The 115,343-nt window shown below is 44.8% G+C and carries 88 protein-coding genes (1 of these 88 running past the window's edge); 48 read left to right on the plus strand and 40 right to left on the minus strand.

Annotated features, from left to right (window positions below):
* Nucleotides 1–370, minus strand: the start of a protein-coding gene (locus HRU80_03335) for an STAS domain-containing protein (GenBank protein QOJ27955.1). 560 nt of this gene lie to the left of the window's left edge; only the first 370 of its 930 coding nucleotides appear in the window; its start codon is at nucleotides 368–370; its stop codon lies beyond the left edge, outside the window.
* A 206-nt stretch (nucleotides 371–576) separates the two neighbouring features.
* On the opposite strand from HRU80_03335, the gene HRU80_03340 reads away from it, so the two are divergent.
* From HRU80_03340 to HRU80_03350, 3 genes are all read left to right on the plus strand, one after another.
* Nucleotides 577–999: a hypothetical protein gene (locus HRU80_03340; protein QOJ27956.1), complete on the plus strand. Its 423-nt coding sequence runs from the start codon at nucleotides 577–579 to the stop codon at nucleotides 997–999.
* A 98-nt stretch (nucleotides 1,000–1,097) separates the two neighbouring features.
* On the plus strand, nucleotides 1,098–3,230 hold the full coding sequence (locus HRU80_03345; protein ID QOJ27957.1) for a S9 family peptidase: 2,133 nt from the start codon (nucleotides 1,098–1,100) through the stop codon (nucleotides 3,228–3,230).
* Nucleotides 3,231–3,383: 153 nt separating this feature from the next.
* Nucleotides 3,384–4,892 (plus strand): T9SS type A sorting domain-containing protein, encoded by a 1,509-nt coding sequence (locus HRU80_03350; protein ID QOJ27958.1) that lies wholly within the window; start codon nucleotides 3,384–3,386, stop codon nucleotides 4,890–4,892.
* Nucleotides 4,893–5,223: 331 nt separating this feature from the next.
* Here the strand turns inward: HRU80_03350 and HRU80_03355 are convergent, their stop codons facing one another.
* The 3 genes from HRU80_03355 to HRU80_03365 form a co-directional block, all read right to left on the minus strand.
* The gene (locus tag HRU80_03355; protein ID QOJ27959.1) at nucleotides 5,224–8,181 is read right to left on the minus strand and encodes a T9SS type A sorting domain-containing protein; all 2,958 of its coding nucleotides are present in this window, start codon (nucleotides 8,179–8,181) and stop codon (nucleotides 5,224–5,226) included.
* Nucleotides 8,182–8,518: 337 nt separating this feature from the next.
* A complete protein-coding gene (locus HRU80_03360; GenBank protein ID QOJ27960.1) occupies nucleotides 8,519–11,500 on the minus strand; it encodes a T9SS type A sorting domain-containing protein in 2,982 nt (993 codons plus the stop codon).
* Nucleotides 11,501–12,065: 565 nt separating this feature from the next.
* The gene (locus HRU80_03365; protein QOJ27961.1) at nucleotides 12,066–12,572 is read right to left on the minus strand and encodes a GNAT family N-acetyltransferase; all 507 of its coding nucleotides are present in this window, start codon (nucleotides 12,570–12,572) and stop codon (nucleotides 12,066–12,068) included.
* 135 nt (nucleotides 12,573–12,707) lie between these two features.
* Between HRU80_03365 and HRU80_03370 the strand changes: the two genes are divergently transcribed.
* A complete protein-coding gene (locus tag HRU80_03370) occupies nucleotides 12,708–13,334 on the plus strand; it encodes a YceH family protein (GenBank protein QOJ27962.1) in 627 nt (208 codons plus the stop codon).
* A gap of 28 nt (nucleotides 13,335–13,362) precedes the next feature.
* Here the strand turns inward: HRU80_03370 and HRU80_03375 are convergent, their stop codons facing one another.
* Complete coding sequence (locus HRU80_03375; protein QOJ27963.1) at nucleotides 13,363–14,838, minus strand: radical SAM protein; 1,476 nt, start codon at nucleotides 14,836–14,838, stop codon at nucleotides 13,363–13,365.
* A 132-nt stretch (nucleotides 14,839–14,970) separates the two neighbouring features.
* On the opposite strand from HRU80_03375, the gene tsaA reads away from it, so the two are divergent.
* Complete coding sequence (gene tsaA, locus HRU80_03380) at nucleotides 14,971–15,669, plus strand: tRNA (N6-threonylcarbamoyladenosine(37)-N6)-methyltransferase TrmO (protein ID QOJ27964.1); 699 nt, start codon at nucleotides 14,971–14,973, stop codon at nucleotides 15,667–15,669.
* Between the two features lie 187 nt (nucleotides 15,670–15,856).
* Here the strand turns inward: tsaA and HRU80_03385 are convergent, their stop codons facing one another.
* Nucleotides 15,857–17,692 carry a T9SS type A sorting domain-containing protein gene (locus HRU80_03385; protein QOJ27965.1) on the minus strand — a complete coding sequence of 612 codons (1,836 nt, stop codon included), beginning with the start codon at nucleotides 17,690–17,692 and terminating at the stop codon, nucleotides 15,857–15,859.
* 141 nt (nucleotides 17,693–17,833) lie between these two features.
* Here HRU80_03385 and HRU80_03390 point away from each other — a divergent pair, with 141 nt between their 5' ends.
* Complete coding sequence (locus HRU80_03390) at nucleotides 17,834–19,315, plus strand: hypothetical protein (protein QOJ27966.1); 1,482 nt, start codon at nucleotides 17,834–17,836, stop codon at nucleotides 19,313–19,315.
* A gap of 133 nt (nucleotides 19,316–19,448) precedes the next feature.
* Here the strand turns inward: HRU80_03390 and HRU80_03395 are convergent, their stop codons facing one another.
* From HRU80_03395 to HRU80_03415, 5 genes are all read right to left on the minus strand, one after another.
* Nucleotides 19,449–21,140 carry an amidohydrolase gene (locus HRU80_03395; GenBank protein QOJ27967.1) on the minus strand — a complete coding sequence of 564 codons (1,692 nt, stop codon included), beginning with the start codon at nucleotides 21,138–21,140 and terminating at the stop codon, nucleotides 19,449–19,451.
* Nucleotides 21,141–21,275: 135 nt separating this feature from the next.
* Nucleotides 21,276–22,679, minus strand: a complete 1,404-nt coding sequence (locus tag HRU80_03400) for an MATE family efflux transporter (protein ID QOJ27968.1) — start codon at nucleotides 22,677–22,679, stop codon at nucleotides 21,276–21,278.
* Nucleotides 22,680–22,815: 136 nt separating this feature from the next.
* Nucleotides 22,816–23,241 carry a VOC family protein gene (locus HRU80_03405; GenBank protein QOJ27969.1) on the minus strand — a complete coding sequence of 142 codons (426 nt, stop codon included), beginning with the start codon at nucleotides 23,239–23,241 and terminating at the stop codon, nucleotides 22,816–22,818.
* Between the two features lie 51 nt (nucleotides 23,242–23,292).
* Entirely contained in the window at nucleotides 23,293–23,733 is a 441-nt protein-coding gene (locus tag HRU80_03410; protein ID QOJ27970.1) for an SRPBCC domain-containing protein, read from the minus strand.
* Complete coding sequence (locus HRU80_03415; GenBank protein ID QOJ27971.1) at nucleotides 23,730–24,275, minus strand: SRPBCC family protein; 546 nt, start codon at nucleotides 24,273–24,275, stop codon at nucleotides 23,730–23,732. Before HRU80_03415 ends, HRU80_03410 begins: the two co-directional genes overlap by 4 nt.
* A 136-nt stretch (nucleotides 24,276–24,411) precedes the next feature.
* Between HRU80_03415 and HRU80_03420 the strand changes: the two genes are divergently transcribed.
* The 3 genes from HRU80_03420 (at nucleotide 24,412) to HRU80_03430 (ending at nucleotide 27,019) form a co-directional block, all read left to right on the plus strand.
* Nucleotides 24,412–24,759: a nucleotidyltransferase domain-containing protein gene (locus tag HRU80_03420; protein ID QOJ27972.1), complete on the plus strand. Its 348-nt coding sequence runs from the start codon at nucleotides 24,412–24,414 to the stop codon at nucleotides 24,757–24,759.
* A 293-nt stretch (nucleotides 24,760–25,052) separates the two neighbouring features.
* On the plus strand, nucleotides 25,053–26,165 hold the full coding sequence (locus HRU80_03425) for a hypothetical protein (GenBank protein QOJ27973.1): 1,113 nt from the start codon (nucleotides 25,053–25,055) through the stop codon (nucleotides 26,163–26,165).
* A complete protein-coding gene (locus HRU80_03430; GenBank protein QOJ27974.1) occupies nucleotides 26,153–27,019 on the plus strand; it encodes an HIT domain-containing protein in 867 nt (288 codons plus the stop codon). The genes HRU80_03425 and HRU80_03430 overlap by 13 nt, the downstream gene beginning before the upstream one ends.
* 509 nt (nucleotides 27,020–27,528) lie before the next feature.
* Here HRU80_03430 and HRU80_03435 read toward each other — a convergent pair.
* A complete protein-coding gene (locus HRU80_03435) occupies nucleotides 27,529–28,731 on the minus strand; it encodes a membrane dipeptidase (GenBank protein QOJ27975.1) in 1,203 nt (400 codons plus the stop codon).
* A gap of 235 nt (nucleotides 28,732–28,966) precedes the next feature.
* On the opposite strand from HRU80_03435, the gene HRU80_03440 reads away from it, so the two are divergent.
* From HRU80_03440 to HRU80_03455, 4 genes are all read left to right on the plus strand, one after another.
* Nucleotides 28,967–29,548, plus strand: a complete 582-nt coding sequence (locus HRU80_03440) for a helix-turn-helix transcriptional regulator (GenBank protein ID QOJ27976.1) — start codon at nucleotides 28,967–28,969, stop codon at nucleotides 29,546–29,548.
* A gap of 52 nt (nucleotides 29,549–29,600) precedes the next feature.
* On the plus strand, nucleotides 29,601–30,272 hold the full coding sequence (locus HRU80_03445; protein ID QOJ27977.1) for an epimerase: 672 nt from the start codon (nucleotides 29,601–29,603) through the stop codon (nucleotides 30,270–30,272).
* 31 nt (nucleotides 30,273–30,303) lie between these two features.
* The gene (locus HRU80_03450) at nucleotides 30,304–31,419 is read left to right on the plus strand and encodes an MBL fold metallo-hydrolase (protein QOJ30440.1); all 1,116 of its coding nucleotides are present in this window, start codon (nucleotides 30,304–30,306) and stop codon (nucleotides 31,417–31,419) included.
* A 525-nt stretch (nucleotides 31,420–31,944) separates the two neighbouring features.
* Nucleotides 31,945–32,868, plus strand: a complete 924-nt coding sequence (locus HRU80_03455) for a glutaminase (protein ID QOJ27978.1) — start codon at nucleotides 31,945–31,947, stop codon at nucleotides 32,866–32,868.
* Here the strand turns inward: HRU80_03455 and HRU80_03460 are convergent.
* The gene (locus HRU80_03460; protein QOJ27979.1) at nucleotides 32,865–33,989 is read right to left on the minus strand and encodes a 4-phosphoerythronate dehydrogenase; all 1,125 of its coding nucleotides are present in this window, start codon (nucleotides 33,987–33,989) and stop codon (nucleotides 32,865–32,867) included. The genes HRU80_03455 and HRU80_03460 overlap by 4 nt on opposite strands.
* 128 nt (nucleotides 33,990–34,117) lie before the next feature.
* On the opposite strand from HRU80_03460, the gene HRU80_03465 reads away from it, so the two are divergent.
* Nucleotides 34,118–35,344 (plus strand): serine hydrolase, encoded by a 1,227-nt coding sequence (locus HRU80_03465; GenBank protein QOJ27980.1) that lies wholly within the window; start codon nucleotides 34,118–34,120, stop codon nucleotides 35,342–35,344.
* Nucleotides 35,345–35,571: 227 nt separating this feature from the next.
* On the opposite strand, the gene HRU80_03470 is transcribed toward HRU80_03465, so the two are convergent.
* Nucleotides 35,572–37,104, minus strand: a complete 1,533-nt coding sequence (locus HRU80_03470; protein ID QOJ27981.1) for an AbgT family transporter — start codon at nucleotides 37,102–37,104, stop codon at nucleotides 35,572–35,574.
* Nucleotides 37,105–37,229: 125 nt separating this feature from the next.
* Between HRU80_03470 and HRU80_03475 the strand changes: the two genes are divergently transcribed.
* Together HRU80_03475 and HRU80_03480 are read left to right on the plus strand one after the other, a co-directional pair.
* Nucleotides 37,230–37,631: a hypothetical protein gene (locus HRU80_03475; protein ID QOJ27982.1), complete on the plus strand. Its 402-nt coding sequence runs from the start codon at nucleotides 37,230–37,232 to the stop codon at nucleotides 37,629–37,631.
* A 56-nt stretch (nucleotides 37,632–37,687) separates the two neighbouring features.
* Nucleotides 37,688–38,029 (plus strand): PIN domain-containing protein, encoded by a 342-nt coding sequence (locus HRU80_03480; protein QOJ27983.1) that lies wholly within the window; start codon nucleotides 37,688–37,690, stop codon nucleotides 38,027–38,029.
* A gap of 233 nt (nucleotides 38,030–38,262) precedes the next feature.
* Here the strand turns inward: HRU80_03480 and HRU80_03485 are convergent, their stop codons facing one another.
* Nucleotides 38,263–38,442: a hypothetical protein gene (locus HRU80_03485; GenBank protein QOJ27984.1), complete on the minus strand. Its 180-nt coding sequence runs from the start codon at nucleotides 38,440–38,442 to the stop codon at nucleotides 38,263–38,265.
* A 95-nt stretch (nucleotides 38,443–38,537) separates the two neighbouring features.
* Here HRU80_03485 and HRU80_03490 point away from each other — a divergent pair, with 95 nt between their 5' ends.
* The 8 genes from HRU80_03490 to HRU80_03525 all read left to right on the plus strand — a co-directional run bounded on the left by HRU80_03490 (nucleotide 38,538) and on the right by HRU80_03525 (nucleotide 45,245).
* Complete coding sequence (locus HRU80_03490) at nucleotides 38,538–39,407, plus strand: ATP phosphoribosyltransferase (protein QOJ27985.1); 870 nt, start codon at nucleotides 38,538–38,540, stop codon at nucleotides 39,405–39,407.
* A complete protein-coding gene (gene hisD / locus HRU80_03495; GenBank protein QOJ27986.1) occupies nucleotides 39,404–40,690 on the plus strand; it encodes a histidinol dehydrogenase in 1,287 nt (428 codons plus the stop codon). The genes HRU80_03490 and hisD overlap by 4 nt, the downstream gene beginning before the upstream one ends.
* The gene (gene hisC / locus HRU80_03500; protein QOJ27987.1) at nucleotides 40,687–41,745 is read left to right on the plus strand and encodes a histidinol-phosphate transaminase; all 1,059 of its coding nucleotides are present in this window, start codon (nucleotides 40,687–40,689) and stop codon (nucleotides 41,743–41,745) included. The genes hisD and hisC overlap by 4 nt, the downstream gene beginning before the upstream one ends.
* Nucleotides 41,746–41,929: 184 nt before the next feature.
* Nucleotides 41,930–42,595 carry an imidazoleglycerol-phosphate dehydratase HisB gene (gene hisB, locus HRU80_03505; protein ID QOJ30442.1) on the plus strand — a complete coding sequence of 222 codons (666 nt, stop codon included), beginning with the start codon at nucleotides 41,930–41,932 and terminating at the stop codon, nucleotides 42,593–42,595.
* On the plus strand, nucleotides 42,589–43,179 hold the full coding sequence (gene hisH / locus HRU80_03510; protein ID QOJ30441.1) for an imidazole glycerol phosphate synthase subunit HisH: 591 nt from the start codon (nucleotides 42,589–42,591) through the stop codon (nucleotides 43,177–43,179). Before hisB ends, hisH begins: the two co-directional genes overlap by 7 nt.
* The gene (locus HRU80_03515; protein QOJ27988.1) at nucleotides 43,173–43,892 is read left to right on the plus strand and encodes a 1-(5-phosphoribosyl)-5-[(5-phosphoribosylamino)methylideneamino] imidazole-4-carboxamide isomerase; all 720 of its coding nucleotides are present in this window, start codon (nucleotides 43,173–43,175) and stop codon (nucleotides 43,890–43,892) included. Before hisH ends, HRU80_03515 begins: the two co-directional genes overlap by 7 nt.
* Nucleotides 43,882–44,637 carry an imidazole glycerol phosphate synthase subunit HisF gene (gene hisF / locus HRU80_03520; protein QOJ27989.1) on the plus strand — a complete coding sequence of 252 codons (756 nt, stop codon included), beginning with the start codon at nucleotides 43,882–43,884 and terminating at the stop codon, nucleotides 44,635–44,637. The genes HRU80_03515 and hisF overlap by 11 nt, the downstream gene beginning before the upstream one ends.
* Nucleotides 44,634–45,245 (plus strand): bifunctional phosphoribosyl-AMP cyclohydrolase/phosphoribosyl-ATP diphosphatase HisIE, encoded by a 612-nt coding sequence (locus HRU80_03525; GenBank protein QOJ27990.1) that lies wholly within the window; start codon nucleotides 44,634–44,636, stop codon nucleotides 45,243–45,245. Before hisF ends, HRU80_03525 begins: the two co-directional genes overlap by 4 nt.
* A 74-nt stretch (nucleotides 45,246–45,319) precedes the next feature.
* Here the strand turns inward: HRU80_03525 and HRU80_03530 are convergent, their stop codons facing one another.
* The 7 genes from HRU80_03530 to HRU80_03560 form a co-directional block, all read right to left on the minus strand.
* A complete protein-coding gene (locus tag HRU80_03530; GenBank protein ID QOJ27991.1) occupies nucleotides 45,320–45,709 on the minus strand; it encodes a DUF1801 domain-containing protein in 390 nt (129 codons plus the stop codon).
* Between the two features lie 151 nt (nucleotides 45,710–45,860).
* Nucleotides 45,861–46,811, minus strand: coding sequence for a toll/interleukin-1 receptor domain-containing protein (locus HRU80_03535; protein QOJ27992.1), 951 nt, complete (start codon nucleotides 46,809–46,811; stop codon nucleotides 45,861–45,863).
* 357 nt (nucleotides 46,812–47,168) lie between these two features.
* Nucleotides 47,169–47,720, minus strand: a complete 552-nt coding sequence (locus HRU80_03540) for a DUF4287 domain-containing protein (GenBank protein QOJ27993.1) — start codon at nucleotides 47,718–47,720, stop codon at nucleotides 47,169–47,171.
* Between the two features lie 131 nt (nucleotides 47,721–47,851).
* The gene (locus HRU80_03545) at nucleotides 47,852–48,640 is read right to left on the minus strand and encodes a hypothetical protein (protein QOJ27994.1); all 789 of its coding nucleotides are present in this window, start codon (nucleotides 48,638–48,640) and stop codon (nucleotides 47,852–47,854) included.
* Between the two features lie 27 nt (nucleotides 48,641–48,667).
* Entirely contained in the window at nucleotides 48,668–49,312 is a 645-nt protein-coding gene (locus tag HRU80_03550; protein QOJ27995.1) for a hypothetical protein, read from the minus strand.
* 1,084 nt (nucleotides 49,313–50,396) lie between these two features.
* The gene (locus tag HRU80_03555) at nucleotides 50,397–51,308 is read right to left on the minus strand and encodes an EamA family transporter (protein ID QOJ27996.1); all 912 of its coding nucleotides are present in this window, start codon (nucleotides 51,306–51,308) and stop codon (nucleotides 50,397–50,399) included.
* 133 nt (nucleotides 51,309–51,441) lie between these two features.
* Complete coding sequence (locus HRU80_03560) at nucleotides 51,442–52,152, minus strand: class I SAM-dependent methyltransferase (protein QOJ27997.1); 711 nt, start codon at nucleotides 52,150–52,152, stop codon at nucleotides 51,442–51,444.
* A gap of 106 nt (nucleotides 52,153–52,258) precedes the next feature.
* On the opposite strand from HRU80_03560, the gene HRU80_03565 reads away from it, so the two are divergent.
* The 5 genes from HRU80_03565 (at nucleotide 52,259) to HRU80_03585 (ending at nucleotide 60,108) form a co-directional block, all read left to right on the plus strand.
* A complete protein-coding gene (locus HRU80_03565; GenBank protein ID QOJ27998.1) occupies nucleotides 52,259–54,274 on the plus strand; it encodes a hypothetical protein in 2,016 nt (671 codons plus the stop codon).
* 46 nt (nucleotides 54,275–54,320) lie between these two features.
* A complete protein-coding gene (gene rpiB / locus HRU80_03570) occupies nucleotides 54,321–54,767 on the plus strand; it encodes a ribose 5-phosphate isomerase B (GenBank protein QOJ27999.1) in 447 nt (148 codons plus the stop codon).
* 273 nt (nucleotides 54,768–55,040) lie between these two features.
* Nucleotides 55,041–58,778, plus strand: coding sequence for a DUF3857 domain-containing protein (locus HRU80_03575; protein QOJ28000.1), 3,738 nt, complete (start codon nucleotides 55,041–55,043; stop codon nucleotides 58,776–58,778).
* A 119-nt stretch (nucleotides 58,779–58,897) separates the two neighbouring features.
* Nucleotides 58,898–59,512: a hypothetical protein gene (locus HRU80_03580; protein ID QOJ28001.1), complete on the plus strand. Its 615-nt coding sequence runs from the start codon at nucleotides 58,898–58,900 to the stop codon at nucleotides 59,510–59,512.
* A 5-nt stretch (nucleotides 59,513–59,517) separates the two neighbouring features.
* Nucleotides 59,518–60,108: a DUF1643 domain-containing protein gene (locus tag HRU80_03585; GenBank protein ID QOJ28002.1), complete on the plus strand. Its 591-nt coding sequence runs from the start codon at nucleotides 59,518–59,520 to the stop codon at nucleotides 60,106–60,108.
* Between the two features lie 345 nt (nucleotides 60,109–60,453).
* Here HRU80_03585 and HRU80_03590 read toward each other — a convergent pair whose 3' ends face one another.
* The gene (locus HRU80_03590) at nucleotides 60,454–60,771 is read right to left on the minus strand and encodes a cupin domain-containing protein (protein ID QOJ30443.1); all 318 of its coding nucleotides are present in this window, start codon (nucleotides 60,769–60,771) and stop codon (nucleotides 60,454–60,456) included.
* A 232-nt stretch (nucleotides 60,772–61,003) separates the two neighbouring features.
* Between HRU80_03590 and HRU80_03595 the strand changes: the two genes are divergently transcribed.
* Together HRU80_03595 and HRU80_03600 are read left to right on the plus strand one after the other, a co-directional pair.
* Nucleotides 61,004–62,242, plus strand: a complete 1,239-nt coding sequence (locus tag HRU80_03595) for a hypothetical protein (GenBank protein QOJ28003.1) — start codon at nucleotides 61,004–61,006, stop codon at nucleotides 62,240–62,242.
* Between the two features lie 184 nt (nucleotides 62,243–62,426).
* Nucleotides 62,427–63,002, plus strand: coding sequence for an NAD(P)H-dependent oxidoreductase (locus HRU80_03600; GenBank protein ID QOJ28004.1), 576 nt, complete (start codon nucleotides 62,427–62,429; stop codon nucleotides 63,000–63,002).
* A 297-nt stretch (nucleotides 63,003–63,299) separates the two neighbouring features.
* On the opposite strand, the gene HRU80_03605 is transcribed toward HRU80_03600, so the two are convergent.
* Entirely contained in the window at nucleotides 63,300–63,731 is a 432-nt protein-coding gene (locus tag HRU80_03605; protein ID QOJ28005.1) for a heme-binding domain-containing protein, read from the minus strand.
* 177 nt (nucleotides 63,732–63,908) lie between these two features.
* Nucleotides 63,909–64,610 (minus strand): gamma-glutamylcyclotransferase, encoded by a 702-nt coding sequence (locus HRU80_03610; GenBank protein QOJ28006.1) that lies wholly within the window; start codon nucleotides 64,608–64,610, stop codon nucleotides 63,909–63,911.
* A gap of 295 nt (nucleotides 64,611–64,905) precedes the next feature.
* Here HRU80_03610 and HRU80_03615 point away from each other — a divergent pair, with 295 nt between their 5' ends.
* From HRU80_03615 to HRU80_03625, 3 genes are all read left to right on the plus strand, one after another.
* Nucleotides 64,906–65,781 (plus strand): SPFH domain-containing protein, encoded by an 876-nt coding sequence (locus HRU80_03615; protein QOJ28007.1) that lies wholly within the window; start codon nucleotides 64,906–64,908, stop codon nucleotides 65,779–65,781.
* Nucleotides 65,781–65,981 (plus strand): hypothetical protein, encoded by a 201-nt coding sequence (locus tag HRU80_03620; GenBank protein QOJ28008.1) that lies wholly within the window; start codon nucleotides 65,781–65,783, stop codon nucleotides 65,979–65,981. Before HRU80_03615 ends, HRU80_03620 begins: the two co-directional genes overlap by 1 nt.
* Nucleotides 65,982–66,116: 135 nt before the next feature.
* A complete protein-coding gene (locus HRU80_03625; GenBank protein ID QOJ28009.1) occupies nucleotides 66,117–67,250 on the plus strand; it encodes an ATP-binding protein in 1,134 nt (377 codons plus the stop codon).
* A gap of 102 nt (nucleotides 67,251–67,352) precedes the next feature.
* On the opposite strand, the gene HRU80_03630 is transcribed toward HRU80_03625, so the two are convergent.
* Both HRU80_03630 and HRU80_03635 read right to left on the minus strand, forming a co-directional pair.
* A complete protein-coding gene (locus tag HRU80_03630; GenBank protein ID QOJ28010.1) occupies nucleotides 67,353–69,617 on the minus strand; it encodes an NADP-dependent malic enzyme in 2,265 nt (754 codons plus the stop codon).
* Nucleotides 69,618–70,584: 967 nt separating this feature from the next.
* The gene (locus tag HRU80_03635; GenBank protein ID QOJ28011.1) at nucleotides 70,585–72,585 is read right to left on the minus strand and encodes a DUF3857 domain-containing protein; all 2,001 of its coding nucleotides are present in this window, start codon (nucleotides 72,583–72,585) and stop codon (nucleotides 70,585–70,587) included.
* 391 nt (nucleotides 72,586–72,976) lie between these two features.
* Between HRU80_03635 and HRU80_03640 the strand changes: the two genes are divergently transcribed.
* From HRU80_03640 to HRU80_03650, 3 genes are all read left to right on the plus strand, one after another.
* On the plus strand, nucleotides 72,977–73,648 hold the full coding sequence (locus HRU80_03640) for a DNA alkylation repair protein (protein QOJ28012.1): 672 nt from the start codon (nucleotides 72,977–72,979) through the stop codon (nucleotides 73,646–73,648).
* A gap of 184 nt (nucleotides 73,649–73,832) precedes the next feature.
* Entirely contained in the window at nucleotides 73,833–74,303 is a 471-nt protein-coding gene (locus HRU80_03645) for a DUF1203 domain-containing protein (GenBank protein QOJ28013.1), read from the plus strand.
* Between the two features lie 29 nt (nucleotides 74,304–74,332).
* Nucleotides 74,333–74,803, plus strand: a complete 471-nt coding sequence (locus HRU80_03650; GenBank protein ID QOJ28014.1) for a GNAT family N-acetyltransferase — start codon at nucleotides 74,333–74,335, stop codon at nucleotides 74,801–74,803.
* Nucleotides 74,804–74,982: 179 nt separating this feature from the next.
* Here HRU80_03650 and HRU80_03655 read toward each other — a convergent pair whose 3' ends face one another.
* On the minus strand, nucleotides 74,983–75,525 hold the full coding sequence (locus HRU80_03655) for a hypothetical protein (GenBank protein QOJ28015.1): 543 nt from the start codon (nucleotides 75,523–75,525) through the stop codon (nucleotides 74,983–74,985).
* 571 nt (nucleotides 75,526–76,096) lie between these two features.
* Here HRU80_03655 and HRU80_03660 point away from each other — a divergent pair.
* Both HRU80_03660 and HRU80_03665 read left to right on the plus strand, forming a co-directional pair.
* On the plus strand, nucleotides 76,097–76,600 hold the full coding sequence (locus HRU80_03660) for a hypothetical protein (protein QOJ28016.1): 504 nt from the start codon (nucleotides 76,097–76,099) through the stop codon (nucleotides 76,598–76,600).
* 308 nt (nucleotides 76,601–76,908) lie between these two features.
* Complete coding sequence (locus HRU80_03665; protein ID QOJ28017.1) at nucleotides 76,909–77,400, plus strand: hypothetical protein; 492 nt, start codon at nucleotides 76,909–76,911, stop codon at nucleotides 77,398–77,400.
* A 384-nt stretch (nucleotides 77,401–77,784) separates the two neighbouring features.
* Here HRU80_03665 and HRU80_03670 read toward each other — a convergent pair whose 3' ends face one another.
* The gene (locus tag HRU80_03670) at nucleotides 77,785–80,187 is read right to left on the minus strand and encodes a T9SS type A sorting domain-containing protein (protein QOJ28018.1); all 2,403 of its coding nucleotides are present in this window, start codon (nucleotides 80,185–80,187) and stop codon (nucleotides 77,785–77,787) included.
* A 257-nt stretch (nucleotides 80,188–80,444) separates the two neighbouring features.
* Nucleotides 80,445–80,642, minus strand: coding sequence for a DUF2892 domain-containing protein (locus HRU80_03675; GenBank protein ID QOJ28019.1), 198 nt, complete (start codon nucleotides 80,640–80,642; stop codon nucleotides 80,445–80,447).
* A gap of 880 nt (nucleotides 80,643–81,522) precedes the next feature.
* On the opposite strand from HRU80_03675, the gene HRU80_03680 reads away from it, so the two are divergent.
* Entirely contained in the window at nucleotides 81,523–81,906 is a 384-nt protein-coding gene (locus tag HRU80_03680) for a hypothetical protein (protein ID QOJ28020.1), read from the plus strand.
* Between the two features lie 27 nt (nucleotides 81,907–81,933).
* Here the strand turns inward: HRU80_03680 and rfaD are convergent, their stop codons facing one another.
* Entirely contained in the window at nucleotides 81,934–82,908 is a 975-nt protein-coding gene (gene rfaD, locus HRU80_03685; protein ID QOJ28021.1) for an ADP-glyceromanno-heptose 6-epimerase, read from the minus strand.
* A 139-nt stretch (nucleotides 82,909–83,047) separates the two neighbouring features.
* On the opposite strand from rfaD, the gene metH reads away from it, so the two are divergent.
* From metH to HRU80_03700, 3 genes are all read left to right on the plus strand, one after another.
* Nucleotides 83,048–86,746: a methionine synthase gene (metH, locus tag HRU80_03690; protein ID QOJ28022.1), complete on the plus strand. Its 3,699-nt coding sequence runs from the start codon at nucleotides 83,048–83,050 to the stop codon at nucleotides 86,744–86,746.
* A gap of 202 nt (nucleotides 86,747–86,948) precedes the next feature.
* Nucleotides 86,949–88,394, plus strand: coding sequence for a 23S rRNA (uracil(1939)-C(5))-methyltransferase RlmD (gene rlmD, locus HRU80_03695; GenBank protein ID QOJ28023.1), 1,446 nt, complete (start codon nucleotides 86,949–86,951; stop codon nucleotides 88,392–88,394).
* A gap of 289 nt (nucleotides 88,395–88,683) precedes the next feature.
* The gene (locus tag HRU80_03700; GenBank protein QOJ30444.1) at nucleotides 88,684–89,487 is read left to right on the plus strand and encodes a dienelactone hydrolase family protein; all 804 of its coding nucleotides are present in this window, start codon (nucleotides 88,684–88,686) and stop codon (nucleotides 89,485–89,487) included.
* A 65-nt stretch (nucleotides 89,488–89,552) separates the two neighbouring features.
* On the opposite strand, the gene HRU80_03705 is transcribed toward HRU80_03700, so the two are convergent.
* The 4 genes from HRU80_03705 to HRU80_03720 are packed head-to-tail and all read right to left on the minus strand — an operon-like array spanning nucleotide 89,553 to nucleotide 93,955.
* Complete coding sequence (locus HRU80_03705; protein QOJ28024.1) at nucleotides 89,553–90,551, minus strand: YhdH/YhfP family quinone oxidoreductase; 999 nt, start codon at nucleotides 90,549–90,551, stop codon at nucleotides 89,553–89,555.
* Between the two features lie 12 nt (nucleotides 90,552–90,563).
* Nucleotides 90,564–91,520, minus strand: coding sequence for a hydroxymethylbilane synthase (gene hemC, locus HRU80_03710; protein QOJ28025.1), 957 nt, complete (start codon nucleotides 91,518–91,520; stop codon nucleotides 90,564–90,566).
* Nucleotides 91,521–91,538: 18 nt separating this feature from the next.
* Nucleotides 91,539–92,675 carry a hypothetical protein gene (locus tag HRU80_03715; GenBank protein QOJ28026.1) on the minus strand — a complete coding sequence of 379 codons (1,137 nt, stop codon included), beginning with the start codon at nucleotides 92,673–92,675 and terminating at the stop codon, nucleotides 91,539–91,541.
* 2 nt (nucleotides 92,676–92,677) lie between these two features.
* A complete protein-coding gene (locus HRU80_03720; protein QOJ30445.1) occupies nucleotides 92,678–93,955 on the minus strand; it encodes a hypothetical protein in 1,278 nt (425 codons plus the stop codon).
* A 204-nt stretch (nucleotides 93,956–94,159) separates the two neighbouring features.
* On the opposite strand from HRU80_03720, the gene HRU80_03725 reads away from it, so the two are divergent.
* The 4 genes from HRU80_03725 to HRU80_03740 all read left to right on the plus strand — a co-directional run bounded on the left by HRU80_03725 (nucleotide 94,160) and on the right by HRU80_03740 (nucleotide 102,035).
* Nucleotides 94,160–95,023, plus strand: coding sequence for a M28 family peptidase (locus tag HRU80_03725; GenBank protein QOJ28027.1), 864 nt, complete (start codon nucleotides 94,160–94,162; stop codon nucleotides 95,021–95,023).
* Between the two features lie 82 nt (nucleotides 95,024–95,105).
* Nucleotides 95,106–98,210, plus strand: coding sequence for a caspase family protein (locus HRU80_03730; protein QOJ28028.1), 3,105 nt, complete (start codon nucleotides 95,106–95,108; stop codon nucleotides 98,208–98,210).
* Nucleotides 98,207–101,407, plus strand: coding sequence for a caspase family protein (locus HRU80_03735; protein QOJ28029.1), 3,201 nt, complete (start codon nucleotides 98,207–98,209; stop codon nucleotides 101,405–101,407). Before HRU80_03730 ends, HRU80_03735 begins: the two co-directional genes overlap by 4 nt.
* Before the next feature lie 7 nt (nucleotides 101,408–101,414).
* Nucleotides 101,415–102,035: a hypothetical protein gene (locus tag HRU80_03740; GenBank protein QOJ28030.1), complete on the plus strand. Its 621-nt coding sequence runs from the start codon at nucleotides 101,415–101,417 to the stop codon at nucleotides 102,033–102,035.
* Nucleotides 102,036–102,477: 442 nt separating this feature from the next.
* Here HRU80_03740 and HRU80_03745 read toward each other — a convergent pair whose 3' ends face one another.
* The 5 genes from HRU80_03745 to HRU80_03765 all read right to left on the minus strand — a co-directional run bounded on the left by HRU80_03745 (nucleotide 102,478) and on the right by HRU80_03765 (nucleotide 113,102).
* Entirely contained in the window at nucleotides 102,478–103,110 is a 633-nt protein-coding gene (locus HRU80_03745) for a hypothetical protein (protein QOJ28031.1), read from the minus strand.
* Nucleotides 103,111–103,648: 538 nt separating this feature from the next.
* Nucleotides 103,649–103,852, minus strand: coding sequence for a hypothetical protein (locus HRU80_03750; GenBank protein ID QOJ28032.1), 204 nt, complete (start codon nucleotides 103,850–103,852; stop codon nucleotides 103,649–103,651).
* A 36-nt stretch (nucleotides 103,853–103,888) separates the two neighbouring features.
* Nucleotides 103,889–108,313 carry an FG-GAP repeat protein gene (locus HRU80_03755; GenBank protein ID QOJ28033.1) on the minus strand — a complete coding sequence of 1,475 codons (4,425 nt, stop codon included), beginning with the start codon at nucleotides 108,311–108,313 and terminating at the stop codon, nucleotides 103,889–103,891.
* 29 nt (nucleotides 108,314–108,342) lie between these two features.
* On the minus strand, nucleotides 108,343–108,699 hold the full coding sequence (locus HRU80_03760) for a response regulator transcription factor (GenBank protein QOJ28034.1): 357 nt from the start codon (nucleotides 108,697–108,699) through the stop codon (nucleotides 108,343–108,345).
* A 632-nt stretch (nucleotides 108,700–109,331) separates the two neighbouring features.
* On the minus strand, nucleotides 109,332–113,102 hold the full coding sequence (locus HRU80_03765) for an FG-GAP repeat protein (protein QOJ28035.1): 3,771 nt from the start codon (nucleotides 113,100–113,102) through the stop codon (nucleotides 109,332–109,334).
* A 242-nt stretch (nucleotides 113,103–113,344) separates the two neighbouring features.
* Between HRU80_03765 and HRU80_03770 the strand changes: the two genes are divergently transcribed.
* Nucleotides 113,345–115,042: a tetratricopeptide repeat protein gene (locus tag HRU80_03770; protein ID QOJ28036.1), complete on the plus strand. Its 1,698-nt coding sequence runs from the start codon at nucleotides 113,345–113,347 to the stop codon at nucleotides 115,040–115,042.
* Nucleotides 115,043–115,343 lie beyond the last annotated feature (301 nt).

The following is a 115,343-nucleotide window of genomic DNA, read 5'->3' on the forward strand; positions in this document are numbered from 1 at the left end:
TAATCTTGTTGTTTACGGAGCGGTTATTGGTCATAAAGTGATACACTGCGCGGTTTACTGAACTGTATATCTGGAAGACCCCGTCCAGACGGAGCATTTTGATAAGCGAACGGATATTTTTATCCAGGCAGGCAAGTTTAATAAACCCTTCCGTGCCGGAAAGCTGCTTCCGGGCGGTAACCATTGCGGCGAGAAAAGAACTGTCTGCAAATTCAACGGAGCTGAAATCAACGACAATTTTAACTCCGGCATCATTACGGATCAGATTCATGATCTCACTCAAGAATTTTTCCGTGTGCTCATTAGTGGCCCGGGGTATTTGCAGTTTCAGGACGTGAACTCCTGAAATTTCTTCTATGCTTGTAATCATCCTGGATGGGAATATGAATAAATAATTACTGCCGTAGCAGGAGGCAAAATAATGAATAAAACCATAACGGAGAAACCGGTAAAAAACTATCTTCTGCTGAAAACCGAATGAATTTTACCCCGGAAAGAGGAAAAAATGGTTAAAATTGCGTATTTGTATGCTATTGCTGAAGGTTGTAATTTTACCTATTATTGAAAATGATTTTTATGAAAAAACTGGTACTTCTCCTTCTCCCGGTGTTCTTTCTGCTGCTGCAGAGCTGCGGAGGCACGCTTACCAACAGCATCACGGTGAAGAACTCCGCCACGAATAATGTGTATCTGAATATCTTTGGCCAGCTGATTACCGTTGCCCCGGGTCAGACTCAGGTGATCAAAAATGTGCAGAAAGGGGATTACGACTATCAGACATCGTTTGACGTCCCCTCCGGCGTATCAGGGTCATCAGTTGAAGGCAACGGCACCGGAACCCTCACAATGGCGCCATCAACCAAAATCACCATATTTTTTACCAGCCGGATACAATCTCAGCAAGGGGGCGGCGGAGCAGGCGGTGAGCAGTCGAACTACATCCTGATTATAACGATATCCAGTTCCGATAAATCCTCCGGAGAATCTACCTCTCCCTGACGGGATGGGGAAGCTCACCGGAAATCCTCAACTAAAAAAGACCGGAACGGGCATTCTGTCAGATCCGGTTTATGATAAACCACATACATCCAATACAAATGACAGAAGCGTTTACTACCCGGATTTGGCAGACAGTTATTCTGCTGCTCGTGTTATTTTCTCATTCCTATTCCCAGAAAAAGGAGACCGACCTGACAAAACCCCCTTCCGCTAAAAAAACAGCCAAAGAGCTGACCGCCCACGGAGATACCCGCATTGACCACTATTACTGGCTGAACAATCGGGAAGATCCGGAGGTTATCAGTTATCTTGACGCGGAAAACGCATATACTGCACGGATGCTGCAGCATACGGAAAAGCAGCAGGAGGAGCTTTTTGAGGAGATGAAGGGGAGAATAAGACAGAACGATAAATCAGTGCCCTACAAACTGAACGGATTTATCTATTACACCCGCTATGAGGAGGGGAAGGAGTACCCGTTTTATTGCCGGAGAGCGCTGCATGAAGGGGCTCCGGAAGTTATCATGCTTGATGTGAATGCCCTTTCAGAGGGGTACAGTTATTATCAGATCGGCTCGGTGCAGATCAGTCCGGATAACAGTATTGCCGCTTATGGCGTGGATACACTCAGCCGCCGTATATACAGCATCAAATTTAAGAATCTGGCAACGGGGGAGTATTACAAGGATGAAATTCCGAATACCACCGGGTCGGTTGCCTGGGCTGATGATAATAAAACCGTCTATTATACGGTAAAGGATAATACCCTGAGGCCGTACCGTATATACCGCCACCGGCTTGGCGATGATCCGGCCAATGATGTGCTGATGTATGAAGAGAGCGATGCTACATTCAACTCCTGGGTTTACCGCGCGGCATCAGGCAGATTTATTATTATCGCCTCAAGCAGCACGGTTTCAAATGAATACCGGATTCTTCCGGCGGATAATCCCGGAGGAGAGTTTGCGGTATTTGAGCCGCGTCAGCGCGGGCACGAGTATTCCATCGCAAGCGTGGGGGATAAGTTCTACATCATTACCAATCTTGACGCAAAGAATTTCCGTCTGATGGAAACAACGGCTGATAAAACGGAAAAGAAGCACTGGAAGGAAAAAGTTGCTCACCGCAGTGATGTTTTTCTTGAGGGCATGACACCGTTTAACGATTATCTGGTGCTTGAAGAAAGAAAGAACGGACTGATTGGTATCCGCGTGATGAATCTGAAGGAAAATAAGGAACACTATATCAATTTTGGCGAGGAAACGTATGTAGCGTGGAGTTCAACCAATCCGGAACCGCAAAGCGAACTTTTCCGCTACGGATACTCATCGCTCACAACGCCAAACTCTGTATATGATTATAATATGAAGACAGGAGAGAAAATTCTCCTGAAGCAGGATGAGGTTGTAGGTGATTTCTCGGCGGAGAATTACCATGCTGAGCGTATATATGCAAAAGCAAAAGACGGGAAATCCGTTCCCATTTCACTTGTTTACCGGAAGGGAACCAAAAAAGACGGCACCGCCCCGCTGCTGCTCTACGGATATGGTTCTTACGGCATCAGCTCCGATCCTTATTTTAACGCGGCACGGTTAAGCCTGCTTGACCGGGGATTTATTTATGCCATAGCACATATCCGCGGCGGACAGGAGCTTGGCAGAGAGTGGTACGAGGATGGCAAACTGCTGAAAAAAATTAACACCTTTACTGATTTTATTGCCTCGGGTGAATACCTGGTACAGCAGAAATATACATCAAACAGCAAAATGTTTGCCATGGGAGGAAGCGCCGGCGGGCTGCTGATTGGCGCAGTGGTGAATATGGCCCCGGATCTTTTTCACGGTGTGATTGCATCCGTTCCGTTTGTGGATGTGGTAACGACCATGCTTGATGCCTCCATTCCCCTTACCACGGGTGAATATGATGAGTGGGGAAATCCGGAAGTGAAGGAGTACTATGAGTATATGCTCTCGTATTCACCGTATGATCAGGTGGAAGCAAAAAAATATCCTCATATGCTGGTACTCACCGGACTGCATGACTCGCAGGTGCAATACTGGGAGCCGGCCAAGTGGGTTGCAAAACTTCGCGACATGAAAACCGATACGAATCTGCTGCTTCTTGATACCGATATGGAAGCAGGCCACTCAGGCACTTCAGGAAGATTCAAGAGATTTAAAAAGACCGCGCTGCAGTATGCTTTTTTGCTTGAACTGGCAGGCGTAAAATAATTTCAGGACGCAAACAACAAAAGGAGACTGCTTATAACACCAAAAAGATCAGCCCGGGCATCTTTATGGATTGAACAACTTTTTTTTATTGTATTATTTTTCGCAGGCATTACGCACACAGAAGCGCAGGTTATCAGGAGCGGTGATATACGGGTGTTTCTGGACAGTCTTGCCGCAGCCATTCCCGCTGATACCGGTACGGATGCATATACCGAACCGGCCGCGGAAGATGAGGTTAACTGGAAACTTGCGGTAAAGCGGGTTCTGGAAAGTGACTTTAGCAGCGCGCATACCAGCGCCGGATCATTCGGTTATGGTATATATCAGTTTACTGATACCGAAAGCCAGAAGATTTATTACATTCTGGCTAAAACCTCAGGGGGTATAAACTACTGGGGGTACTTCGCTTTTAATGGTTCTGCTTCCCGGCAGAAGCTGATTATTCAGGCGCCTCACTCACGCTACGATTTCAAAACCGAGCTCCAGAGCAATTATGTATTCTGGAAATCAGGAGCCAGGGCACTCTTTGTTGCAGGGATTCACCGGTGCAATGCAACGGGGTATTCCTCCTGCGCGGGTACAACCACGGTCTGCCAGACCTCCGGATTATCTGAGAAATTCAGAAAATCAGATCCTGCTCATAACGTAAACAGTACTTTTCAGTTCACCACGTATATAGTTGATTCCGCCCTTACAAACTCCATATTCGTGCAATTACACGGATTTGCTTATACACCGACCGACCCGGATCTGATTATGAGCAACGGAGTAACCGCGGATCCCGTGACGGATTATCTCTCCACGCTTAAATCCGAACTGCTCGAACTGAATGACACGCTTGATTTTAAGATACTCCATATAGATACCACCTGGAATAAACTGACGGGAACAACCAATGTGCAGGGGAGGATGATTAACGGCTCACTGAATCCCTGCGGAAGCTCCGCCTCTGTTAACTCCGGCAGATTTCTGCATATTGAACAGGTATATACGAATCTGCGGGACAATGAAACAAGCTGGGATGTAATGGCAACGGCTATAATTAACACGTTTCCTGAAGACCCGCTGCCGGTTGAGCTTTCACAGTTTCAGGCCGCAGTATCAGGGTTTAACGCGAATCTCTACTGGCGCACGGAAACCGAGGTAAACAATTACGGATTTGAGATTGAACGGCTGCAGCAGGAGAGAAACGATAATGGTAACGCTGCAGATGATTGGCGAACCATAGCTTTTGTACCGGGGTATGGCAATTCGAACTCTGCCAGGGAATACAATTTTACCGATAAAGAACTTACCGCAGGAACATATCTGTACCGTCTGAAGCAGATTGATACCGACGGCGCGTATGAGTATTCCCATTCGCTGAGTGTAACAATCAGGGAATCAGGATTTGTGCTGTATGGCAGTTATCCTAATCCGTTTAATGCATCAGCGGTTATCTCCTACTATCTGCCGGAAGAGGAGCATCTGAGGATTGAGATATTTGATGTGCTGGGGAGAAAACAGCGTGATCTTGTAAATGCTGCAAGGGGGGCAGGACTTCACAAAGAAAGCTGGGACGGCACTGACAACAGCGGAGGCCTTCTGCCGTCAGGAGTGTATATATACCGGCTGAGGACGGGAGAAATCAGTGTCTCGGGAAAATTACTTATGCAGAAATAGATGTATAGAATTATGAAGTATGAATTATGAAGTATGAATGGTGAATTGTGAATGGTGAATGGTGAATGGTGAATGGTGAATTATGAAGTATGAACTTCGCTCTTCACAAATTCGTACAGACAGAGAACAATCCGTCTAAGCAATGTACAATTAACATTAAATAATGTACATTTTTTGAAAATTGATTAATCTTCGTACAGACAGATGACAATCTGTCTCCAACAAGGCGGATTGAGTTTTAGCGCAGAGTCCGCAAAGCTATGCGCCAAGTAACGCAGAGGTTAATAAAAAACTCACATTATTTTGGCGCTAAACAATTTTCAACTCTCAACTATTTCAGCAATGTCATCTTTCTGGTAATACTGGTTCCGTTCCACTCTGCGCGATAGAAGTAGATGCCCGATGAAAATTCAGCGGCATTTAAGGTAATGGTGTGCTCTCCGGCCTGCAGTACCTCGTTTGTTAATGATCTTACTTTCTGACCGAGGATGTTATATATATTCAGTTTAACCAGACCCGCAGCCGGTATTGCAAATCGAATGGAGGTTTCCGGATTAAACGGATTCGGGTAATTCTGTGATAGTGAAAACTCTGCCGGAATAATCGCGGTGTTTTCTACTATGGAAGTTGTATAATCAGTAAAGTTGCTGTTGTAAATCTGATGGGCAAAATCTGTGACATCCTGCACTTTTTTAATTGAGTTTAAAGCAGTATTACTTCGTCCTATTGCCAAAGAAACTAAAATAGAAACCGGTTTGTTTTTTTCCATCCTGAAAGGCCCGGCAGTGAGCAGAAAACGCTGATCAATGTAAGTGTTATTGAGCCACCCCGTACCAGAAACCGGGTTACCGCTATACATAAAATGAGGATTAATATTATCGCAGTCTGAAAGTGCAGGACCATTCCCAAAGCTCCACTCGCAAACATCAATCGGCTGCCCCCAATTATCATTTCCAAGTTGTATATTACGAAGCATTGCAGTTAAAGTTTGTGATCCAACCTGCGGATGTGACTGCATTGTTTGCATAAATGAAGAGACAGGAACAAAACGGGCACCGGAAATAGTACGCTGTCCTATAGCAGGGCCTAAATTCACTGATACTGAATCCAGCGGAGTATCAGTACCCTCATCATAGAGACCGTTGCTGTTACTATCAATATAAGTGACACCAGGAATATATGTATAAGGAAGCTGAGTAAAACTCTGCATGAACGCAGGCGGATTTTCACCAAATTCAGTATCACCGCCGTCATTGTAAGCATAACCTCCGTTACGTGTTGAGTCAGACCCGATTAAATCATCTGAGTAATCTCCAAGATCAGGGTCAGAATAGACAGAAAAGTAAACATCATCCAGAACATCATGCGTGCCCTTGTTAGTAATAGTATAGCCAATGAAAGCCGTTTCATTAAAACCACTCGTTGAAAGGGATTTAACAAAAACCGATTGAGCTACCTGAATTCCAAGGGGGTGCTGATCTCGAAATAAGCGTTTTAGACTTGGCACTGCATCGTTATAAACCGTATATGATGTGTAGTCTCCAATCAACAATGGAGCATCTTCATTTTGATCCCATTGGTTATTACCATTCAGGTCAGTTGGTTCATATATGCCATCATTGTTGCCATCATAAAACTCAGCACCTGTTTGAACTGCATAGCGATACTTTTGCCATGCTTCACCAAAGGGTGCGTCTGATGAACGGACAACAAAAATTGAACTTCTTGGGTCTGCCGTATCTCCCCCGACAGTGCCGGGGAGGTAATCGAACAGACGAATGGCCAAAGAATTTCCATTAGCCCAGAGAGAATTACCGGCAAGACCTGACAGGGTGAAGCCGGACGTAAAAAGGAAATCCTTATTGTCATATTTACCTGAAGTAAATCCACCCGCATTGTTATAAGGAATGCTCATAAGACCTGCCTGTAGTGTATCGATTAACTTGACATCGCCTATTGAGAAAAACGAGTTATTGAAAGGAGTTGTGGTCTGTATTCCCGAACCGCCAGTTACTATAGCTTTCCAACGAACGAAATCCCCGGTAGCAAAATCACCAATTGCGTGTGAGTAGATATGATCTCCTGCTATTGAGTCGCTGAACATTCCCTGATCATTAAGAGAAATAAGTTCAACCGCACCATTATTTTTGCTTATTAATAACTGGACAGATGCAAGAGGTGAATTTTCAGTTTTTACTCTGACTCTAAACTCATCATGCCCGGAACCCGCATCAGTAATTGCATAATAACCGTATATGGCCGGAGGTACCGGTTCATCAATAGTTCCGTATGTTGAACCAGTATAAATTGCCATGCCTGAGGAGTCACGATTGCTGAGAAAGCAAAACATATTACCAGTAAAAGAAACAAAAGAATAAAAGTCGTCCCCCCTATAATTAGTAATTTTATGGGGATTGCTGAAAGGAGGGTATCCGGTTCCACTGGTGACTTTGAAAATGTCATTTTGCATTAATGGCGGATGTGGGGTTGCAACAGCGTTTTCAAAATAGATGCTGATCGTGTCTCCGCCCTCTTTGTTGACCTTAATATGTCTGGGTGTTAGCATATTAGCAGCTATAAGGAGAGGGCTCGTCCAGTCAGAGCCCCCGTTTGTTGAAGATATAGAATATATACCGGTTTGGTTGGTATAAGAATACACGCACCACAATTCGCCATTTGGAGTTTCAGTGACAACACCGGAAGACACCCCGGTTAGTGCGGGGCTCCCTACTTCCAGGGGAATGGACCAGGTTAAACCACTGTCGCTGCTGACCGACCTGTAAAGTTTACCAGATCTGCTATGAGAATAGAATATTTTTCCATTAGGTGATTGAGTAAAAAAACCGCTGCGAGCTGCTCTTTTCGCTAGCGCGGTTATACCATTTAAAAGTTCAGCCGGAGCTGACCAGGATTCTCCATTATCATCTGAATAGATAAAAAAGTGCACTACTGCTTTACAGCCAAGGAGGATTCGTCCGCTGGGTAATTTGATAACGGTTATCGTATGGGTCGAGTCAGCAGTGGGCGGGAAGTCAGGGAAAATAATTTCATTACTATTGGATTGCCAGACACCGTTAATCTGCTTTTTGTGCCAGAGTTTTTTTCCTGCAATTGGGTTGTTTTCAACCCAGAATAAATGAACAACTCCATCATCGCTTTGTATTAAGGCAGGTGAGAAGAGTTGGCTAATTGAATTGTCGATGGGAACTTTTTGCATCTGTGGGTAAAGAGATGCTGAGAGAATGTAGAAAAAGATTATTCCGAAAAAGATGAATTTGCCAGCGAACATTTAAGGACCCTTTAAATATTTCACGAAACTTAGTAAAAATTGATAAAACCACCAAATCTTGAATTCTGAAGTCTCAATTATGAAGTATAGATGTCTTTTTCTCCTACTTCGTACAGACAGAGAACAATCTGTCTTAGAATTATGAAGTATAAATTATGAAGTATGAATTTCGTTCTTCACAAACCCGTACAGACAGATGACAATCTGTCTCCAACAAGGCGGATTGAGTTTTAACGCAGAGTCCGCAAAGCTATGCGCCAAGTAACGCAGAGGTTAATAAAAAACTCACATTATTTTGGCGCTAAACAATTTTCAACTTTCAATTTTCAACTCTCAACTATTTCAGCAATGTCATCTTTCTGGTAATGCTGGTTCCGTTCCACTCTGCGCGATAGAAGTAGATGCCCGATGAAAATTCAGCGGCATTAAAGGTAATGGTATGTTCTCCGGCCTGCAGTACCTCATTTGTTAATGATCTTACTTTCTGTCCGAGGATGTTGTATATATTCAGTTTAACCAGACCCGCAGCCGGTATTGCAAATCGAATGGAAGTCTCCGGATTAAACGGATTCGGGTAATTCTGTGATAGTGAAAACTCTGCCGGAATAATTGCGGTGTTTTCTTCTATGGAAGTTGTATAATCAGTAAAGTTGCTGTTGTATATATGATAAGCGAAATCAGTTACTTCTTTTACTTTGCCAACTGAGGCGACAGGAGTATTCCCCCGCCCGATGACATAGGAAACAAGCAGTGTGACCGGCTTATTCTTTTCCATCCGGAATGGACCTGCTGTAAGCATATAACGCTGATCAAGCGGAGTAGTATTAAGCCAGCCGGTATTTAGATCCGGACTTCCGCTGTACATAAATTGGGGATTTATACTGCCGCAATCAGGCAGGGAACTCCCGTTGCCAAAATTCCAGGTACAGACATTTATCGGGTCGCCGTATTTATTCAGGCCGAGCTGATAATTCCGAAGCTGCTCAGGGGTATCAAATCCGCCTATTGTAGGATGAGAGCTGATTGACTGCATGAAAGAGCGTACCGGAGCGAAACCAGCTCCGCGATATGATTTCCTTCCTATAACCGAACCGTAGTTTACGATAAGTGAATCAAGAGGAGTATCCGTACCCTCATCATACATACCATTGCTGTTGACGTCTGTATAGGTAACACCGGGAACATAGGTAAACGGCCACTGCACAAAACTCTGCATAAATGCAGGAGGATTTGCACCGTATTGTGTATCTGATCCGTCATTGTAAACATAACCTCCGTCACGGGTTGGATCAGAGCCGATCAGGTCATCCTGATAGTCACCCAGATCAGGGTCAGTCATTACGGAAAAATATACATCATCAAGTGCATCATATGGTGATTTGTTGGTAATCGTGTACCTGACAAATGCAACCTCATTAAATCCATTTGTAGAAAGAGACTTCGAAAACACTGTCTGCGCAATCTGAATGCCAAGAGGGTTCTGACTGCTGAACAGACGCTGGGCTGCCGGTCTACCGTCATTAAATACTGCGAATGCGGTGTAGTCCCCGATAATCATCGGAGCATCCTCATTAGCATCCCACTGATTATTGCTGTTCAGATCAACGGGGTTATATATACCGTCATTGTCGCCGTCATAAAACTGGGCTCCGTTGGGTACTGCGAAACGGTAGCGCTGCCAGGCCTCACCAAACGGCTGGTCAGATGAACGGATGATAAAGATAGAGTTGCGGGGATCGGCCGGATCGCTGCCGACGATTCCGGACTGATAATCCTCAAGACGGCTGGCGGTAAACTCCCCGTTCGCCCAAACCTGTCCGGAAGCTTTACCGCTGAGGGCAAATCCTGCACTGAAAAGAAATGATTTACCGTCATACCATCCCGCGCGGGGGTTTGTGTTCCCTGCATCAGCGATGGAGCCGGTGTTATCAAAAGGAATAGTCATAAGACCCGCTTTGAGGGTATCAAAACGGATAAAATCGCCAATGGCAAAATATGCTGTTTTAACCGGTGAGGAAACCTGAAGGTCCGTGCTGTCGTTAACAATTATCTGCCAGGTAATGAGATCACCCGGAACAAAGCCGGGTATTGTATGGGAGTATATATAGTCACCTGCGATGGAATCGCTGAAAAGACCGAGATCATTTAGCGTCATTATCTCAAAAGCGCCGCCGTTTTTGTTTGCGCGGAGCTGAACTGATTTAAGGTTAGAATCGTCCGCTTTAACTCTTACGCGGAATTCATTTTGTGCCGCTCCCCCCTCGGTATAGGCAAAGTAGTTGTATAACACCGGCGGGGCGGGTTCATCATTGCCTTTTACCGGACCAATGTAGATGGCTTTTCCTGAACTGTCGCGGTTGCTCAGGAATGAAAAGTGACTGCCGTTGTATGACAGGTTAAAATAGCGGTCATCACTTTTGTACCGGGTTACCGGAACGGGGCTGCTGAACACAATACCTCCGTTTGCCGAGACGATTTTATATATATCGCGCTGATAGATGCCGGGATAGGGAGTTGCCGAAAGCGTCTCATAAAACAGGGAGAGGGTATCACCCCCTCCTTTATGATACTTCGGGCGAGCGGCAAACGGGAACCCGCTTACGTACGATACAGGATCTGACCAGCTCATGCCGCCATTAGTGCTGCGTATTCTGTACATGCCGGGATTAGCGGCACTGCTATAAGTGAGCGCGCAGATAAGTGTTCCGGCCGGATATTCAGCAACCACAGCGGAAGCTACACCCGCAAGTGAAACGTTGCCCACGGGGAACTCAGCCGACCAGGTGCCGCCGCTGTCTGAACTGATAATCATATATATCAGGCCGCTGCGGACGTAACTGTACAGAGCATTTCCGCCGGGGGTAATGGTAAAGGTGCCTTGCAGTGAGCTTCTTTTCTGCAATGTGGAGCTGCCGCAGGGGATCTGAGCGGGTTCAGACCAGGTCTGGCCGTTGTTGTCGGAATATGCGTAATAGTGGTAGTCGGTCCGCCATCCCACCATGATGCGCCCGCCGGGGAATTTTATTGCGGTTATGCCGTAAACCGTATCTAACGCGACCACTTCTTTGGTCTGCAGATACTCTGCGCCAGTCTGCCAGACGCCGTTTACCATTTTCTTATGGCCAATGGAACGTACACTCCCGGCCACATCATCGCTGAAGAAAAAATGTACTGTGCCGTCATTGCTTGTGATAACTGCCGAAGAAGAGATGAGATTGGCAATTTCAAGCCCTGGGACTTTGGTGATCTGCGGAAATGCGCATACTGAGAGGAAGAGGAACAGCATTATTCCCCTGAAAACAGGAATTTTGCTCATCATGGCGGTACCCTTTAAATAAGAACTTAAAAATTAAGGGAAAATAATGATAGATGCAACTGAATTCAGATCAGGAGAGGTTTCTCACGGTGCCTGTATAAAAGCCTCGATGAGCAGGGAAAATTTTTTCCCGCAAATGGCATGAGGCGAGGCTTTTTATGTCGCTCCTCCGGAGCTTTAATTGCAGGAGACGGTGCGGTGTTATTAATATTTCGTCCCTACGGGACCTTTCATACTGACAGATGACAATCTGTTTAACAATTATGAAGTATGAAGTATGAAGTATGAATTGTGAATGGTGAATTGTGAATGGTGAATTGTGAATGGTGAATTTTATCTTCTCTGATTTTGTACAGACAGACAGTTAATAATGTGTTTTCTCTAGTGAACAATTTCTATTTACAGAGTGGTTAATCCTGCATATCCTGTTCATCCTTTAATCGTGTTCCGCATCCTGATTGCACGCGGATTTTACGGATGCAGGCAGCGCGGATTTAAACGGATTGGAATGCGAGATGCAGTGAAAAATTTCTAACCACTTCCCCAATTGTACTTTGTACATTGTACATTAGTTCGTTACTTGTTTCGTTCCGATCAGGTGCATCACTTCTGTTTTTCCTATGGTGAAGGGTTCTTCGGCGGTGAAGCGGAAACCCTGCCGCTGATACCAGGTTTTGGATTTGTGATTATCCGACATCACGCCGAGCGAAAGATATATATATCCCCGCTTATGCGCGATATCATCAGCCATGGCAAGAAAGCGGCTTCCGATGCCGTTACCCTGAAACTGCGGAAGAATATAAAGGGAGACGATGTTAAGGCAGTCCGGCGGAAATCTGACGCGCATCCATCCGGCGGGAATCTGATTAGCCAGAACTAGACAGGACTGTGAATCAGGATCGAGCAGAATCTGCTGATACTTTTCCCTGCTGTATTCCTTTTCAAGATACCAGAGCAGATCCTCTTCCGGGACGAAATCACGGTAGGTATCCAGCCAGGTTACGCGCAGTATCTCATGGACCGCATCATAATCCGACATCAGCGAGGGACGGAACAGCAGATTTTCCTGTTTCACGCTCAATTACCTTTTAATGAAAAATACAAGATCGTAAAAAAATCCGGTTTTTTCTGTGAGTGATTCGACAAGCCGGAAAAAACTGGAAATCTCATTAAATTGGATTATGATAAATGAAATTCCCGGAAGAGAAATATGCATCTGCTGACAGAAGAACAGGTGAGGGTAATAGGAGCCCTTATTGAGAAAGAAAAAACCACCCCTGAGTATTATCCGCTATCAGTCAACTCGCTGACCAATGCCTGCAACCAGAAGAGCAGCCGTGAACCGGTGGTCAATTATACCGAGGAGCAGGTTCAGAAGGTTCTGCTTGAACTGCTGGATATTCCATTTGTCTGCAAGGTAACCTCAGCCGATCAGCGGGTGCCAAAGTATAAGCAGCTGTTTACCACGGCATTGGGTCTGACCACGGCGGAGAGTGCCATTATGGGGGTACTGATGCTCAGAGGGGCGCAGACCCCGGGGGAGATACGCTCGCGCAGCGGCAGATTGTATGAATTTTCATCCCTTGAGGAGGTTGAGTCGGTGATACATCAGCTTATCTCACGGGTGGAGCCACTGGCTGTAAAACTTCCCCGGCAGCCGGGCCGTGATGCACGCTATGCGCATCTGCTCAGCGGGATGCCGGAGATAAAGGAAACACCGCCTGCTGAAAAAGAGGACTCACAGCCGGATCTTATCCGTCAGATTGAGCAGCTCCGGCATGAACTGGATGAACTGAAAGAGCAGTTTGCCGAATTCAGGAAACAATTTGAATCCTGAATCCGGTAAGTCTGCTTTAGTCTTTAATTTAATTTGACTTGAAATTTTTCTTTGAGAAGGTAGTTTCAAGTTCTTTCCGGTTAAACACATTATAAGAACAGAAGGGCACCGTTTTACCGTCTGGGGTGGAGTAATGAATGCAGCAGCGGTCAATTTTTTCGCAGTCGTAGTTATACGGGTCGGAGGAATGCTCAAAACCTACCAGCAGAACATTGTCTTCATGGAAATTGATAATTGCTTTTTCAGATCCTTCAAGAAAAATCTCTGACATAATTTTTATCAGTTTAGAACTCATCTTGTAAGTATCTTTTCTGATAATCTTTGGCAGGGACTTAAAAAGTTCGGCTGCAATCTCAGTTTTTGAACCGGTCTTCAGATTATTAACAAAATTGCGCAGTTCTTCTAAATTGAGCAGACGGTTAAGCGAGATAAGCTGGTCATTGTGTTTTACGAAATAGGAAACTGTAAAACAGGCCGGATGAACTTTCAGGTCAACAATATCAGTACGCTTATGAATCCGCTTGAATGCCTCAAGAAAATCACGAATCCAGACGAGGGGATAAAAATCATCCTTGCTGATGGAGTTATTAAAACTGACTGAAAGCGATTGTATAGCATCTGCATTAGTAATGCGTTTTGCCAGTATGTCTTTATTCTTGATGTGACCAACAAAGCCGACCGGCTGGAAGAGAACACCTTTAATGATGTTAATGTTATTTGAAGCAAAACGGACGATATCACCAATCTGATGATCGTTTATGCCCTTTGCAATAGTCGGCACAAGAACAGTTACCGGATAGTCCACGGGTGAGTTGGAAATATTGTCCAGGGCCTGAAGTTTGGTTGCGAGCAGGTCAATGCCCCGAAGCGCTATATACGGCTCAGAGGTTACACCGTCAAACTGCAGATATATAATATCCACTTCAGCTTCAGCCAGTTGACGGTGATAATCCGGTTCGGCTGCAAGTCTTTTACCGTTTGTAGCAACGATGATAAATTTAAACCCCTTCTTTTTGGCCATACGGCAGAGGTCAAGAAAGTCTTTTCTGATAGTTGGTTCACCGCCGCTAAAAAGAATGATGGGGCAGGGGTTGTCACCTTGGAGGAGAGTATCCATCATGGCGTAAATGGTTTCAGCCGGTGGCTCATAAACATCTCTGGCTGAGTTGCAAGAGGCGAAACAAACTGTGCAGTCAAGATTGCACCTGTTTGTTACATCTATTATACCAATGCCCGGAGTACCGAAAGGGTTTTTTACCGGAGCGCTCTGTCGGGTAGTCTCCCCCAAATCTACTGCAAGCGGCTGGTTAATTTCTTCACCTCCCGTAAGCTCTTTCATCAGACGCTGATAGAGGGCTGCGTCGCCGTAATAGAGATCTTCAAAAGGTCCATGGTCAGGACATGTCTTAACCATAAACATCTTATCATCACGGCTGACAAGGTCAGCGGAAATCTGTTTTAAACAGACAGGGCAAAGCGAACGGGTCGTTCGTATAACGGACATTTCAACTCCTTAAGGTTTTAGAATGGAAATCCAGGTATTCCTTCTCAAACACACGCGGTGCAAACTTAACAAATATCCTATTAAAAAAAAATGATCTGGGTATCTTTGCACAGAAAAAAATGAAATAATATAATGGAAAAGAGCGTTATTATTAAACCGGTCGGATACGTCCGGTCGGATCTGAAAGAACGGTACGAAGCCCCAAGACAGGGGACAATGACCGCCGCAACCGGAGCGGTTATTGAACTTGAGCCCGGGTGCAATTTTGAGCAGGCGCTTACCGGTCTGGAGGGATTCAGTCATCTCTGGATTATCTATATTTTCCATAAAAACGACAGCTGGAAACCGATGGTCACACCCCCGCGCAACGGAGGTAAGAAGGTCGGGGTATTTGCTTCGCGTTCTCCTCACCGGCCAAACCGCACGGGGCTGAGCTGTGTGAAATATATAAAACATGAGGGGCTGAATATATATATCAGCGGATCGGATATGCTGGACGGGACACCTGTCTTGGATATTAAGCCGTATCTGCCTTACAGCGACTCATTCCCTGAAGCGGCAACGGGATGGGCGGGGGAACGGGTGCAGGTGAGTTATGAGATACGTGTTGCTCCCGGGGCAGCGGAACAGGCTGCGGTGATTAAAGAGAAAGAAGGACAGAATCTGCTCAATTACGCCCGCGTACAGCTTTCAGTTAATCCGGATGATGTGTCAAGAAAAAGGGTTTCTATTGTGGAGGGGAATCGGTATTGTTTGTCCTACCGCAAGTGGAGGATATATTATGAAGTGGATATCAATTCAGGAACAGTGCATGTATCTGAAATCAGGTAGCGTTGCCTTTCCGGAATTATTTAACGCAAAGTAAATAAAGTTTCCCCAAAGTCCCGCAGAGTTTTAATGATAAGCATAGCGGCAATTTCCCCTTTAGCAATCATCCTTAAAGTCTAATGCCAAGTATTCTTTAAACTCGTAGAGACACGCCGCGGCGTGTCTCTACAAAGCTTTGTTATGCTGCTGTTTACTTTAACAGCACCATTGCTTTTGTTACTGATTTGCCTGCAAAGCTGAGGCGGATATAATATACTCCGGAGGAGAGGCTGCGGCCTTCAAACGGTACTTCATAGGTGCCGGTGGTCTGAGAATCATTTACCAGCTGTATAACTTCACGCCCCACTGCATCGTAGACAGTGAGCCGGACCTGTCCGCTTTCCTGAAGATGGTAGCGGATAATGGTCTGTGAGTTAAACGGATTCGGGTAGTTCTGTTCAAGAGAAAAACTCAGAGGCAGATCTGTGTGCCTGATGGAAGTCGGCTCACCCCTATATATAATCCGGAACGCATCAGCGGCAACCAGGCCGTTGCCGGTATCGCTCACGGTTATGGAAACCGGCCCGCTGCCTGACTGTGATATATTCGTAAGAAAGCGCCATTCACCGTTTCCAATTTTCTGATTCACGGCTTTCTGCACGGTCTGTCCCCCTGCCGTGATGGTAAAGCGGGCATCAGATGCAAAAACAGAGCCCGTCGGCCACCAGCCGTATATATCGTAACTTCCTGCTTCAAGATTTTCAGTTGCAAAGGTAACCGGCCCGCTTCCGGTACCGGGCGATGCGTAAAGATAATCAGCCCCGAAGTAATTGGTACCTGCCGTATCACTTCCCCAGAAGGAGGGAACTCCGGCGTTGTCAAGTATAAGATGTCTCGGATGAGAAAGTTCCAGATATTCAGCCAGTGCGTAAACAGAACGCTCTCCAAGATACTCCAGATTCTCATCGGTGACCACGGCTCCTGATGAATAGTAATCATATGGAGTTTCGTACGTAAGCGCCATGGTTTTATCACCCCAGTTGCGCCACTGCCATCCTTCAGGAAAAGTCATGGAAAGATTGGAGAAACGGTAGTCACTGTAAACAAAATAAGGATTGTCTGATATATTCAGATTGGAAAACTGCATCTCCCTCTTAAAGAAGTAGGGAGAAGTTGAAACCGCGGTATGTATCCAGAAGGTGCAGTATGGTGATGCCTGTGAGTGCAGGTTCAGAAATACTTTAAGGACATTGACCTGATTAACCGACTGCATATATTGTTTCAGAATTCTCACCTCTTTGCTTGTGAGGGAATCAACGCGGTTCCAGTCTGACTCAACATCAACGCCGTCAAAGTTTGTGCGGGAGCGGCCGTAATATACTCCGTCCGGATTGGTGAACGGAATCATGTGGAAAATCAGATTCTTCAGGTAATGCTTTGTTACATCATTTCCGCTCAGGAGAGTTTTCATCATTCCTTCAAAATGCACCGAAGTAGGAGTTTCACTCGGATGAGTGCGGGCGTGAACCCAGACAGTCTGTTTGAGTGAGTCGGGCACTGAAGGGTCGGTAACAACCATAACATACATCGGAAGGCCGCGCAGGGTGTGGCCAAGTGTATCGAGTGTTACTGCGGGATGTGATGCCCATTCGGCAACCCGGCTCCGGAGATGAGTGAGTGTGTAAGGCGTATAGTATGATACATATACAGTATCGTAGGGAAATGTCTTCTGAAATGAACTGCTTCCGGGGCTTTCAGCCAGGGTGAATCGCTGCCAGGTCTGATTGTCGTAGGAGTACATCGCCCGCTTAACATCACTGTTGGAAACCCGTACTTTAATGAATTTATCCTTGATTCCGGTAATCCGGAAATAAAACCATCTGCCGCCAATATCCTGCTTTGTAGTGACTGTCCAGTTAACTGAATCAGTGGTGGAAACAGTATTGATATTTCCGCTTTCGAAGTTTGCGTCAAAGCGGATCTGGGCGAATATTGATGATGATAAAAGAATAACGGCGAAAGCCAGAATGTGCCGGTGAGAGGTCATGGATAAGAGCCAGAAGAAAAATGAAACATTATGCTAAAATAGCCAAAAAAGAGTGAAATTTGTGTAATTTTCGGCAGTAAATGTGCCATATCCCTCACTCCGGGAACGCGGCTTTTCCTTACAGTAACAATCATAAGTCCAATGAAATATCTGATTCTTATTCTCCTTGCAGCTGCCTCTGTTTATCCGCAGCGTCTGCTGACCCCGTTTGAAAAATCGGGTTTTTCAAAAAGCACCTCGCATGAAGAGATGCTGCAGTTTATCAGCGAAGTATCCCTGCAGAAAAGAACCATAAGAACGGATTATATAGCAGAATCTGTGCAGGGAAGAAAAATTCCGGTGGTGAAATTTTCTGCGGCTGAATTCGGCACTGATAATAGCAAACTGAAGATACTGATTTTTTCTCAGCAGCACGGGAATGAACCTTCCGGAAAAGAAGGAATGCTGATGCTGCTTGCCGATATGGCGGAAGGGAAGCTTGATTATATACTCCCACAAGCCGATCTTGCGGTTATTCCGATGATGAATCCCGACGGCAATGAAGCATACACTCGCCGCAACGGGAACAATGCCGATCTGAACCGCGATCATCTGATTATGATGCAGCCGGAAACACAAGGACTGCATCAGTTTTATAATAAGCACCAGTTTGAGGTGAATATGGATGTGCATGAATACTCCCCCTATTCACAGAGCTGGACGGAATTCGGCTATCTGAAAAACTCCGAGGTAACCGTGGGCACACTTACCAACATGAATATACCAGAGGAAATGAGAGCTTATCAGTTAACGGTATATATGCCGTATATTAAACAGTATATATCAGCGCAGGGATTTTCATTTGAGGAGTATCTGCCGGGAGGTCCGCCAGAAAAGGAGCTAATTCGCCGCAGCACGTACGACATTAACGATGGTCGTCAGAGTATTGGCTCTCTTGGTGCGTTTTCTTTTATTCAGGAAGGGATGAACGGACGTGATCAACTTGATAATCTTGAAAGAAGAGCAAATGGTCAGCATGCGGGGGTGAGAGGATTTCTTATGTTCGCCATTAAAAATAAAAATCAGATAAAAAATCTTGTTGAGAATGGAAGAAAATCTTTAATCGCCGGCAAGCCCGATTCAGTTGCCGTGCAAATGACCCATGCCCTTACGGGGGAAACAAGAACCATGGCTCTGCTTTCAGTTTCAACCGGAGCTGATACGCAGGTAACGGTTACGAATTACCGCCCGGTGGTGCAGTCACGCCATAGTGTTGCAAAACCAAAAGGATATCTTATTCCCGCAGATGATGAGAAACTGGTATCGTGGACGGAGCGTCACGGTTTTACAAAAGAGAAGTATGTACCGAGGAAGGCAGATATCATCAGTGCTTATACAATAACCGGAATTGATTCGATTGATTTTGAGGGAGATATAGTAGCTGATGCAGTAACGAAGAGCAATGAGGTGAAGTCCGCGGATCTAAAAAAAGAATACTGGCTGCTGACAACAAATCAGCTTGCGGGGAATGTGATAGCGCAGGCGCTTGAGCCAAAATCAGAAATAGGGCTGGTGACCTATAAGGCGTTTGAGTATTTGCTGGTGAAGGGTGAAGAATATCCTGTTCTGAGATTAGAGCGGTAAACAGTTACTAATCTTTTATTTTGCACTTGCGGATACGCGCCGCAGCGTGTCTCTACACAGCCGTTGTCACTCTGAAGGTAAAATAATACTGAAGAGCAATATATATTACTAATTACTAACTGCTAATTACTAATTACTGATTGCTATATATTATTTTTCCCCGGAACATGGTCATCACCATCTTTGCGTAGGTGATTTCATCCGCTGGAATGGTAAAAAGATTTTTATCCAGTATTATCAGATCTGCTGATTTACCCGGTTCGATTGATCCGGCTATTTTTTCCCACCCGCTTGCATAAGCTGCATTAATGGTATAGCTTCGTATCATCTGTTCTATGGTTGCGGATTCTTCAGGCCAGAGCGGGGTCATGGATGCATCTGATCCGGGCTCTTTTCTGGTGATGCCTGTCTGAATTGCCACGAGGGGGTTGGGAGGTATGGTTACCGGATAATCGCTTGAAGAGGCAACATTCACTCCATTGTCAAAAAAACTTTTTAACGGATACTCCCGGTCAGCGCGTTCCTTACCCAGATAGGGAACCTGTATATCATGGTAATACTCATCTTTTATGAACCAGAAAGGCTGAACGGCAGCAGTTACATTCAGCTCCTTAAAACGGGGTATATCAGAAGCACGCACCAGCTGAAGATGCGTTATCAGGTTACGGGTATCAGTGTTGCCTGAAATTTTCCGTGCATACGCAAATGCATCCAGCGCGGCTGTGATGGCTGCATCACCGATCGCATGAACATGAATACCGAAGCCGGCTTCTTCCAGTCCGGCGCACAGGTTTTTAAGACTGTCAAGATTGCAGAGCAGTTCTCCGCGGTTTGCCGGAAGATGGTTATAGGCTTCGTGCAGAAAAGCGGTACTTCCTTCCACTACTCCGTCAGCGAAAATCTTGGCATAACGGGCTGAAAAAAGTTCACCACGGTCACGGCTGCGCTCAGCAGTCAGATGCTCTATCCACTGCCGGCCGGAGTCTGGTTCTATATATAAGGCAGCGGTGACGCGCATATTGAGTTTTCCGTCAGCTTCAAGTTTGCGGTATACTTCCGGTTCGATGCTGCCTGCGTCAATTGAGGCTTCATGAACACCGGTGATGCCAAATTCAGCGGCCATTTTCTGAAATTTAATTAATCCGTCATACATCAGCTCAAAAGAAGGAGGGGGAATAATGCCGGATACAAGACCTGCGGCTGACTCCCGGAGTGTTCCGGTCGGTTCACCCGATTCAGGGTCAAGTTCGATGATACCTCCTGCCGGGGCCGGAGTTAAATTTGTGATGCCGGCCAGTTCCAATGCTTTTTTATTAACCCAGCGTGAGTGGCCGTCTTCAGATGCAAGTACTACCGGGATATGGCTGATAATTTCATCTAGATATGTATGGGCTGGTCCGGTTTTCGGAAACATGGTGTTGCTCCATCCGCGGCCTTTGATATATGCAGCCCCGGGATGTCTGTAATAATATTCCTTAAGAGCATCCTGAATTTCCTTAACTGATTTCAGGCCGTAGAGATTAAGCTCGAAGAAATGTTTAAAGGCGCTGATTGAGTGGGCGTGGCTGTCAATAAAACCAGGGAGCAGAAGTTTTCCCTCCAGGCTAATTATCTGAGTGCTTTCTCCCTTATATTGCAAAACAACCTCATCACTCCCCGTGATCAGAATTTTGCCGTCTTTGACCGCAACCGCAGAGTGAACACTCCCGGCGGAATCAGCGGTGTATATATAACCTTTATGGAAAATCAGGTCTGCTGCCGGCTGAGCCCCGGCCAGACCAGTAAGAAGAAAAAAGACAAGTGTATAAAGAAAAAGGTAACGCATTGTAATATTTGGTGTTACATAGATAGAACCGAGGTTTTATCAGAGTATTCCTGATAACCTGCCACGAATTTCACGAATTTACACGAATGGAACAAATAAATAATTATTCATTGTCCATTATCCACTATCAATTGACTATACTTTGGTGTTTTTCCATGTTCCTTTGCGAAAACGGTACCAGATCATAAGGGTCATAAACGTCTCGGCAACAGGGACAGCAATAACCACTCCGGTAAAACCGAGTCCGGAGAACTTATGCATGAAATATGCCAGGGGAATCTGAAAGAGCCAGAATCCGATAAAATAAACCACCGTCGGGGTTTTGGTATCTCCTGCTCCGTTAAATGCCTGGGTGATAACCATGCCGATGCCGTAAAATATATATCCCGTGCAGATAATCTGCAGAGAAAGGACTGCAAAGTCAGTCTGCGCGGTTTCCGCCGCGGGGATAAAGAACCCAACCAGCGGACGGGCAAAAAACAAAAACACTGTAGTGACCATTGCCATAAACACCACATTATATCTGATAGTAATGGAAACACTTTCCTCAGCGCGCTGAGGATTGCCCGCGCCCAGATTCTGTCCGGCAAGTGTGGCAACGGCGTTGCTCATCCCCCATGCAGGAAGGATAAAAAATACCACAAGGCGTATGGCGGTCTGATATCCTGCTGATGCAGCGCTGCCGTAGTCAGCAACCATCGATGCGAGAAAAATCCAGCTTGCCGAGGCAATGATAAACTGAAAGGTAGCAGGTGAAGCTATTTTAACCAGACTTTTAATAACGGGTAAGTCAGGTTTAAAGTGATGCCACTTCATCTTCAGAATGCCTGATGAACGCCAGAGATGATATGCCTGATAGAGAACACCCAGAGTTCTGCCGATTACCGTTGCAACCGCTGCCCCTTTAATGCCCATTTCAGGGAAATAGACAAGACCAAAAATGAGGATCGGGTCAAGAATGATGTTGAACGCATTGGCCAGCCAGAGACTTTTCATGGCGATGGACGCATCACCGGCACCGCGGAATATACCGTTGATAAGGAACAGGAGAATAATGGAAACACTGCTGGCAAACAGGAGCTGAGTATATATAACTCCCTGTCTGATGGCTTCCGGTTCGGCTCCCATCATGGCAAGAATTTCCTCAGCGTAGAAGTAGCCCGGTATGCCAAGCGTGAAGGAAGAAAATATGCCGAGCATAATTGCCTGCGCTCCGGCGTGTGAAGCAGCATCAAGATGCTTTTCTCCCACGCGGCGGGCGACTAATGCCGTAGCAGCCGAGCTCATACCGATACCTACTGAATAAACCAGCGTTATAACAGATTCGGTAAGCCCTACCACGGAAACCGCGTGAACACCGAGTCTGTTAACAAAATATATATCAACAACGGCAAAAACCGACTCAAGCGCCAGCTCAAGCATCATGGGAATGGAAAGAAGCAGCACCGCCTTGCGCAGGTTGATAGAGGTATAATCATATTCTTCCCCTTTAAGGGCCGAAACGATCAGACGGTAATAGTAATTATATTTTTCTTTCATGAAGAGGGGGTATAAAAAGTATCAGAACAATCCGTAAAAATACGTCAGAAATGCTTACCGCCGGCAGGTTAAAGGGATAACCGGCCGGCGGAGATGATTTTACGTCAGTACAGCGGATGCAAAAGATCAGCCGCGGTTATGCTTTCGGATAATCGTAGTTGATCATCCAGCGTACGCCGAACTTATCAGCAAAGGATGCATAATAAGCGCCCCAGAAGGTATCCTGCAGTTCCATCTCAATTTCTCCTCCTTCAGAAAGGGCTTTATAATAGCGGTCAGCATCTTCCTTTGAGTCCGGCGTTATGGTTATATACATATTATTTCCGAAAACCACTTTTTGCCCCATGCTTTCGAGTGCATCGGTGCCCATGATATAGGTGCTTCCAATGGCAAAACCAATGTGCATGATTTTGTTTTTTTCATGTTCGGGTATGTTATCCGAATCAGGTACATCGGAAAAACGCTGAACCTGAAGGAACTCTCCTCCGAATACAGACCGGTAAAAATTGAATGCTTCTTCGGTGTTTCCCTGAAAATTGAGATAGATATGCAATGCAGGCATAGACTGTGTCCTTTCGTGAAAGTTGATGTGTTTAATAAAAAAAGTAAAGCGTCAGACTGACGCTGCTGTTTTTTCGATGTACTGTTTCAGGGAGGTGTTCATGAGATAATCCCATCCCTGCCGGAAATTTTCACGGTTAAAATCCGGATTATCGGCAGGAAAGGAATCAAGTCCAGAATGCGAAAGGGTGAGTTTTGTGCCTCCTTCGGCGGGTTCAAGCCGGAAGGTGACGATAGTTTTGCCGGGATAGCCCTGATACTCCCAGGAGTAAGAGAGCAGCACGCAGGATACTGCCTGGATGACGGTGCAGAGATGGAGGTACTCTCTTGTTTCAGTACCTCCGGTAAAAGTAAAATGGAAGCCGGGCTCGGGCCTGAATTCAGCAATATCAAAATACCACTCCTTCATCCGCTCCTTTTCCGTTATTGCTTTCCAGAGCAGATCAGCCGGTGCCGGAAATACTCTGCTGACTATCAGGGTTTCGCCGGTCATTTAGCGAGCAGGTTTTTCAGGTTCTGAAGACCGTTATCGAAATCTTTTCCGATCATGGCATCCATATCCATAAACACGCTGAAGAGTTTGGATATATACGGGGAGTTACCGTACATAGCCCAGGTAACCTTTGTACCTCCTTCAACAGGAGCAAAACTGAACTGCGTGGTATTGCTGACGGGGAAGGGCTCGATGAATTCCAGTTTAATGGTGATTGATTCATACTGCCTGGAATCCAGAATTTCCATTTTGCCTTTTCCCACATCATCATTTCCCTCCCATGCATAGGAAGAACCGGGACCGCTGACCGGACCGGCAAAGGTTTTCTTCATGTTGGGGTCAAGCTTTTCCCAGGGGGACCATTGATCCCATGTGCGGAAGTCGCTTATGATGGTATGCAGCGCCTCAGGAGGAGCGGGTATGATCATCGAGCGCTCAACGCGGAAGGTGTCCGGTTTTGTAGCCGCAAAAACAAGAATTGATGAGACGATAAGAACAAACGAACCGAGCAGGATAAAGAGGATCTTTTTGGTCTTGGACATGACGCGCCTTATCTTGTGAAAAATGAGGTTCAATAATAGGCAAAATATGCACATAATTGTCAAATTTTTTCATCAGGATTTCGGGTTTTTCGTATTCATTAATTGAAGTATCTTTTAGAAAAAGATTTTTGTAATTATGAATAATAATACCATACTGATCCCGGATGAGATCTCCGCTCTCCTCAGAGAACTGGTTTCTGAACTTCAGGAAGCCGTAGGTCATGATCTGGATAAAGTAATTCTCTATGGTTCCTATTCAAGGGGGGATTATTCTGAAGATTCAGATATTGATATTATGGTGCTCACATCTGATTCAGACAGAAAAAAGTATAATGATCTTGCCGCAGAACTTTCGCTAACGTATTTGATGAAGTATGGTAAATTAGTATCACTGGCATTTAACAACAGGGATTATTATGATCAGTGGAAAGAGAGCATGGACCTTTTTCAGTTTGTTGAGAAAGAAGGAATATTGCTTTTATGAATGATAAGGAAGAGATACGGAAATAAGAACTAAGCTTTGCGAATAATCCAGCGAAAAACACAATCAAAAAAAGTATGCAATAGTTTTAACAAGAGTCTTATTGAGAACTATAAAAGAATGCGGAGGGTATAAGATAATGAATGACTTTTCTCTTCTTACTCAAATTAATTTAAATATATAGGCGGCGACAGGTAATTGCTTGGCTGGGAATATGTAAGTGCGGGATTTGGTTTCTTTCTACTTTTTATGCAGTTTCAACTGGGCGATAACTATAAAATTTGAAAGAAAAATAAATGGTTGGTAATGTTTTTAAAAATATAAGCACAATTATTGAACGGGACAGTAAGACCACAACCTACAAATATGCTTTATTGCGGGGGACTATAGATATCATTAACGAAAACTCACCATTCATATCACATTCAAACGGAAGGGTAAGTTTTCCTCTTGGACTACTAATTGAGAAATGGATTCTATATTACTATCCAATCCTTGAATCAGAAACAGAGCTTCCGCAAATTAATGGGAATGTTAATCTTGCTTTTGGAGAGATGCTCAAAACAATTATACTGGCTTACAAGCATCAAAATGGATTTTCCGGCTTTTATAACGATTTAAGAAACAATGGAATTCCAAAAGAGATTCAAAAAGATTTCATTAAACTTGTTGTAATGCTAAAAACAACAATTGTTAAAAACCCAATGCGGTATATCGGACGTTCTGTTAGCGATCACTATTTTTCAATCTACAAGTATTCAAAAGACAAAAAAGGGAAAGCGGCTTCAAAAATTGATATTGATTATCTAATAACAACTTCAGGAAGCGTTTCAATTCCGGAAGAATATTATGATGCCTTCCGCATAATTGGAACTTTTATTGGAGGACAAGATTCAATACTTTTTAAATGGGCCGAGTTTTCGGTGAATGCATCGGGTAAGAGTCTCTCTGTTGAGAAAGTAATACATGAAACTCTGAGGAGTCCTGTTAGTGAGAGGGATGTTGTAGAATCCAAAAAGTTTTATGAAAGTGTTTTGCGCAGCAAAGGAACGGTTTATTGCGTATGGACGGGAAAAAGAATTCCCAGTTATGATATTGATCATTGCATTCCTTTTTCTGTATGGCGAAATAACGACCTATGGAATTTGCTCCCTTCGAATCCGAAAACCAATAAGATAAAGCGGGATAAAATCCCTGCTCCGGATTTAGTTGAAAAACAAAAAGATTTGATCATCCATTACTGGCAGCTCCTTGAAAACAAACTAGGAGAAAGGTTCAGAAAAGAAATCAGATTAGCACTGCTTGGTGACCTTTCGTCCGACAATTGGGAACTAATGGGAATTAACCAACTGAAGATAATTTGCCATGAATTAATTTCAAACCGCGGGTATGAAGAATGGAATCCGTAAAGAACAATCAATTCAGTCATCTAACAGCAAAAGAACGGACAAGCTTATCTCTTCCAGCAAGATTTCTGTTGTCAAAAGGATTTCTGACCGGTGAAATTCTTGATTACGGCTGCGGTTTTGGTAAAGATGTGGAACTTCTAAAAGAAAAAAATATAGCAATTGAGGGATACGACAAGTATTATTTTCCAGAATATCCTGTAAAAAAATTTGACACAATACTTTGTTTTTATGTATTAAATGTTCTTTTAGCTGAAGAGCAGGCTGAAGTACTGATAGATATATCAAGGCTTCTGAAACCATCAGGCAGAGCTTATTTTGCTGTCAGGCGGGATATGCAATTTGAAGGATTCCGGATTCACAAAGTCCACAAAAAGCCAACATATCAGTGTAATGTACTGCTCAACTTTTCATCGGTGTTTAAGGATGAAAACTGTGAAATTTATGAATACAGACATTTTAATCTTCTCCCAAAATACGGAAATGAGGCCTGCCCATTTTGCAATCCAGATCCAGAGCGTGAACTGATAGCTGAGTCTGCCACGGCTTATGCAATGTTTGATAAGTTTCCTGTCAGCAATGGACATGCACTGGTAATACCCAAAAGGCATGCTGCAGATTATTTTGAATTGTCATTCAAGGAACAGTCCGCCTGTTGGTTTATGCTGAATCGGGTTAAAAAGATAATAACAGAAATATATAATCCGGATGGATTTAATGTTGGTGTGAATATCAATGAAGATGCCGGACAGACAGTTCCGCATGTACATATACATTTGATTCCCAGATATAAAGGGGATGTGGCTGAGCCCAGGGGGGGAGTCCGGGGAGTTATTCCGGAAAAGCGCAGTTATTAATTGAGGACAGGCTAAGTGTGTATCCCGTTTTTAAGGGTCTGGTGTATTGAGTGGTGGGCTTTATTCATGTGTCACCCGATCAGTAGGTTCATGAATGATTGCAAGTGTTCACAGGTGATCGGCGGTGAGGGTTTAAAAATTCCTTGACATCATTTTCTGAATTTTCAGGTATTTACCGTAAAGATATCGCCCATCCTGGGCTTAGGGGAATGGCTGTAGTAAGGTGTTATTAATATATCACCCCTTCGGGGTTTTGATTGAAGCGCATTTATTATTTTGTCATGTCACGAGTTTTTATGATCCCATTTTAGCCCGCGGATTTTACGGATGCTTCGCAATGCAGATTGGAGCGAATTACTATGCCGTCCCTTCGGGACTCTTGTCCCCTATGATGCTGCGAGATAAATCCTTTTGATTAGTATATATCAATTATGATTCTTCAATCTGAACATTGTAAATTGTTCATTGTACATTAAAACCATTACTAATTACTCATTACTAACTACTAATTATTTTATCATTGCTTTTGTGGATTGCTGCAGCTGTTTTGCGGTTTCTTCGGTCTGGCGGAGGACGCGGAGTATGTTGCCGCCGGCAAGTTTTTTCAGGTCGGTGTCACTCCAGCCCCGTTTGATGAGTTCGGCAAAGAGATACGGGTATTTAGAAACATCTTCCATACCTTCAGCCACATCCGCTTCGCCGAAGTAGTCGGCCCCGATGCCGACATAGTCAGCGCCGATGTTGTTCCGGACATAATCAATGTGATCGGCAACCTGTTTCAGGGTGGCAATGGGTTCGGGATACTCTTGTATATATTCGTTTCTTACCTTGTTCCGTTCATCCCTGCCTTTTATTCCCTTCAGGCGGGCGGAGAGTCCGTCTTCCCAGATGCGCTTTTCTTCGGAAGTAAAGTTGGGGATAACGGTAATCATCACAATACCGCCGTTTTTTGGGAGCCGAATCAGGATGGAGTCGGGCACATTGCGGACATGATTTGATATAGCACGGACTGATGAATGGGAAAAGATAACAGGGGATTTGCTGATATTCAGCACATCGCTCATGGTTTCATCGGAGACATGGGAGAGATCCGGAATCATGCCGGTACGGTTCATTTCAAGGATGAGTTTTTCTCCGAGAGGGGAAAGTCCGCCATGCCGCGCGGTATCAGTGCAGGCATCTGCCCAGTCGGTGCTGGCTGAGTGGGTGAGCGTCATATATCTTACCCCGAGGCGGTAGAAGACCCGGACAGCAGCGGGGGAGTTTTCAATGGCTTTGCCCCCTTCTATGCCGAGCATGGACGCGATTTTTCCTGAGGCAAAAATCCTTTCAATATCATCAGCCGATGAGGCGAGTTCAAAGACATCCGGGTAGAGTTCAATCATCCTGAGGGCAATATCAATCTGCTCCATCTGCGCTTTTGCAAATCCGGTGGTAAGGTTCGCGGGGATGTAGACTGACCAGAACTGCGCGCCGACTCCCCCTTCTCTCAGCCGTCCGATATCGGTATCTCCTTTTGTCCGCTTTCTCAGATCGTATGCTTCCACGTCCATGGGAGCTTCGTCATCAGCCCGGATGACCCAGGGGAGGTCGTTGTGTCCGTCAATCAGCGGAAATGCTTTGAGAAGTGCACGGGCTTTGGCTAATGCATCGGCATCTGAAATTTCCTGCGCCTGAGTAACAGGTACGCTCAGGAAGGATATGAATGTCATGCAGATGAGGAGATTCTTCATTTGAATATTTGTCCTATAGAAACAATAATGCATAAACCACAATTTACATTAATACGCTGAATTGTGAATAATTGATTCTATCCGGAACCAGTAAGATTGGGTAGCCTTATAGGGTCAGATTTTCTCCCGCAGATTACGCAGATTACGCAGATTAGCGCGGAAATATGAACGAATATCATTTGGAATCTTCGTTTTTTACCCATATTTTACCAGAGTGATTAGTCAGTCTAATACTAAACTTGATTCAATATTCCGCTCGGCACTGGAGCTTTTTGCCGAAAACGGAATTGATGCCACCCCGACCGCGTTAATAGCAGCGAGAGCGGGGGTGGCTAACGGCACTCTTTTTCACTACTTCAAAACAAAAGAGGAGCTGATTCAGGCCATTTATTCCGAAACCCGGAAGGAGATGCTTGGCGCAGCGCTGGCCGGACTGGATGAAACTCAGCCGCTTTTTGTAACTCTGCATGGGATGAGGGATGCCCTTTTTTCCTGGTCTCTGGCAAATCAGAATGCTGTCAGATTCCTTATTCAGTATGAGGCATCCCCCGTCTTTTTAAGGAATCCTGTTCCTGACCAGCTTGCGGGGGTTCTTGATGCTTTGATACGTCTTGGGATAAGTAAAGGAGAACTGGGGCAGATTCCTGAAGAGGTCCACAGGAAATTTATTATGAATTATCTTACCGCGATGATGCGGGATGCAGTCACACCAACAGAGCAAAACCGGGGAGAAGAACTCATGGAGATTTCATTCATTCTGCTGCAAAGAGCTCTGCGCCAGGAAAAGAAAAAATAGACCTCCTTTCATTATATTGAATTTTTAGCTTCAAGTCTTTGTTTCACATTTTATGAAATTACATGTATTGCTGACCGGAGCAACCGGTATGATCGGGCGGGGTGTCCTGCTTGAATGTCTGAGAAGTGATGAGGTTGAATCCGTTCTTTCCATCGGAAGAAAACCCTCAGGTGAAAGCCATCCGAAACTGAAAGAACTGATGATTTCTGACTTTAAAGAGCTAAGCGGGAAGGAGGAGATGCTGAGAGGATACAATGCCTGTTTCTTCTGTCTTGGCGCCTCATCCTTTGGCATCAGTGAGGAGGAGTATTCCCGCGTGACCTATACCATGACGAAAGATTTTGCGGATGCTCTTGCGGCGGTGAACCGGGAGATAACCTTTATATATATTTCGGCCACAGGGGCAGACAGTTCGGAGAAGGGCAGAATCTTCTGGGCAAGAGAAAAAGGAAAGACGGAAAATATGCTTTTCGCCAAAGGTTTTACGGGGGCGTATATGTTCCGGCCGGGTTTTATTGAACCGCTTGACGGAATTGTTTCGCGCACTCCGCTGTACCGGTGGCTGTATATACTGATTGCTCCCTTCACGCCGCTGCTCAGGAAACTGATGCCGGATAAAATAACCGACACGCGGAGAATAGGGCGGGCAATGATCGGGATTGCCCGGAAGGGCTTCGGCAAAACACTGCTTGAAAACAATGATATTAACGAGGCAGCTCTCTAAGCTGATGAATAGAAACAGAAAACGACTGAAAATGATTGGAATAATTATGGGTATTGTCATTCTGCTCCTGCTGATATCAGGATCGGTATTCTTTTATACCACGCCTGATTTCGGAGGAAAAGTAACCGCTGAGCAGAAAAACAAATTTGAAAAGCTGAGCAACTACAAGGACGGAATATTTATTAATCAGATAGAGACGGTCGGAGATTTTTCCTTTTCGAATGTCGTTGATATCATGAAAGATGTGCTGAAGGGAAGTCCAGACCGTCAGCCGCAATCTCCGCAGCCGGTTCTGAAACTGGATTCTGCTGAAATTGCGGACTATAACGGAGGTGAAACACGGGTCACCTGGTTCGGGCATTCAGCGTTTCTTATTGAGATAGACGGAAAAAGACTTCTGATTGATCCGATGCTTTCAGACCGTTCATCGCCGGTCTCTTTTATGGGTCCGGAAAGATATACAAAGGATCTGCCAATTACCGCCGAAAAACTGCCGCAGATAGACGCAGTTGTTCTGTCGCACGATCATTATGATCATCTTGATTATAAGACGATTATGAAGATTAAAAATAAGGTAAATCATTTTTATGTACCGCTCGGGGTATCCGTTCATCTTCTTGCCTGGGGTGTTCCGTCTGAAAAGATCAGCGAATACAACTGGTGGGATGAAACCGAGCATGAAGGGGTCAAGCTGATTTTTGCTCCGGCAAGACATTTCTCCGGCCGGGGTATGACTGACCGGACAACAACGCTGTGGGGCGCCTGGATTATTCAGGGAAAAACTAAGAAGATATACTTCAGCGGGGACAGTGGTTACGGTCCGCATTTTAAGGAAACGGGAGAGAAGTTTGGGCCCTTTGATATTGCAATGCTTGAGTGCGGACAATACAATGAACGGTGGAAAGCATTTCACATGATGCCGGAGGAAACCGCACAGGCGGCCGCAGATTTGGGTGCCAAAGTATTTATTCCCATTCACTGGGGCAGTTTTACTCTTGCTCTCCATAGCTGGAAAGATCCGATTGAAAGGGTTACGGCGAAGGCGGAGGAGTTAAAAATTCCGGTAGCAACTCCGATGATCGGGGAAAGAATAGTCCTTGAAAAAGATGAGTATCCGGTGGCAAGATGGTGGGAGAAGGTTAATTGATAATGGATAATGGAAAATGGATAATTGCTTTTCTGCCAGGAAGTTATTTCACGTTAAGAAACTAAGCACCAAAGAAATTAAACGCAAAGGAAGCGAAGTTTACCGCAAGCATCGCAGCGTATTTGCCGCCCTTGTGGGTTTTGGATGTTTTGCGTATACCATGTGTTATTAATATCCCGCTCCTCCGGAGCTTTATTGAATATCCTGTCAATCATGTCTATGCTTTAATCGTGTTCCAATACCCGATGGGTCGCGGATTAAGCGGATGCTGCGCAGCGCGGATTATTACGGATTTTTGTTCCGCTCAAGTGAGGTATTTGGTGTATTACCCATTCCATGTATTATTAATATCCAGCTCCTCCTGAGCTTTATTGAATAATCCTGTCAATCCTGTTTATCCTTAAATCGTGTTCAAACGCAGAGTTTTAGGTGTCTGGTAATTGTCCTTTATTATTTGAAATCATTAAACTGAATGACGGGATTGTTATTTTTGTAAATTGATTTACAGAAATTTGACTATGCAGCATGAGTAAGATAGATTTTCAAACAATACTACACGAAATAGAAACCGAAACAGCATACCTAAAACAGAGCGGGGAAGTTGCTTCATATATTCCCGAACTGGCAAAAGTTAATCCCGATCACTATGGAATGCATCTGCGGACGGTAACCGGGAGAGAGTTTTATACAGGGGACTGGAATATTCCCTTTTCAGCACAAAGTATATCCAAAGTTTTTTCTCTTGCAATGGCAGTTTCGCTGACCGGTGAAAAGATATGGGAGCGGATAAGCGTAGAACCCTCGGGAAATCCGTTTAACTCGATTGTGCAGCTTGAATATGAAAAGGGAATTCCGCGAAACCCCTTCATTAACGCCGGAGCGCTGGTGCTCGCGGATATCCTGATTACGCTCATCAAAAATCCCAAAGAGGAGTTCATTGAGTTTGTGAGGCTGATATCCGGTAATCCGGCGGCTGACTATGATGAACAGGTTGTCCGTTCAGAAAAGGAAACCGGATATCTGAACGCCGCGCTGATCAATGTGCTGAAATATTTCGGAAATATACACAACGAGCTGAATGATGTTCTGGATTTGTACTACCATCAGTGCTCCGTGCGGATGAGCTGTGCCGATCTGAGCCATGCTTTCCTACCCTTTGCCAACCACAGGAAGCCCTTTTCCTTTAACGGGTATGAACTTACGATGTCCCAGGTAAAACGCATAAACGCTCTGATGCAGACCTGCGGATTTTATGATGAGGCAGGCGAATTTTCCTATCTGGTGGGGCTGCCGGGAAAAAGCGGGGTAGGCGGGGGCATCGTGGCCTTTCATCCGGATATATATACCGTGGCGGTATGGAGTCCCCGGCTGAATAAAAAAGGGAATTCTGTTATGGGAATGAAAGCACTTGAACTGCTTACCACAAAAGCAGGAATTTCAATTTTTTAGGATTGGGGAGCGCCGAATCCAAGATAGCGAAGGAACGGATCGGGGGAAGTATAGTCGCGGAACTCAAACCTCAGCCGGTAGTTTTTGCGGAGAAGGTCAAATGCATTGCCGCGTTTCTCCATATCAAGAGGGATCAGTTTCTTCATCAGTGAGGTATCCTCATCAAGATGATCAAGCAGGCGTGTGACAGAGTATAAATATGCCGGGGTAATTTCATCGGAAGAGGGGGGAAGTTTTATCTTCGGTGCTTCAGGATATACAACTTTCCAGGAGGGTTGCAGCCCAAAGAACTCACACGCATTTGTATATACCATCGCGGTTCCGTTAACCTTGCCCCGTGCTGAATAGCCGGCGGTATGGGGGGAAGCAAAGCGGCAGATCTGAAGCATATCAGGATCGGGGAATGGTTCGTTTTCCCAGACATCCAGAATAATAACAGCTTTTTTCTCGTGATACAGCCGGTGGAGCGTGCGGCTGTCGGTTACCTCTCCACGTGAAGCATTAATGATAATAGTACCCGGCCGTATATATTGAATCATCCCCTCATGAAGCAGATGCCAGGTTGGGAAATCCGATTCTTTCTCCAGCGGCGTGTGAAAAGTAATGATATCACAGGCAAGCGCTTCTTTTAGTGAAACATATCCGGTTCCGCCGGACATAATAGCTTTTGGGGGATCATTTAGAAAAGGAAGCATTCCCGCAGCCTTTGCTAATCTTTCAACACGGCTGCCGATATTTCCATGGCCAACAATGCCGATTGAGGTATCGGAAAAGTTTCTTTTCTGTTCCGCGAGTATCCGGCTGATGACAGAGAGGACATATTCAGCAACCGCATCAGCATTGCATCCTTTTGCATCAGTGAAACCAATCCCCTGTTCTTCAAGCCACTCTATATCCACATGATCAGTGCCGATGGTAGCCGTTCCGGCAAATTTGACCGAGGTTCCATCAAGCAGCGCTTTATTAACCTGAGTAATGGAACGGGTGATAAGAATATCTTTATCCATGAGCATTTCACGGGAGATAGTTCTTCCGGGGGAAAGTGTAACCTCTCCGATGGTAGAAAACGCTTCCTGCGCATAAGCGATATTTTCATCGCAGACAATTTTTAACGGCTGCATACACAAAAATGATAAAAAGGGGAGAAATAATCACCATCATTCAGGATATTTTTCAGAGCGAAATACTTGAGGTTCGGAAGAAGCAGGAATCTTCTTATATTTGATACTTATTCTAAACCGGACATCAGATGAACAGAACACTTGCTCTTGTATTCATTTTTTTCGCACCCCTTTTTTCTCAGTCCCCGTGGAATGAATTTCTTCCGCTTGAAAAAGACAGCCTTCTTAAAGCGCTTCTTGAACAAAAAGATAAATACAAAATCCAGATCATGTACACTCAGATCAACCGTTATAATGTGAATGATGCTGATTTTAAAGTTTACACGTTCAATCTGAATAATGAGAAGTACTGGTATCCTGCCAGCACAGTAAAACTTCCGGCGGCGGTCTTTGCATTTGAAAAACTGAACAACCTGAACAAACCGGGAGTTACTAAATATTCTCCGCTTGAAATTGACAGTGCGTATAGCGGACAGACACGTGTGCTTTGGGACAGTACCGCGGAAAACAACCGCCCTTCGATAGCCCATTTTGCAAAGAAAGTATTTCTTGTAAGTGATAACGATGCCCATAACCGGTTGTTTGAGTTTATAGGACAGAGGGAGCTGCTTGAACGGCTCCTGAGATTCGGCTACAGGAACTCTTATATATTTACGCGGCTTTCTGTGGGCGCCTCGTACGAACAGAACCGGCATACTAATCCGTTCCGGTTTTATGAGGGAGATAAAATGATTTATGAACAGCCGGCGGCGTATAATCCCGATACGGTTATTATGCCTCTCAAAGATCTGCAGCAGGGTAAAGGATACTACAGCCGCGGGAAACTGATTGAACAGCCGATGGATTTCAGTGATAAAAATTATTACGGGCTTGATGACCAGCATTATCTGATGAGGCGGCTCTTTTTTCCGGAGAGTTTTGGGTCACGGTATCCGCTGAATCTGACAGAGGACGATTACCGGTTTCTTTATTCGGCCATGTCCATGCTGCCAAGGGAGAGTACCTATCCCAAATATGCACCGTATGAGAAATACTGGGACGGATATGTGAAGTTTTTTATGTATGGCGATACAAAGGATTCAATTCCGGATCACATACGTATTTTTAATAAGGTAGGGCTAGCCTATGGGTATCTGACCGATAATGCATATATCATTGACACAAAAAACGGGGTTGAGTTTTTTCTTTCAGCCACAATTTATGTTAATGAAGACGGAATCTTTAATGATGATAAGTATGAGTATGACAGCATCGGATTTCCGTTTCTGGCACGGCTGGGGAGATATATTTATGAATATGAATTGAAGCGGGAGAGAGAGGTTATTCCGGATTTCAGCAGATACCTGACAAAGTAAAAAAATTGCAGAGACAGATGACAATCTGTCCGGGAATTATGAAGTATGAATCCGGAGGATAGCACCACCGGTACAAATTTTTAACGCATAGTCAGCAAAGTTGGCGCGGAGTAACACAAAGCATGAATGGCGGCTTTTATATCCCGAAGCATAATTGAAGCAGGTTTAAAATAAAAACGGCATTATCCTTTTTGAGAATAATGCCGTTTAACGGGATAATAGCTAAACTACTGAGGCATATAGAGATTTGCTCCGGGACCGATGGGTATTCCGAAACTAATCCAGATTATGAGGAGCAGAGTCCATACAATAAAGAAGACAACCGTATATGGAAGCATGGTTGCAACCAGAGTACCGATGCCGGCTTTTTTGTCGTAGCGTTCCATAAAAGCAATAAGGAGAGCGAAGTATGACATCATCGGGGAGATAATGTTGGTAACACTGTCACCGATACGGTAGGTAACCTGTGTTAATTCCGGGGAATAGCCAAGAAGCATAAACATCGGCACGAATACCGGAGCCATAAGTGCCCATTTTGCCGAAGCGCTGCCCATGACCAGATTAATCATGGCGGAGATGATAATGAAGGATACCATAAGCGGTATATCTCCGAGTCCCGATTGTTTCAGAAAATCCGCGCCGTTAATCGCAACGATCACACCGATATTTGACCAGTTAAAATATGCAACGAACTGAGCGGCAAAGAATACCAGAATGATATATCCGCCGAGGGTTTCCATGGCTTTGGACATACTCTTAATAATTGGTTTCTCGCTTGTGAACGTCTTGGCTCCGATACCATAAGCGATACCGACTGCAACACCGCCGAGGAAGATGAAAGCAACAATGCCTGACATGAACGGGGAGTGAAGAACATCACCGGTTTTAGGATCGCGGAGGAATCCGTTTTCAGGGATGAGTCCGGCAGCAATGATTACCACAAAAGCCAGGCTGGTAAGCGCTGCATAGAGCAGACCTTTTTTCTCCTCGGGAGAAAGCGCTTTTATTTCTTCTGTTGCGGCATCACCTTCATATTTGCCAAGACGGGGGATTACAATCTTTTCCGTTACCCATGTGCCGGCTCCGGCTATGAGAAATGTGGAGGCAGCCATAAAGTAATAATTAGCAGCGGCATTTACCTGGTAGGTCGGATCAATGATGTGGGCTGCTTCCTGTGTGAGACCTGCAAGCAGCGGGTCAATAGTACCGAGGAGCAGATTGGCGCTGTAACCGCCGGAAACTCCGGCGAAGGCGGCTGCGAATCCGGCAATGGGGTGACGGCCGATGCTCAGGAAAATAATTGCGGAGAGCGGCACAAGAAGTACGTAGCCTATTTCGCTGGCAGTATTGGACATTACGCCTGCAAAAACCACAATAAAAGTGATCAGATTGCGCGGGGCTGAAAGAACCAGCAGGCGGAGTGAAGTACCGATAAAGCCGCTTCCTTCAAGAATGCCGATACCGATCATCGAGACCAGAACGGTGCCCAGAGGAGCAAAGTTGGTGAAATTGGTAACCATGTTGACCAGAATCCGGTGAAGACCTTCAACTGATAACAGATTGACCGGATGGATTTCCTTGCCGGTACCCGGATGTACCACGGAGATACCCGTCAGAGATACAAGCCAGGAAAGGACAATAACCAGCAGCGCGATACCGGCAAACAGGGTAACCGGATTAGGCAGGGCATTGCCCGTCCTCTCTATGAATGAGAGGAACCGTGTGAGAAAAGATTTTTTTTCTGTTGTGGATTCCGCCATACACTCCTCGAAAATGGATAAAATAGCAATAAAAAACCCCGTTATTCAGAAACGAGGCGGCGCAAGTTACATAATAAAAGGGTTATAATTCAAGGGATATCGGAGGGGAACCACTGAAGTTTTTATTGGTTAATACGGTAAACCGCCAAAACCGCCAAAACCGCCAAAACCGCCAAAACCGCCAGATTGCCATCCAGAGGAAGCGGGGCAAAATGAACTTTACAAATTCCGGGTTAAAACGTATTTTGCATACCAGTTCAGGTTTGGAGCGAAAAATGAATATAAATTATACAATAGACGATCTTTATAATGATATAAAAAACCTGCCGCCCGAAATAATTCCGCAGGCGGGTGTAATCTTGCGCACCCTAATCAGTACTTACGATGCTGCTAATAAAGAACTTCATAAACCCGGTTTGAAAGAATCTCTTTCCGGTATCTGGAAGGATGACCGCAGTGCTGAGGAGATTATCAATGAAATCCACGAAGCCAGGTCTGGTTATGGACTCAGAGATGTAGATTTATGAAGTATTTGTTAGATACAAATATCTGCATATAACTTAAAAGAGGGGATAAGGTTGTATTGGGAAGCATAGACAAGGTTGAAAGGAATCTGGTTTTCATTTCATTCATAACTCTTAGTGAACTTTACTACGGAGCATATAAATCGGTTCGTCAGCAGGAAAACCTTAATGCTGTTGCATTTTTGGCTTCAAACATACAAGTTATTGGATCTACTACTGAAATAGCAGAAGTTTTCGGAAAAATAAAAGCCGGATTGATTAAAAGGGGACGAATTATTGATGATGCTGATATATTTATCGCAGCAGCGGCTATAACAAATGAATTAAGCCTTGTAACCAATAATATTAAACATTTTGAAAATATTCCCGGGATCAGACTGGAGAACTGGAAGAAAAATTAATTTGATTAATCAGCGGTCTAACCGGAATGAAAGAAGTGGAAACGTACTGGGAAAGATGTATAAGCATACTTAGCTAAAATAATTTGCGGCACGCGTAAATTCAAACCTTAAGAACCATCCGGAAATTAATTTAACCACTGCAGGATTGGCTGGCTTATTACGTGAAGTCTGAAACCAGATTGCTTGAATAAAGATCAGGTCAGGGCAAAAAAACAGTACTATGACTCTCAACCTCAAAAAATATTTTGGATTTCATCTGCCGGAGAGTTTAATTTCGACTGAAGAAATGAAAATAGTTTTAACACAAACCAATAATAAAACCGATTTGCTGTGCGTGAAGCTCCTCTCTGCTTCTGCGCACCACCATCATCATCTCCACCGACACCAGCACCACTGCTGAGTATCTGACGCACCCTTTTGCCGTTTCTGAAACGGCAGTTCTCTCTTAACATACAAAGCAACCAACTCACTATTAAGGATCATTATATGTATCCGGAAAATTTTTTTTATGAATAACCGTCTTCAAATAGCCATACAGAAAAAAGGCCGTCTGGCCGACAGATCATACGAACTGCTTAACCGCTGCGGTGTTGAATATGAAAACCACAGTGATAAACTTCATATCAGCTGCAGCTCGTTTCCTGTTGATCTGCTGCTCCTCAGGGATGATGATATACCGGAATATGTGCAGGACGGAGTGGCTGATCTGGGCATAGTCGGGGAAAATACCATAGCAGAGCGTGAGACAATAGAACTAACGCCGGTCAGAAAACTCGGTTTCGGAAGATGCCGCCTCTCCATTGCAGGTCCGGAATCAGAAGCGGTTAGTTCACTGCAGGAAATGGAGGGGAAAAGAATAGCAACTTCCTATCCGCGGCTGCTTAAAAGGTATCTTGCAGCAGAAGGTATTTCGGCGGAGATTGTGGAGATCAGCGGTTCGGTCGAAATAGCGCCCTCAATTAAAATAGCTGATTATATATTTGATATCGTATCAACAGGTAACACACTCCGTTTTAACAGGATGGCAGAGTATTTTCCTCTGATGCAATCGGAGGCAGTGCTGATACAATCATCCCGCAGTCAGTTCAATCAGGAAAAGGAAGCGATACTCGGACAGCTGCTTGGAAGAATAGACTCAGTCCTCCGCGCCAAAGCATCCAAATACCTGATGATGAATGCAAAAAAAGAACAGCTGTCCAATATCCTACGGCTCCTCCCCTCAATGAAAAGTCCCACCATTCTTCCGCTTGCGGATGATACCATGGTTTCGGTTCATGCCGTTATTCCCGCGGAGCGGAGATGGGAGCTGATGCAGAGTCTTCAGTCATCGGGTGCATCAGGGATTCTGGTATTACAAATAGACAATCTGGTGCCATGAAAATATATACAGAAAATAAACTGAGCAGGGAAGCCCTTGCGAAACTCACCGGACGTAAAGCCTCCGCCCCTGGTTCCGTAATGCCTGAGGTCCGAAGAATTATATCGGATGTAAAAAGAAACGGATTCAGTGCCGTTCAGCGCTACAACAAACGATTTGATAACAACTCATCACCGGTTCTGAAAGTCAGTGCACGGGAGATGAATAAGGCGGAGGGTGAGCTCTCCCCTCAGCTGAAGCAGGCAATGAAGGCCGCATACGAAAATATCACCAGATTTCACGAGAAGCAGAAACCGGCAGGATATACGATAAGTACGATGCCGGGAGTGCGCTGTTCTATGGAATACCGTCCGATAGAACGGGCAGGGCTTTATATACCGGGAGGAAGCGCACCGCTTCCTTCTACCATGCTGATGCTGGGGATACCCGCAAAGATTGCCGGATGTAAAGAGATTTCTGTTTTCACTCCTGCTCCGGAGGGACGGGTTCATCCGGCAGTCCTTTATGCAGCAAAACTTTGCGGCATCACGGCGGTGTTTAAAGCGGGGGGAGCACATGCCATAGCCTCTGCTGCGTACGGAACAGAGCAGAACAGAAAGGTATATAAGATATTCGGACCGGGTAACCGGTACGTAACCGCTGCAAAAATTCTGGTGAGCAGTGATCCGGAAGGAGCAGCAATTGACTTCCCGGCTGGTCCGAGCGAAGTTCTGGTGATAGCGGATGAAAAGGCTAACCCGGTATATATAGCCGCAGACCTGCTTTCTCAGGCGGAACACGGGCCCGATTCACGGGCTGTCTGTCTGGTCTTTTCAGAGAAAAAAGCAAAGGAAGTCGCGGCTGAAACAAGAAAACAGCTAACACTTCTGCCGCGAAAAGAAATTGCTGCGCAAGCGTTACGGAACTCTTTTATTCTGGTATGCAGAAATATTGAGTCAGCAATTGCATTTTCAAACGAAACAGCGCCGGAACATCTAATACTGAATATGGAACAACCGGAGAATTATCTTCCGTTTATCAACAACGCAGGGTCGGTGTTCCTTGGAGCGTATTCACCGGAAAGTGGGGGAGACTATGCTTCGGGAACAAATCACTCGCTGCCAACAGAGGGATACGCTAAAGTATACGGCGGAGTTACAGTGAACTCATTCATGAAAAGCATGACGGTGCAAAAAATAACAAAAAAGGGAATTGAGGCACTCGGAAAAACAGTAATAACCCTGGCGGAGGCCGAGGGGCTGGAAGCACATGCCAGAGCGGTGAAAGTGAGAATGCAGAAATGAGCATTAAACTGCTTGTAAGAGAAAATATCAGGGAACTGAAGCCTTATACCTCCGCGAGGGATATATATACATCGGGAATACTGCTTGACGCGAATGAAAATCCGCGGAGCATCCTGGAAAAAAATTATCCCGGCATTTCCCGCTATCCAGACCCGCATCACAGGAATCTGCGGGAAAAACTGGCTGCTTATCACGGAATCAGTCCCGCGCAAATCCTTGCGGGCAACGGTTCTGATGAACTGCTGGACTTATGCATCAGGGTTTTTTGTGCACCGGGTAAAGAAAGCGCTCTGATTATAGAGCCGACTTACGGGATGTATAAAACTTTATGTGAAATTAACGATATCAGGGTGATAATCTGCGTTCCTGAGGAGATATACGAACCGGATATGAAGCAGGCTGCAGAAGCAATAGAAAAGAATACCAAAATTGCATTTATCTGTAACCCGAACAATCCCACCGGGGGGCTTATTTCTCCCGGTTTCATAGAGGGGCTTCTGAAGCGGCCGGGAATGATGGTTGTCTGTGATGAGGCATATATAGACTTTGCACCCAAAGGTTCAGCGCTGCCGTTACTGGCGAAATACAATAATCTTATTATACTCAGAACTTTCTCTAAGGCATGGGGGCTGGCGGGAATCAGGTGCGGTTATATAATAGCCCATCCGGAAGTGATACACTATCTGGAAGCAGTGAAGTACCCTTATAACGTTAACCGTATTACTCTCTCCCTTGCTGAGAGAGCGTTGGATAATCTGAATATGAAGGAAGAGCTGATCACCAGCCTCATTTCAGAACGGGAGCGGATTACGGCTTTTCTTAAGGAGCTGAAAGGCGTTGAAAGAGTTTTTCATTCTGATGCAAACTTTATTCTTTTCCGCTCACCTCATTCAGGGTATATATTCAACCGGCTTGCGGAAAAGGGAATCATCATACGGGACAGGAGTTCACAACCGGGACTCAGCGGTTGTCTCCGTGTAAGTATAGGCCTTCCTGCAGAAAACGACAAATTTATGAACATAGTAAAAGAGGTTCTTAATGAAACTGCTGATTGATGCCGGGATTATGTCTCTCGAGAAAGAGCCGCTTAAGGGCTTGTTCTCAGGCATAGTTTTGCTGCATAGAAATAATGTCACCATTCAGACAAAAAGAAAAATTACAGATAAAACTATTCTCCGCCTTCTTGACTCAGAAGGGATACAGCTGAGTGTTGGAAAAACGGCAGATTATTCACTGGAAATGAGCAACGCCGGAGTTAAGCTTACGCCGCCGGGAATTCAGGTTTCTGATTTCAAAGAAGTAACAGAATTTCTGCTCAGTAAAAAACGAACAGCAGCAAAAGAAAGAACAACGGCGGAAACTTCCATTCTGGTATCGCTCAATCTTGACGGAACGGGTAAAGCAGAGATAGAAACCGGCATCGGATTTTTTGACCATATGCTCAGCCAGATAGCCAGGCATGGCAATATTGATCTGGTAATCCGCTGCAAAGGTGATCTTCATATAGATGAGCATCACACTGTGGAGGATACCGGTATTGTTCTGGGAGAGGCGCTGCTTGAAGCGCTGGGAGATAAAAAGGGAATAAAGCGGTACGGCTATATTGTTCCGATGGATGACTGTGTCGCAGCCTGTGCAATTGATCTGGGAGGCAGGATCAGTCTTATCTACAAAGCCAATTTTAAGAGAGAAAAAATCGGTGATTATGCAACCGAACTCACGGAAGAATTTTTCCGCGGGCTTGCTTCCGGACTGAAAGCCAACATTTATATAAAGGCGAAGGGAAAAAACGAACATCACAAAGCAGAGTCCATCTTTAAAGCATTTGCGAAAGCGCTTAATGAAGCATGCAGAATGGATGAGCGTTCAGGAAATACTCTCCCTTCAACCAAAGGAGTATTATGATAGCCATTATAGATTACGGCGCAGGCAACACTGCCTCGGTTGCCAATGCAGTAAAGGATATTACGACTGATGTTGTGATTACTGCAGATATCTCTCTCCTGAAAGATGCTGACAAAATTATTCTCCCCGGTGTAGGTGAGGCCTCTGCCGCAATGGAAAATTTGAAGAGAAGCGGAACGGCGGAATTTCTGAAAGACACGAACAAGAGTGTGCTGGGTATATGCCTGGGAATGCAGCTTCTTGGAATTTCATCGGAGGAAGGAAGTGCGGATTGTCTTGGATTAATAGATTACCATACAGTGAGGTTCAGGGGGGAACATATACGGATTCCTCACATGGGCTGGACCCGGATTTCCTTCTTTGAAGAGTCTCTTTTGTTTAAGGGGCTGAAACAGAACGAATTCTTGTACTTTGCGCATTCTTATTATGTGCCCGGATGTGTATATACAACTGCTGAGTCTGTGCATGGCGGGGTTTTCTCGGCTGCCGTGCAAAAGGAGAATTATTTTGGAGTGCAGTTTCATCCCGAAAAATCTGGTGAAACAGGATTAACCATCATAAGGAATTTTATAGAACTATGCTGATAGTGCCTGCTATTGATATATTGAATAATAAAGCAGTCCGCCTGCTAAAAGGGGACTTCGGGAGGATGACGGTTTATTATGAAGATGCTTTTGAGCCGGTAAGGCTGTTTTATGAGAGCGGATTCAGGAGAATGCATCTGGTTGATCTTGATGCCTCACGGACAGGTAACATTACGGCTGACACTCTGGTCAGGCGCATTAAGCAGGAAACCGGCTGCAAGATTCATTTTGGCGGCGGAATAAGAAGCAGTGAGCAGATTGAACTGCTTCTTAACGCCGGTGCGGATAAAATTATAACCGGTTCGCTGCCTGTTACGGATCCTGGTTTGTTTGAAGAGATGGTAAGAGAATATGCCCCGGAATCATTTATTATCGCAATGGATTTGCTAGAAGATAAGGTTAAAATAAAAGGATGGACAGAGACCGCTGCTGTTTCCGCCGGGGAACTTATCAGTTTCGGATTGCAGCTCGGGATAAGGGAATTCCTCTGTACTGATATATCCCGTGACGGAACTCTTGAGGGACCCTCTCTGGATCTTTATAAACAGCTTATGAAAGAATATCCGGAAATGACGCTGATAGCATCCGGGGGTATCGGGAGCATGATTGATATATATGATCTTGAGAGCATCTCCGTACCGATGGCGGTCGCGGGTAAGGCGATTTATGAAAAAGCAATTTTATTAGAGGAGCTGAAGCGCTATGCCGGTTAAGAGAATTATTCCCTGTCTGGATATTAAAGACCGCCGGGTGGTTAAAGGAGTAAACTTTGTTAATCTGAAGGACGCCGGTGATCCGGTTGAACTGGCGTCGCGTTATTATGCTGAAGGCGCGGATGAGCTGGTGTTTCTCGATATAAGTGCATCAGACGAAAAACGAAGGACAATGAAGGAACTGGTTACGGAAATTGCATCCGTGCTCAGGATTCCGTTTACCGTCGGGGGAGGAATATCATCGGCCGCAGATGTAGAAGCTCTTCTCAGGGCAGGAGCTGATAAGGTATCGCTTAATACTGCCATTGTTAAAAATCCGGGTCTGATAACAGAAGCGGCAAAGGAGTTCGGATCGCAGGCGGTGGTTGCCGCTATTGATACCAGAAATACTCAGGAAGGGAAGCGGATATATATTAACGGGGGCAAGGTACCGGCTGGACTGGAAACCATCAGCTGGTGCCGCGAAGCGGAGGGACGGGGAGCCGGTGAAATTCTTCTCACTTCAATGGACAGAGACGGTACCCGCAGCGGATTTGATCTGGAGGTGCTGCGGGAAGTCTGTGCCGCGACCACCATTCCGGTGATTGCATCAGGCGGTGCGGGATCGTATGAGCATTTCAGGGAAGTGTTTGTTTCTACCCAATGTGAAGCAGCCCTTGCGGCGGGGCTTTTCCATTCGGGAGAGATGGGGATAGCTTCGTTAAAACAGTTTCTTACGGAAAACGGAATTGAGGTACGGTTATGAATATATATGATAAGCTTGATTTTGCAAAGGGAAACGGACTGATTGCGGCAATGGTTATTGACCACGAAACTAAATCACCCCTGATGCTGGGATATATCAGCCGGGAATCGCTTGAGAAAACTTTTGAAAGCGGCAGAGTAACTTTTTTCAGCAGAAGCCGTAAGGAGCTATGGCTGAAGGGAGAGACCTCGGGTAACTATCTCAGTTTTGTGTCAGTTCATCCCGACTGTGACGGCGATGCGGTGGTGATCTATGCCAGACCCGCCGGACCGGTCTGCCATACGGGTTCTTATTCCTGCTTTGAGGGCACTGAAACATCAGCGCAGGGAGAGTCATTCTTATATACGCTAGAGAAGATTATCGGTAAACGGAAAGAAGAGCTGCCGGAAAATTCTTATAAAGCAAAGTTATTCGGAAAAGGAATTCCCCGCATTGCGCAGAAGACCGGTGAAGAGGCAGTGGAAACCGTCATCGCGGCAATGAAACAGGACAGGGAAGAACTGATATCAGAAGCTTCTGATTTGCTGTATCATTTAACGGTACTGCTGACCGCTTCCGGAGTCTCGCTTGCTGATGTTGAGAGTAAACTGCGGGAGAGGCACCGATGATCACGGATTAAACGGTTTATGCGATTACGCTGATTCTGTTTTGCTACGAATATCACGAATAGACACTAACTACTCTACTTCAGCCGTTCGAGTTTGCCTTTTCGTTTGACGATGTTTTTGTAATCCCACTGGATTTCTCTCGACTTTTTGAGCCAGCGTTTTAGTTCGGTTACCTTCACCTCGTCAACTGAAGTATATCGTATTTCGGCTGCCTTGAATGAACCCTCGTTTACTAGTTTTTCTTCCTCAAAAGACTGTCCGCTCCAGAAAAGGAGCCGCACACTGTCTTTTAATTTACTGTAACCCACAACTGGATTTCCGTCCAGAAACCAGACCGGGTGAGCATGCCAGATTTTATTTTCAGCTTCTTTGAGGATGCTGTTTATGGTCTCTGCCAGTTTGTCGCAGATAGCTTTATCCGCCTCGGTTTGTTTATTGTTGTATGCTGCTATGTCTGCTTTCATAGGTTTTCTTTCTATTTAAGTTTGATTTACATTAGTGGTGCAAGGCGATAATATTTGTTAAATTATTTATATTATAACGCAAAGACAATTTTCACGAAGATTAATCACGCTTGCAAGGTTATAGAACTTGATCTATCCGTTAAAGTTTGTACTATGTAGGAGGGATTTCGAAATGGAATTCGTATGTATCTTTGAATACGGGAGATATCTTTTCCCAGATAATCTTATTTTCGACTCTTGTGAACTGTACTGGTTCCGGATATGTGGTCATCCCAACTCGATGAAGAATGTAGAATGATTTTATGTCTGACTTACAAAAATCGAATTCAATGTGTAACAAATTTGTAGGTGACTGGATAGAGTAATCCCAAACATTTTTTCCAATTGAAAAGGTTCTCTCTATTAAATACTCAATCTTATAACTGAATAATTCTCCAGCGTTTATTGGTGTTTTGGGTAATATTTTCCATTTTTCTGAATATGAAGTGGTTTTTTCCCTTTCAATCTCAACTCCTGTGGACGAAACACGTGAAATAATCCCATCACAATCAATAGAACGATCAATATGGTCAATGTTCATTAGTGCCTTAATTGAGTGATACTCGGTAAATTTGGCATCTGCCAATTGCTTCCCACTTATTTCAACAAAATAGTCCAATCTTAAAATTTCGCATTTCTGGTGAAAAGTTTCATTAGTATAGGGAGGTTTTCTTGTTACTTTTTTCAAACTCAATATTAGTTCCGTTATCCCATCTGGGTCACCATTATACCAGTCAATATATTTGTAATCGCGTAGAAATTCATGAATCTCGCAGGGAGATAACAAGATGGGAATTATTATAAAATCAGGTTCTCTTATTCGTTTATTTAGGGCAATTCTAAGTTCCTCTCTGACCCAATTCGAACCTATTGAGTTGTCTGACAAAATAACTGCGAACGCATTGACTGTCGAAATACCTATGCTAATCTTATCAGTGATTGATTCTCCAGCGAAAATTTCCCATTTATCAAGCCAAACATCAATGCCTTGTCCTAATAATTTATTTGAAATCTCATGAGCAATTTTTTTGTCCTTTTTATTATAACTCAGAAATACTTTCATATAAAATCCAGATGTGTTATAATTATCAAAATATTTTAATTTAATTGGAAAAATTCAAGAACATTTTTGGATGTATAAAGCTAGAAGGGATAGATTAATATAATCCATAGCACGTCTTGATTGTCTGAGCGGTTTAATAGATTGCATATTCATGAATAGTATAAAATTTTTATCTTGATTAATTCATGAAGATTACCTAGAGACTCAGGTTTGAATAATAAAATTTCCTTTCGAACATATGCCAGTATAAATATTCTCGCAAAACAGAAATTTAATTGACTAATAAATTAACACCACAATCGCATTATCCAAATAAATCAGAATATAAAGTAGGGTGATTAAATACTTATATTAGATTTACCCCGCACTGTCATAGGCCTTTTTGATCCATCCAAGAACCTCTTTGTCAATGTCGGCAGGGGATGTAATGTTTATTTTATGGGAGCACATCGAGTTTGGTTTTTCAGCCAGAAGCCGTGAGGTGGGTTCGGCGCCTTTAAGGTTAATGCCAATTTCAAAACGGGTTTTGGTTGCGGGGTTGAGTATAGCAAACTGCTTTTTGCGGCGCAGACTTACGTAGGTATTCTTGGGTGCTATTTCAATATCCTTGCCGAAAGATTGAATTTCAGCCATCAGTTTCTCGTAGAGGGGTTTGAAGTGTTCCTTCCCCTGATACTGTTTTGTGATCAGGTCATCCTGGTTTTCGGCTGACTCCGCATCAGAGCCTCGGCTTTTGTGGGCAATCAGGTTGGCAAAGCCGTGGGTGAGTCCGTGCTGCTCTTTTAGGAATTTGAGGACCTCGCCATGTTTGGCAAAGTTTTCCTTCTGCACAATGGCAATCCACTGTTCAAGCGATTTGCCTGTGTTCTTTTGCAGGTTTTCGATCATGGTAAGTGTGGCTTTATCCATCCTGGTGACCTTTCGTTTTATTTGTGCGAACTGAACTTTCAATTATCATCACAAATATAAAAATAAACTATTATGCGAAATCCGGGAAAAGTTCAGCCACGAATTTCGCGAATGACCGCTAATAAGAAACTCTAAAAATAAACACTTAAACCGAACAACAGCCGGGATTCAAAAATAGTATGCTCTTCGCTATAATTTAAAGTCCTAGCTAGGGTTTCCTCCTCAAATCGCTTTTCTGTGGTTTTTGATTTATTCCATAGTCCAAGAAGAATATACTCGCTATGCAAACCGATACTTTGAGTAACCTTCCACTCCGTCCCAATTATACCTCTCACTCCGGCACTATATGAAACTGATTCGGACTCACTGTATAACATTTGATAAAGAATCAGTGGCTGCCTTCCCGATTGATCGCTGAAATAAAAAGAGAGACCGGGTCCTATATAAAACAAAAGTTCATCAGTTTTAAAAGCAGTCCAAAGATAATCAGCACCAGCATTAATAGACCACTGTGATGAATTAAGCTGAAATTCGTTTGGTGAATTATAATGAACAGAGTTATAATCTGAAAATTCATAGAACGGATTTATAAAGAGTCTGATCTGGTCGGAATTCTCCAGAATTTTCTTCACGGCAATTTGCCCGTTATACTGAGTAAGTTTGAACTTGCTGCTTATTCCGAAAGAAAGTGCGTAATTAGGCGTATCAGCAGAATCTTGTGCGAATAACGGAACAGCACAAATAAAGAAAATGAGAAGTAATCTAAGCGATTTTGTAAACATTTTATTCGGGTTATTTAAAAACAACTCAAATGTTATGCAGGTAAGGCGATGAGTAATTGCAGATAAAACCATGTGAGTGTTTAACAGAGCTAATTTAATGGCAAGAACTGTGCCTGCGCGGGCTTTGACCTTTAACATACGTGCTCCGGTTCAGTATTTATAAGTTTAAAAATATAAACTCAGTCCTAAGAGCACTGCTGAAGTAAGCATGGCAGAATTTTTGATAGATTCTGCAATTTGGTCTGGTGTAGTTGTTTGTGTTATTTTTTCATTGTACTTGTCAGAACCATAACTGAAATTAACGATGTACTCACAATGAATACCAAATTCATCAGAAACCTTCCATTCAGTACCTAAAATTCCCCGCACTCTTCCCTGATGCAGAATTCGCTTGCTTTCAGAGTGTCTGTGACTGATATAATCTGGCGCAGCATCCTCAGTTAATGTTGTTTTATGGTAAAGATAAGCAAGACCGGCACCGGAATAGAGATGGACGGAAGTATGAGATTTTACTACCCAGATGTAGTCGGCACCCACACTAATGGAATAATCAGTTCCCCCGTGAAATCGGTTGCTTGGCTGTGTGGAATATTCAGCATCGTTAATCTCAGCGTTTGGGCTTATAAACAAACGAAGCTGATCTGAATTCGCGAAAATTTTTTTAACGGCAATCTCACCGTTAAATTTGGTAAGCGTGAAATTCTCGCCAATCCCGAATGAAATTGCATATTTGGGAGTAAAAACAGAATCCTGTGGAAAGCCGGAGCCGGCAAAAAGTAAGAGAGCACAAAATAGGAACAGAGATTTCATAAATCCTCCTGACGGTATAATACGGGACAGTTATTTGCCCAATTGTGTTTGAAAATTAGGCAGAATTTAATCTAATGTCAAGAGGGGGCAGTTACAACTTATGATAACGGATTAAACGGATTATGGGATTACGCGGATTGAATTGTGATAAATCTTGTGAACAGTAATAATTCAGCAATTTTGTCACAAATTTAACGAATGAACACGAATCATAATTACGGATTTATGGGATTCAAAAGTAGGGACAACTCGTGAGTTGTCCTATCGTCGAACAAGTTTTTCTGTACGGTGATTTACATTTGCTTGGTTAGGACAGGTCGCGACCTGTCCCTACGGAAAACAATATAAAAGGAAAATTTGGTAGGGACAACTCGTGAGTTGTCCTATCGTCGAATAAGTTTTCTCTGTACGGTGGTTTGCGTTTACTTGGTTAGGACAGGTCGCAACCTGTCCCTACGGAAAACAATATCGAATCAAAAATTGGTAGGGACAGCTCGTGAGCTATCCTATCGTCGAATAAGTTTTTTCTGTGGGGTGAATTACATTTGCTTGGTTAGGACAGGTCGCAACCTGTCCCTACGGAAAACAATATCAAATCAAAAATTGGCAGGGACAGCTCGTGAGCTGTCCTATCGTCGGATAAGTTTTTTCTGTGGGGTGAATTACATTTGCTTGGTTAGGACAGGTCGCGACCTGTCCCTACGGAAAACAATATCGAATCAAAAATTGGTAGGGACAGCTCGTGAGCTATCCTATCGTCGGATAAGTTTTTTCTGTGGGGTGAATTACATTTGCTTGGTTAGGACAGGTCGCGACCTGTCCCTACGGAAAACAATATCAAATCAAAAATTTGTAGGGACAACTCGTGAGTTGTCCTATCGTCGAACAAGTTTTTTTGTGCTTGGTTAGGACAGGTCTCGACCTGTCCCTACGGAAAACAATATCAAATCAAAAATTGGTAGGGACAGCTCGTGAGTTGTCCTATCGTTGAATAAGTTTTTCTGTAGGGCGAATTACATTTGCTTGGTTAGGACAGGCCGCGACCTGTCCCAACATTTGGGTGAGATGGCTCGTGACCCCGTCCTTACGCTTTTCTTGCTTTGACTGAAATAATCATTGCAACCGACACTAATATTATGGCGGCTCCGGTCAGGATTTCAAAACTGATTACTTCATCAGCCAGAAGCCAGCCGAGGAATATGGCCACAACGGGATTTACATAGGCATACGTTGCCGTTTTAGGGGGACCGGCTTTCTCGAGCAGCCATATATATGCTGTATATCCAATCAGCGAACCAAAAAGTATCAGGTAGATAAGAGATAAGAATGATTTCAGCGACACGGTTTCCGGATTAAACAAAAAAGCATCTCCGGTAATCAGAGAGAAGAGAGTTAATAATACACCGCCGCCAAGCATCTGAAGCGCTACCGCAGTCAGTTTGGCTTTGGGGAATGAAAGGCGCGAGGTGATGACTGAGCCGTAAGCCCATGATATGGTCGCGAAGATGAGAGCAAGAACTCCGAACGGATTGATGCTGTCAGCGCTGAAGCCGGTGGTGTTATATACCAGGTAAAGCAGGCCCGCGAATCCGGTTACCACTCCTATGACGGTGAGTTTGTCCGGTTTGGATTTGCTGCCCGTGAACATGGTGAAGACTACTATCCAGATGGGTACAGTTGAGATAAGCAGTGCCGTAAGGCCGGAAGGAACAAACTGCTCCGCCCAGACCACGCCTCCATTACCGCCGAGCAGGAGAAGTCCCCCCACTATAAAGCCTGAGCGGATATGGTCTTTAGTAATCTTTTCCGGTTCTTTTGAACGGAATTTCTCAAACAGCAGCAGGATGCCGCCGGCAAGCAGAAAGCGGAAGCCGGCCATCAGGAAAGGGGGCATGGTTTCTATAACAAAGCGGATAGCAAGATAGGTTGAGCCCCAGATCAGATAGACGCTGGCAAAGGCAGTGATTATTTTCACCCGGAGGGATGAGTCAGTCAATTGCGGAATCTTTCAAAAGATAAACTGTAAAGATACGACCAGGTGCGGCAACTGCGGACAGAATATGATAAACGGTCATTGTAACAGGCGGCAGCATCTTATCCGGGGAGGAAATACGGTATTTGCGTATATATTACTTTAACAGGAGAAATGAACTGAAACCGGCGTATTTGAGTCCTCCCAGATTAAGGAAGACGTTAATTTCATGCCGGGTTTTGGTAATCATATCTTTATGGTTCTTCTGTTCTTCTTTGGTCATCTTGCCCAGCCGCCGGTTGAGCGCGCGTTCAGTTTCCTTGTAATATTCTTTCAGGGTGTTATCCAGAGATTTTACCGCCTTCACTTTAAACCCCTCCCCCTTATATATCATACTGAGGGAATCGGCTGAAAGGACGTCCATATTATTTGCGGAAAATACGCTCTTCAGAAACGGCGGAATATCCCCCTTAATGGAAGTCATTTCGCCGGGGCAGAAAACACCTTCGGATTTAAGCACACGGTATATTTCTTTAAGAATCTTTTTCCTGTCCGTGCGTGAAACCGTCCCTTGCGCGAAGACCAGGTCAAAAGATCCGTCAGGGAAATCAAGAGCTCCGTACTCAGAAAAGCGGATCTTAATATGATCGCTGCCCGAAAGCATCAGGCGGGCATTCACAAGAAGCTCTTCGCTGTCAGTGATAATTTGAATGGAGGTGCATCCTTCCTCAAGAAGAGCAAAGGCTACTTTTTCGGCACCGGAACCGATAATGAGTACGTTTCTCCCCTGAACCGGGATGTTGCGCGTTAGAAAATGAAGCTGGTCGTCTAATCCTGGCAGAAGAATTCCGCTGTATTCAGCAGGCATGGCTGAGAGTTATTCCTTTCAGAGTTTAGGGTAAATGATTAATTTTGCTTTTAATAATATAATTCAACTTCTTCATCTGTAAAAAAGGTAAATTCATCCAAAACGTATGAGGGAAACCCCTGTTGCCATCCGATTTTTGGCGATATCTGCCCTGATTTTCTCACTGTGCTCTTCCGGCTATGGCGGAGATATCATCCTGATGAGGGACTCGGCAGTAACAACCATACAAAATCCCTCTGCTGATACGGTTTTTACCAATGTTCAGTCAGCGGGGCAGGATACGCTCCCTCCTCAGATCAGAGTGAAGCCGGAAGTTCCGGTCAGACCGCTAAACGCAGGGGCTGATTTTATTAATACGGAAGAAATTCACTTTCTTAACAGCAGAACCGCCTCAGGAATTTTTGGCGCCCGGTGGGGTACGGTGCTGCACAGTTTCGGGACTCCCGTACTGAACAGTATTATTTCAGCAGGAGGCAGCTTTCCCGGTCAGACGGCAATTCTGACCAACGGTTTTGAGATGAATGATAACCGTGTTTCTGGTTTTGATCTGCCCGTGGTGCTGCATGAAGAGATTGACTCTCTGGAATATATATCACTGCCGCGGTCATTCCTTTACGGAACCGATAATGCCTCGGCGGCCTTTAATATCCTGCGCAAGGGGCGCGTTTCACCGCTGCCGATGACCAAAATCCGGTACTATGAGGGACCATACGGAGAAGCGATGGTTGATGCGCAGTTCAACAAATTGTTCTATAACCGCGTTAACTTCACTCTGGATATCATGAACCGGAAAAATGATGACCGTTTCAGAAACAGTTCGGGCAGTATCTGGGCGGGAAGAGCATCAGCAGAATATCTTTTCTCAGACAAATGGAATGCCGGCATCAACTATTTTTATGCAAAGAGCAATGTAAATAATAATCTGGGGGTGAATGCTGACTCAGTTAAAACATACGCCTCAAATTTTGAAGAAGAACTCTATGACGAACTGAGCGCTCCGGTTAATGATTATTATCTTTATGAAAAAACAACCAGGCATCAGACAGAAATTGTGCTGAGAGGAAAGCCGCGGGAGGGGTTATATACAACGGTCCAGTTATACGGGAAATCCTATCTGCGCGAGCACCGCGATGAAGTAATAACAAACTCACCAATGCTTACGATAGATTTTATTGAACAAAGAAGCGGTGTTCATATAAGGCAGGAGGCGGAATTTGGTCAGGCGCTGGCAAAACTGAGCTGGAGGTATGAAGAAGCCACAGCCAATATGGAAAATATACGGGTACACCCGGCAATCAGATTTGCACTGCCGGATTATTTTTTGGATGAAAAGTGGAACATCTTTACCGGTGAACTTAGCTATGAGCTAATCACAGGACTCCGTGCGGGAGTATATGCCAAGATGAATACCTCCGGATTTAACAACAAGCAGGGTTTCGGAGCTGAGCTTGAGTATATATCAGGCGGGTTAAGCATCTATGCGGGAACCTCACGTTACGGACAGTCGGCACGGTTCTGGGGTGCTCCATCGGTACCAATTGAGCGGCTGATGACGGAACTGAGGATAGTATGGAAAGGGGCGGATTTTGGACTGCGCGCAAGCGGGTATCTGCTCGGCAACGATGTTCAGCAGAGTACTGTTATTCCGCTTGATACCACAGTCAGGGCGCTGACATCTGACTTTATCGGTGAAAGTATGTCCGGCGGCAGTTTTTCCGGCTGGATGAAGCAGGGGATAATTCTTGCCGAAGCATCGGTTTCATTTAAGAACGGTAATGCGGCACTTACAACCGATCCTCTGATTGACGGCAGAGCCGGTATATATTATAACGATGTTTTATTTGACTCTTCACTGGTGCTCAAAACCGGATTTGCGGTAAAGTACCGTTCTGCTTACCGTTCAAAGAAATACTCACCCGCTTTTGGCAGTTATATATTTGCGCCGGAGGAAACCCCCTCGGCATTCACACTCGATTTCTTTACAGCGGGTAAAGTCGGGGAGAACGCTACGGTATTTTTCCTGTGGGAAAATCTGCTGGATGAAAAGTATTATCAGATGTATCTTTACCCGATGCCGGCAAGGGGAATTGTCTTTGGCATTGACTGGGAAATGTTTAATTAGAATTTACAGTGTGAAAAAAAACTATTTATATAAAAGGAATTATTGAATGAAGCTGGCAATAGGAGCAGATCACGCAGGATTTGAATTAAAAGAACTTCTGAGGGAGTATCTTGCGGCAAAGGGAGTAACCGTGATTGACAAAGGAAATACGGTTTATGAAAAGAATGATGACTATCCTGATTATGCAAAAGCGGTCTGTTTTGCAGTGAAACAAGGCGAAGCTGACCGGGGCATTATTATCTGCGGAAGCGGAGTTGGCGCCTGCATGACTGCCAACAAGGTAAAGGGAATACGCGCGTGTCTGTGCCATGATACCTATTCAGCGCGGCAGGGGGTTGAGCATGATGCAATGAATGTGCTCTGCCTTGGAGCGCGCATTGTGGGCTCTGCTCTTGCAAAAGAACTGGTTGATGCGTTTCTTTCGGTTGAGTTCAGCAATGAAGAGCGTCATGTGAGACGGCTGAATAAACTGAAAGAACTGGAGAATAATTAGCAGTTAGGAATTAGTAATTAGTAATGGGGAGAACGAACAATTTACAATGTACTGTGTCCACGTTAAGGGGTTTGCGTCAGAGTTTAATTGGTTTTTGCGCAGGGAGAGGCCGCGACCTGTCCCTAACTTTATTTGATCCGCAGCAGCAGATTGCTTCATTCTGAATTAAACATTCTGATGCAGGTCTTGAACAATTGTTGTGAAAAAAATATTGTAAAGTATAACAAGACGGACTCTGAACCGTCTAAAAACAAACTGTATTACGGAGTTTATTTGAATTTTTTAAAAACGGGTCTTTTTACCCTTTTTCTCATCTCTGTCTTTGCGGATGTGCTTTCCTCCCAATCACAGACAGACCTTGCCTGGCAGGCATTCATTAAAAACGACCGCACGGAAGCGCTGCGGCTTTTAAATGAAGCTGTCGTAAAGGACAGCACTGATAAGCGTGCTCTTCTTGCTCTCTCTCTTTTTTACTCAACCCAGAAGAATGAAGAAAAATACCGGGAGTATTTTCTCCGCTTTTTACGGCATGAACCGGCACCCCATCCGTATATATATGCCCAATGGCTTGAACCGGCCATGTATGAGGGGATAAAAAACTCCAAAGAAGTGCGTGACTTATATGAGTGGCTGGTTGAAAATCCGGATCCGCAGGGGCTGCTTAAGGTAATGGCCAACGGGCAGCTAGGTGATTATTACCAGCGCGTGCAGAATTTTGAAGAAGCAAATAAACATTACTCCGGTATCGGCTCTGTTGATCAGTGGATGGTGACCGGACCGTTTGATAATATCTCCGCCTCAGGATATGACCGTGTTTTTCCGCCGGAGACTGAATATAATCCGGCAGGTACTTACAGCGGAAAAAACGGTGTGCCTGTTTACTGGTTTAAGAACAGTGAAGTCCGTTCTGATAAATGGGTTGATTTCACCCGTTATTTTGACAGAACGGAAGCAGTCTATTATGCAAACACTTTTGTTTATTCTGACAAAGAACAGAAAGTGCAGATGCGTATCGGCACATCCGGTTCTCTCCGATTCTTCTTGAATGACAAACTGGTCATTGATGTGTTTGATGAAAACAACAATGATGCCGATACCTACATGGCTGAAACCACCCTGCAAAAAGGTTGGAACCGTCTTCTGGTCAAATGCGGATACTCAGTATTAGACCGCTGTAACTTTCTTTTCAGGATTACCGATGCATCGGGAAATCTGATCAGCGGACTGAAATATTCAACTGAGAAGCAGAAGTATAATGCCAAATCAAAAGCCGCTGTAACTCCGGTGACCTGCTTTGCGATTGACTATTTCAAAGACCGCATCAGGGAGAATCCTGAACACTACGAAAATTATTTTCTTCTTGCCAATGCCTATCTGCGCAATGATATGGCGTATCAGGCAGAGGTCACGCTGCGGCCATTGGTGAAATCGCTGACGCCTTTTTCTATGCTTAACTTCAAGATGCTTGAAGTATTCGCGCGCAGCCAGAAATCAATGAATCTGGAAATGACTTTTGATTATCTGTATGCAAGCGACCCGCAGTATCCGGATGTTTTGATATATAAGGCAAATGAAGCAGCCGGCAACGAAGACATGGATCAGTTTGAATCAATCTTGCAGAAGGTTGCAGAACTGCTTCCAGACAGTCCGGAGCTTTACGAACTGCGCACCCTGCTTTATTCAAAAAAGGGACAACAGGAAAAACTGCTTGAAACCATAGAAGAAGCAGCGGTAAAATTCCCCGATATGTTCACGTTTCAGTATTACAAAGCGCTTTTTGCCATAAACCGGAACCAGAATTTTGACGAGGCAATACGGATTTTTAAGAAGTATATACTAACAGCGTATGATCTGGCGCCCGTGAATCAGCTGGCAGGATATTTCCTGCAGTCGGGTGATATAGCTTCATGGGAGAAAACACTTGCCGGATTTGCTGAACAGAGCAAGGCAAGCCCCGGTATTTATCTTGAACTGGGGAAAAAGTTTTTCGAAATGCGGGAATATCAAAAGTCGGCCGCGATGATAGAAAAGGGGCTTGCAATAGCTCCGATGAGCGCGGCACTGCTTGAAAAAGGAGGAGATGCATATCTGGAACTTGGTGATAAGAAAAAAGCCAAAGAATTCTACGCAAAGGCGCTGCTCTACTATCCCGGCAATTATGCCGTGCGTGAGAAACTGAGAGAACTTGACGGCAAAACTCCGCTGCTTTCACTGTTTCCCTCGTCTGATTATAAATCTCTGATTGCCGAGAGTGAATCGCCTTCGGGAGCAAACAGTTATATTCTTCTTAATGACCAGAAGCGCATTGTCTATAAATCTGGCGCATCCGAACTGTCAGGTGAAGTTCTCATCAGGGCAATAACCAGGCAGGGGATTGATCAGATAAAGGAGTATGTAATACCGTTTAATCCTTACACGGAAGATCTTACTGTTGAAAAAGCCGTGGTAGTAAAAAAAGACGGCTCTGAGGTAAAGGGAGACGTAAACTATAATCATGTGGTATTTAAATCCCTTGAGGCCGGTGAACATATTTATGTGAAGTGGAAAATAAAAAATCTTTACTCAGGACGGCTCTCCGATCAGTTCTGGGATGAGTTCGGATTTGAGCAGTATATACCCTCGAAACTGACGCGTTACTCTCTTCTGTCGGAGGATAATTTTACTTTTTCCCATAAAACACAGTTTATGGAAGATAAGCCGGTCATTAAAAAGCTTGAGGGATTCACACTGTATGAATGGACGCTGGAAAACGTACCCGGATTAAAACCGGAATCCGATATGCCCGCGCTTTCCGACGTGAATAAGCGGCTATATATATCATCAATCCCCGGCTGGGACTATCTGGTTGAGTGGTACAAGGACCTTACCCGCAACAAAACCCGTATCACTTTTGAAATTGAGGAAACCGTTGCCGAACTGATGCCGGATCCGGAAAAGTTAAGCAAAGACCAGAAGATTGAAATTATCTATAATTTTATTACTGAGAACATCCGCTACAGCAGCGTTGCGTTCCGCCAGTCGGGTCTTATTCCGCAGGAAGCACGTGATGTGCTGGTGACCAGAATAGGGGACTGCAAAGATGTGGCAACCCTTTTTATCACGATGGCACGCGCGGCAGGTATTGAATCTTACTATGTCCTGATTAATACCAAGGATGAAGGATTTAATAAAAATGTTCTCCCGTCAATCGGGTTTAACCACGCGATCGTGGCGCTGGAATCAGAAAACGGATTAAAGTTTCTTGATCTGACGGCCTCTAATTTTTATTATCAGACACTGCCCGAGCTTGATGTGAACGGATTTTATCTGCTCATTAAAGACGGAATTAAAGAACCGGGGCACGTTCCTGATGCAGGTTTTTACCCTGACAACATCATCCGGAAAACTACTATTACGGTCCGGAAGGATGACAGCATCGAAGGCACAAATATCAGCACAAAAAGCGGCATCCATTCGGCTTATGCGCGTTATACCTACCGGGATGAAAATCCGGATGAGCAGACCCGTATTATGAAAGAAGCTCTGGTGCAGGAGTTTCCCCAGCTTTCTCTTACCAGTTTTCTGACTCTCAGCGATATGTCAGATATCACTCCTGAGGAAAGCTACATGTTCTCTTTTGAAATTCCATCATATATATCAGAGGCCGGAGAGTATGGTCTAATGAAACTGCCCTGGAGTGACAAACTTGAATCTTCATCACCGGTCAGCAGTGATCAGCGCCGCTTTCCGCTGATGCTCTGGTCTTCACTTGATACCGTCAAAGAGGAAATGACTATTATACTTCCGGAGGGAATGGCACCGGTGGAAACCTCGTATGAACAGCAGTATACCTGCCCCGCGGCAGACTACCGTATTTCTGTGACCTATGAGGAAGGACGCCTTATTGCAGTGAGAACCATGATTTATAAAGCCAGGGAAGTGAAACCGGAGGATTTCCAGGCCTATAAAGAGTTTTATACCAAAGCCATGAGGGGGGATAACAAGCAGTTTCTCCTGAAGAGGGGTGAATAATCCTGCATGAGAACGCGGAAAACCATGCAGAATGGAACAACTGTTCCCGATAATCAGGCGGATTCGTACATTTACAGACAATAATTTTAGAATTACCGGAGGGAGCGCGTTTTACCTTTATGAAGAATACGGCAGTTTTCATAGCCGCGGTGCTGCTTTTAGCGGCTGATATATATCCGCAGTTTATTCAGACACCCAGCATCTTCGGACTTTCAGCGGGGGCTTATACGGTTAAGCGTCCGGCAGATCTTGAGGAACTGTATATGAACGGGCGGGGCATTACTTTTTCAGCGGCAAAAGAAAGCAAACAAGGAAACTTCTGGGGAGGGGTATTTTTTGAATATATTAACATACCGCTGGATAAGGCAGTCTTTTTCCGCAACTCCGGCGTGCTGGGGGGGCGTATTGACGGCGGCGGAAGAAATTTTGTAAGCGCGAATATTTTCCTGAAAGCCCGCCTTCTTACCTTCGCGCAGATTTCCCCTTATATATCCGCAGGTGCTGGAAGAGTGTTTGAGAACCTGGAAGAAACCACCCTTTATATCGGCGACTTCCGGTCCGGTTCTGACGGAGGTGAGGACAGTTATTTCTCCACCCAGTTCTCGTTAGGCGCAGATCTGGAATTTGCCCATCCGTTTTACATGTTTATTGAGCTGAGCGTTCTCACTTTCTACCGGGAAGCTTCGTATATACAACTGATTCCGGTAAGAGCCGGGCTCCGGTTTACCATATAATCCTCATGGCTAAAGGCAGCGGCAAAGAGAAAAAACAAGAGCGGAAACCGGTCTATCTGCATCCGGAGTTTGTGCTTCGTCCTGTTGCCTTAAAGCGCACTGAAACCAGGCGTTACTGGCTGAGGATGCGGTTTGATACCGGCGGAGAGAAAACCGTTGTGGTAATTCTGAAAAATCCCAGCCGTGCAACAGGGGAGGTGTCTGATAAAACGGTATTTAATGTCGCCAACTACATATATAAAAACAGCAGAACCAATCCGGTGCTCAAAGGGGCCGGATCAGTTGTGATTCTTAATCTCATACCTGCCTATGAAACCTACTCTGAACGACTTAAGGAGAGAAATGAAGCGCTCGCGGATAATGAAAATCTCAGGTATATTAAAAAGTTTGCAAAGGAAGCGGCTGTAATAATCGCTGCATGGGGTGACCCGCCAAAAGGATTAGAGAAAGAATACACTGCCCTGCGCGATGATGTGATGGAAATCCTGAACGGCAGCAGCAGGGAGATATTCTATGTTGATAAGCTTTCAAAAAAGGGGAACCCAAAACACGGACAGATTTGGGGATATGCAGATAAAATGAAGCGAATGATTTAACCAGCGGTTCTGCGTGCGCACTTTAGCTTAACGTGAACAGAGAAATCATAATCTGAATCCTTCCAAATCGCACTGATATTTTATTTTCCCGCCTGTTACAAGTATTCTGTAGCCCTTTGTTTGTATACAAAAGCAGTAATTATATAATACGAAATATTATGCGCACAAATTCAGAACACGAATTATAGACACGGATTTTTCCGATTAAAAAGTCATATGAGGTAGCATCGTTCGGAAGCATTTATCGCAGAACAAAAAGGGCACGAATTCAGAACACGAATTAAAGGCACGGATTTTCATAATTAAAAATCCGTGAAATCCCTTAATCCGGATAATCCGTGATCCTTATTTAATCATGGTAAGAATCATTTTGGCGTTTTCATCGGCGCGGAGTCCGTGCGGAATGTTTGCCGGCATGATAAGAAATTCCCCAGCCTTTACGATATATGGCACTCCGCCAATGGTTATTTCCATGCTGCCGTCAATAATCTGAACCACTGCATCATACGGAGATGAGTGTTCAGTGAGTGATTCTCCCTTTGCAAACGCAAAAAGTGTGATGTTTCCGTTCGGTTTTTTAATCAGCTGTCTGCTTACAATTGAACTTTCCTGATACTGAACGGCGCTGATGGCTGCTTCATGTACTACTTTGTCTGCCAAGATATATTTCTCCTTATTTAGTGATGGTTAATGCATCAGAGCTTTTGCCGGGGATGCTTAAGAATTCAAACCGTCAATCTAAGACTTTTTTTTCAGCTAATGAAAAATACGCGGGGTAAAAGTCTTTCCCGGAAGAATGTTGTGATATCAGGTCACATCGTGCGGTATAGCAGGTCAAAGAAATGATTATTTGCGTAATTTTTCTTAACATTTTTCATTTCTTACGGAGCGGTTCATGAAACGTATAGCTGTTCTTTGGTTGTTTCTTTTCCCTTCGGTTGTTTTGTCCCAGAGTTTCGGGGGATCATTTGTAATGCCTGTGAAGAGGGATATTACGCAGGGTCAATGGGTTGATTACGCAAATTTTTACCTCTATGTGGCAGAAGGGACCGCAGGGCTTCATGTTTACCAGATTTATCCCGATTCCATTGGACATAAAGGAGGTTTCGCCGGAACCGGTGATTATCAGTGTGTGCACGTTAAGGGGAATTATGCTTATGTGGCGGCCGGAAGCGGGGGTCTGCAGATTATTGATGTGAGCAACTCCGCTGCCATGTCAGTTGTGGGCTCAATCGCCAACCCTGATTTGCGGGTTCTGTATCATTACGGGCAGTATGTTTACGCTGGAAGCTTTTCAAAGCTCTTTATCTATGATGTTTCAAACCCAATGGCTATCACACTGGTTTCCGAAACGGATCTCCCGGGAAATCCGCTGCGGATAATGGCAGACGATAACCGGGTTTTCCTGGCACTGGGCTCGGCTGGCGGAGGACTGCAAGTGGTAAATGTAGCCAATCCTGCCGCGCCGGTTCTGACTCATCTGATAACGTATCAGGGGTTCGTATATGATTGTGTTATCTATCCGGAGGAGAGCTGGGCTTACCTTTTAGTGGTTGCTGAAGGGCCCCGGTATCATGTGTATTCGATACAAAACCCGGCAAGTCCTCCCGCCCATATGACAAGTGATTCCGTGGGGGGTAAGGTCTCAAGAATTGCGTATCCCGGGTATGTGGTAGGCAAGGATGGCTCAACCATCCGGCTCTATGACCGTGAGCATATTGTGGCATCGCATTATGCCCCGGGAGCAAGCGCCTTTATAGCCGAGGCGGGCAGCCAGCATGTAGCCGCCTGCGGTGATTCGCTTTTATTTATGGGCATCCTCACCAGCAGCACGGATGAAGTATATACACCCGCGGAATACAGACTCTCCGATATATATCCTAATCCGTTTAACCCGTCGGCAAGAGTGCGCCTCCTGCTTGACCAGCCGGGTTATGTGACCGCGGAACTGATATCTTCACTGGGAGAAAAGATTGAAACACTTGCCGAAGGAAATTTTGCCGAGGGCACACATGAATTTGAGGTCATGATGCAGGGATATACCAGCGGGGTGTATTTTGTACGGTTCATGATTGCCGGAAGTTCAGCAGGAAATGCGGCGGTGGAAATTAAAAAAGCTGTGCTGCTCAGATAAAACCGATTCCGGCGGCTCATTAAGCTGTTTTTGGAAAAAAGCCCGGGTTCAGTTTTGGAGCCCGGGCTTTTCTGTTTGAACCGGTGATTCGGGATTATAACTTTTTGGAAATACCCTCTCATTAGTATCTTGCAGGGAGAGTTATTTTATTTTTTGATTATATTTTTCAGGATCAGATTATTGTATGTCAGTGTATAAAGTGGCGTTGCTAGCGGGAACAATGGGAGAAAACAGGGAAGGGCTGAGGGTTCTGCAGTTTGCTAAAAATCAGATCATACAAAGAGGATGGCAGCCCATGGTAGCAGACGCGGGAGTATATGACCTGCCCATGCTGAGCGAAGTTTATCGCTTTATGAAAGATCCGGACCCGCGTCTTACGGAAATTCATGAATTGTTTACCGAGGCGGACGGATTTATTGTAATCACCGCGGAATATAACCACAGCGTTCCCCCCGCGCTAAAAAATATGCTTGATTATTTTCGTGAAGAATATTTCTTTAAACCCAGCGGCATTATATCATACTCATCCGGACCCTTCGGAGGAGTGCGCGGCGCTGAACAGCTGCGGCTCATCCTGTCGGAATTAAAAACCCCGCCTATTCCTACATCCCTGCCGATCTCCCGGGTGCATGAGAGTATCCTCGCTGACGGATCATCGGTCAACGGTGACTACGAACGCCGCGGCAAAAAATTCTTTAATGAATTCGGCTGGTATATGGAAGCACTCGCGGAACAGCGGAAAAAGGGGAAACCGTATTAGAATTGTGAATTGTGAATGGTGAATTGTAAATTAGCGGGACGCTATATATTGGAGAGGTTGGGAATTATAATACTGCTTTTCATCAAAAGAGATATTGAATTTGCATCTCCGTATGGAATGTAATTATGCATGTAATGCTATCATCCAGGGAATAATGCAAATGCTGCATTACAGCCAGGGTATTTTTAAAAATAAAAAAGCCATGCTTGTGAAACATGGCTTAAAATATTTATCTGCAGGTAAAGTAATTAGAAATAAATTGTCAATTCACAATTTACCATTCACAATTCAGTATTTTTACTCTTCTTTTGCAAACATTTGATCTAGCGTATTTGCGAGAAGTTCTTTCTGTTCGGGGGTTAGTTTGGCTTCTGAATGCATTAAGGTGTATTCCTGAAGAGGCATATAGTCCTCGCGGATAACTTCACCGGCTTCATGCGCATCTTTGCCGAAACCCTGAACTGAGATATTAAAATGTCTTCTGCCGTCAATCACATGATTCTTTACTGCCCATTTTGCCGGTGCAATGTAGCTGTACCAGGGCCATTTGGTTTCATTGCTGTGGCAGTCGGCGCAGGCTGCATAAAAGAGCTCCTTTGCCTGCTGATCAGGCCATTCAATCACGGTCTCAACCGGCGGATTTTCTCTCGGTATTCCGTCGGGGTATAACTGAATTGCCACGAACAGGCCAATAATTACATAAAGGGTTATTTTAAGAGCCTTCTTCATTTCCTTCTTTCATTTATTTTATTGCAAAATATAGCAAGGCTGGTAATAAAATGCACCTGAAAATTATTCTTGAGGAGGTCTCGTTTTAGAAAGGCAGGGCTGGCCGGGTGAGTGCAATTTCTCACTGCTGCTCACAGCCCTGCCTTCCCGTCGGGGGAAAGCAGGGGATATATAATATCAGGCGCTTTTTGACTGCTCCAAGATGGAAAGCAGTTTGGCGTTCAGGCTGATGATGGATTCAGTGAACTCCTGCATATGATCGGCAAAAATCATTACCCTGTGACGTTCAAAGCCCTCGGCGGTTTTTTTGCTTTCCGAAATAGCGATGTAATAATCCCCTTTTCCGCTCTGTTTTATATCGAAAAAGTAGGTCCTGCCGGCGGCAATAATTTTTTCAGAATAAATCTCTACTTCCTTGCTGATTCTTCTTTTTTGCTGGGGGATATATTCAGCGGAGGCAAGTTTTTGATAATAATCCTCTGAAAGGAATGGTTTGGCGGCAAGAAGCGATTCGAGATATCCCTGCATCGGTTTCAGGCCATCCTGAACAAACTGGGGATTTGCCTGATAAGCAATAGCCTTTACTGAGGGATTTTCTGCACATGAAACAGTAACCTCAATACGTGAATAGTGGGTCGGGTATCGTTCGGGTTTATCCAGTTTTTCCAGATCCCGTTCATCAATCTCATATAAAACGCCCTCGACAAAACTCTCCCGTTCTGAAGGGAGAATTGTGGCTCGGCCGCTTCCGTTAGTGGTTTTTTTGCTGAATGACATGGAATAGCCATAGAGGATCGCCTTTTCTCTTTTAGTAAAAGCCACCTTCTTAGACCTCATTTGTGACTCATCCATATTTGAGCCGTAGGCAAAGTAATACATAACTCTCCTTATTTTCCTCGACAAAGCCGGGTTTTGTTTGAAAAATAACAGAATATCCGTCTAATATAATAAAACCGCAGATTAAACCCCTCAGAAATATTTTGATCAGTGAACTAATTCTCCCATTTGCCCCCTGTCTCTCCCGCTTACCTTTGAGGAGGGGAGGTATTTCTGGTCATGGAATTCTTTTTACCGTTCGTTTAGCGGAATTTGCCGGCTATCTAAAAAATGATTACATTTCGATATAAAAATGATATCATTCTGATGTCAATTTTCAAAATACAGGAAAACCGTCATGCAAAACATAGTTGATCGTCCCGTTCGTAATATTAGCGGATTCATTATGCTTCCGCTGGTTATTATTGCCGGAGTACTTGATGTGCTCCTTACTATTTATGCAGCCACATATGATATCCCGATGTATCTCTGGATTATTATTCCGGTTGCTTTGGCTATTTTTATCAGTTTCGGCGGGTTCTTTATCGTACAGCCGAACAACTCCAGGGTTCTGGTTCTTTTCGGTAATTATCTTGGCACAGCCGCAAAGTCAGGTTTCTGGTGGGCAAACCCATTCACCTCAAAGCATCTTGTTTCTTTAAGAATCAGAAACTTTAACAGCGACAAGATTAAAGTAAACGATCAGCACGGCAACCCGATTGAAATAGCAGCCGTGATCGTCTGGCGCGTTGTTGATTCGGCCCGTGCGCTTTTTGATGTGCAGAATTATGAGCAGTTTGTCGCAATTCAGAGTGAGACCGCCATACGCGCGCTCGCATCCGAATACCCTTATGATGTTGATCAGGAGGATAAACCTTCATTACGTGGCACACCGCAGGAAATTGCAGACCAGTTAAAGGAGCATCTTCAGTCGCGCCTTCATGTAGCCGGTATTGAGGTAATGGAAGCCCGCCTGACACACCTTGCTTATGCACCGGAAATTGCGCAGGCAATGCTCCGCAGACAGCAGGCGCAGGCAGTTGTAGCCGCCCGTCAGAAGATTGTTGAGGGAGCGGTTGGTATGGTTCAGATGGCGCTTGATCAGCTTAGCGCTCAGCATATTGTTACACTTGATGAAGAGAAAAAGGCTTCCATGGTGAATAACCTGCTGGTGGCTCTTGTTTCTGAGTCAGAAGCCACACCGGTTATTAACACCGGAACGCTGCATTCATAATGAAAAAGAAATTTCTACTGCGCATTGATGACTCGGTTTATGCCGCTCTTGAAAAATGGGCCGCTGACGACCTCCGCTCTATCAATGCGCAGATAGAGTTTTTGCTTCAGGATGCGCTTAAAAAAGCCGGAAGAAAAAAGATTGCTAAACCGGAAACCGGAGAAAAAGTGGAGCAGGCAGAAGCACCACCGGAGGAGTGATTCTTAAGGATATTCGTCCAAATATCATTTTTAAGTAAAATTTGATATTCAAATATCATTTTTTAGATTAATTTTGATATTACGATATCATTATTTTCGTAAATTTTGATATTCAAATATCATTTTTAAATAAGTATGCTGACCAGAATTCTTACTGACAGGATAAAAGCCCGCCTATTCCAGGGTAAGACCATAATTTTATATGGTGCACGACAAACGGGCAAGACCACGCTTGTGAAATCCATCATGCAGGAATATGTGGATGAAGCCCGCTATTTGAACTGTGAGATACTCTCAGTTGAGCAGAATCTGCGCGAGGCAGAGCCGGATAAGTTGAAGTCGTATCTGGGCGGCAGACGGCTGGTTGTTTTGGATGAAGCACAACATATTCCAGACATAGGAAAAATCCTGAAACTGATGACTGATGAGATGCCGGAGACGCAGATACTGGCAACAGGATCATCAAGTCTTAATCTGCGGTATATGACCGCCGAGCCGATGACGGGAAGAACAATAGAGTATCTGCTTTATCCGCTCAGCATACTTGAAATCAGGCAACAGGGAGATTGGTTCGCAGCAGATGCTCAGCTTGAGAGACTGCTGAGACTGGGTTCATATCCGGAAATATATCTTTCGACCGATGAGTTTGCAAAAGAGCGGCTTGACCAGCTTGCCTCAAGTTACCTATACCGCGACCTGCTCAGGTATGAGGGGATAAAAAAATCAAGTGTGCTTAATGATCTGCTGATCTCACTGGCGCTTCAGGTTGGCAGTGAAGTATCATATCACGAACTTGCGGTAAAACTGGGAATAAACAGACTGACCGTTCAGAAATATATAGATCTGCTTGAGCAGAGTTATGTGATTTTCCGGCTGCGTGCCTTTTCACGGAATCTGCGCAAAGAACTTACAAAGTCAGTAAAGATTTACTTTTACGATACAGGCATCCGTAATGCTCTGCTGCAGAATTATAATCTGCTCGAGCTGAGGCAGGATTCCGGTGCGCTGTGGAAAAACTATTGTATTGCAGAGCGGATGAAAGCAAACTCATTTGCTGGAAGAAAAGTGAACTCATATTTCTGGAGAACATACGATCAAAAAGAAGTTGATTACATTGAAGAAGCAGACGGCAAACTGACGGGTTATGAGTTTAAGTACTCACCGGATGCTAAAATAAAATCAGCAGCTGATTTTAAAGAAACCTATAATGCAGATGTGCACCGGGTTGACAGGAAAAACTTATGGAAGTTTGCCGAATTGCGTATATAGTCTGCGGTAAAAAAATCAGCCGGGTATGATGCGGATCCGTATGAAAATAAAAAGCCCCCGGTAGATACCGGGGGCTTGTAGTTTTAAAGTAACTTTTTACTTTTACTGGTGATTGAACTTTTCGTTTGCTTCAACAACAGCAATAGCTGCCATATCTACAATATGTTCAATCTCTGCGCCTTTCTGAAGGATATGCACCGGTTTGCTCAGACCCATAAGGATTGGTCCGATTACATCCGCTCCGCCGATCTGTGCCATCAGTTTATACGATATATTGGCTGATGCAAGACCAGGGAAGATAAGCACATTGGCTCTGCCTTTAAGGGTAGAGAAGGGGAAATACTGCTGCAGAACTTCAGGATTAGTTGCCGTGTCTGCCTGCATTTCTCCGTCAATCATGATACCGGGATATTTCTCTTTGAATTTAGCAACTGCTTCCCGCACCTTATTTGAAACAGGATACGGAGCCGAACCAAAATTGCTGAATGAAAGCATTGCTATCTTTGGCACGGTATTAAAGCGCGCTACAGTCTCAGCTGCCAGATGAGCTATTTCAACAAGTTCATCTGAGGTTGGATCAACATTAACCGTTGTATCAGCAAAGAAGTAAACATGTTTTTTGACCAGAACGATATACATTCCGGATACACGTTTAACACCTTCTGCAAGCTGAATCACTTCAAGCGCGGGGCGTATGGTTTCAGGGTAGAATGTTGTCAGACCGGAAATCATTCCGTCTGCTTCACCTTTCTTAACCATCATCGCGCCGAAGTAATTGCCTTTGCGCATCTGATATTTCGCGTTCTGAAGAGTGAGCCCTTTGCGCTGGCGCATTGCATAAAACTCATTTGCATATTCATCAATGCGGTCAAATTTGAACGGGTCAATAACCTCAAATTCAAAATCAGGCATCTGATGTTCTTCCATGATACCGCGGATTTCAGCAGGATCTCCGATAAGAATCGGTTTTGCTATGCCGTCTTCAACAAGTATCTGAGCAGCTTTAATGATTTTATACTGATTGCCTTCGGGGAATACTATCCGGCGCGGAGCATTCTTTGCTTTTTCAATAGTGCGGCGGATAATTTCTTTTGAAAGTCCCTGCCGTTCGCGAAGTGACTCTTTATATATATCCCAGTCTTCAATGGGATTCTTAGCAACACCGGTCTCCATTGCGGCTTTTGCAACGGCCGGGGCTACATAAGTGAGTACTCGGGGATCAAACGGTTTGGGTACTATATATTCCTTGCCGAATTTTATTTCCTGCCCCTGATATGCACGGCGTACAACTTCAGGAACTTCTTCCTTTGCAAGTTCGGCGAGAGCGTGAGAAGCAGCGAGTTTCATTTCGTCGTTAATGGCAGTTGCTCTTACATCAAGCGCTCCGCGGAAGATGAAAGGGAAACCTAGAACGTTGTTAATCTGGTTCGGATAATCAGAGCGGCCGGTTGCCATGATCAGGTCGGGACGGGCTTCGAGCGCGTCTTCATAAGAGATTTCAGGTGTAGGGTTCGCCATTGCAAACACGATCGGGTGTTCACCCATGAGCTTTACCATCTCCTTGGTTACACAGTTGCCGACAGAAAGACCAACAAACACATCTGCGCCTTTGAATGCATCGGTAAGAGTTCTGAGAGGAGTATCCTGTGCATATACTTCCTTGAATTCATTCATGCCTTCAGTGCGTCCTTTATATATAACGCCCTTGGTATCGCACATGATAATGTTTTCTTTTTTAACGCCGAGCATGCAGTAGAGATTTGCGCAAGCGTTTGCGGAGGCACCGGCGCCGTTAAAGACCACTTTGATTTCTGAGAGGTTCTTTCCGGCGATTTCGCAGGCGTTTATGAGTGCCGCGCCGGAGATGATTGCCGTTCCGTGCTGGTCATCGTGGAAGACGGGGATATTCATAGTCTCCTTCAGCTCCTTTTCGATGTAGAAGCATTCGGGGGCTTTGATGTCTTCCAGGTTGATGCCGCCGAAGGTCGGTTCGAGCATCTGCACCGCGCGGATGATTTCTTTTGAGTCGTGGGAATTCAGTTCGATGTCAAAAACATCAATATCGGCAAAGCGTTTGAAGAGGACACCTTTGCCTTCCATGACCGGCTTGCCCGCCAGGGCACCGATATCGCCCAGTCCAAGGACTGCTGTGCCATTACTGATAACGGCAACCAGGTTACCTTTGGCGGTGTAAGAATAAGCAAGCTCCGGATTTTTTTCAATTTCAAGACAGGGTTCAGCAACTCCTGGGGTATAAGCTAATGAAAGATCGCGCTGGGTCAGACATGGCTTGGTGGGGTTAACTTCAATTTTTCCCTTACGTCCTGAACTATGATAATCGAGGGCTTCCTGTTTGGTAGTTTTCATAGAGGACTCCGTTTACTGTGATGTTGTGTTAGTATAATTTTAAGAAAAATTATGCCTCAAAATACGGAAAAAGGGGGAGAGAATTTTAATGAATAATAAAGAATGAAAAATGAAGAATTTTATGGAGGCTTTGGTGATTTGGGAAATTAGCGGATTATTCTCATTCCTGTGGTGTCGCTATTGTCCTTGCTGTCCTTGAGGGGAATAATTTGGGAAGAAAAAGGACAGTAAAATGCTTCCCGCGGATTATTCGGAAAAAAGCAAAAATTGCCATATTCACACTTCAGTTAAGTCAGAAGCAAGTACGGTTCTTTAAGAAATGCAGTCCGCCAGATTATTGAGAAGATGAAGGGAGAATCAGTGGCGGGAGAAAGAAAAGGGGCTCAGAAAAAGCTGGCATCCGGGCTAACACGGGGGTTCTGAAAAAGGTTTGTATAAACTTTTAGAAAAAACCTTTCGGACAAATATGCGCAGTTTTTACGGTGCTTTTCAAAATTTGACACAGTGCGTCAAGAATTACGCTGGACGCATTACCGACTGCCAGCGCTGTTCGATTCTAATTAAGAGGAAAATCGGCTATATGGAAGAATGCGTCAATAACAATTTATTGATCATGACGGGATTTAATCTGAATTTAATACTTGCAATAAAAAAGACAGTAAAAGAATTTTTGACAATGCATCGATGAATAATAGTACGAATTTATCTTAAAATAATAACCTTAACCACCAACACAGATATCCTCACCCAACTCAAAGAACCGGGTAATGAAAGAATGCACAAGCAGAAGACAAAGATAATGCCGGTTCCTAGGTTTCGGATCGAGCTAAAAGGAAAATCATCTTAGAATTATGAGTATGATGAAAAACCATTGCAGACCGAAATATCAGCCGTTGCTGACCGCACTGAGAAATAAATACCCCGGAGAATGATATACCCCGGGGTTTTTCTGCAGATATTATGTTCACTACTTTTTATTCAGGACAATCTTTTCTTCTGATTTGTTCTTCATCTGTTCAATAAGATTCCTGAATTCAGAATAATACTGCGGGGTTATTCTGTTTTCTTTAAGAGAAAAAGTTTCCTGAAATCTGAGTTTTCCTCCTCCTAAATCCTGATAGCGGGTATCATACTCCATATTTTTATTGGTGAGAGATAATTTTTCAGGCATACTCCGCAGTTCGTAGTACTGATCAGGGAGTTGAAGGGTGATATTTTTATTGATAGTGAAACGATATGGCAACAAAAGCGGATAGGACCTCTTTTCCCGCTTTAACCAGGAATACTGATTAAAAATGTGAAACGGATTAATTCTTGCCATTGATAAATCTGCAGCTTTGGTAAACAGTGATGCAAAAGAAACAGTAAACTGAAGCTTCATTTCCGAATAGACAGAGTCAACCGGAGTATGAGATATATTATCAATTTTGGCATTGATGAAATCTTCGGCAATATAATTGCCGCAGTGCCTGGCAAGTTCATCGTTGGTAAGGTCTTTTAATTTGTAACGCGCCTCCTGCGCCGAATTTCCCTTATACAGAATAGTAACATCCATCTCCGCTGACCCGTCCGGCTTAATCTGTATATCAGCATTAAAGGTAGTGACATTATCAGAAGCGGTGGAAACCGGAGTTTTTTGAAAACTTGCTTTGCCGTCTGAATTCATCACTAATGTTTTAACACCCTCGCCGCCAACGGGGAGGTCAGTGAGAGTCGCGAACTCAGCGGTTGCATCAATAAAGTATGATTTTCCGGATGAAGTGGTTGCCTGAATAATCATGTGATTAAAGCGCCAGGAAGCAAAACTTTCATCTATTTCTCCACGGTCTTCGGTCAAGACCAATACTGGTTTTGCGGTAATCCCAATCGAACGGCACAGACTTACAAGCAGTGTGGATTTATCCTTGCAATCGCCATAATTCCGTTCAATTACTTTTGAGGGGGGATTAGGCACTAATCCTCCATCTCCAAGCACTATTGAAACATAACGCATATTTCTCACATAATGGTTGAGCGCCTCAATTTTTTCTTCATCAGACGCAAGATCTTTTGTGAGTGACTCAGCAAGTGATTTAATTTTTGATGAGGTTTCCACCTGCGGCTCAAACAGCTCCTTGTAGTACCAGGTTGAGATATCATTCCAGGATTTCCAATCGGAAGGAGCAAAGCGAACATGCCCGATATAATTCGACCAGGCAGGCATATTGGGTTCGGGTTCAAATGCCTCAACGTTATTGAGAGTCCATGTTACGGTCATGGGCTGTGCAAGGTCCTTGTTTTTAATACCCTCATCAGTAACCTGTTTGGGGAGGTTAAGATTATAGGGTTTAAAGTTCCAGTTCCACCCGGCACCTCCTAAGCCCTTTGCCAGGATGAGCAATTTCGGAAAGCGTAGTATATACTCATTCTTAAGAATCGGAACAGTGTTTTGTGTAAACCAGACATCATAACGGAATGCAAAACCTTTTTTGATGGTATAAATATACTCGATGATGCAGTTCTTTTCGATTGCGGGGAAAGTAAATTTAACGCTTTTTTCATCGGTATAAAATGAATTTGCATCAGACGAGCCGGAAGAAAGCAGAAAATCTTCCGGTTTAAGTTCAATAACTGTTCCGTCTGCTTTAACTGTTCTGGCCACTATTTTTTCTAATTTTTGACCGCCTCCAAGATCAATTTCGATAAAGGCATACTGGTCAATATTCTTAAGGAGTTTTTGAATGATGTGCACTTTTTCCTGTGTGTTAACATATCCGTCTGAGGTAATGGTCAGCTCAGTTTCATGCCGCTCTAATATCCTAATGGCATCAGCGTTTGGATATTCTTTTGCGCCCGGAATTTCAGACACATTAAGTTCATCTTTCAAAGATGAAACATCAATAAATCCGCCCCCGCCGCAGCCCGGGGAAAAAAGAAGCACTGGAACAAAAAGAAGAATAACAACAAATAACCGGAGAGATTTTTTCATGAACATTTCCCTTTTGTCAAATTGTAAAAAGAAAATTAATCAGAAAATGTTTAAATGCAAACTGCTTCTTTTAATGGCAAATTGAGAAAATTTACGTTTTGATTACTATCCGATATAATTTCAGGAAACTCCGAAATGAGAAAATATCAGGACTGGTGATTCAAAGAGAAGCAGATCAATTTTCCTTTTTGCCTGTTTTAAAGAAGTACAAACAGGAATGGTTTTTATTGCGATTTTAAGTATTTTGCCCTTCAAACTCCGGTTAAAATTTCATTGAGTCACTCGCTGACATTAAACATTAATCAAAAGAATTCAAATTTGTCATCAACAAAAAAGATTGACAGCAGAATCTTGATCTTCTTACCGTTAACGAAAATGATATAAGCAGAATATGACCACCACCGAACTCCTCTCCCAGCTCAAAGCTTTGGGAAATGAAAAAATGCACAAGCACCAGGTAAAAAGCGGGGCGGAACCTGACCGTCTCTTTGGCGTGAAAACCGGTGACATCAGAACTCTCGCTAAGAAGATTAAAACCAATCATCAGCTCGGGCTGGAGCTCTGGAAAACCAGAAATTATGATGCGCGGCTTCTGGCTATTCTGATTATGAAACCGGCAGAACTCTCAGCAGAAGAGCTTAGTGATATGGCTGCTGACCTGGGGCTGGACTGGGTGGCTGACTGGTTTAATTCGTATCTGCTAAAGGAATCTCCGCATAAAGAACAGCTTCGTGAAATCTGGATGAATTCAGACAACCCCTGGCAGGCACGGTGCGGATGGAGCTTAACTGCGAGTAAAATAGCAAAAGGGGCTGAGGGTCTCGATCTGAAAAAGATTTTAGACAGAATTGAAACAGAAATGCCGGAAGCAGCTCCGGCAGTTCAGTGGACTATGAATTTTGCATTGGCTTACTGCGGTATTCACCATCCTGAGTTCAGAAAAAGAGCGCTGGAGATCGGAGAAAAACTTGGTATATACCGGGACTATCCTGTTTCCAAGGGATGCACCTCTCCGTTTGCACCAATCTGGATAAATGAAATAGTAAGCCGGCAGGGTAAATAATGGTTTTTCACCAGAGGGAAAAAAATTACATACAACCGGCATCGGGATGTGATTTTTCCGTATAATTGAAATGCTGAATTCCCGATGACTTACCAAGCTGCTGCCAGACTAAGGGGGTATGGGGCGGGGGATTCAGGCGTAACATCTTTTTTATTAAACAACAATTAGTAAAGAGGAATATGTTATGACAAACTTTATTATAAAAGCGCTTCCGGATTCAGAATTCACCAGTCTCTTCGGTATGGAAGACTCAGAGCTGAGCAAGCTTGGCGCGGTAAGAATGACCGTTGATGAAAAGCCGGGTTACCCTTGCCGGGTGAGTCTTGAGGATGCCGAAGTCGGGGAAGAAGTTATATTACTCCCCTATAAACATCATAAAACCAATTCACCCTACCAGTCAGCCGGTCCCATTTTTGTTAGAAAGGGGGCAAAAACAGCCAGTCCGCAAGTAAACGAAATCCCCGTAATGCTGCTTCATCGTCTCCTTTCGCTGAGAGGGTATGACAAAAACGGCATGATGATAAGCGCTTCGGTTGTTGAGGGAAAGACCCTTAAAGACCAGCTTCACAAGACTTTTGAAAACAATGATGTTGCATATATTCATATCCACAACGCAAAACCGGGCTGTTATAACTGCGTGGCAGAACGGATATAGCAAAAGCCGGAAGACAGGCGACGAACTTGATGTCTGAAAATTTGCAGCAAAGGCTGTTAACGCTGGATGATACCCAATATATATCCCAGCAGGCGGACTGGTATCTGGATGAGTGGAAAGTCCCGAGGGAGAAAACGTTCCAGCGGCTCAATAAATCCATCAATGATAACCTTCTGTTTCAGGTAATTTTGCTGAAGGGGGACCGCTTAATTGCCGCGGGAGGGATATCCGATGAGGTTAATCTTCTGGATTATTGCCCGGAATACAAAACCGTCCGGTATTGGCTGGCCAGGGTATATACTATACCGGAGGAGCGGGGCAAGGGGTATGGCGCTGACTTATGCCGCTATATTCAGAGTCTTGCCAGAACCAGAGGACATAAAACACTGTATCTTTATACTGATACTGCTGAAAGCCTCTACCGGAGGCTTGGATGGGAACTGACGGAATATGCCAGTATGGATGGCAGAAAAGTTGCGGTGATGAAATACACCTTGTAATGAAGAATGAAAAATGAAAAATGAAATACGGTAGTGTAAAGCAATAAGTAAAAATCAGTATCCCCTCCCTGCTTTTGCAGTGTTTTGAAACAGGCGTAGAGGGGGTACACGAAGTTAGTGATATATTCACTGCCCGGATATACACGGACCGGAATTTCTAATCTGATCCGTGTATTTTTTCAGTTCAGGAATGTTTTAAGTCCGACCCCGATCATAAACTCTTTATAATCGCCAAAGCTGTCTTTATTCTGCCAGTACCATTTGTGATGCAGCATTGGTGTCAGTGAAACACTATTGCTTATAGGGACAAGTAATCCTAAGCTCAGATTAAGTTCTCTCAGTATAGATGTTTGGTTGTAGTTCCTGATATAGGAATTATCAACAGTCATGGTTCTTTCCAAAAAGTTGAATCCTGCACCAATATATGGGAGTACCTGCCCCTCTTTCATCAGATACAAGTTTACATAAGGACCAGCACCAGCGGTAGTGACTGTTACTTCATCCTCCCAATAGCGCTGCCAGGTAAGTGACAATCCCAACTCAAGCTGACCGGAAACAAAACAAAACCCGGCCGGACTGATATCAAGCAATGAAGAATGATCAGACATTGAACTGGTGGAATTATAAAGAACCTGACCGCTCAGTCCTTTTGCTCCCTTATTGACAGGTGACTGAGAGAAGAGTGAAAAGGCAAACAAAGCGAATAAAAGAATCTGTTTCATGATGACAACTCCTTTTTATAATGTTTGTTTTAAACCTACAATCAGAGTTATTCCCTCTTGTCATAAAACTGTCATAATGAAGTAAAAGCTGAGTTGCTAAAACTCTATCGAAGTACATGCGGATAGAGCATTATTGCATTAATCGCGGCGGTTTTCCTTTTGAATGCGGCCATTATTGCACCTCATGGAGGAAAGGTCTGGTCGGTAAAAATTGAAAATCTCCTTAAAACGTAAAATACTTTTGAATTAACCTTTTCATTAACCCCCTTGTTAATCCATTCATTAACCCCCTGCACATAAATTGGCGCTGTCATAAAAAATCTTTCCTTGAAAGGGATAAGGGAGGATGAAGGAGGAACACATGACAATAAAAAGACAAAAAGAAAAGAAATGTGAACATTGCGGGGAAATGATTTCCTCAAAGGCACTCAGGTGTAAATACTGCCGGAAGGATCAGCCGCAGCCCAGGACGGGACTTTTCAGGTTAATTTTGCGAAAGCTGCAGGGGTGGTAAGATGCAGAAAAACCTGTTCAGCTTTGTAACGTCTCTTACCGGAGACGGAGGATTGTTATGATGAGGCGTACTTTTATTATAACGGGGATAACTATACTGACCGCACTCATGTTTGTCAGCTTTCATATCAGCGATTTCGGTTTTACGCCATCATCTGATACTGCTCAGGCTGATAGCCAGAATTCCTCGATTAAAATGATACCGGAGAATCTGGCCGGAGTTTACAAAGGGATTAAGCCCAACTTCGTTATAAATAAAGCAGCAGAAGCAAATCTGAGTCCGGACAGAAGGAACATCTCCGCGTGGAAGGAAGTTAATTTTATCCTTATTGAAAACGGGGTAATATGGATGTCAGAAACGGATCCCAAAGATAGTTCGGTGAGCCATTATGAGGGGACCTATACCATCGCAAAAAACTCCCAGGATATACTTGAATTAAGCGCCCGGTTTGTTGACTGGAATAAAACCAGTCAGAGCTACATACTCCGCTTTCAAAAAAACAGCGGTAAAGCCGCCGCACAGCAGGAAGGACAACCGGAGTTTGAGATTATTCATTATTAACTTAATCGGCATCATCAGGCATTAGCATTTACGAGCAGAGGAAGATTTAGCTGAAGGATTACTCATAAGAAAAAATGCAGTTAAAAAAAGATCAGGTATGTTCACTCTGCGAGGGTGAGGTGAATGTATTAGAAGAACGCTGCTTACGCTGCGGTAGAAAGCATCCTCCATTAACAAAAAGGGCAGATTATTCCTGGATTAAGATTATCAAGCCGGCGGTATTCGTTATTATTTCTATCTCAATAGCGCTCATGATACTGATGGTTATTATTTCCTGGCTATATATTTAATAGTAAGGGTTATGGGTTATGTACAGAAACAGTTCGATCAACAGAATGTCAGTATTAAGCAGTATGCTGACGGCCTCGCTGAGCACAGTGAACGCAGGCAGGGCAGTTACAGAGAATACGGAAAAACTGCCGGACATCTATCATGGTATATATGAAGGCACGCAGCAATCTTACACACTGCAAAACCAGCATGGCAGGGATCTGGTAATCAACGGAATAAGAATTACCGTGCCGGCGCTTGACTTTCAGTTAACACTGCTGGGATACGGAAAGAGTGAACTGGTACACACCAACAAAGAAGACGGGCGTTCGGTGCACTATACCGGGGAAATTTCAGTAATTGAAGAAAATGAATGCCATCTGCTTATTGACTGCAGAATGACTGACGGCGGGACCTCATCCCCGGCATATATACTAATGCTTGAAAAGAAAACCGGAGTGCTTACCTGCAGGGGCTCAAACGAACCGCCGGTACAACTGCAGAGAATTGATTATTCAGTCAGCGGATAAAACCGGGTTCTCTTGAAATAGTATGCTGGAATAAAAGGGGATATAAAATCAGGGTTAATAATAATTCAGCTCCCGGCTAAAGCCGGGAGCTATTGAAATGGGGTGCTGGAATTAAACGGGATATGAAATCAGGGTTGATAATAATTCAGCACCCGGTTAAAACCGGGTGCTATTGAAATGGTATGCTGGAATTAAACGGGATATGAAATCAGGGTTGATAATAATTCAGCACCCGGATAAAACCGGGAGCTATTGAAATGGTATGATGGGATTAAAGGGAATGTGAAATCAGGGTTGATAATAATTCAGCTCCCGGCTAAAGCCGGGAGCTATTGAAATGAGGTTTAGGAATTATTTGGCAAATTCACACTTCAAAATTCAAAATTATTTAAGCATGGTCATTTTTATGATGCTGTTATACTCACCTGCTGTCATCCGTAAAAAATAAATACCGCTGGACAATTCTTCACCGCTGAATTCGATGGTGTGTCTTCCTGCTTCGGTAGCTTTGTTAACCAGATCGCGTATCTTTTTTCCGGTGATATCATAGACCGCTACGATAACATGCCCGCTGAAGGGGACAGAGTACGTAATGGTTGTTACCGGATTGAACGGATTAGGGTAGTTCTGCTCCAGTGAGTAAGAAGTAACGCCGATTTCGTATTCCTGATCAAGAGGATAGATTTTTTCCTCACCGTTATAATCAGTCTGAATCAGCCGGTAGCGGTAGCTGCCCGGGGCAAGGTTTTTATCGGTGTATATATATGAGCGGGGTTCAGCTGTGGTGCCGTTTCCCGCCAGGGTTGCGGCTGAAGTCCATCCGCTTTTGTTGAAGCTTCGTTCAACGCGGAATTCTTTGCTGTTTTGCTCAGTGGCTGTTGTCCACTGGAGTGTGATGTCAAATCCGGTGACGGAGCCGGTAAATGAGGTGAGCTCAACCGGCACATTGGAGGGCTCATAATAGCCCATAACAATTCCGCTGTTGCCTGAGATCCATGCATGGGCTGCATCGGTCATCCATACATCGTCAAATGTTGAGATGGTGTAGCGGGGTTCGGGAGCCCAGACTTTACCGCCGTCTGTGGATATATATGCATAACCGCTTGCGCATGCAGCCATGGCAAAGGTGCCGGTTGGTGATTCAACAATGTGAATTCCCCATACAGTCTGACCAGGAGGGGTTTCTGCCGGGAACCAGTTCAGTCCGCCGTTGGTGGTATAGAAGGTATTGCCTCCGGTTCCGCCGGCAACTCCGGTAAATTTATTTGCGAATGAGATTCCGTACGTGCCAAGCCCTCCGTTGGAAAGCTGCTCCGTCCAGGTCTGACCGCCGTTTGTGGTTGCGTATATCTTCTCTCCGGTGCCGGCAATCCAGCCGAAGTCCTCGTCAACAAAATCCATATCCCAGAGCAGTGAAGTGTTTGCGGGGATGCTTACATTCGTCCACGTGTTGCCGCCATCCGTGGTTTTTGCAACGGCACCATTGGTGCCGGCGGTATATCCGATGAGGGGAGTTACAAAATCAATTGCAAGAAGCTGTGTTGTGGAGGGAAGTCCGGTAAGCAGTTCCGTAAAAGTTGCTCCGCCGTCTGTTGTGCGCACAACTTTGGACTCATACGCTGCTATATATGCGTGGTTTGCTGAGGGAACGCTTACTTCATTCAGTTCAAGCGAGCTGCCTGAGGTGAGGGGGGTAAAGGAGAATCCGCCGTCGGTGGATTTGGCAACGTATCCGCTTGCCCCCACAACCCATCCGGTCAGATGATCGGTGTGGAATGCTATATCCTTTAGCCGGCTTGAGGTAAATCTGCGGTTAAGCGGCTGCCAGGTTGCTCCCGCATCGGTTGATTTATACATATATCCTGATCCCCCGGCAAGGTATGCAACGTTATCTGATGAGAAACGGACATTGTAATATATAACAGAGGTATTCAGTCCGCTAACCTGAGACCAGGTTGAACCCATATCGGTTGAGCGGTAAACCAGTCCGCTTGCTCCTGATGCAAGCCCGACTCCCTGCGAGTTAAAATGAATGCTCCAGAGCTGTGTGGTTCCGCCTGCATTCAATACAGCATTCCATGAAGCGCCGCCATCGGTGGTTTTAAGAATGCGTGTTCTGTGGCCGACCACAAAACCGGTCAGGCCGGTTCCGGTGGGAGGGAAATATATACCCCGGAATTCAGTTGTGTTGCCCAGGGCCGGCAGAGGCATTTGCGCCCAGGTGGTACCGCCGTCGGTTGATTTGATAAATGCATCAGAGTTGCCAGAGACATATATGGTGTTCGCATCGGTTGCAAAAACGCCGTAAAGGGTTTTGTTTGTAACGGAAGTATTTGTCTGTGAGAACCATGATGTGCCGCTGTCCGTGGTTTTAATGATAAAGCCATTGAATCCGACAGACCATCCGGTAGTTGCACTGATGAAGTGGATGTCATACTTAGTGGTGTCGGGTCCGATGGTGATGGGAATCCAGGTCAGACCGCCGTCGGTGGTACGGCTGAATTTTCCGTTAAGCGCACCGGCAGCCCAGCCGAGGTTGTTGTCAAGAAAGTAAAGACTGCGGTATATACCGTCACCGGGGAGCACCTGCTGGGTCCAGTTAACGCCGCCGTCGGTGGTCATAAAAAGTTCACCCTGTGCTGAAACCACGGCATATTTATTTTCAGAGGGGGCGGAACCGATATATAACGTGTTGCCGGTGGGATAGGGGTTGAGCACGGTCCAGGGACCCGGGCTCTGGGCCAGAGTCATGGCGGTAATGGTAAGAAGAAGTGCAAGCATTTTCATCAGGGCAGCTCCTTTATTTTCATCCGCTGATATGCTGCCATGTTTTAAGGCAGCAGATTATAAGCGGAATGGTTATGAGGTTAAACATTCAGTAAGATTTTCCGCAGAATGCGGTCTCAGAAGATCACTGGACAGGGAAAGAGCAAGATGATTCCTGAGCCGGCAGGAAAAATAAGAAAAAAACAGGGAGTATAAAATAAGAAAGGGTCATCCTGCCTCTTAATGGCGGAATGACCCTCTGTTATAAAGGGACTGCCTTATTTTTCGGCTGTTTCAGTCTTGCAGGTGCTCAGGCCAAAAGGGAGATAGAGAGGGCAGGATTTTACCGTAGCCGTCACAATGGGGATGAGTCCGAGCAGGCCGATCCAGTTCTGGGCATAAATTCCCCATCCAACCAGACCAACACCAACCACCAGACGAAGAATACGGTTAAAACCGCCTACATTTTCTTTCATAGAACCATTCCTTAAAGTTTGTTAAAAATCAATGAATATAGGATTCCTGCAAAGCGCTATGGATTCAGGGGGGAAAGATAAAGAAAATTGGATTGCCGGATATCCGGAAGAGATTTCCCGATTCAATATAATTTCAACCGCGTTAATTTGTGTCGGCTATGCCGTTATAAACATCTAAATGTATTTATTGGATGCGATTTGTAATTGTGTCGCCAATGGTGACACAAATTTTAACGGCAGTGATTAGGTTTTGATTTTATGACGACCAATGTGCGACTCCTCCGGAGTCGGGTATTTTTGGGTGTGGAAGTTTGATACCAATATGTTTCTACCAATCTGCTGCTACCAATTTACGACTCCTCCGGAGTCGGGATGTTTTGGGTGTGGAAGTTTGATACCAATATGTTTCTACCAATCTGCTGCTACCAATCTACGACTCCTCCGGAGTCGGGATTGTTTTTTGTGGATGGATGATTGCTACCAATGTGCGACTCCTCCGGAGTCGGGGTATTTTTTTGCGTGTGGATGTTTGCTGCCAATGTGCGACTCCTCTGGAGTCGGGATGTTTTAGCTTGTGGATGTTTTCTATCAATATGCGACTCCGCTGGAGTAGGGGTGGGATATTTAGGGTGTGCGGATTCCGCCTATTTGCGATCTCTGCGGAGCCGGGGGTGTGGTGGTTGTGATTGTTTTCAATTTTCAATCCCTCCGGGCTTTTGTGAGGGAGGTATCAGGCTGAATGGAAAAACCCATGAAAAATACAAGATTTTTTTTATTGATTTCGCAAGATGTGAAAAAGTTTTGCCGGCTTGTCTGTAATAAAATTTCATTATTTTTCGGCACCAAATAATACGAGTACTTAAAAGGAGAACTGACCAACATGGCACTTACGGGGCATAATCAGGATAGTCTTGAACATGAGCTGAAAGAGCTGAAGGATACTGAATTTTTTAATCCGGAAACCGGCTATATTCCGGCTGAGGATATACGTCTGGCTAAGTCCAAAGGCGGCGAGGATGATTTTGACGATGATGATCTTGATGACGAGGACTTTGACGATGATGAGTTTGAGGAGGACTTTGATGAAGACGAAGACTTTGATGATGATGAATTAGATGAAGAAGAGGATGATGACCTCGAGGATCTTGATGAGGAGTTTGACGATATGGAAGATCTTGATGAAGATGATGCCTTCTACGAGGAAGATTTCGACTTCAATGAAGAGGATGACACAGAAGAAGACTCAGACAGCAAGGAGCCGTAAGAGATCAGCGGAAAATCTGTTTACAGACTATCCGCCCAGATAAGCGTCCTTTATCAGATAATTTTTAACATAGTCGGTTACACCGTCTTCCAGTGAAGTAAACGGACCGGAGTAACCGGCTTTTTTTATTTTTGTGAGGTCTGCCTCGGTAAAATACTGGTACTTGGCAGCCAGATAGTCGGGCATATCAATATATTCGATATTGACCGGCTTTCCAACCGCGTGAAACAGGGCTGTTACCAGGTCTTTCCAGGTGCGCGCCTTTCCTGAACCGACATTATAAAGCCCGTTTACATGAGGATGATTCAGGAAGAAAAGGGTCATCTCAACCGCATCCTTTATATATACAAAATCCCTCATCTGCTCGCCGTCATGATACTGCGGATTGCGTGACTTAAAGAGCCGCACAAATCCGTGGTCGCGCACCTGTTCGTAAGCTTTGTGCACCACGCTTCTCATATCGGCTTTGTGATATTCATTGGGGCCGTAGACATTAAAGAACTTGATGCCGGCAATTTTATCGAACATACCTTTATGCAGGGCGCGTATATCAAACAGGTTTTTTGAATAGCCGTACATATTAAGCGGGCGAAGTTTTGTACAGAGCTGATCATCATCCTTAAAGCCGAGAGCGCCGTCACCATACGTTGCTGCAGATGATGCATAGATGAAGCGGATGTTATTCTTGATACTGTAAACAGCCAGTTTCTTGGTGTACTCATAATTATTGTACATCAGATGGTCAGCATCTTTCTCGGTGGTGGAGGAGTTAGCCCCCATGTGGATGATGGCATCAATCTTATAGCTGAAGCTGTCCTTTTCAACAGCATCAAGGAATGCAGCCTTGTTGCAGAAATCCATATAGTCCAGATTGACTAAGTTCTTCCACTTTTCATCAAGACCGAGTGCATCAACAATAATAATCTGGTTAATGCCAAGCTGATTAAGACGCCATACAATAGCACTTCCGATGAAACCCGCGCCGCCTGTTACAATAATCATAGTCGTATAAAATATGTAATGGATTAATAGAGATATTTTTAATGGCCTCTAATTTAAGTATATTTACAGTTTGTTTAAAGACTTCAATGAAAAAGCGCCCTTATTCTGGCGTTCTAAGTGAAATGGCAGGTACTAAACTATGATTAATACTCTCGAACAGCTAAAACAAATACTTAAAAACCGGATTATGGTTCTTGACGGGGCAATGGGTACCATGATTCAGAGGCATACATTAACTGAAGAGGATTTCCGCGGAGAGCGTTTTAAGGATCATCCCCATGATCTTAAAGGGAATAATGACCTCCTTGTTATAACCAGGCCCGATATTATAAAAAACATCCACCGGGAATATCTTGCCGCCGGTTCCGATATTATCGAAACAAATACTTTTAGCGGTACTGACCTTGCCCAGGCGGACTACCATCTTGAGCATCTGGTTTATGAAATTAATTATGAGGCAGCAAAGATAGCTAAGGAAGCCGCTGCCGAATACTCGGCAAAAACTCCGGATAAACCCCGCTTTGTTGCAGGAGCGTTGGGACCAACCAATAAAATGCTTTCCCTTTCCCCCGATGTTAACGATCCGAGTTTCCGACCCATCACATTTGATAAGCTGGTTGAGAGTTATAAAGAGCAGGCACGCGGTCTGATTGACGGCGGATCTGATATCATGCTCATTGAAACAATTTATGATACGCATAATGCCAAAGCGGCAATTTATGCCGTGCAGGATGTCTTTGCGGAGAAAAATGTTTCTCTCCCCATAATGATATCAGGGACCATTGTGGATCAGAGCGGAAGAACACTTTCTGGCCAGACAATAGCGGCATTCTGGGTATCAATAGCCCATTGCCCCAATCTGCTGAGCGTGGGCATTAACTGCGCCCTCGGAGCCAGCCAGATGCGAGAACTGATTAAGGAGCTATCAGCCCTTGCAAACTGTTATGTCAGTCTTTATCCAAACGCAGGGCTCCCCAATGAGTTCGGTGAGTATGATGAGACCGCTCAGGAGATGGCTTCAATTCTCCGTGATTATGCAGAGCGCAGATATTTTAACATCGTTGGCGGATGCTGCGGAACAACACCTGACCATATTAGGGAGATTGCAAGAATATCCGCTGATTTTGAACCGCGGGAAATTCCCGATGTTCCCCGTTACCTGATGCTCTCCGGCATGGAGCCGCTTATTGTAAGACCAGAAACCAACTTTGTCAATGTAGGTGAACGCACCAATGTAACCGGTTCAAAGAAGTTTGCGCGCTTAATAACCTCCGGCAATTATGAAGAGGCGCTTTCAATCGCAAAAGACCAGGTTGAAGGGGGAGCCCAGATTATTGATGTGAACATGGATGAGGGTATGCTTGACTCCGAAGAGGCAATGGTAAAGTTCCTTAACCTTATTACTTCTGAGCCGGAAATAGCCAAGCTGCCGATAATGGTTGACTCCTCGAAGTGGAGTGTGCTGCTTTCAGGGCTGAAAACCATGCAGGGGAAAGGTATTGTAAACTCAATCAGTCTGAAAGAGGGGGAAGAAGTATTTAAGGAACACGCGCGTACCATTATGCGGTTCGGCGCGGCCGTTATTGTAATGGCCTTTGATGAGCAGGGGCAGGCTGATACATACGAAAGAAGAATTGCCATCTGCAAACGGGCTTATGATATACTGGTGAATGAAGTCGGGTTCAGAGCTGAAGATATCATTTTTGATCCGAATATCTTAACCGTTGCAACCGGGATTGAAGAGCATAATAACTACGCGGTTGACTATCTGAAGGCAACACAGTGGATAAAACAGAATCTGCCTTATGCTAAAGTGAGCGGCGGTGTGAGCAATATATCCTTCTCATTCCGCGGAAATGATACTGTGCGTGAAGCAATGCATGCGGCATTCCTTTATCACGGGGTGAAGGCGGGCATGGATATGGGTATTGTAAACGCGGGGCAGCTGGCTGTTTATGAGGAAATTCCGAAAGAGCTTCTTGAACTTGTGGAAGATGTTCTGCTTAACCGCAGGCCTGATGCAACGGAGCGGCTGATTCATTACGCTGAAAGCATTAAGAAGGGGGATAAAACAGCAGCTGAGGAAGAGGAGTGGCGCAAACTTGACGTTGAGGAACGCCTGAAGCATGCTCTCATTAAAGGCATTGTGGATTATATAGAGCAGGATACTGAAGAGGCACGGCAGAAATATCCGGCACCCTTACAGGTGATAGAAGGTCCGCTCATGGCGGGTATGAGTGTGGTTGGTGATCTTTTTGGTGCGGGGAAAATGTTTTTGCCGCAGGTGGTAAAAAGCGCCCGTGTAATGAAGAAATCAGTTGCATATCTTATACCGTTCATCGAAGCTGAAAAAACGAAAACCGGTGATGTGAGTGAACAGGGCACAGTCCTGCTGGCTACAGTTAAGGGAGATGTTCATGATATCGGAAAAAACATCGTGGGTGTTGTTCTCGGATGCAATAACTACCGTGTGGTAGATCTTGGTGTGATGGTTCCCACGGATAAAATTCTTGATGCCGCGGTAAAAGAAAAAGCTGATATACTTGGCCTTAGCGGACTTATTACTCCCTCGCTTGATGAAATGGTCGGAGTGGCAAAAGAAATGGAACGGAGGGGCATGAAGATACCGCTGCTGATTGGCGGAGCTACTACATCGAAGGTTCATACCGCGGTAAAGATAGCGCCTCATTACAGTTCCCCGGTTGTGCATGTGCTTGATGCATCGCGAAGCGTGCCGGTGGCGGGAAGTCTGCTTAATGAACAACTGAAGGGGGAATTTGTAAAGGGTATTGCCAAAGAATATGAAAAGCTGCGTGATGACCACAAGAAAAAGCGTGATGCAAAAAGCTATATATCACTCGAACAGGCGCGCGGAAACCGCTACAAGATAAACTGGAACGGGTATAAGCCGGTCAAACCCGCGGCAATGGGTGTGACTGAATTCGTTAACCTGCCGCTGGAGGAACTGCGTCCGTTTATTGACTGGACTCCGTTCTTTATGACCTGGGAACTGAAAGGAAAGTACCCGGAAATCCTGAGTGACAGCAAATACGGTGCAGAAGCAACGCGGGTATTTAATGATGCAAACGCACTGCTGGATAAAATTATCGCTGATAAGTCTCTCAGGGCAAACGGCGTGGTTGGTCTCTATCCTGCCAATACGGTAAACCATGACGACATTGAAGTATATACCGATGAAGACCGGAAAGGAATACTCGCTGAGTTTTATACACTGCGTCAGCAGGCACAGAAAGCAGCGCAGGAGCCGAATATTGCTCTGGCTGATTTCCTTGCACCCAAGGAAACCGGCGTTGAAGACTATATCGGGTTTTTTGCCGTAACCACCGGAATTGGTATCGAAAAGCTGATACAGGAATTTGAGAAGAATCATGATGATTATTCTTCAATAATGGTTAAAGCAGTAGCTGACCGTCTTGCAGAGGCATTCGCGGAGTATCTGCATAAGAAAGTGAGAACGGATCTGTGGGGTTACGCAAAAGATGAAAAGCTTGATAACACTGACCTTATCAAAGAAGAGTATCAGGGAATCAGACCGGCACCCGGATATCCCGCATGCCCTGATCACACTGAAAAATGGACACTCTTTAAGTTGCTTGAAGTTGAAAAACGCACCGGTATATCACTGACTGAAAGTCTGGCGATGTATCCTGCAGCATCGGTCTGCGGTGTTTATTACTCACACCCGGAAGCAAAATACTTTACCACCGGAAAGCTGGGTAAGGATCAGGTGCTTGATTACCATAAGAGAAAAGGTATGAGCATCTCAGAAACCGAAAGATGGCTGAGTCCGGTGCTGAATTATGATGCAGGCGACTAATTAGTAAAGAGGAGTTAGTAATTAGTAATACTTGCAGAGTTTGCCATTAGAAAGCTGCGGAATTTTGCTTTTACTTTGCTTCCTTTGCGTTAAAATTCAGGAAGAGGTTTCCCGCAGATTTCGCGGATGGACGCAGAAAAGTATTTTAAGACCCCGCCAGAAGAGCGGGGTTTGTTTTATTATTAAAGATTATATATAAGCTATGTCCCGTACAAAATTAAAAAACGAACTGATAACCGTTACCATCGAGTCCTATGTATTCGAGGGTAAAGGGCTTGCCCGTCACCGGAATATAACTGTTGAAGGGGAAGAGAAGGATCTGGTGATTTTTGTTGATCATGCATGTCCCGGTGATACAGCGGTAGTTGAAATCCGCAAAAAGAAGAAAAACTATTATGAAGCAGTAATCCGTGAGCTGATAACGCCGTCCCCCTTCAGGCAGACCGCGCGCTGCAGCTATTTTGGAGTCTGCGGCGGATGCCGTCAGCAGGATATGATATATAGTCAGCAGGTGAAGTTCAAACATGAGCAGGTGGTGAATCTGTTTGAGCGGCTGGGGGGATTCAGCGGGTTTGAGATTCTTGATATAGTTGCTGCTCCGTCAGAGTTTTTCTACCGTAATAAGATGGAATTCACCTTCGCACGGAAGCGCTGGCTGACCCGTGATGAAATTCAGGGGGACGCGCAATTTGATGAAGCACTTTTTGCGGGACTGCATGTTCCAGGCGTGTATGATAAGGTAATTGATATCAATGAATGCTTTTTGCAGTCACCGGAGAGCAATGCAATTCTGAATTATTCCCGTGATTTTTTCCTGAAGAAGGGTATTCCGGCTTATACCACATCAGACCACACCGGTTTTCTGCGGAATCTGGTAATCCGACAGACCGGAAACACAGATCAGCTGATGGTGAATCTGGTCACGGCAGGTGAGAATCCGGAACTGATGCAGGAGTATTCCGTATATATACGGGAACTGGTGCCGGGCATAACTACCATAGTAAACAATATTAACAGAGGTAAGGCAACCGTAGCAACCGGGGAATATGAGATCGTTATTTACGGTCCCGGCTACATTGAGGATGAGATAGGGCACTGCAGATTCCGTATCAGTTCAAATTCATTTTTCCAGACAAACACAAAGCAGGCGGAGCGGCTTTACGCTATTGCCAGGGAGTTCGCGGGGATAAAGAAGTCTGATGTTGTGTATGATCTCTACTGCGGAGCCGGAACGATCACTTTATATGTCGCCGGTGATGCAAAAGAGGTGTACGGCTTTGAGGCGTCCTCATCGGCTATTAAAGATGCGGCAGTTAATCAGCAGATTAACAGGAACAGCAATACGCGTTTCTTTGAGTCGAATCTTTACAAAAGTTTTCTCCCTGAGGTTGAGGGTAATAATCTGCCCAAACCGGATATCCTTATTACCGATCCTCCGAGAAACGGCATGCACACCACAACTGTGGAAGATATACTTAAACTGAAGCCGGGGAAAATTGTATATATAAGCTGCAATCCCGCGACTCAGGTCCGTGATATTAAACTGCTGGCGGAAGGGGGCTATAAACTGGAAAAAATTCAGCCGGTGGATATGTTCCCGCATACCTATCATATTGAGAATGTAGCATTATTGAAGTATGAATTATGAATTATGAATTGTGAATTGTGAATTTGGATGGCTGAAACATATTATATAAGTTACGAATAAATGCGAAAAATATTTGTAGTGACAGGTCGTGACCTGTCATAAAGTATGCTGTTGAGAGTTTTATCATGGACTCGATAGGATAAGTCACGACTTGCCCCTACGGATGGCTATTGATTCAGGGGAACAGATTTTTCTGAATTTTTGTTAAAATTTTAGCTTCAAAAACAAACAAAAAGAGGACACAATGAAAAATTTCTTATTTTTTCTGCTCATATTTTCAGTAATGATTATGGCAGACGAAACAGACAAGAACAAAAAATCCTGCTGCGCGGTAACACCGGATAAGGATTTCGCCGCTTTTGCTTCCGATTCTGAATTCAGAATGAAGCACGATACCCCTGCTCCCTTTGTGTATGAGTCTGATCTGGGTTCGATGATTACTATGAAATCAGCCGACGGAGCCGATGCGCGTGCTTTTTTTATCGAAGCAAAAAAGAAAAGCAATAAGTATCTGATAGTTATTCACGAATGGTGGGGGCTGAATGACCACATTAAGAATGAAGCAGCAAAGCTTTATAATGATCTGGGAGATGTGAACGTCCTGGCTCTTGATATGTATGACGGCAAGGTGACCTCCAACCGCGACAGCGCCGGAATGCTGATGCAGTCCCTTAGCACAGAACGCGCAATGGCGATTATCAACGCTGCGCTGAATTTTACCGGAAAGAACGCCAAGGTTGCAACTATCGGCTGGTGCATGGGCGGAGGTTTCTCCCTTCAGGCAGCAATTGAAGGGGGAAGCAAGGTTAAGGGCTCTGTTATTTATTACGGTATGCCTGAAAAGGATGTAACCCGGCTGAAGAAACTGAAGGCAGAGGTGCTCGGCATTTTCGCTTCACGGGAGACCTGGATTTCACCTGCAGTGGTGGATGAGTTTAAGGCAAATATGAAAAAGGCAGGCAAAAAACTTTCCGTGACTTCATTTGATGCAGAGCATGCATTTGCCAACCCAAGCAATCCGAATTATAATTCAGATTATACCGCCAAAGCGTATGGAATGAGTCTGGATTTTATAAAAAGAAAATTAAAATAAGATATATATTTGGCCCCGCGCAGTTTTGTGCGGGGCATTTTAGCCACGAATTTCACGAATCAGCACTAATATCCCCCGCCGGTTTTAACCACCACTCTGCCGGTTACTTTTCCTTTAAGAATTTGCTCTATATACTCTTTCAGACCACTCAACGTAACTTCAGTGACTAACTCTTCCGGGATTTCAGGTTTCCAGACGGTCGCAAGGTTTTTCCAGAGCTGAACACGAAGCGTGTACGGAGTTTCAGCAGAGTTAACACCAAGCATATTTACTCCGCGGATGATGAGCGGGAATACCGGCATGGTGAGCATGGAAGAATTTGCAAGCCCCAGCACGGAGACATTTCCAAAAGGTCTTGTTGAACGGACTACGGTTGAGAGAATATCACCTCCGACGGTATCAATTGCGTGTGCCCATCTGCCGCTCAGGAGTCCGCGGTTTGAGGTATCTTTCAGTTCAGATGAACTGATGATATCAGAAGCGCCGAGCAGCCGGAGAAAATCATGTTTATCTTCTTTTAGTGTAGCGGCCGTAACTTCATATCCGAGATGATGCAGAATAAGCACTGCCAGTGAACCCACACCTCCTGTGGCGCCTGTAACCAGAACCGCACCCTGATCAGGCTGCATTCCGTTAACAAGCATTCTGTGCAAGGCCAGAGCGGTTGTATATCCTGCTGTTCCGAGAATCATTGCGTGTTTCATGCTCAGACCAAGGGGCAGTGGAACTACCCAGGCGGCAGGAACTCGTATATACTGGCCGAATCCGCCCGGAGTATTCATGCCGAGGTCATAGCCGGTTACCAAAACCTGATCCCCCTCCTTGTATAGAGGAGTGAGAGATTGAGCCACATATCCCGCGGCATCAATACCGGGGGTGAAGGGATATTTTCTGGTTACCCCTTTATTGCCGGTTGCCGAGAGTGCATCCTTGTAATTAAGTGAAGAATACTCAACTTTAATAAGTACTTCGCCTGCGGGCAGATTATCCGTCTGAAGTTCTGTGAGAACCTGTTCAAAGACACCGTTCTCCCGCTCATGTGCTACAAGTGCTTTATACTGCATAGTCAGGTAAAACTATTTTACTTTCTGGTTTTTTCTTGACTGCTCGTAAATCTCAGCCAGAATTTTATCAGCTCCTGCTTTCAGAAGATCTTTGGCGAGTTTTTTACCAAGCAAGGCAGGATTCTTTTTGCTGCCCCGCATACGCTTGCGGAAGGTAATGGTGCCATCCACAGAACCGACTATAGCATCAAGCCAGAGGCCGGAACTTGACGCGGTCGCATACGCTCCGATGGGCACCTGACAGCCCCCTTCAAGTTCTTTCAGGAGAGTTCTTTCCGCAATGACCGCGGCATAGGTTGCTTCATCATGCAGGACACGGAGAATTTCATGGACTTCCTGATTGTCCTTGTGAATCTCAATGCCAAGTGCGCCCTGGCCCACAGCGGGGAGCATCACGTCTTTTGGTATATATGATGATATATACTGTTTGAGCCCCAGCCGTTCAACGCCGGCGCGGGCGAGGATGATGGCATCCCATTTTGAAGCGAGGAATGTTTTAATGCGCGAGGGAACGTTACCGCGAAGTTCTTCGATCTTAATATCAGGACGGAGATGCAGCAGCTGACTCCGGCGGCGAAGCGAACCTGTTCCCACCACAGCACCCTCAGGGAGGGAGTCAATAGTGGTTTTTTTCTTTCTTGCGATAAGAACATCTTCCACGTCATGCCGTTTGGTGACGCAGGAGAGCATCAGGCCGTCAGGCAGTGTGGTCTGCAGATCTTTCAGACTGTGTACGGCAAGATCAATGGACTTCTCAAGCAATGCAACTTCAAGTTCTTTTGTGAAAAGGCCCTTGTCACCGATTTTTGAAAGGGCAACATCAAGGATTTTATCTCCTTTGGTCTTAATGATCTTAATTTCAACTTCAATCTTTTTGTTTTTCTTTTCAAGCTCTCTTTTAACATGATTTGCCTGCCAGAGTGCCAGTTCGCTTCCGCGGGATCCGATTATGATTTTCTTTTTCGCCATGAAATGTTTCCGTTATTATTAAAAATTTGCAATATATTCACTCACGGCTGAGGTACCGTTTTCAAGCTGTGCCTGCCGTATATTTCTGATAAAGCTCTGATACCACTCCTCATCATCAAACAGCCGGTGAACCAGGGCCGGAATTTTGGAAGTGTTTTTTTCATACAGTCCCATATTGTTGTTTACGATATACTCCACATTTCCCTTTTCCTGTTCCCAGAGATAGTCCACCACGATGGGAACTTTTTGCGTGTGAAGTATTTCCATAAACGTTGACGCACCGCATTTGGTGATAACAACATCTGAAATATTGATCAGATCATACACAAAATCCACATAGCCAAAGATATGAAGATTAGTTAAGCCTTTTTCAGCCTTCATTCTTTCCAGCTTTGCTTTAAGCCCCTGATTACGTCCGCAAACCACTGCAACCGGCCGGCTGAAACCTGTGGCGTATAGCTTTGAAAGAATTGGATACGCATTTGCAAGCCCGTCACCGCCGCCGAGCAGCAGGAGGAGTTTTTCATCAGGGCTGAATCCGTGTTTCTGCTTTAGTGCCGGAATCTCCTCTTTGGGAACGGGAGTAGAAAATTTCTGATCAAGAATAAACGGGAATGCCGAAACACGATTTTCAGGAATACCCATAGCAATACACTTTGCGCGGAGTGATTCACTGAAGACAATAAAATTCTGATCTTTCCTGAAGAACCAGAGCGGGTGCGCGGTAAATGGATCTGTTACCACCGTGAGAACCGTTGTATCAAGCTTGTGTTTCTTCAGGATTTTATATACCGGAGCATAGGAAAAAAAGTGAAAGACGATAATCTTTGACGGCTTTTTCTCTAGAATCATTCTTTCAAGATATTTTTCAGAATGAAAGTGAACCAGATAGCGGTTCCAGTAACCAATAGGCTTCAGTTTATTTGTTAAATAGAGAAACTCATAATACCACTGTGCTTTTGCCTGAAGAATACGGTAACCATCTTCCAGAAGATAGCGGGAAATCGGACCCACTTCCTCAAATGCATTTACCAGAATGGGATGTATCTTATCAGGATAAACGCTGTTCAGATAGTTCGCGACGGAACGAGCCGGGGCAAGGTGGCCTCCTCCGGTCTTGAGATAGATTAGAAGATAATTTTCTTTAGTGCTCATGGTTATCTCAGCAGCGGTGAATCTTCCTGCTTCATGCTTCCTGTCTCAAGCACTTCGCGTATTTTATAAGTTCCAAGTTTCCGTGCCTTAAGAAAGCCGGACCATGCCGCTTCCGCAAGAATTCCTTTTTTAAGAAAATCAAAAAGCCATTCATTGGTGTGATCGGGGTTTAACTGCTTAATCCCCGCGGTTATATCATTGAGCCAGTATCTGTTAAACTGTTCCTGTGAACCGATTGCCGGTGACATCACAATAGGGATGCCAAGGCCGCAATAGAACGAAAGCTCGCTCGGTTTGGTCCAGAGGATGTCAGTATCATGCATGATTCTGCTGAAAGAAGAGAAATATGCGTCAAGAGTAGTGCTGTATATAATAGATATATGAGGGGAATTGCCGAACTCTTTTTCCTTCAGCCCGGAGAAATAGTCCCGGACTTCCGGACGGATACCGGCAACAAGATTCAGTTTCACCTCACCGGCTTCAATTTTGCCGCGAAGTGATTTAGCGATACGCAGAGCGAATTCTTTCTGAGCTCCTGCCCCTCCCACTGCGTAGGTAATGGTGAGCCAGGGATTTGCTTCAGCCGCCGCGAAATCATCACCGAGAAAATGCTCAATGCTTTTATGGTGCCGCTGAAGAAACTTTTGCCTCGGGTCAAGCTGCTTCAGGCGCCTGGAAAGATCCTGCTTGAGAATGTTCAACTCAGGACCGCCGAGCAGTTCGTCCGGCAGCGGAAAGCCGGTGATATATATGCGGTCATCCGGCACACCGTAGGTTCTGAGGCGCTGTGCTGCTTTTCCACAGGGGGCAAAATATTTTATCCTGCTTTCCCACGGCTGCTCAGCCACCCAGACCCGGTTCAGGTCAGCATCACAGATAATGCAGTATATATCATCGTGTCCTGCCAGATCGGCGGCAATGGCAGGCGCGTAAAAAGAGGTAATCAGGGGAAGATGCCGGCTTCTGATTTTTTCGACCATGCCGGAGCAGAGTCCCCCTTTGATGGCGGAAATCAGCCGCCGGAGCTGAAAATTCGGCCGTGAAAGATTACGCATCGGGTAAAACGATGGTATAAACAGCAGGGCATCCAGCAGACTGAAGAGTGATTTACCAATGATGGGAATTGAACTCAGCCGGGAGAAAAACTCGTAAACAAGGAGCATTCTTCTCCACAGCTTTTTTTCGGCAGGGGAGATATCCTGCATTGAGCCGACGGTAATAACGTTCCCGTGCGCGATATCCCTGAGGGGATATACCGCGCGCTGATGGCCGTAGCCCATGTCAGCGGAAACAATCCAGGCAAGCGGAACGGGCTTAACCGGAATTAGTTCTCTGGTCTGCTCTGAAAGCGGCTGCAAAAAGAAAATCCTGATTTCATGGCCCCAAAATAAGGAATGCCGGAATAACCGCCGGAGGGGGGAACATTATTCCTTTGTTTTAGTTAAAAAAAGCATAAATTTAACGATTGATTAACAAGAGAATCAGTGGATACCTTAGAAATTATTGAGAAAATAGCCCGCATTCCCTCTTTTACCTCATTCGAGGAGCGGATGCATCCTTTTCTGTTTGGGTATTTTGATGCGCTGCGAATTCCGGGGCTCGAAATTATTCCTGTGCCAGACAATAATCTGGTGGTCAGAATTCCCGGAAAGAGAAAGGGGCGGATAATTGCCCTGAGCGCGCATCTGGATAAAATTGACCACTTCGGAGAGCCGGAGAAACCTGCACTCGATTTCCGGAATGACGGGAGTAAACTCACCGGGCTGCTGGATGACGCGGCCGGAATCGGGATTATTCTGGGGCTGATGCAGCAGTACCATACCCATGAGTTTTTTGATATATATCTTCTGTTTTCGGAATGCGAGGAGGGAATGAGTCTGAGGAAAAACCGGGAGCATCTGAAGGGCAATGCTGACGGGCTTACCGCGATGATCGGCTCGGAGCGGATATCGCGCTATCTGATTCAGAATGATATTGCCCCCGATATTGTAATTACCGTGGATGTTACACCGAAATTTGAGGGGAGTGAGGGGATAGCGGTATATGATACCTTCTGGGCGGGGAAGAATTTTAAGCCGCCGGAGGCGCTGCTTGACAAAACCAGAAGTGTTACGGACTATTTCAGAAGGAGGGATGTGAACATCCTGTTTTCGCACAACACGAATGATTATATAAATTATGGAATGCTGCTTAATAATCATTTTAACCAGCAGGGGAGGGAAATCGTGAGCATTGCAATTGAGCCGGCGGTGTTCCCGTACCACAGCCACGATGAGGGTATATATATCAGCGATATCCGGAAAATTGAAGAACTTCTGCTGAATCTGCTTACGCGATACATTGTTTAATGAAGAATGAATAATGAATTTTCAACTTTCAACTTTTAACTTTTAACTCTTAACTCTTAACTATTATCTCCTGACTCATTTGTTGCGTTTTACTTTTTTACTGCTTAGCTTTACAATAATTGAGCTGATGGCGCAGGTGCCGGAGCTGGTTGTGCCGATCGGACATACGCGTATTATCAGAACTATGGATTTTTCTTTTGACAGCAGGCTTCTTCTGACCGGGTCTGATGATGAAACCATTAAACTGTGGGATGTGGAGGCCGGACGAGAACTCCGTACAATCCGTCTGCATGATGAAAGGGTCCGGTATGTGAGATTTTTGAAGGGGGATACAACAGCATTCAGTTTTGCGTGGGGCAGTCAGTTGTATCTCTTTGACATCCGCAGCGGGGCATTGATCAGAAGCATTGAACCCGGCAAATCAGTGAGAGAAGCAGTTGTTGATGACGGGGAGATCTGCGCGGTAACCTCGCTCACTGCTGACAGCATATATATACTTAATCTGGCCGACGGTACGGTTAAGGAACAGATAGACGCCGGAGGCGTACCGGAAAAGCTTGCCATAAGCAGGGATGGGACGACTGTTGCATGGATTACCGCAGCGGGTAGCCTTTTCCAGCATGACCGCACTGAGGATAAAACGTATACTATTGCTGACTCTCTGTCCGCTGAGCCGGAAGCTCTTACACTCTCAGGAAACGGCAAGTATCTCTCCGCGGGTTTTGGAGACGGCTCGGTAATGCTTTGGGATACTTACAACGAAACACTTCTTTATTCAGCCAAAGTTCATACCAGCAGAGTTGAGCATATTGTAATTACCGAGAACCCGTTTATGCTGTTCACCGCGGGATGGGATAACAAAATCCGCGGAATTGAGATTATTCCCAAAAGAGATTTTATCGTTGCTGACAATCTGGGACAATTCAGCAGTCCGGCTCTTTCACGGGATGGCAGCCGGTTTGCCTATAGCCTCAGTTCAGGTATTCTGAATATATACCGGGACGGCAAGTGGCAGTATGTTATCACGACGGGTTCCGGGGTAAGAGGAATCAAATATGATAAACTGAACAATGTTCTTTATTCCGTTGATGATTACGGAATCGCTTCCTGGAGTTTTGGCAGGAAGGATGTGATGGGAAGAATTTCACGCTTTGATCTTACCGGCGCGCTTGATATAGCCCCGAGCGGTACCCATCTGCTGGCGGGGACATACAGCAGAGGCGTGGTTGAGTATGTTACCGGCAGGCCTGACTCATTCTTTATATATAATGGACCGGAGGCGACTGTCAGTGATGTGGGGTACTCTCCTGACGGATCCCTGATAACGGCCGTGGGGGCAGATTCCATTTTGTGGCAGTGGAACGCAGAAAAGGAGGAGGCGCACGTCTTTGTCTATGCTCCGCGGGGATACTATGAATCCTTTGCTTTTTCACCCGACGGGAAATATCTTGCCGCGGGAAACAGGGACTCAACCATTACACTCTGGCATTTTGATTCAGTCTCCACGGAGAAAATTCTTCCGGGACAGAAACTCACTTCTGATATTGTTTTTTCCTCTGACAGCAGGATGTTTGCCACAACCAGTGTTGACGGCAGTGTTAAGATATGGGAAACGGCAACCGGCGGTGTAATTACAACTCTGTATGACAATGATACCTATCAGCGTCAACTTGCCTGGTCCGGTGATAAGCAGCACATGGCGTTCGGAAACCTTGACAGAAATCTCTTTTTGGCCAATGTTACATCCGGAGAAACCGAGGAACTGAAGGGGCATGAGAGCTGGATTGAAGGGGTTGCGTTTATGAAGGGGGACAGTCTTCTGGCAAGCGGCAGTATGGACGGCACCGTAATTATCTGGGATGTATATACGAAGGAAAAACTTGTGCAGCTTGTTCCCCTGGACAGCGCGGATTGGGTAGCCCTTATGCCAGACGGCCGCTTTGACGGCTCCCGGACCGGTATTGAACTGATGTATCTGGTAAAAGGAACCGAAATCATTCCGCTGCAATCCTATTATGATATATACTATACCCCGGGACTTATTGCAGGGGTTTTCAGCGGAGAAATACGTCCTTTCGAAGGGAGCGGAAAATCCATCGAGGAGATTAAACCCTCTCCGATGGTCGAAATAGTAACCGGTGAAAAAAAGAAATTCAAAACGGGAGAAACAGCCATTACCGCAAAGGTATTTGACCGCGGAGGGGGAGTAAGCAGTGTAAAACTCTACCACAACGGAAAACTTATTGAGCAGAGGCGGGCGGGAGCCAAAGCAGCGGAAGAATATATGTTTACGGTGGAACTGCTTCCGGATACTAATGTTATCTCCGTGGTTGCCGATAATCCGGACGGGATGGAATCCGCCCCGGCTGTAACCAGAATTTTCGCCGAAGGCACTAAACCGGCATCACGTTTATATATTCTCGGCATAGGTATTAATCAATATAAAAATGAAAAATATAATCTCACCGGTGCGGTGAATGATGTGCAGAAGCTTTCTGCTCTTCTGGCGGATAGAAGTAAAGGAGTTTTTGCCGGGATTGAAACAAGGCTTATTACCGACAAAAAAGCAGTGAAAGCAGAATTAGTGAAAGAACTAAACCGCCTGAAGAAAAAGATTAAACCGGCTGATGTGTTTATTCTGTTATACTCCGGACATGGTGTTGTGGGAGGCGAGGGTACAGGCAGTGAAGATTTTTACTTTGTGCTGCATGATGTGGTGAATATGTATGGCGGAGCAAATGAAATGAAGAAACAGGGGCTTTCCTCATCCGAGCTGAAAGATTTTCTTGCCGGTATCAGGGCAAACAAGCAGCTTGTAGTAATAGATGCCTGTCAGGCAGGAGGGGCGCTCGAATCATTCGCGCTGAGAGGTGTGCAGGAAGAGAAAGCAATTAATTCACTGGCAAGAAATTCCGGCGTGTTTCTTCTTGCTTCAAGCGCGAAGAATCAGCTGGCCAAGGAGGTCAAAGCGCTCGGAATGGGTATATACAGCTATGCGCTTTATGAAGCGATAAACTGCCTGGGTGATATAGACCGGGATGGCGTGGTGAACGTCCGTGAAATAGAACAATACACGCGCCGGCGGCTTTTTGAACTGACCAGGGAGTATAACCTCTCTCCACAATACCCGGTAAGCTGGATGGTAATGCAGGATTTTCCGGTAACAGTCTGCAGAGCTGAAAAATGAGTTTATTACATCCCGTTGCGTTATTGCTAAAAGTTCTGCTCTTTATGGCTGCCATATTGCCTGGTTTTCAGAAGGTATCTGCTCAAGAGGGGATGCCGGAGCTTGTGCCGCAGTCAGGCCACGCACCCGCGGTGAGCGCGCTGGCTCCGTTTAAGGATATATATATCCTTTCCGGTGATCTGCTGGGTAATGTGATACTCTGGAATGCTGAAACCGGACGGCAGATACGGAACTTCAGCGGGCATAACCGAAAAATTAAAAAAATAGCAGCTTCACCAGACGGAGAGACAATTGCCGCCCTTTCAGAAGACGGCTCGGTAGTTATATGGAAAGCGTTATCAGGAGACCGGGTGCGGCTGATAAACACCGCTGAGCTGGCTGATTTTGCCTTTGCCGGCGACACTTCTCTGATTCTTGCCACCGCGGAACGACAGGTGTATAGCATCAGCATTTCACGGCCCGATGAACCGATGAAACATTTATTTTCTTACTTCAGCCTGATCTCTTCTGAAAGAACGCTTATTTCATCGGTATTTTCAGTAAAAGACAGTACCTGGTTTCTGATAACCGGACCCGGTTTTGAAAGCAAGGTATATCAGCTTGCGGTAAGCAATTTTCTTAATTCCAACAGCAAGCGCACCTATGATATCAATGACGGAATTCCCGGCGGGCTTGCTATATCCGCAGATGAACGGTATGCCGGTCTTTCGCTCAATGGCAATATCCACATCCTTGATGCTGCAGAAGGGCGGCTTCTTACGACTATTGAAACTGGAAACGACACGATATACCGCTTTGAGTTTTCAGCAGATGGCGTATATCTGGCGGTGCAGCAAAGTGATTCATCAGCCGGTATATGGAATCAGATCACTCAGAAAAGCACAGGAGTGGTAACTGCTCCGGGGAGGTTCCTCACTTCGCTGATGATTTCTCCTGACCGGAAATACGTCTATACAGGGAGCGGCAACGGAGAGATTTTCCAGTTTGATTTTAAGAGCCGGAGAAAAACACGTGAATTCAAATCCAATCTCCGCTATCTGACCGCTATGGATTTCTTCGGGAAGGAGAATACTCTGGTGACCGGATCGCTTATTCAGGGGGTGAATATTTTCCGTTCTGACGGAAGAGTGACGGAAATACCTACTGACGGGGAGGGATTTTTGTATACACTTGCTTCGCCTGATGAAAAAACAATTGCCGGAATAAATGAGAAGCGGATTGTTTTGTGGGAAGCTGAGACCGGAAGAGAAATCAGCCGGACGGATAAACCTCCGGGAATGGTAAACAGCGCGGTCTTTTCCCCTGACGGATCTGTTGTATATATTGCCCTTCCGGATTCAGCCCTGCTGATCTATTCAACAGCGAAAAAAGAGTTCACGAAGCAGAAAGGATTTGCCGGAGAGATTTTTAATGTTTCGGTTTCGCCTGACGGCAAAAAACTCGCGCTTGCGGACCGCTGGTACAGTTTTACCGTGTATAATGCCGAGACATACGATTCCCTTTTTTCGCTTCACTCTCATGGCTCGGTAATTTATTCGTCAGCCTGGTCGCCTGACGGAGAGCTGATTGCAACTACGGCAGAAGACTCCTGCGTATATATCTGGAACGGCAGGACAGGCGGACTGATCAGAAAAATTACCACAAGTTATCAGGTGGTGACCGATGTCCGTTTCTCGCCTGACGGTACAAAGCTTGGCGTGGCAGCGGTCGGGGGTGCGGTGTATCTCTATGAGACTTCAGAGTGGAAACTGCTCCACCGCCATGATAATACAGGGGTATATATTGCATTTATTGCGTTTTCTCCGGACAGCCGGCTGATTGCTGGCACTACGGCAACGGGACAGCTCAGGATATGGAATACCTTAACGGGGAAAGAGGAATTTTCTGTCTCCGGTTTTAATAAAACCGACTGGGCAGTAACGCTTCCCGACGGAAGATTTGACGCAAGCCAGGAAGGGATGAAACTGCTTCACTTTGTGAAGGGATATGATGTTATTCCGCTTGAATCTTTTTTTAATGAAAATTACTATCCCTCCATTTCTGGAGAGGCGCTCAGGGGCTCACTCATCCCGCTGCGTGATGAGGAGATTAAAGAGAAATTTCTTTTTAAGCTTCCTCCTGATATAAAAATAACTTCACCAAAGAGGGGTGCCAAACTGAAGAGCGGAAAAAATCTGATTGATATAGAAACCGTTGACCGGGGGGGAGGCATCAGGTGGGTCAGGTTATTTGTTAATGACAAGCTGGCGGCTGAACAGGAGTTTTCTTCACGTGCTGCGAAAGAGGGGGATACTCTTTCTCTGGTTTTTGAAACAGAGCTTTTGCCTGATACCAACAGGATTACGCTTATTGCAGCATCACTGAATGGCATTGAATCCATGCCGGTAACGGAATCCTGGCATGTGCAGGGCTCACTTCCGCGCAGCAAACTTTATATCGTAGGTATCGGCGTGAATGAATATATCAATCCCGCCTACGATCTGAAAAATGCAGTCTCTGATATCCGGATACTTTCTGAAAAATTTAAGGAAGGAACATCAGGTTTTACCGCCGGAGTATCAGAGCGCCTGATCTTTAACAGTGATGCCTCAAGAGAGGAAATACTAAGCGCGCTTGATTCGGTGGCGGCTCTTGCAAGGCCGCAGGATATATTCCTTTTACTTTATTCGGGGCACGGTGTTTTCAGTGCGGGAAAGAGTGGAGAGGGTGATTTTTATTTTGTTCTGCATGATATGGAGAATATGTATACTTCTGACTCCGCTTCACTTGCACGTGGAATCTCCGCAAGTGAGCTGCGGGAATACTCAAAGCGGATTTCGGCAAACAAACAGCTTCTGATTATAGATGCCTGTCAGGCCGGGGGTGCGGTGGAGGTATTTGCCATGAGGGGTGTGGCAGAGGAAAAGGCGATACAGTCCCTTGCAAGAAGCTCCGGAATGTTTTTGCTTGCCTCATCCGCGCGGAATAGTGCCGCTAAGGAGCTTCCGGCTCTGGGGATGGGTATATACAGCTATGCTCTTTCAGAAGCGCTGAACTGCATGGGGGATTTTGATAAGGATGGCGTGCTGCTGGTTAAGGAGATGGAGTTCTACGCACGGCGTAAACTTGAAGAAGTGCAGAAGAAATATAAACTGACACCGCAATATCCCATGAGCTGGATGATGTATCAGGATTTTCCCGTATCAGTGTGCAAATAATCAGACAATGAAGAAGCTGTCATTAAAGCACCCTGTTCTTTTTCTCCAGGTGTTCGCAAATATCCGGGATATTCCGAAGGACCAGAGAGGGAATTATAAAGTGAAAGAAATACTTTCCATGCCGGAAAGTATAATATCTGAAACGGGATACTTCAGCGAAGGTGTTTTATTTTTGCAGGATGACCTGAGGGGGAGTGAGGAAAAGTTACTCAGTTCCGGATTCATTGTGTTGACGGATTATCTTCAGACTAGCTTTGCGGGAATGGAGGATATACTGCTCTTTCATGATGCTAAGCATCCGCGTAATGCCGGTATCTTTAGAATGCAGATGAATGGAGATCACCTCTCTCTTTCGCTGCATTATTCTGGTAACCGCTATACGATAGGAGACCCTGCACGTGATGATTTCCGGTTTGGGGAGCTGCATCAGGGGGATTCATTGCGATTTACACTTAATTCCAAGAATGACTCCCATGATCAGCGGAAGTACTGCTGGTTTGATTACCTCTTCTGCGGATATGAGTATGTGAATGAAATAGTGTTTGACTCCAAAAGCAAGATTAGAATCCCAAAAAGAATACCCTCCAAACTCAATAAAAAAGTTGAACTGCTCAGAGATATATACTAAGAATTATGAAATATGAATTATGAAGTATGAATTGTGAATTGTGAATTGTGAATTGTGAATTGTGAATTGTGAATTAAATCTGATTCAAAGCTAGTGTTTGTTAAATAGATAATTGGGATTTATTCGTACAGACATATAATAATCTGTCTTATTCTTAAAAACCTCTGTTGGCAAAAAATTTAACGCAAAATAAGCAAAGTTGCCCGCAAAATAACACAGAGGGAGAGAATCCCGCGCAAAGACGCAGAGATTTTTCCGATCCGTGTTCATCAGCGTTGCTTCAGCATCCGTATCATCAGCGTCCCATCAGCCCCCAGAAAAGACGCAAATTAACTGAGAATTGATAGTTGAAAATGGAAGATTGAAAACGCCATGATTTAACGCAGAGGAAGAAGAATATCCCGTAAAGTAACGCTAAGGAGAATCATAACCGTCTCTTATACTAATCAAACCACTTCATCCAGACTGTCTGATCAATATACGGCACGGAGTGCTTTTCGCAGATTTTCATAGTATGCCCCGTTCCTCCGCTGCGGGGTTTGGCAAGATCATCATAAAATATCGCGAAATCAGCAGGTTCGAGTGATGCGCTTACAGAGCCCAGTACTTTAACCGTATCTCTCAGCAGATAAGGCACCTTGGCAGTCAGCCGGTTGGTCTTTCCTTCAAGCCATTGGGGAATCAGTCCTGCTGCCGCTTTATTGGCATCTGCGGTGTATTGTATAACATCCGGCTCAGATACCAGATTAACATCTTCCAGGGGGATGGTATATATACCTTCGATCGCAACTGTTTTTCTGTGCGTTCTGTATGGAATCACCTGCTGCAGCCGCTCCGGACTTACCGCTGCAACACCTGAGGAAAAAAGCGCATCGGCTCCCTTCGCATTGCCCGAGCGGAAGTGCAGATGTGTGAATCTTTGTGCGAGAATTTTTCCGAGCTGCACCAGTTTGGGAGAATCTGCGCCGGGGATGCTTCTCTTGCCCTCAAGCAGGATTACGGGGTTCTGCCTGCCGGTGCTGATAAGAAATGCTTCAAATGCAGCGAGATCCGGGATAGGTAGTCTATTTGCCATGTTAGTAATCGCGTAAAATCAGGTTTCAGATAGAGAATGATACGGAGCCCGGCATTGATAACTCTATCATGGGATGATAATTTTCCGGAAATATTTTAACTTATTGAGAGATCAGGATTTTAACCAATTTGCGACTCCACCGGAGTCGGTGTTGGGTTGTGTGCTCATTTGGATTTCTACCAACCTTCGACTCCTCCGGAGTCTGGTTGGGTTGTGTGGGAAATTAAATTTCTACCAATCTGCGACTCCTCCGGAGTCTGGTTGGGTTATGGGGTCATTTGGATTTCTACCAATGTTCGACTCCTCCGGAGTCTGATTGGGTTGTGGGGTCATTTGGATTTCTACCAATGTTCGACTCCTCCGGAGTTGAATTTCACCATTAACAATTATGAAGTTTTCCTCCGGAGTCATCCTGGCAATTCATAATTCATACTTCAAACCTCATAATTGTTTATCTGAGGCAGTTCTCTGAATTTTCAGTTGCTTGAATAAATTCAACAGCCTCTGGTTGTGGCAGAGGCTGTTGAGTCAGAATCTGTCAGAGTTTTATTGCCGCACTGTAATTGAGTACTTTTATCAGCATGACGGTAATTACCAAAGCGGCAGAGATATAGATACCTGCCATCTTTTTCTTTTTATCTTTTTTCATCAGTTTTATGCCTTCTGCGTAATCGTGAGCGCCTGAAGTATAATCTCCCTGACGGATATCCCAATTAACGTGACTGAATATATTGTTATTCATAATGTTTCCTTTTAATTACTCTATCGAAATTTTCAGTTATTTTATCAGAGTCATCTTTTTAACAGCCCTATAGTCACCTGCTTCAATCCGGTAAACATATACTCCTGAAGGAAGCGCTGATGCATTGAACGGTACAGAATAATATCCGGCTTCCCGTTTGTCGTTTAGTAATTCTGTTACTTTATTCCCCAGCATATCATATATTTCTATCCTTACCACCGAAGCGGCGGGGAGGCTGAATTCAATGGTGGTTGCCGGATTGAATGGATTCGGATAATTCTGCTCAAGCGAAAAATTTTCCGGTTTACCGGTGAAGACTGCAACTTGTTGTGAATATTCAAACTTACCATCGGTATCAATTTGTTTAAGCCGGTAGAGATATTTAATTCCGGATACAATAGTACCGTCGGTGAAAGAATACGATTTTTCACTGTTGCTGTTTCCGTTGCCGATTACAAAACCGATATTTTCCCAATCTTCTCCTGATCCCTGAAGAGTCCTGTGGATTTCGAAGCCGTAATTATTCACTTCGGTTGCGGTTTGCCAGTTGAGCTTAACACCTGACTCAGTAACGTAACCTGTGAACGCGATCAGCTCCACAGGGAGTGGAGTATTTTGCGCCTTAAAACTTCCAAAAGACTCCGGCTGATAGACTTCATAGTATCTCCACGGACTATAAACCTGAAAAGGATTATTTACCGGACTGTATTTTACTCTTGCTCTCCAGCGATAATTGTATCCGGCTGTTATTCCGCTTACATCATTAGTTATCTCAATCCCGGTTAGCGTTGTTCCTAAGTCAGTAAATGAACCCTCACCCGATGATGAGGCATTATTCCCAAAGGGCTGACCTGTTCTTTTATATTCCCATACCAGTTTACCATCTGCTCTGCCAAAGGGAGATTTACCAAAGCTGTTTAATCTCACCTGTCCGACAGCGCCTGTTAAGCCATTGGGACCTAAAACCGTTGAACTGGATGGCTGGTATTGTTGCAATGTTTTTCGTAAACCAGTTCCTTCATTTCCGTAGAAAACGAAGGCGCTTCCCTGATCTGTAATTGAATTATCATAAAGATACGCCCCGACAATAACATCGCTATATCCATCTCCATTCACATCCCCCGCGCTGGAAACTGAATAGCCAAAATATGCAGATGCCTGATTACTTTCCGCGGTCCAGTTTACTGTTGTGCTTAACCCGTTTTTTGAACCGTAATAAACAAAAGCTTTCCCTTCATCTGTCTGTCCATTATCATAAGAGTGTGCCCCTATAATTACATCGCTAAACCCATCTCCATTCACATCCCCCGCGGTGGAAACCGAAACACCATAATGAGCATTAACCTGATTACTTTGAGAATTCCAGCTGGAATTAGAAAGCAATCCGTTTGAAGAACCATGATATACGAAGGCAATCCCTTCGTTTGATTCAAAGTCATCAAAATTATACGCTCCGACAATCACATCGCTGTAACCATCTCCATTGACATCTCCGGCAGTGGATACTGAAATTCCGAAATGCGCATTTGCCTGGTTACTCTCTCCTCTCCAGTTTGGAATAGCACTTAATCCGCCTGCTGAACCATGATAGACAAATGCAGCGCCTTCTTCAGCATCTCCATAATCTGACCAAATTGCTCCGACAATTACATCGCTGTATCCATCACCATTGACATCCCCTGCATTTGAAACTGAACCTCCAAAATATGAATACTCCAGTTCACCTTCGGCTGTCCAATTTGCCGTTGTACTTGCCCCGCTTGCTGAACCGTGATAGACAAATACTTTTCCTTCACCGCCCCAGTTAACAAAGTAATTGTCCGCACCGACAATCACATCACTATATCCGTCTCCATTCACATCTCCCGCTGTTGAAACTGATACTCCGAAATTTGCATTTGGTTGAAAGCCCGCGGCAGCAGACCAGTTTGCAGAGGCACTTAACCCGCTTGCTGAACCATGATAGATATAAGCCTTTCCATCATACTGACTATTTGCTGCCACAATTACATCGCTGTAGCCATCTCCATTGACATCTCCTGCAGTAGAAACCGAGGAACCAAAGCGTGCGTTATCCTGACTAACTCCGGCACTCCAGTCTGCTGAAGTGCTTAAGCCATTTGGTGAACCATGATAAACAAAGGCTCTTCCATCATCAACAGTAAAATAGTCATACCTTCTTGCCCCCACTATTACATCGCTGTAGCCATCACCATTGACATCTCCCGCTGTGGCAACCGAATAGCCCAAATAGGCATTTGTCTGATTACTTTCCGCAGTCCAGTTAGATGTTGTGGCTAACCCGCTTGCTGAACCGTGATAGACATAAGCTCTGCCTTCATTTGATTCATTATTATCATAATTATAAGCTCCCACGATTACATCGCTGTAGCCATCTCCGTTAACATCTCCTGCAGTTGCAACTGAATAACCAAGGTTTGCGAGTCCCTGATTACTTTCTGCTGTCCAGTTTGCTGTTGCGCTTAAGCCGCTCGCTGAACCATGATAAACAAATGCACTCCCTTCATTGTCTTGTCCATTATCAAAGAAATACGCTCCCACAATCACATCGCCGTAGCCATCCCCGTTGATATCTCCGGCAGTGGAGACTGAATAGCCAAATAAGGCTTGACTCTGATTGCTCTCGATTGTCCAACTGGCGGTTGCGTTTAAGCCAGTTGCAGAACCGTGATAGACATATGCCCTTCCTTCAAGTGATTGTCCATTAGTATAATTAGGTGCCCCCACAATCACATCGCTGTAGCCATCGCCATTGACATCTCCTGCTGTACAGACAGAAGTTCCAAAGTATGCTCCTGCCAGATTGCTCTCCAACATCCGGTTTGCTGATGTGCTCAAACCACTTGCTGAACCATGATAGACATATACTCTTCCTTCATTTGTTTGCCCATTAGAATAAAAATGAGCACCAACGATCAGATCACTGTAGCCATCGCCATTGACATCTCCAGCTGTTGAAACCGAACTGCCGAATTTTGTATTAGACAGGTTGCTTTCAATCGTCCAATTTGCGGTTGAACTTACTCCGCTTGCTGAACCGTGATAGACATAAGCCCTTCCCTCATCAGTGGATGGATTAGCCAAAGCAAACGCCCCGACAGCCACATCACTGTATCCATCTCCATTGACATCTCCTGCTGTTGAAACCGCAAAACCAAAAAAGGCATTAGCCACATTACTTTCTGCCGTCCAGTTGGCTGTTGCGCTCAACCCGCTTGATGAACCGTGATAGACATAAGCGGATCCTTCATTTGACTGGCCATTATCAAACAAATATGCTCCTACAATCACATCGCTGTATCCATCACCATTCACATCACCGGCTGTGGAAACCGAATTACCAAATCTCGATTCTGCCTGATTACTTTCGGCTGTCCAGTCGGCGGTTGTGTTTAAGCCGCTTGCTGAACCGTGAAAGACAAATGCCCTTCCTTCATTTGACTGGCCATTATCATACAAATATGCTCCGACAATAACATCACTGTAACCATCACCATTCACATCGCCGGCTGTATTAACTGAGACACCAAATGATGCATCCACCTGATTGATCTCTGCGGTCCAGTTAGCAGTTGTTGAAAGGGGATCTATAGTTATCGGGTATTCTGCATTCATGTCATTGACCGCGATGACAAATTCGTTTTCGTTCTTCTTTTCAAAATGCGCGGGGAGTATATCGCCATTATTGTCGAATACCTTCAGGCGGCTGTATTTCATTTTTTCTTCCCCCTGACTGTCAATAAATGCCAGAGCATCCGCGCCAACCCGGAGTCTGAGATCGGTTTCAAGCGTGATTGCTACGCGCAACAATCCCTCTCCGGGGGACTCATGCTTTACTATAAAATCCTGCCGCATTCCTTCCTCGCTATTGTGGTAGGTTATAGCGAAATCTTTATCCTCAATTTTGGCTGTGTTTTTGATGACAGAGAATTCATTTCCGGAGAATGTTTTCAGATCATTCTTCCTGCCGTAACCCTTCAGCTTGAACCGTATTTTCCAGTCCGCTATTTCCCCGTATTCTTTTTCTTCTTCAGTGACTGACCTGTCGTTAATATCATATAATGGTATTTTTAACTGTCGGGGTTTAGCGGTAAAGCCGTCATTATGATAGATGAACCGGAGGTTCTGGCTTCTGTTGGGTGACTGATAAGCCATGTACTCCGGGTTAAAATTTATATTGTATTCATCTGATCTTAAGCTTTTGATAACGGAACTGTACCAGGAAGAATTCTGAAGATCCGCCGTTTCTTTTTCTGCATTATTCAACGGCTGATTCTTTTGTATAAATTCCGGGATCGCTGAGAACCTGATTTTCTCTTTTGCAGTATTAAAAACATATCCGTTTAGTCCGGAAAAGAGAAGTGAAAGGACAATACATGTCCCCATAATAATCAGCGAAAAAAGTTTCAGCGGATTCTCTTGTTGAGTCTTATTCATCATTGCATTACCTACCTGATAGTTTATAACTGTTATATACTGTTATGGTTTTGTACTAAATTTGTCAGCATTATCAGATTATCCTTACCCAGAAAAGCGCTTGCCCCCGCGGATATGGCAGCATCCCTGAAAGCACTGGTTTCGTGCGCGGTTAAAATTATCACATGAGCAAGGGGATCATAATTAATTATATTTTTTGTTGCGGTTAATCCGTCAACATTCTTCATTTCTAAATCCATAATCACATAATCGGGACGGTTTGATTTATAGAGTTCAAGTGCCTCGTCACCGTCCTCTGCCTCAATAAACTGATCATACCGGTTTTTCAGCAGAGACGCGATCATTTTTCTTACCCTGGGATTATCATCCACGGAAAGAATCTTAGTCACATCTCCACCCGGCGATGAGAGATTCTGATACTGCAGCGGAGGCCTTCCTTCTCCTCAGTGCGGCTGACTTGAGACAGGGGAAACATCCCAGGCAAAGAATCAGTCCGGATACATTCATATATATTTTCACTTTATGTGTACAAAAGAAAAAAATTAACGGGATAATATTACAGCGGAGATGCTATGGGGGACAATGAGTGCCACCACTCAATTTTCTGAGTGGTTCCACCCAGTAAAACCGGAAAGCAAGCGAAATGAGAAAGACCTATGACAAGTCTTATAGATTTTTAATGCAGGGATAGGGAGTTCTACCAATTTGCAACTCTGCCGGAGTCGGGCTGTCAGGTCATCCGGATTTCTACCAACTTACGGCTCCGCTGGAGTCATTCCGGCGATTAATAATTCATACTTCAAACTTCATAATTCTTTACGCTCCTCCGGAGTCGGATTAGGTTTGAGGGGTAATTACGATTTCTACCATTTTTCGACTCCACCGGAGTCCGAAGAAAATCCCGAATGAAGGACAGTATAATTTGTAATGAGGAATTAGTGATTAGTTATGCCGAAGGATATTCATTTATTATTAATCGAAAAGAGCCGCACTGATGCGCGGCTCTGCAAATTTCTTGAAATCATTTAATTAATGTCATCTTTTTGACTGACGTAAATTCACCTGCTTCTATCCGGTAAACATATACTCCTGAAGGAAGCGCTGATGCGTCGAACGGCAAAGAATAATATCCGGCCTCTCTTTTTTCGTTTAATAATTCTGATACTCTGTTTCCGAGCATATCATACACTGCTATCTTTACGGCCGATGCGGCAGGGAGACTGAATTCAATCGTGGTCAACGGATTGAAGGGATTCGGGTAATTTTGCGATAAACTGTAAATCTGCGGATTTCCGAAGTCAATCAGCGCTTCGGGTGAATAGGTTTTGTATCCGTCGGTTTCTGTTATGGCTAATCTGTAAATATATTTTCCCGGCAGTACACCATAATCCGTAAAAGAATATCGTTTGGGAGAGTTACTGTTCATAGAACCCTGAACTTCTCCGATCTCATCCCATTTCACATCTCCGTAAACTTTGCGTTCAACCGTAAATGAGTAAATGTTTATCTCGGTCTGCGTTCTCCAGTTTAAGACAACATTTTTTCCGTTTATCCTTGCACTAAACAGATCGAGTTCAACGGGAAGAGGATTATTAGAATTAGAAACCACACTGCTGAAGTTTCCGTTTTTATCCTGAGCACGGATAAAATAATATAATGATCCTTCGAGCGGGGCAGTGTCCGTATAGGTTGTGTCTCTTGTTACTGCAATCGGTGATAAACTATCAGGATTGAAATGCGAGTTGCTGCTCCTGTAAATATAATATCCGTAAAGATCGCTCTCGCGGTTCTCTTTCCAGACAAGTGTAACACCATTTCCGCCCGGCTGGCTGCTGAAATACTGGACGGGCAGGGGAGAAAGGTTATCAACACTGTAAGCGGGAACCATGTTTGATATCCAATAGTCATTTTTATCCGCGCCCCGCGCAACGATTCTGTAATAATATACGCCGGAGGTTTTTGCGTTTGAGTCAACCGGGGTTTTAATGGTATATGAGTATCGTACATTAAACCGGGGAGTAACCGAGGCAATCTCTTCCCACGCGTTGCCGAATATCCCTCCGGGGAGCGTGCGTTCAATCGTATATTCACTCAGCACCGTATCGCCCGGGACATCGTAGCCTATACGCAGCCAGTTAACAGTAAGCTGCCCGCCGTCATCTCCGGGCACGTCTCTTATATAGTTAATTTTGGGCACAAGAGTTTGAGGAGCATATGACAAATAGAGATATGCTTTACCCGCTAAATTTGAATTGCTTCTGTCCGGTGCGCCAATTATGTAATCAGGCATCCTGTCTCCGTTAATATCACCCAGATAGGCGGCGGAACTGGCAAACAAATCATATCCGTATGATGACCTTATGATATCGGCTTGAGAATCCATATTGGCGCCTCCGTAATAAATCTGCACAAGACTGGTATTAGGCAGTGAATTTGGACTGGAAGTCACCAGAATGTCTGAATACCCGTCATTATTCTGATCACCGGCAGTTGAAACCACCGAACCAAGCCTGGAACCACTTGTGCCGGTAAGAGTGACTGACGCCGAGGTGCTCATTGAAGATCCCCCATAATAAATATATGCCCTCCCCGTGCTGGAAGAATAGGTAGAGGCTCCTACCACAATATCGCCATAGCCATCGCCGTTTACATCCCCTGCTGAAGCAAGTGAGATTCCAAGATTAGAGGATGCTTCACCAGTAAGCGTAACATCGATAACGCTATCCATTGCTGCACCGCCGTAAAGTATATATACTCTGCCCTGGCTGTTATAGCCATACGAACTGAACATTGCATCAGCAAAACCATCGCCGTTTACATCCCCCGCACCGCTGATTCTCCTGCCCCAACTTAATCCGTTTGCGGCAGGACCTGTTGATTTTAAATCATAAACTCCGTCGAGAACTGCGCCCCCGTAATAAAGATAAATCCTGCCTAAACCTCCTCCATAATTGTATGCACTGGCCATAAAGTCCCCGTAGCCATCACCGTTTACATCACCAATGTGGCCGACTGATACACCAAAATGATTCAAGGCTGCCTCGCCGTCTATCATTAAATCAGGAATTGTATCCATATTGCTTCCGCCAAGATAGACCCATACGCGGCCTCTGTTCGTGTTGTTGGCAGTGCTGTACTGATTTCCTCCGACTATTAAATCTGCGAAGCCATCACCGTTCAGGTCGCCTGAGGATGACATTGAAACGCCGAAGTAGCTTAAATGCTGAGGTGTTTTTATGATTTTGTCAGCAACATTATCTAAGAGTGGCCCTCCGAAATAAATATAAATCTTTCCGGTATCGGAAGATGTGAACAATGCTGAGACCACCGCAAAATCCGGATAACCGTCTCCGTTTAAATCGCCCTCACCCGAAATTGTCTCGGAATATTCAGCGTTAATCTTGCCGTCCGTAAAAATATAATCAGGTGAGTTGCCGGATACAGTCATGTTTTTATAAAAGTAAACCATTCCTTTTGCACTGAGGTAATTATGGGCACCGGCCATAAAGCTAGAGTAGCCGTCTCCGTCAAAGTTCCCCCCCATTGCAACAGAATAGCCAAAATACGAATTAGAATTTTCGCCGGTTATTTTCTCCCGCGGTGTAGGGCTTATATCTTTCGCTCCGGAAAAAACATATATCCTTCCTGTGTTCCCGCTGTAACCGTGAGCCCCGATAAGAATATCAGAGTACCCGCCTGATCTCATATCTCCCGCTGAACTTACCGCAAAGCCAAAATAATCCCCCGCTGTTTCTCCTGTGAAAGTGAAATCAGCTGTATTGTCCGGCTGGGAAGAACCCAGATATATATATGCACGGCCTCTGTTTGAGCTGTATCCGTATGCGCCAACAATAACATCAGCATAGTAATCACCGTTAACATCACCCGCCAGTGCAACTGCATGCCCAAAATAATCTCCGGCTGATTCTCCAAGCATAACAATATCTGCGGTGCTATTCATTGCTGCACCGCCGAAAAAGATTTCCGCCTTCCCCTGATTGCTGTTGTGTCCGGATGAGCCGACGATTACATCTTCGTATGTGTCACCGTTAATATCACCGGTCAGCGATACTGAGCAGCCAAAATTATCTCCGGCATTACTGCCGTTCAGTATAATGTCTGGTGTATTATTCATATTTGCACCACCGAGCAAAATATATGCTCTGCCAGCTGAGCTGTTATAACCACTCGAGCCGATAATCAGGTCGGTAAATGTATCCAGATTCACATCTCCGGCAGAGGAAACCGAGCATCCCAAAAGGTCACCGGCGGTCTGGCCTGTAACGGTTAAATCAGGAATCACATCAATATCTTCTCCGCCAAAGAGGATATATGTTTTCCCCGCGGAAGATCCGAACCCTTTCGCTCCGATCACGATATCGGCAAAGCCGTCTCTGTTCAGGTCACCGGCAATAGCTACAGCCGAGCCGAAAAGGTCACCGGCGTTTTCACCGTCAATAACATACGGAACTGATGCCGCTCTCACCGGACCAAGATAAATATAAACTCTCCCCTTATCCGAAGAAATGTTGGGAGCGCCGATGATAAAATCATCCAGCCCGTCTCCGTTGATATCCCCCGCTCCGCTGACTGAGGCGCCAAAACCGCCCCCGGGGATCTGGCCGATTATCTGCTTCCTGGATACTGCGTCAGGAGAGGGGGGCTCATGCCCGGTGCCAGCGGAACCAGTGAGCAACTCAGAAAAAGTATCTTGAGTGTTTCCGGATACATCCAGATCAATAGGGGGAAATGTTACAGCTGCCAGAGTTACAAAAGTTACTACTACATACAAGAATATCAACCGTTTGAATAAACGCAACTTTGCCTCGATTTTTTTTGTGGTTTTTGGGAAGTAATACGGCTAACAAATAGCGGCGCAAAATAGAGCAGCAGGGCTGTTCTTAAAAGAATAAAGCCGTAAAAATTGATAAATCTTATCGAATTTTCTTTATAAAAAGAGGATTTTTGTTAATATTTGAACCCGGAATCAGGTCAACTGATAGTGTTTGGTTATGTTACATTTGCCGGTCTTATTTGATTACATTTTTTCTTCTTCTCTGTTTTTTATCCTCCGCGCTCTCCGGACAGAGCAGCTACAGTCCTGACAGCCTTCTTGTCCTGATAAAGAAATCTCCCCCTCAAAAGGCAGGAGAACTTGAAGAGCTTCTCATTGAGATCATGTACACCGCGCCTTACGACTCTGCTAAATCGCTTAGTGAAAAGCTGCTGCGCGTTGTGCCGGGGATAAACAATAACTCGCTTTATATTAAAACGCTGATTCATTCCTACCGCTTCCATAGTTATAATGATAAGATACGGATGCTCAATAAGGCCCTGAGTCTGGCCTCAGATAAAGGGAATGCTTATCTGATGTCAGCAGCATATGAGTTTAAAGCGATCGCTTTCCGTGATAATTCAATGACGGATTCCGCTATGATCAACGCGCTGAAAGCAAAGGATCTTCTGGAAGAACTTGGGCCGGAATATAAAATGGGGGGTGTGCTGCAACTGATCGCGGACTTGCATTATTACGCCGGGCAGTATGATATTGCGGAGGAAACATACAGTAAGGTGCTTGCAGAAAATAATGAAGACAAAAACTCCTGGCGATATATTACCCTTAATAACAATATCGGGCTTATCCGCATCAAACAAAACCGGTTTGCTGAGGCGGAACAACTATTCAGACATTCGCTTGCTGTTCTAAACTCAAGAAAGATGAATTATGCGGATTCGAGCGGACTGCCTTACCTGTACCGCAAAATGGCGGAGGTTGCATTATATCAAAAAAAATTCGCTGAGGCAGAAAACCATTTTATTCTGGGTGAAATTTTCAGCATCCGGTTCAGACAAACAGCTGAATTGCCGGGGCTGTATATCGTGAAGGGATCGCTTTGTTATGAACAAGGTGAAGCAGATTCCGCTTTGTTTTATTTCAATAAAGCGAAACAGCTTGATGAGCAATACCCTGATTTCGGGAATCAGGTTACTCTGTACCACGGTCTGGCCGATACCTATGGATTGTTAAACGATAAGGCTAAAGCGAATGAATACCTTCACCTGCTTCTTGCCGCAAAAAACCGGGAGGATTCCGTTCGCTATCAGGCGAAGTATATGAATACGTTCGCGGAATATAATTATAAACACTACATACAGGAAATTGAACACTATAAGAATCAGCAAATTTTCCTTGTCATCATTATTTCCGGAATAACTCTTTCGCTGCTGATTACCGGATATTTTTATATAAAAATGATCAGGGCTAACAAAAAGCTTGTGGAAAAGAATATTGAAGCAGTCGAAGGCCCGGTTCACCACGAACTGTCTGCCGCAGACTTTTCCGATGAAGATACAAAGAACACCGGAGAAATTGATGAAGCGCGGCTGGAAAAAAATATTGCCGATCTTGAGCGGCTGATGACACAAGATAAGCTGTATCTTGATAAGGATATCTCACTTGGCAAAGCGGCGGATATTCTCGGCACGAACAGGACATATCTCTCAAAAGCAATCAACCGCGTGTATAATAGTAATTTCAACTCATATGTTAATGAGTTGAGAGTCAGAGAGGCAATTCATCTGATAACTTCAGGTGAACTTCAGCATCTTAAGATTGATGGGATTGCGGAGAAATGCGGCTTCAGCAACAGGGTATCGTTCACCAAAGCATTCCAGAAATTTACGGGGGTTTCGCCGTCATTTTTTATTAAGAACGCAAAAAATATTACCTGATAAATTCCCTGAAATTTAAGCGCATAAACCGGCGATACCGGTAACGCAAATTACCAATCAGATTTCTACCAACATGTGACTCCACTGGAGTCGGCGTTCGACTGTGGGGCAATTCTGATTTCAACCAATATGCGACTCCTCTGGAGTCGGGATAGGATTGTGAGTTCATTTGGATTTCTACCAATGTTTGACTCCTTCGGAGTCGGGATGGGGTTGGAGGATGATTCGGAATTCTACCTATTTGCTTCCTCTTCCGTAGTCGGATTTGGTCATTTTATGGGGGAAAACCTCAAAATGTTGA

This window comes from Ignavibacteriales bacterium (assembly GCA_015709675.1).
In the GTDB taxonomy this organism is placed as follows: Bacteria; Bacteroidota; Ignavibacteria; order Ignavibacteriales; family Ignavibacteriaceae; genus H2-BAC3.

What these genes read in the sequence shown, in the direction of transcription:
- HRU80_03445 (QOJ27977.1), top strand. Translation starts at nt 29,601, where the DNA reads ATGAAATTACATGTATTGCTGACCGGAGCAACCGGTATGATCGGGCGG.
- rpiB (QOJ27999.1), top strand. Translation starts at nt 54,321, where the DNA reads ATGAAGCTGGCAATAGGAGCAGATCACGCAGGATTTGAATTAAAAGAA.
- rfaD (QOJ28021.1), bottom strand. Translation starts at nt 82,908, where the DNA reads ATGATTATTGTAACAGGCGGCGCGGGTTTCATCGGAAGTGCTATTGTA.
- HRU80_03735 (QOJ28029.1), top strand. Translation starts at nt 98,207, where the DNA reads ATGAGTTTATTACATCCCGTTGCGTTATTGCTAAAAGTTCTGCTCTTT.
- metH (QOJ28022.1), top strand. Translation starts at nt 83,048, where the DNA reads ATGATTAATACTCTCGAACAGCTAAAACAAATACTTAAAAACCGGATT.
- HRU80_03745 (QOJ28031.1), bottom strand. Translation starts at nt 103,110, where the DNA reads ATGGCAAATAGACTACCTATCCCGGATCTCGCTGCATTTGAAGCATTT.
- HRU80_03360 (QOJ27960.1), bottom strand. Translation starts at nt 11,500, where the DNA reads ATGATGAGCAAAATTCCTGTTTTCAGGGGAATAATGCTGTTCCTCTTC.
- HRU80_03550 (QOJ27995.1), bottom strand. Translation starts at nt 49,312, where the DNA reads ATGAAATCTCTGTTCCTATTTTGTGCTCTCTTACTTTTTGCCGGCTCC.
- HRU80_03385 (QOJ27965.1), bottom strand. Translation starts at nt 17,692, where the DNA reads ATGACCTCTCACCGGCACATTCTGGCTTTCGCCGTTATTCTTTTATCA.
- HRU80_03625 (QOJ28009.1), top strand. Translation starts at nt 66,117, where the DNA reads ATGCTGACCAGAATTCTTACTGACAGGATAAAAGCCCGCCTATTCCAG.
- HRU80_03605 (QOJ28005.1), bottom strand. Translation starts at nt 63,731, where the DNA reads ATGAAGAAGGCTCTTAAAATAACCCTTTATGTAATTATTGGCCTGTTC.
- HRU80_03515 (QOJ27988.1), top strand. Translation starts at nt 43,173, where the DNA reads ATGCTGATAGTGCCTGCTATTGATATATTGAATAATAAAGCAGTCCGC.
- HRU80_03750 (QOJ28032.1), bottom strand. Translation starts at nt 103,852, where the DNA reads ATGAATAACAATATATTCAGTCACGTTAATTGGGATATCCGTCAGGGA.
- HRU80_03340 (QOJ27956.1), top strand. Translation starts at nt 577, where the DNA reads ATGAAAAAACTGGTACTTCTCCTTCTCCCGGTGTTCTTTCTGCTGCTG.
- HRU80_03490 (QOJ27985.1), top strand. Translation starts at nt 38,538, where the DNA reads ATGAATAACCGTCTTCAAATAGCCATACAGAAAAAAGGCCGTCTGGCC.
- HRU80_03580 (QOJ28001.1), top strand. Translation starts at nt 58,898, where the DNA reads ATGAAGAATACGGCAGTTTTCATAGCCGCGGTGCTGCTTTTAGCGGCT.
- HRU80_03545 (QOJ27994.1), bottom strand. Translation starts at nt 48,640, where the DNA reads ATGTTAAAGGTCAAAGCCCGCGCAGGCACAGTTCTTGCCATTAAATTA.
- hisC (QOJ27987.1), top strand. Translation starts at nt 40,687, where the DNA reads ATGAGCATTAAACTGCTTGTAAGAGAAAATATCAGGGAACTGAAGCCT.
- HRU80_03655 (QOJ28015.1), bottom strand. Translation starts at nt 75,525, where the DNA reads ATGAAACAGATTCTTTTATTCGCTTTGTTTGCCTTTTCACTCTTCTCT.
- HRU80_03465 (QOJ27980.1), top strand. Translation starts at nt 34,118, where the DNA reads ATGAACAGAACACTTGCTCTTGTATTCATTTTTTTCGCACCCCTTTTT.
- HRU80_03565 (QOJ27998.1), top strand. Translation starts at nt 52,259, where the DNA reads ATGAGGGAAACCCCTGTTGCCATCCGATTTTTGGCGATATCTGCCCTG.
- HRU80_03525 (QOJ27990.1), top strand. Translation starts at nt 44,634, where the DNA reads ATGAATATATATGATAAGCTTGATTTTGCAAAGGGAAACGGACTGATT.
- HRU80_03540 (QOJ27993.1), bottom strand. Translation starts at nt 47,720, where the DNA reads ATGGATAAAGCCACACTTACCATGATCGAAAACCTGCAAAAGAACACA.
- HRU80_03420 (QOJ27972.1), top strand. Translation starts at nt 24,412, where the DNA reads ATGAATAATAATACCATACTGATCCCGGATGAGATCTCCGCTCTCCTC.
- hemC (QOJ28025.1), bottom strand. Translation starts at nt 91,520, where the DNA reads ATGGCGAAAAAGAAAATCATAATCGGATCCCGCGGAAGCGAACTGGCA.
- HRU80_03615 (QOJ28007.1), top strand. Translation starts at nt 64,906, where the DNA reads ATGCAAAACATAGTTGATCGTCCCGTTCGTAATATTAGCGGATTCATT.
- HRU80_03610 (QOJ28006.1), bottom strand. Translation starts at nt 64,610, where the DNA reads ATGTATTACTTTGCCTACGGCTCAAATATGGATGAGTCACAAATGAGG.
- HRU80_03405 (QOJ27969.1), bottom strand. Translation starts at nt 23,241, where the DNA reads ATGCCTGCATTGCATATCTATCTCAATTTTCAGGGAAACACCGAAGAA.
- hisB (QOJ30442.1), top strand. Translation starts at nt 41,930, where the DNA reads ATGAGCAACGCCGGAGTTAAGCTTACGCCGCCGGGAATTCAGGTTTCT.
- HRU80_03355 (QOJ27959.1), bottom strand. Translation starts at nt 8,181, where the DNA reads ATGTTCGCTGGCAAATTCATCTTTTTCGGAATAATCTTTTTCTACATT.
- HRU80_03560 (QOJ27997.1), bottom strand. Translation starts at nt 52,152, where the DNA reads ATGCCTGCTGAATACAGCGGAATTCTTCTGCCAGGATTAGACGACCAG.
- HRU80_03395 (QOJ27967.1), bottom strand. Translation starts at nt 21,140, where the DNA reads ATGCGTTACCTTTTTCTTTATACACTTGTCTTTTTTCTTCTTACTGGT.
- hisF (QOJ27989.1), top strand. Translation starts at nt 43,882, where the DNA reads ATGCCGGTTAAGAGAATTATTCCCTGTCTGGATATTAAAGACCGCCGG.
- HRU80_03755 (QOJ28033.1), bottom strand. Translation starts at nt 108,313, where the DNA reads ATGATGAATAAGACTCAACAAGAGAATCCGCTGAAACTTTTTTCGCTG.
- HRU80_03390 (QOJ27966.1), top strand. Translation starts at nt 17,834, where the DNA reads ATGAAATATCTGATTCTTATTCTCCTTGCAGCTGCCTCTGTTTATCCG.
- HRU80_03630 (QOJ28010.1), bottom strand. Translation starts at nt 69,617, where the DNA reads ATGAAAACTACCAAACAGGAAGCCCTCGATTATCATAGTTCAGGACGT.
- HRU80_03430 (QOJ27974.1), top strand. Translation starts at nt 26,153, where the DNA reads ATGGAATCCGTAAAGAACAATCAATTCAGTCATCTAACAGCAAAAGAA.
- HRU80_03670 (QOJ28018.1), bottom strand. Translation starts at nt 80,187, where the DNA reads ATGAAAATGCTTGCACTTCTTCTTACCATTACCGCCATGACTCTGGCC.
- HRU80_03530 (QOJ27991.1), bottom strand. Translation starts at nt 45,709, where the DNA reads ATGAAAGCAGACATAGCAGCATACAACAATAAACAAACCGAGGCGGAT.
- HRU80_03650 (QOJ28014.1), top strand. Translation starts at nt 74,333, where the DNA reads ATGTCTGAAAATTTGCAGCAAAGGCTGTTAACGCTGGATGATACCCAA.
- HRU80_03450 (QOJ30440.1), top strand. Translation starts at nt 30,304, where the DNA reads ATGATTGGAATAATTATGGGTATTGTCATTCTGCTCCTGCTGATATCA.
- HRU80_03720 (QOJ30445.1), bottom strand. Translation starts at nt 93,955, where the DNA reads ATGGGCTACGGCCATCAGCGCGCGGTATATCCCCTCAGGGATATCGCG.
- HRU80_03400 (QOJ27968.1), bottom strand. Translation starts at nt 22,679, where the DNA reads ATGAAAGAAAAATATAATTACTATTACCGTCTGATCGTTTCGGCCCTT.
- HRU80_03645 (QOJ28013.1), top strand. Translation starts at nt 73,833, where the DNA reads ATGACAAACTTTATTATAAAAGCGCTTCCGGATTCAGAATTCACCAGT.
- HRU80_03705 (QOJ28024.1), bottom strand. Translation starts at nt 90,551, where the DNA reads ATGCAGTATAAAGCACTTGTAGCACATGAGCGGGAGAACGGTGTCTTT.
- HRU80_03345 (QOJ27957.1), top strand. Translation starts at nt 1,098, where the DNA reads ATGACAGAAGCGTTTACTACCCGGATTTGGCAGACAGTTATTCTGCTG.
- HRU80_03425 (QOJ27973.1), top strand. Translation starts at nt 25,053, where the DNA reads ATGGTTGGTAATGTTTTTAAAAATATAAGCACAATTATTGAACGGGAC.
- HRU80_03740 (QOJ28030.1), top strand. Translation starts at nt 101,415, where the DNA reads ATGAAGAAGCTGTCATTAAAGCACCCTGTTCTTTTTCTCCAGGTGTTC.
- HRU80_03680 (QOJ28020.1), top strand. Translation starts at nt 81,523, where the DNA reads ATGGCACTTACGGGGCATAATCAGGATAGTCTTGAACATGAGCTGAAA.
- HRU80_03700 (QOJ30444.1), top strand. Translation starts at nt 88,684, where the DNA reads ATGGCAGACGAAACAGACAAGAACAAAAAATCCTGCTGCGCGGTAACA.
- HRU80_03620 (QOJ28008.1), top strand. Translation starts at nt 65,781, where the DNA reads ATGAAAAAGAAATTTCTACTGCGCATTGATGACTCGGTTTATGCCGCT.
- HRU80_03435 (QOJ27975.1), bottom strand. Translation starts at nt 28,731, where the DNA reads ATGACATTCATATCCTTCCTGAGCGTACCTGTTACTCAGGCGCAGGAA.
- HRU80_03595 (QOJ28003.1), top strand. Translation starts at nt 61,004, where the DNA reads ATGAAACGTATAGCTGTTCTTTGGTTGTTTCTTTTCCCTTCGGTTGTT.
- HRU80_03375 (QOJ27963.1), bottom strand. Translation starts at nt 14,838, where the DNA reads ATGTCCGTTATACGAACGACCCGTTCGCTTTGCCCTGTCTGTTTAAAA.
- tsaA (QOJ27964.1), top strand. Translation starts at nt 14,971, where the DNA reads ATGGAAAAGAGCGTTATTATTAAACCGGTCGGATACGTCCGGTCGGAT.
- HRU80_03635 (QOJ28011.1), bottom strand. Translation starts at nt 72,585, where the DNA reads ATGAAAAAATCTCTCCGGTTATTTGTTGTTATTCTTCTTTTTGTTCCA.
- HRU80_03460 (QOJ27979.1), bottom strand. Translation starts at nt 33,989, where the DNA reads ATGCAGCCGTTAAAAATTGTCTGCGATGAAAATATCGCTTATGCGCAG.
- HRU80_03535 (QOJ27992.1), bottom strand. Translation starts at nt 46,811, where the DNA reads ATGAAAGTATTTCTGAGTTATAATAAAAAGGACAAAAAAATTGCTCAT.
- HRU80_03600 (QOJ28004.1), top strand. Translation starts at nt 62,427, where the DNA reads ATGTCAGTGTATAAAGTGGCGTTGCTAGCGGGAACAATGGGAGAAAAC.
- HRU80_03410 (QOJ27970.1), bottom strand. Translation starts at nt 23,733, where the DNA reads ATGACCGGCGAAACCCTGATAGTCAGCAGAGTATTTCCGGCACCGGCT.
- hisD (QOJ27986.1), top strand. Translation starts at nt 39,404, where the DNA reads ATGAAAATATATACAGAAAATAAACTGAGCAGGGAAGCCCTTGCGAAA.
- HRU80_03470 (QOJ27981.1), bottom strand. Translation starts at nt 37,104, where the DNA reads ATGGCGGAATCCACAACAGAAAAAAAATCTTTTCTCACACGGTTCCTC.
- HRU80_03455 (QOJ27978.1), top strand. Translation starts at nt 31,945, where the DNA reads ATGAGTAAGATAGATTTTCAAACAATACTACACGAAATAGAAACCGAA.
- HRU80_03665 (QOJ28017.1), top strand. Translation starts at nt 76,909, where the DNA reads ATGTACAGAAACAGTTCGATCAACAGAATGTCAGTATTAAGCAGTATG.
- HRU80_03640 (QOJ28012.1), top strand. Translation starts at nt 72,977, where the DNA reads ATGACCACCACCGAACTCCTCTCCCAGCTCAAAGCTTTGGGAAATGAA.
- HRU80_03660 (QOJ28016.1), top strand. Translation starts at nt 76,097, where the DNA reads ATGATGAGGCGTACTTTTATTATAACGGGGATAACTATACTGACCGCA.
- HRU80_03715 (QOJ28026.1), bottom strand. Translation starts at nt 92,675, where the DNA reads ATGAGCACTAAAGAAAATTATCTTCTAATCTATCTCAAGACCGGAGGA.
- rlmD (QOJ28023.1), top strand. Translation starts at nt 86,949, where the DNA reads ATGTCCCGTACAAAATTAAAAAACGAACTGATAACCGTTACCATCGAG.
- HRU80_03415 (QOJ27971.1), bottom strand. Translation starts at nt 24,275, where the DNA reads ATGTCCAAGACCAAAAAGATCCTCTTTATCCTGCTCGGTTCGTTTGTT.
- HRU80_03585 (QOJ28002.1), top strand. Translation starts at nt 59,518, where the DNA reads ATGGCTAAAGGCAGCGGCAAAGAGAAAAAACAAGAGCGGAAACCGGTC.
- HRU80_03370 (QOJ27962.1), top strand. Translation starts at nt 12,708, where the DNA reads ATGCATCTGCTGACAGAAGAACAGGTGAGGGTAATAGGAGCCCTTATT.
- HRU80_03675 (QOJ28019.1), bottom strand. Translation starts at nt 80,642, where the DNA reads ATGAAAGAAAATGTAGGCGGTTTTAACCGTATTCTTCGTCTGGTGGTT.